Here is a 115,343-nt window from a genome sequence, read left to right as displayed (position 1 = left end):
TGTATTTCGATGACCGGAAGAAGTACTACGAGCTGATGGATGATGTCGTCGAAACGGCGGAGAAAGAAGGCGTCGGACTGATTCCCTCATTCGTTTGGGCCGAAACCTCGTGGCCGGATGTGATGAAGGAGCCAAGAAACGCTTGGGGCGACGTGAACAGTAAAACGATGGATATGATGCGCACCTATGTAAAGGAGGTCGTCTCGCGGTATAAGGATTCGCCGGCGATATGGGGATGGGAACTCGGCAACGAATTCAATCTGCAGGTGGACCTGCCGAATGCGAAGGACGCCAGACCGCCAGTCGTGCCGGAGCTTGGAACGCCGACAGAGCGGACCGAGAAGGACGACGTGACGAGCGAAACGATGGCTGCGCTGCAGGCGGAGTTTGCGAAGACCGTACGGGAGATAGATCCCAGCCGCATTATTCTCACAGGGAATGCCCTGCCGCGGCCATCGGCTTGGCATCAGCGGGAGAACAATTCGTGGGTGCAGGATACGAAGGAAAACTTCACGGCCATCTTGAAGGATCAAAATCCGCCGCCGTACTCCATGCTAACGGTGCACTATTATCCGGGAGAAGCCAGATTCGGCGCACCGGATGACCCGACCGTATTGATTCCGCTGATGATGGAAGCCGCGGCAGAGGCGAAGCAGCCGCTGTTTATCGGCGAAATCGGCGTCAGCGGTCCTGAGGAAACCGGAAGACCGGTGTTTGAATCCTACATGGGTGAAATCGAGAAAGCGCAAGTACCGCTGACAGCCGTATGGGTGTACGATCTTCCGAATCAGCCTGAAAATACGATCCTGGGCTCGAATGAGCGCCGTTACCAACTGGAGATGCTTCAGGAGATGAATAAGCGCATGTCGAAGCTGGAGTAACGATTGGGAAAAAAGCAGCGATCCAATGGGGCAGGGGCGCCCGTTGGATCGCTTTTTCATGCTTAGTATTCGTTTAGGCTTCGCGATTATTTCTGCCGCGTAACCGTGGTTGAAATTTCTTTCGCACGGTTTTTTTCGTTATTGATGATCGACGAATACGGTCTATTCGTCTCATAGTGAAGGATGATTACGCCTGACCGTAATCTTCTCGTATCCAGCAGGGTGAGCTTCGTTTGCTCCATCCCCGTAAATAATGGGATGCCGCTTCCGAGTACGACGGGACTGACCGTTAACCGGTACTCATCGATTAATTCATGCTGCATGAGATAGTGCGACAGGGTCGGACTGCCGAAGATTACCAAATCATTTAGGTGACGCGGCCATACAGCGGCGAACCGGTCGAATGATAAAATTAAAATCTGTTCGCTGGCAAAATAGATCACAATTAAAAATCATGATTATGACAATCCTTGTCACTATTAACGATTAATATTGGAGAAGAAGGCGGACACGTCACTCCGATGTTAGAAAGATTTTAATCAAGCCGTGAACAAGTTTCTCAAGAAGGGATGAATCTATTATGTATATGACGGTTTCAGATTTTATCAGAGAATGGAATAACGAGGCTGTACTAACGCAAAAAGTTTTAGACGCGTTAACCGATGAATCATTACAGCAGCAAGTATATCCTGAAGGTCGCACCTTGGGAAGAATTGCGTGGCATTTTGTAACGAACATCCCTGAATACTTGACTGAATTCGGTCTTATAATCGATCAGGTACAATATTCAGATGAAGTACCCTCTGCGAACGAAATCGCCGAGACCTTTCGTAAAATTAGCTCTGATGCAGCTAAAGTTGTTGTTGAACAATGGACGGATGATACATTGCAACAAGTACAAAATGCCTTCGGACGACAGGAATCGAATGCTGCCATTTTTATGGGATTAATGAAGCACATTGCTCATCATAGAGGACAGGTTACCGTTCTTATGCGTCAAGCGGGATTGAATATCCCTGCGGTATACGGTCCTTCAAAGGAAGGTTGGAAACAAATGGGGGTGAAGAAGCCGCCGCTTTGATAAGCGGTCCGGTTGCTGATCCTGACGAAGTAATTCTGACCAGGTTGCCGGATCGATGGAAAAGTCAGAAACCAACCCCGTTTAGAGGTTGGTTTCACCATGAAGGAATGTTCTATTTTCCGCCGACACTATGAATTTCGAGCACAAGGGTTACTTGATTAAACCTTAGAACGTATCTATTGCCAGTTATAAAGCCAAAAAAGGCTGCTGTTTGAGCGCTGGTTTCAAAACCGTCACCGAATTCGGCTTCACCCTCGGCGAAGGTTTGTGATTTCAACTTTCTTACTTTACCAGCCCTTATTACGGTTAGTACCGTATTATCGCCCGGTAAATTTAGCGCATCGTGCGTTCCGCCAGTAACTAAGAATACGTCATTCCTTTGTACATTCACTTCTTCAATTCCGAAAGGTGCTGTAGTTTGAGTCCTTCTTAGACTTATTGTCAGCACGTTTGTTTTTTGATTAAATTCCAATGCATATAGAAATCCATTCGTTAATCGAAACATTCTTGCTGTTGCCGGACTGACCTCCAAGAAATTATTAACCTGCTCGCCTGGACAATCCTCCCCCGGTACAGCCAATATGGTTACACGTTTTTGAGTGGCTCCCCTTCGGAATACCGCGGAAGTGCCGTTGCTTATCTGAAGAAGAGCACTCCCGCCTTGAGCACACCCATTTAAAAAAATTTCATTATCTTTACGAGATCTGCTAATCCTGACAATAACGGTTCCCTTGATAATCAATTAATTCTCCCCTTCGCACTAAATTTGGGAATGAAGGCGAATGAAATCCAATGCATACAAGAGCTTCTTTAGGCGGCTTCTTTGGTTAAATCAATTTTAAGCCTTGTTTTTTATTATTTTAATTGTTTTGTTTAACATGTTTTGGTATTGTTGACGCTGTTTTGTTTTTAAATTTGGATGGTTTTGTTTCATGACTTCATGAATGGGAATGACTTCTGTTTTTGCGCGGCCATTCTCAACTATTCGATGAACTAAAGTCGGAGTATATTCAGTCTCCGCTATGATGATTTCCCCCTTATCGTTTTTTTTGATTTTAATTTTAAGAATGATGCTGCTTTGTGTATGGATGTTTCTCTTTAATTGGGTCGATATAAAATTACCTAAGGAATAGATTACCATTTGCCGTTTTCCCTTTCTGATTAACGGCTGAAGTACATGCGGATGCGATCCTAAAATAATATTCGCTCCATGTCTAAATAAAAGGTTCACTAATTGCCTTTGTTTCCGGTTTGGTCTATGACTGTATTCTTTTCCGAAATGTAAATACACGATCAATAGATCAGCGTGTTTTTTTAAATGTTTAATATCTGCTATCATTTGCTTCTTTCGTATCAAGTTGACCATCCATGATTTATTTGAAGGCAGTGGAATGCCATTAAGCCCTGCTGTATAGGTTAAGATGCCAATCCTTACACCTTTGACGGTTTTAATCAGAAATTCCTTCGAATGTTGAAGGGAGTGAAATGTACCGGTATGTTCAATCCCATTCTGTTTAAGAATTCGTAACGTTCGAAGCAAACCCGAGGAGCCATAATCCATACAATGATTGTTAGCTGTAATTAAAACATCGAACCCGGCTCTTTTTAAAGCCGGAGCCGCTTCATCCGGACAAGTAAACAAAGGACCGCCTGATTTTCGTCTCACTTTGTTTCGGGTACCAGCAAAAGTGGTTTCAAGATTACCGATCGTCAAATCCGCTTTCTTTAGAATGGGGGCTACCTTTTCCAGCAGCGGATCGAAAGAATATGTCCCATTAGCCAGTTTTGCATCGGAAATAATATATCGTTTCACCATTAAGTCTCCGACAGCAGCTATCTGAATATCGGTCAAAGGTTTCACCACTTATTGTTTATTTGGCTAAGCATGTATCAAAATAACTTTCGCGTAGGATATCCTTAGGAGAGGAACCCATTACTTCCTGGAATTAATTCGGAGTACGTATGTAGTAATATATGAGGGGGATACATGTCTAGGTATGGGTTACAGCCCGCCCAATAAATATTACAATACAAGGCGTAAGCTGATGCAGCTTGTAAATAGTAGGTGATCGGAGTGTCCAAATCCAAACGGCAGTTAAAATTGATGATGACGGTTAACCGTAAACGCCGGTTCAAGGTTCAAGAGCTTGCAGACGAATTCGGCGTCTCAAAGCGCACGATTCTGAGGGATTTGCAGGAATTGAGCGAGCTTGGGGTGCCGCTCTACTCACAAGTAGGGCCGCATGGGGGCTATCAGGTGGTCAGGGAGAGGGTGCTTCCTCCGATCGCCTTCGCGGAGGATGAGGCCGTGGCCATGTTTTTTGCGGTTCACGCCTTGCGCCACTATTCCTCGCTGCCATTCGAAGCAGAATCCGCTTCTGCTCTGAACAAGTTCTATCTCCATATGCCCGGGGACGTCCGGGACCGAATCGATAGCATGAAGGATCGGGTCGACTTCATTACGCCGACCAGGCGGGGAGAGGCTCCTTGCTTATCCATTCTCCTTGATGCCGCCATTCATCGAAAGGTGCTTGTTATCGAATACAAGTCCAAGGATGAAGGAACGAGCAATCGGCAGATCCAGCCTGTATGTATTTATGCGAACAACGGTTTCTGGTATTGTACCGCATACTGCTTCCTGCGTCGTGGTTTCCGCGTATTCCGGTGCGACCGTATTCGTGAGGCGGAATATGACACCGCCGGTATTGAACCGCTCGAACTGGGCGACATCGGCCTTAGTCGGCGGAAAGCGGCCGAACTGAGGGAGCCCATACGCCTTACTGCAGAATTGAGCCTAGCCGGAGTCCAGCGGTGCGAAGCCGAACTGTGGCTTGATTCCATGCTGGTCGTACATGAAGACGGGAGCGGCCTGATCGATACGGATTTGTCCCGGAGCGATATTCCTTTTTTGACCGAATTTTTCATTGCTCTGGGGAATGAAGCCGTTCTGCGGGAGCCGGCAGAATTGAAGGAGTCGATCCGAATCCGGCTTTCCGAGCTGTTAGCTTATTATCAATGAGGCTAAAAAAGCAATAAAAAGCATGGTCAATGCTTTGAAAATCTATATATACGGAGGGATCATTGTGGCGCCGTTTATTGCGCTTGTCGCATCCTTTTTATTGTTCCGGGTATTCGGTTTGCTTGGCTGGTCTTATTTCGACGAATGGCATTCATCACTGCAAGGAGCAGTGGTTGTCATGCTGCTGCTAACCGCTTCCGCACACTGGGGAAAAAGGCGTCCCGACCTCATTCGTATGGTACCCCCTTCTTTTCCGAGACCCGATTGGATCGTTACGGCAACCGGGTACTTGGAAATCGCCGGAGCTATCGGAATTATGCTCCCTGCGACATCCCAAGCCGCTTCCGTTTGCTTGACAATTCTACTGATCGCCATGTTTCCCGCGAATGCGTACGCTGCTAGAAAAAAACTGACGATTGGCGGCAAGCCTGTTCCCAAGCTGCTTGTCCGGTGTCTGCTGCAGATCGTATTTATCGCGGCGGTCATATTGGCTTCGCCGGTCTTTGGGTAGTGAAAACTCAATAACTTCTGTTCATTTCGCAGCCTCAAGGAACACGGGAAAAATCTTGTTAACGAAATTCCGGGCGCGGTTTTACTCCCATTGGAAGGTACTGGGCATGAGCTTCACTACGACGACTGGAATCTAATAATCGATTCGATCTCTAAACATACCACGATACCGAATCAGCACAGCTAATGTGTACGCTAACTGAATCAAACAGCGGCAGTCCAGGACATTATTTTCCGTCCATGGCTGCCGCTGTTTCTATTACTTGGGTCAGTCTAAAACTTCCATTCGTTTTGCTTCGCCTAGCCTGTGGATGGGATGGCCGTATGTACGTCCGCTTGGGTGAAAAATCACAAATCCCGTATGTATTATCTCATCGTCATTTCATTTGCGCCATTGTATAATGGGTTGCGAGAATCGATGAGGACCAAAATAAGGAGACCAATGAGAGGCGGAGATCTGGATGTCGGCAAATCGCCCTAAAGTTCGAATCGCTGTAGTCGGTTTAATATTTGGTTATAGCTTCGCGGAAATTTATAAGGATCACCCCGATGTGGAATATGTAGGGCTGTGTGACATGAATGTAGATTTGCTCAAGCAAAGAGGGGACGAGCTTGGAATCGAACGAAGACATGCGAGCGTGGAGGAAGTCATCGCTTCGGATCAATACGACGCCATTCATCTATTAACCCCTATACCTACACATGCACAGCTAACGCTCGATGCCTTGAACGCCGGCAAACATTGCGCATGTGCCGTTCCGATGGCAACTAGCTTGGAGGAATTGTCCGCCATCGTTGAGGCGTCAAGACGGAACGAGAGAAACTACATGATGATGGAGACGGCCGTATATACGACTTATTATTTACATATCAAGCAATTGATAGAGCAGGGCGAATTCGGTCATATTCAATTCCTTCGCGGCGTTCATTATCAGGACATGGAAGGATGGCCTTCCTATTGGATGGGATTGCCGCCGATGCATTATGCGACGCATGCAGTCGGGCCTCTGCTTGCGATTGCCAATACAAGAGCCAAGAAGGTTCATTGCTTAGGATCGGGCTTCATGAGAGAAGAATTACAGCGGCCTTACGGCAATCCTTACCCGATCGAATGCGCGATTTTTCAGCTGGATAAGGAGAATCTGGCTGCGGAAGTGTCCAGAAGTCTGTTTCATATGGCAAGAAGCGGCGCGGAGACTTTCAGCGTTTATGGCGAGGAGCTTTCATTCGAATGGCTGGATGAACCGGTGATGTACAGACGCAGAGAGGCCAATGCGTATGCCAGGGGAACCGAATATACTCGGCATTCAATCGATCCGGAACCGGACTTCCGTCATTTGCTGCCGCCTGAAATCAGGCGCTACGCCGATAACGGGCACCACGGATCCCATCCGCATCTCGCTCACGAATTTATCCGCAGCATCATAGAGAAACGGCAAGCTTCGATCAACGCCGTCGTCTCGGCGGATTGGACGGCTGCAGGCATATGCGCGCATCAATCGGCAATGCTGGGCGGGGCGGTAGTAGAAATTCCATCGTTTGAATAATCTATAATCAACTACGATATTTGGTTATTGCCGATCAGTCCCTTGCCAGTATAAGCATCAAGCAGCCGCTGTCCGTTTGGATCCATGAAGAAATGGTTAAACCGTACGATAAGGGGCTAGCCTCAGCGTACATTACACGAGAAAGAAGGAGAAGTAGCGATGAAACAGGAACAGATGGATCGAATGCATACGGGAAAAGGCTTTATTGCAGCGTTGGACCAAAGCGGCGGAAGCACTCCAAAGGCACTGCTGCAATACGGCATCAAGGAATCTAGTTATTCTAACGATGAAGAGATGTTTGCATTGGTTCATGAAATGAGAAGCCGCATCGTCACAAGTCCGGCGTTCGATTCGAAATATATACTGGGTGCGATCTTGTTCGAGAATACGATGAACCGTACGATTCATGATCGATATACCGCCGATTACCTATGGGAAACGAAAAAGATCGTCCCTTTTCTCAAGGTTGATGAAGGACTTGCCGACCTTAACGACGGCGTTCAGCTTATGAAGCCTATGCCTAAGTTGAATGGCTTGCTGAAGCGGGCGGTTGAACGAAATATTTTCGGGACGAAAATGCGCTCGGTTATTAAAGAAGCCAACCCGGAAGGCATTCGCAGAGTCGTTGAGCAGCAGTTCGAGATTGGCAAACAAATCGTGTCGATGGGGCTCGTTCCGATCATCGAGCCTGAGGTAGACATTCATAGCGCGGATAAGGAGCAATCGGAGAACCTGTTGAAAGAGGAGATCATCAAGCAATTATCCGCCCTGGACAAGGACGCTAAAGTCATGCTGAAGCTTTCCATACCGACTGAAGAGAATTTTTATAAGGATTTGATGGACGATCCGCATATGGTTCGGGTTGTAGCCTTGTCGGGCGGCTATGATCAGAAGGAAGCCAATGAAAGGCTGGCCCGCAATGAGGGCTTAATCGCCAGCTTTTCGCGTGCTCTATCGGAGGGGTTAACAGCCCAGCAATCAGACGAAGAGTTCAACGCGATGCTGTCCCGTTCCATTCAGGCCATCTATAACGCGTCGATCACCTGATTGCTAAGCCGTGCTGCCGGAAACAAGTCAGAAATAACAATATTCGATTGATAAAGAGGTTAAGCAGCTCAATGATGCTTAGCCTCTTTGCGTTATGTATCCAATGCTGTCCAAACGGTTTCGTCATTAACTTTCAAGGCATGTAATAGGATAGTCATAGTTGGCCATCGCGTGTGCAAGGAGAGAAGAAGGAATGGGAATCGAGTTCTTAGCTTCGTTGGATTGGCTTAAGAAAAGCCCGTTTCCGGCGCTACACCGAATCAAAAGAGAATTGAAGAGGAAAATGAAGTTCGCCCATAAGCTATCGTTAAACCTATCCGAACTGCCTGAAAAAGATGAACTCCTCATCCGGCACATTCAGGATCGCACCCGCCAATTTAACGTGAACAATATTACCCGCACCATGGCGTATGAGGAGTACTATCGGCGGCATCCGGAGATTGAATGGGCCTTCTTGGGGCATATGGTCTCCAGAAACGGCGGCTGGAATATGACGGATTTGCGCGGGGAGCCTCATTCTCGCTTGCTTTCCGCTGCGGAACAGAATCGATTTTTTCAATTTTTGGAACGCGGCAATTGGCTGATTTTCCAAGATGCCTATCCGCAATTTTTATTGTATGAGGAAAGCTTGCGCAGAGAGAAGAGCTTGTTTCATTTGCTTCCCTTTTTTCATGTATCGGCCTTTATGGAAGTCATGTGGAATCATTTCTGGACAAGCGGCGACCGTTATCTTCTTACTATCGCTCTTGTAATCAATGAGCAGAGCTATCTGGAAAAAAGAATGATCCAGAATCAGCATTATCAGGATACGATTCTGCAGACGCTGGAGTTTAAACTCCATGATTGGCTGAGCATGAATCAAATTCTTTTTCCGTATTATACATTGTCGGAAGAAGGTGTCCCTCAAACGGCCGCGACCGGTTTGATCGGTGAAACGCTACATCGGTTTGGATCGCTGCATGAACGAATCCTGCTCGGCAAACGGTTGTATGCCTTGCTCTTCGGTCATCCCGACCGTCTTCAGGGCATATTAAGCTGGGCGAAGGATCATCCGCACACGGCTTCCCGCAAAGACTACTGGCCGCATCTGTTCAACGACGTGAACGATTCCGTGCCTGGAGCGCCTTACAAGAAACGATTGGACGATTGTCAGTTAAAGCCGGGGGCCAGCCGATTCTATAGCCCTGCGCTGCAATATGCATGGAGCAACGTAGAGCATGAAGAAGCGGTGGTCGGAGACTGGTTGGAGGATTGGAAAGTGATCGCTTATTTGATGGGGCATGAAGAACACGCAGGAGGGGGGATCGAACAAGCATACTGCCACACCTTGGACAAAATCGAACTTGCGGTCATGGCCAAGACGGCGATATTGTAGCGGTAGAATCGAACACCATTATTCACGCCCCCGACCATTCCGCGGAAGCCGGAAAAGCCGGGGGCGTTATTGCAGTTACTAGGATTCAACGAAGATAAGGGCTGAAGCGCGCCGGATTTACTCCGTCGAAGCCGGAATGGCTTCCGTCGTAACGTAGCTGTCCTTCAAGATATAGAGAAGCGGTTTTTCGGCTTGATTAGCGGCATCGTAAGCCGATACTAAGGCATATTGGCTGCCTTGCAGGTCTACATCCAGCTCCGTAACCCGATCGGCCTCGAGACTGATCTCCTCCGTCAATTGCTGATTGCTGCCGTTCATTACCCTGATCTTCATCGACGAGGGAGAGTACAGAATCAGATGCAAAGTATTGTATTTTTTTCCAAAGTTGAATTTCAAGTAAGGCGATCCCTCATACCAACCCACCCCCGCGTTTTCCGCCGTAAAGGCGTAGGCTCCTTCATACTGATGATTTCCGAAAACCAGCTGCTTTTTGTCGACCACATCGTAAAACTTCTCGCTCCAGTTATCCACTTTCACCTCTTTGGAATACAACGTGAGGTTGCTGCTCTCGCGCATGCCGACGGTTTGCGTGGCGCCTTCCCATGTGATCGGAATGTCAAAGGCGTTGGCAACTACCCGAAGAGGCAAGTAGGTCGTTCCGTTGTACGTGATCGGAAGCACTTCCTTGCCGTTGTCGCCGACCGGGCGCCAAGGCTTGCCGTCCAAACGGAATTTGATCCCCGAGTTGAGATAGGCTTTGATCTCGGTAAGATTGCTGGCGGCGAACGCTCCGGCCGAAAGCGAGAGCATGGCGGTGATGACGAGCAACAGAATAACGCGTGTCTTCTTCATCGATAATCTTCCTCCATTGGTTCATGATCGATTCAACAAGTAAGAGTTTAACAGGAGAAACGCTTCAAAAGCGTTTCAAAAACGGGCAGCGGGCGGGGGAAACGCTTTTGAAGCGCTCGCTGTTCTAGAATATTCAGAAAGGAGATTGGTGAAGTCTTCTTCCAAACCAACTTGGTTCGTATTCCTTGCGGCCCTGTTTTCCGTTCCGGTGCTGTTCTTCTTTCCCTGCCGCGGCGGCAGAAGCGCTTGTCAAATTTAAAAGGATTCTGTTTCTACTAATTAAGAAAGGGGCTGCACTATGTTTGATAAGAAATCGCTTTATGCTGCTTTCTTCGCTGCCTTGCTGCTGGCTTGTCTCACTCCGCTTCAAACCGTTAAGGCGCTTGATCTTCAGTTAAATCCGGATTTAATCATAGAGGCCAACCCGAACATTATCCTAAGCCTATATTTGCCGAGTTCAAATGGCGTGGTGCGATGGGCGTTTGAAACAGGGGGAGCGATCAACTCGTCTTCGCCCGCTGTCGGTACAGACGGCACTGTTTACGTTGGATCTACAGACGGGAAGCTATATGCAGTCGATAAAAAGGGGAAGAAGAAGTGGGAGTTCGCGACAGGAGCTGCCGTCTACTCCTCGCCGGCAATTAGCGCAGACGGCACCGTGTATGTGGGCTCAGACGTTAATCTGTATGCAATCACACCTGACGGAAAGCTGAAATGGGCGTTCGAAGCAGGAGGCGCCATATACTCCACAGCGGCTATAGGCGAAGACGGTACTATCTATGTTGAATGTGAGGATGGAAAGCTCTATGCGCTCAAACCGGACGGAACGAAGAGATGGGAATTCGTAACAGGAGGCGGAATGAGCGGCAAACCCGCCATTGATTCTAACGGAACCATCTACGTCGGTTCCCGCGATAAGAAGCTCTATGCGATCAATCCGAATGGAACGAAGAAATGGGAGTTTACGACAATCAATGAAGTGAAAACCTCGCCGGCGATCGGGTCAGACGGTACCGTCTATGTCGCTTCCGGTGCAGAGAGACTGTATGCGATCAAGCGAGATGGAACGTTGAAATGGGAATATCCATTGGATAAAAAGCTATATGGAGGCAATTCCTATTCATCGCCAACGATCGGTGCAGACGGCACCATCTATGTCGGATCGGGCGACTCAGGCATTTATGCAATCAAGCCCGACGGAACGAAGAAATGGAAATTCGATACGGATGGCATTATGATCGCTTCGCCTTCAATCGGCGCAGACGGCACCATCTATATAGGATCGGCCGACAGGAAGCTCTATGCGATTAAACCGGACGGAACGAAGAAATGGGAGTTCAGAACCAATGGCCAGATTGTCGCCGCTTCGGCGGTCGGTCCTGACGGAGCGGTATATATTGGATCCGGCGACCGCAAATTGTATGCCGTCGGCATGGTACACGTTAACGGAGTAAACCTGAATAAAACCGCGCTCAAATTGGACGCCGGGCAAAGCGAGACGCTGCAGGCGACAATTGCGCCAAGCAATGCTTCCTATCAAGAAATCACATGGTCGAGCAGTGACGATCGCATCGCCATAGTGGACGTTACAGGCAAAGTAACCGGCATTGGACCAGGCACGGCTACGGTTACGGCAACGTCGGAGGATGGAGGATACTACAAACAATGCGTCGTGACCGTAACCGCCGCAATGGACGACAATCCTCCCGCTCCGGCAAACAATCCTCCTGCTCCGGAGACGGATGCGGCGAAGCTGGCGGACATTGAAGGGCACATATTGGGCTCGGAAATCGTCAAAGCAGTGGCGCTCGGCATCGTATACGGTTATCCGGACGGCACGTTTCGGCCTGACGGGAACGTTACCCGAGCTGAATTTGCCAGTATGATCGTCAGAGGGCTGCCCCCCGGGGAGGAAGGAGCGCCGCTCACCTTCAAAGATAAGGATAAAATCGGAGCCTGGGCGGTGAAGGCGGTGCGTCAGTCGGTGAAGCTCGGCATCATCCACGGGTATGAGGACGGTACGTTCCGGCCCAATGCGAACATTACCCATGCGGAAATGATCGCAATGATCCTTCGCGCCTCTGACCTCTCCATGGACAATGTGACGCGGACCGGCTTCTCCGACGACGCGGATATTCCGAAATGGGCGAAGCCCGCCGTTTTCAAAGCCGAGGAGGTAGGCATCGTCAACGCCGGGGATTTCCCGGACGGCAAATTCGCGCCGCAAGCGATGTCCACCCGTGCGGAAGCCGCATCGGCCATCGTTCGCATGCTGGAGGTTCGCAAATAGAAATCTTCGGCATTGGAAGAAGGAATGAAAATTAAGGCTCCTAGGCCTGGATATAGCGATATCGATTCATTCAGATCCTTCGACCCCCGTCAAAGGATCTTTTTTTATCCGGATTGTCGAAAGGGATTTCAGCACAATAAGCGAATACAATGGACAACGATCCGATTGACGATTGGAGGGGAGCCGTTTGGCAGGCTGCAGTTTTCAGTTGTTAGGCAGTTTGAAAATTACCCTCGAAGGCGAAGACCTATCGGAAATCCCCGGCAAAAAAGCCGCGCTGCTGCTGGCTTACTTAATTCTCGCTTTTGACGCGCCCCCAAGCAGAAGGCAAATCGCTTTTCATTTCTGGCCCGACTCCACCGAGAAGCAAGCATTGTCCAATTTGCGGAAGCTTCTTCACGATCTACGGGAATCCGTTCCGAATATTGACCGCTATCTGAAGATTACGCACGCATCCATCAGCCTGAATCGTGAACTGCCCATCTATTCGGATGTGCGCGAATTCGAACAGGCGGCGCAAGGAACAACGGTACACGAGCTGCGCAGAGCGGAAGAGCTGTACAGTGGAGAGCTGCTGCCCGGGTTCGTCGAGGAGTGGCTCGCAGTGAAACGGGACCAGCTGGCGCAAACGTACTTGACCGCGCTCGACAAGCTCGTTTCCATTCTGGAACGTCAGCGGGAGCATGCGTCGGCTCTGTTTTTCGCGCAAAAGCTGCTTGCGCAGGACCTGTTAAGGGAGGAAACGTACCGCACGGTAATGCGGCTGCATGCTTTGAACAAAGATATGGCCGGCGTCGTGCAAACATTTCGAAGGCTGCACGGAGTTCTGCATGCCGAACTCGGAATCGCCCCTTCGGAGGAGTCGTTGCGTCTGTATGAAAGACTGACGAAGAACGGGAGCGGAAACTCTACGGCCTTGCAAGGCAAAGCCCCGCTGATCGGCAGAATCGGCGAATGGGAAAGCTTGCTGGGCGCCTGGAAGCAAATCGCGGCCAGCGGAAACGCCATGCTTCTATTGAAGGGGGAGGCGGGAATCGGCAAAACCCGATTGGCCCTGGAGTTTAAGGCATGCATGGAAAGCTTGGGGATTCAAACCGCTTTTGCCGGCTGCTATCCGTCGGTCAGGTCGCTATCCTATACGCCGGTAACCAACTGGCTCCGGAGCCTTCCGCCGCCGAAGCTCGGCCGGGTATGGCTGTCCGAACTGGCGCGTCTGCTTCCCGAACTGTTGGAGCGATATCCGGACTTGCCTAAGCCGACCCCGATTCAAGAGAAATGGCAGTTGAACCAATGGTTCGAAGCGATCGAACGGATGCTGCTGGCCAGCGAGCCGCTGATTCTTCTTCTTGACGATATCCAATGGAGCGACGAAGAGACGCTTCAACTTATTTCCTACTTGATCCGCGGCGATTCCAACGCCAGACTGCTCTTGGTGGCGACGATGAGAACGGACGAAGATGCAGGCGATGCCGTCGCGCATGTTCTGGGCGAGCTTCGGTCCGAGCGGAAGCTGATCGAAATCGAGCTGGCTCCGCTTAACAGGGACGAAACGGCCCGCTTGGCGGCCGCAACGGTCGGCGATGCGCTGGCGGATGGCCATTCCGCGGATTTGTACGAGGAAACCGGCGGCAATCCGCTATTTATTGTGGAAACACTGCGGGAATGGCAAACGAGCGGAGACAGCGGCGAATTCCGTCTGTCGCAAGTGGCGAAATCCGTAATCGAGAATCGGTTGAACAGGCTGTCACGGGTCAATCGTCAGCTTGTATCGATCATCGCCGCCGTCGGAAGGCCCGTCTCCGCAGCGCAATTGACGATGGTAACGGCCGTGGAGGAGGAAGCGATTCTTGCGCGCACGGAGCAGCTGGTGCAATTGAAGATTTTGCAGGAGGCGGGGGACGGGAATTACGGCTTTACCCATGACATCGTCAAGGAAACCGCGTACAAGCTGAACAATGAGAGCAGGAGACGCAGGTGTCACCGGCAAATCGCGGAAGGTCTGCTCGCCTATTACCGCGTGCAGATCGAAGCGGTTGCCGGAGAAATCGCCTTTCACTACGAGCTTGCGGGGATGGAACGGGAGGCCATTGCCTACTATGAAATGGCCGCGGCGGCGGCGGAGAAGATCTATGCCAACGAGACGAGAATCAATTATTACCGAAAGCTTTTTGAGCTGCTGCCTCCTAAGCAGACTCTACCCGTTCTGATGAAGCTAGGAGACGCTTTGATCGTGATGGGAGATTGGAACGAAGCGGAGGACACTTACAAGCAATGGCTGGAGCGTTACGGATACTTGGTTACGATCAATGAGCGTTCCTATTGCGACGTCGCGCTCGGCAATTGCTTGCGTCTGCTGGGCAAATTCGAGGAAGCCGGATTCCATCTGGAACGGGCGTCCTACCACTTCAAGCTGACGGAGGACCATGACGGACTCGGCTTCGCATACGGAACGCTAGGTGTTTTGCATTACTTTATGGCAAGCTACGACAAGTCGCTTCGATACTTCATAGATCGAATGGAATTGTCCCGTACCGGAAATCAAACGCAAGACGATGTCCGGTTCCTCGGCATGATCGGCTTCCTGCATTACGACCAATGCGAGTACGACCAAGCGATTTATTGGTTCCAGAGACAAATCGGCCTCGCCGCGCAAATTCGGGACGCGTTATTCATCGGAGATGCAATGGGCGGACTGGCTTTGGTTTATTTCGAGACGGATGATATGACCCTTGCTTACGACCGCCTCGTCGAGAAGCTGGAGATCAGCAAGTCGATCGGGGCGCGAATGGGCTTCGCCATGGGGATGGGCATGCTGGGCAAATATTATTATTTGCTCGGCTCCCGCCAGCAAGCGGAACAATGCATCGCTTTCTGCCTGGAAGAATCGGTGCGCATTCAGGATTGGCATATTGCCGCCGTCGTGCTTGGCATTGAAGGCTGCAATCTCATGGAGCAGCATCGGCATGAGGAAGCCGGCCGTTGGATCGAACGTTCGGCTCGCTTAACCAAGCAGCTTCGCATCCCTTTCTTCGAATGCGAGGCGCTCTATTTCACGAGCCTTCTGAGGGAGCGGCAGAATCAAATCGAAGCCGCGGCGGAGGCTGCCGAAGAGGCGCTGAAGCTCGCCATTCGGCTCAAACGGCGGGACTTGCAGGTCAAGCTTCTTGTGCAGCTGATGCAGTTAAAGACGGGCTTGGGACGGATCGGCCCCGGCGAGGCGATGGACGAGCTGCAGGAAATGGCGGAACAATACGCCGGTGAGCGGGAGCAGGCTGCCATCCACTTCGCGATGTGGCGGCTGGAGCCCGACTCGCCCGTACTTCGGACTGCCGCGTTCTCCTTGAACGAAGCGCTGTACCGGAAGTCGGGCAAACAGGAATATTTCAACCGTTTGTGCGCGCTTGGCGGCTCCAGCCAAGTCATCGCGTCACGCCCGATGCCGAAGCTTGCTGCAGAGGCCGTGCGGCAGAAGCAAATTTCCCCGAACCTGTTGGCGGATATCGATCGTTTTTTAATGCCCGATTGATTCGGATTTCATTATGCCTAGCGTCACGCATCGCTGGCAGCGATGAGGTCAGGGGTTCGATCACCCTGCGGCTCCGCCAATCGTGGTAAACATTCCTTATAATTATTAATGGGATTGCAGCACAAACTGGATTTCTTCTATAATATTTAGGGAATGGAGGTCGGTAAATATGGCAAATCAATTTGCCGGAACAAGAAGCAGCTCATGCAAAGCCTACTATTAGGGCGATACTTTGCATGGGCGGACGATGAACGTCATTTCGCCCCAGTAAGCTTATATCGTTTCTAATAATGGGCTTTGCACCTTATTTATCTTCACAATTACGAATAAGGGGCGTAAAAGCAATGACAATGGTCAAACCATTCATTAGAAACCATCAATATAATTTTATTCACAAGCAGGTCGGTCTGCTGAAGCATGCCTGCAATACCGTATCCGATCCGAGAGTGGTGGAAGCGGTAAGAGATCGCACCCAGTACAAAATCTTAGAAGCTTTCCCGGAAGCCACTGAGCTTGAAAAACAAAGGTTGGAGCCCAGTACGACCTTGCGTGCAGATGGAGAATTTCGGGACTATCTGAATGCGTTGGAACCTTATATGGCGGAATTCGGCGAAGTGACGGGAAAGCAGCTTAACAAGCTGTTTCCCAAAATCAAAAAATTGAAGACGCCAGACTTAACTGCTATCGACTACAGGTATGTCACCTATCTTGGCTGGACCGACATCGCAACGAACAAAATGTTCCTTGTCTATCATCTGAACGGGCAAGCCGTCGGCGTCGAAGGCAGATTTACTCCGGCGAATAAAGGCGTATGCTTTCTGTGCAACCGGCATGCGGAAGTCGCCTTATTCTCTGCGATCACCAAATCGAAACCGGCAAACGCTTCACCGGATTACTATAAGGCAATCGGCAACTATTTATGTGTGAATAGCGACGTCTGCAATAAGAACATCACGGATGTCACCGCATTGGAAAGGTTCGTACAAGAGGTTATGGGGTACCGGGAAGTCTAGCATGGCTTCTACTATCCATTTAATCGCAATAAGCCCGCCATTAATGGCGGGCTTATCTGCTTTAATAATGATTTCCGCTTGGGGTGGAAGCAGTCATTTCAAGGTCTGACTTCGTCGATACCTTCGAGCTCGGGAAACCCTGCCTTCCGCCGTTGTCAGACAACGAATATCGATTGCATTGACAAAGGTGAACGCGAAGATGGAATATATTTGTAAGGACGATTAAGAGATGAGGTCGATGTTACAATGTTAGCAGAGCGCTATGGTACGGATCATCTTCGCGAGTGGTTGCTTCCAAAGGAAGCGTATAGACCGTTTCCGACAATTGAAGACCGGGAACAATGGAACGAGCTGCCTTCAAAACTAAGAACGTTTTGGATCGACAGAGGCACGCGTAATCTCAATTATACATGGCCTGCTTTAACCGCCACTGAATATATGGAATATAGCAGAACGGGTAATCGTGTTATTTTTGACACGGCCTCGTGGAAGAGAAGAGAGATACTGGCTTCTTTAGTTATAGCCGAATGCTTCGATAATCAAGGGCGCTTCCTGGATGATATCGTCAACGGAATTTGGTGCATTTGCGAAGAATCGTTCTGGGGGATCCCGGCTCACGGTTATATGATGAGAAGACAGGATCCTCTTCCGGATGCAGCCGACCCGATCATCGAATTGTTTTCGGCCGAAACGGCGGCGCTGCTCTCCTGGACGTATTATCTGCTGAAGACCAGGTTGGATGGAATTAGTATGATGGTATGCGAACGTATACAGTACGAAGTGAAAAGGAGAATTCTTGATCCTTATTTACAGCGGACTGATTTCTGGTGGATGGGTTTCAATCAAGAGAAGATGTTGAACAACTGGAACTCCTGGTGTAATTCCAATTGCTTAGCGGCGTTCTTGCTGTTGGAAGAAGACCCTGTTCGACGGGAAGCAGCGGCGATCAAGGCGATGAACAGCTTGGATCAATATCTTCAACGACTTCCTTCCGATGGCGGCTGCGAGGAAGGTCCGAAGTATTGGATGTATGCAGGAGGAACGCTATTCGATTGTCTGGAGCTGCTGTACGGAGCTTCAAACGGCATAATCGATATTTACCATGAGCCCAAAATTCAACAAATCGGCCGTTACATTTACAAAGCGCTCATTGATGATTCCTATTTCGTCAATTTTGCTGACAGCCCTGCACAAGTGCATATCCCAGCAGAGCTTACATATCGGTACGGGCGCCGCATTAACGATGGCAAATTATGCGGGCTCGGAGCCATGGTGCAAAATAAGAAGCAGGAGGAAGCGACTTTATTAGAGTTTTCACCCATGTTTCGTGTGCTGCCGGCTTTATTTAACTTCAGGGAAGTCGAGCAGGTTGATGTTGAATCACCATACGTCCGAGACGCGTGGCTTGATGGCATTCAAGTAATGGTGGCACGAGAGCAGGAGGATTCGTCCAATGGATTCTTCCTTGCCGCTAAGGGGGGGCATAATGACGAGAGTCATAACCACAATGATATTGGGCAATTCATCGTCTATTACAATGGTTCCCCTTTGATTGTAGATCCGGGTGTATTGACCTATACGTCGAAATCGTTCTTCTCTGAGCGGTATACCTTATGGGCGATGCAGTCCGGATATCACAATCTGCCTATCGTAAATGGTATGGAGCAAATGAACGGAAGCGAGTACAGAGCCGAAGAAGTCGAATACAGACATGATGATAAGGCTGCAGCGTTATCGATGAACATCGCGGGAGCCTATCCCGATGCCGCGGGAATTAAAAGCTGGGTACGGACCATAAGTCTCATTCGTGATTCGTCCCCGTATGTTGAAATCAAAGATCATTATCGGTTACATCAAACGAGCGATGATATTACATTGATTCTAATGACGGTGCGACAGCCTCAAGCGGATGAATATGGACATTATATCTTACAAGCTGAAGATTCCAATCGAATACACATTCAATATAACCATAATATGTTTACGGGCTCGATCGAGTTTATTCCCCTTGAGGATAAAGCGATGCGGAGTGTATGGGGAGCGGAATTATACCGGATTAAGCTTCAATCAATCAAGCCTGCGAAGCAGGGTGAATGCATCATCAAAATTAGTAAGATAGAATAGAACAACTAACCGATTCATAATTTCCTTTCGTGCGAATAACAGCTGTAGTTTAATAGAAAACAAAACGCCACCTGAGTCATGAAAGAAAACTTGGGTGGTATTTGATGTGCTCATGCAAATCCATTATTACATTATTAACAAAAAATGCGCTTCAGTCTCCCGGTTTTATTTCTAATATGGGTGTAGGCCAAAGTGACATCAGAATTGATTTGCAACAATCACGGAATATCGATCAAAGATATGTGCAAATGATCGCAACGATTGCAAATGATCCGGACATTGGTGAATTTTCGCCGCTGATCGCCTCCCAGTTCATATAACCAATGGAGGCCGTACGGCAAAGGCGCGGCTGTCCTATGATCCGAAGACCGTGCTTTCGTATGTCGTAGCGATGGATGTGAAGCCTGATGTTTCTGTCTGCTGGAAAATGGATGAATACGCCAAAATGTTTAATCAGGCCAAAATGACGCGTTCAGGCTTGACCCCAACGGACCTAGAAGCCGCTATTTACAATGATTAAAGTCCAAACTGGATTCTAACGGACACAGGATCCGTTATAGGGGTGAAACGGAACCTAAACCTGACATTTGAAGCTAAATAAGGTGCTCCATGTCCGCAAGTCCTGCAAAAAGCAGAGAATCGAGGCAAATAAGGTCTCTGGTGTCCGCACATTCTTCATGCAAGTATGCTTTCGCTTGTAACTTCATTTTCCTTTTGTTTTGTCAAGCACTGATTTCGGTTTTGAGCCCTTTTTTATTGCTTTTTTGTTAGTCAATAGACGGACAGGTTGCATGAATATCCGACCTTTCATGATATCCTGTTCTTGATTATAAGAAGAATTGGGGGTATTCAATTTATTTATCATCATTAGCGCAGAAGACCCCCATCCTCTTATAGGTGGTGGGATGAATGCGCTACTGGTGTTGTTCGGAATAGGGAATATAGTGCTTAAAAAATACGAAGACCACGAACGTATGTGCTATAATAAGGATATCCTCAGCCTCAGGTGGTGATTCCCATACACAAGGCTTTCCGCTTTCGTCTCTATCCGACAATGGAGCAGAAATTACTTATCAATAAAACGCTGGGCTGCTGCCGGTTCGTCTTCAATCATTTCCTTGCCGCGCGCAGGCAAACCTATCGTATCGAACAAAAACTCCTGGGGTATACCGCTTGCTCCAAACAGCTTCCTTCATTGAAACAAGATCACGAATGGTTAGCGGAAGTCGATGCAACAGCGCTTCAAAGTGCCCTGAAAGCATTGGATGAGGCGTTTCAAGGATTCTTTGGAAAACGAAACGATTATCCTTGCTTCAAAAAAAAGCATGGGCGGGAACAGAGCTACACCTCCAAAAACAATAACGATTCCATTAGGGCAGAAGGCAGCCGCATTCGCTTACCCAAGCTTGGCTTCGTTTGTTTTGCCCAAAGTCGTGAAATCGTGGGACGGATCTTATCGGCTACCGTTAGACGCACGCCGAGCGGAAAATACTTCGTTGCCGTCTGTTGCCAGATGCTCGCTTATCCTTACGTACCGGTACCGCAAGACCCAGCAGTTGGTGTTGATCTTGGCTTGAAGCATTTCGCGACCTTGTCGGGTGGCGACAAAATCGACATTCCCAGATTCTTGAGCCGCCACGAAGCCAAACTGGCCAAATGGCAGCGGAGAATGTCACGCCGTGCCAAAGGCGGAAAAAACCGCGAGAAAGCCCGCCTGAAAGTGGCGCGTCTGCATGAACGCATTACGAACGGTAGGCTCGACTTTCTGCACAAGGCGTCAACCCGGTTGATCCGTGAAAACCAAACGATCTGCCTGGAAGACTTGTCCGTGCAAAACATGCAACAAAATCACAAACTGGCCAAGAGCATCGCCGATGTATCCTGGTCCTTGTTCCGTAAACTATTGGCATACAAAGCGAACTGGTATGGGCGAACGATCGTCATCATCGGGAAAACATTTCCCTCCAGCCAGCTATACTCGGTATGTGAATACCGCAACCAGGAAGTCAAGCAATTGCAGTTGCGGGAGTGGAGATGTCCGGCATGCGGGAGCCATCATGATCGCGACCATAATGCAGCCGTAAACATAAGGAAAGAAGGCTTGCGTTTGCTTGCCATGTAAGGCAAGCTGAACTGTCGGGACGACAGGGATCGCCTGGATTAGAAGCTGACAGGAGTCGGCTGCTCCCAGGAATCCCTCGCCTCTAAGCAAGCGTAGGCGGGGGTAGTTCAAAGTATAATGGTTACTTCAATATAGGATGGACAACAGGGAAAGAGGGAACGGATGCCTACTATACTGGTTGCTGACGACGATGCGAACATACGCGAACTTGTCTGTTTATTTCTGCGCAACGACGGATTCACAACAGCCGAAGCCGCGGACGGCAAGGAAGCACTGACCGTCTACGCCTCAACGCATGTCGATCTTGTCGTGCTCGATATTATGATGCCGATTATGGATGGTTGGACGTTATGCAAGGAGCTCCGAAGAGCCAATCCTGATCTTCCCTTACTTATGCTGACTGCGAGGGGCGAAACATGGGAGAAAGTGAAAGGGTTCGAGCTTGGCACGGATGATTATTTGACGAAACCATTCGATCCGTTGGAGTTGACGGCTCGTGTTAGAGCATTGCTGAAACGATACCGGATCGGCTCCACGCAGTCGATCCGGTTCGGCAACATCATTCTTGACCGGCAGACCTATAAGGTGATGAGAGGGACAGAGTCGATCACGTTGCCGCTCAAGGAGTTCGAATTGCTGTACAAGCTCGCTGGAACACCCGGACAAGTCTATACGCGCGAGCAGTTGATCGATCAAATTTGGGGGATCGATTACGCAGGAGATGATCGAACGATAGATGTGCATATTAAACGCCTGCGCGAACGGTTCGCGACAACACCCGATTTTCGTATCGAGACGGTGCGTGGTCTTGGCTACCGGCTTGAGGTTTACGAATGATCAGATCCTTATATATACGCGTAGTCCTGACATTTCTAGTCTCCGTAATCGGGGGCACGATCATTTCCTTTTATGTGGCAACTTGGATATTTGAAGATAAATTGAACGAAAACCTGCGAATTCCCTTACTTCACTTCGGTCAGGACATCTCGCGGATTTACGAGACATTGCCGTTAGGTGAAGCGGACACGTTCTTAAGTGGAATGAATCAGCTCAAATCCTATCATATTCGAATTTACGAAGAAACGGGTGAGTTCCAGTCTTACGGAGCGCTTAACGGACACAAACCTGTTACTGTGTCTATGGAACAAGTAATAAGTGTACTAGATGGAGATGTTGTTCAAGTCAATCCGAGTGGTGTTTCTACTGTTCTCTTAGGGATGCCGTTGACAACGGATATGGGAACGAAAGCGATGTTTATAGAACCGATCGCCCCACCTTCCGCCTCTTTTATCACAAAGTGGATTTTGAACTTTTTAACCTATTCGTTGATAGCAGGAAGCCTGGTGATTCTGATTGCTGCCGTGTTCCTAGTCAGACCGATCAAAAAACTGACAAAAGCGACTAGGCGTATCGCAGGTGGAGATTTCAGCGTCAAGCTAAATATTAAGCAAAAGGGTGAGCTAGGTACTTTGGCTCGCAGCTTCGAAGAAATGATGCACGATCTGCAGCAACTTGAGCAGATGCGCAGGGATTTCGTATCGAACGTATCTCATGAAATTCAGTCGCCGCTCACCTCGATATCTGGTTATGCTCTAGCGCTCAAGCAAGTAAGCATCACAGATAACGAGCGAAGCCGTTATCTCGATATTATCATCGCTGAAGCAGATCGGATGTCCAAGATGAGCGATAGCCTGCTAAAGCTGAGTTTGCTTGAATCGCAGTCACAGCAACTGCGGTTGGTCACGTTCAGCCTTGATGAACAGATCAGACGAGTCATCGTCGCGATCCAGCCGCAATGGTCGGCTCGCAACATCCGTTTCGATCTCCATTTGAAGGCCGTTCGAATAATGGCTGATCATGATCTATTAAACCAGGTATGGACGAACATACTCGGCAATAGCATCAAATTTTCCATGGATGGCGGCGTTATTAACGTCAGCATCAAACAAGATATCAAAAACGTGATAGTCCGAATATCCGACACTGGCATTGGCATTTCCCTCGAGGACCAGAAGCGTATATTCGAACGGTTTTTTAAGGCCGATCGTTCCCACAGTCGTAAGTATGGCGGCAGCGGTATGGGACTTGCCATCGTTAAACAGATCGTATCGCTTCATCAAGGTGACATCCGAGTGGAAAGTGAGCCCGGCCGAGGAACGACCGTCATTGTCACCTTGCCAATCACAACGCCGACAGATTAGTTAGATTCGTATGGTATCATTCGTCTTGAAGCGGTTTCGTATTCTCCATGCTGCGGCATTAGTGCAAGCATCCTTGCATGTGATGCCGCAGCATTCTTTTTCACTCGTTCATATTCAGTTCATATTGTCGTCATAGAGAGTACATCTTCGTCGTGTAAGCTCTCCTTAACGGACCGTTAAGGCAGTCCAACATATAGATAGCGACAGGAGAAGATGCGAGTGAACATACAAGAGGGTACGAAGATGAAGGCGGATACGACAACGAGTAGAAAACCAGCTAGTAAAATGAAAAAAGTGCTTAACATTATACTTAAATCAATGGCAGTGTTAGTAATAGCAATAATAGTATTTCTAGCCATTGTCTTTCTAATTGATAAGATCAGCAGCAAATCAGAGCAAGGCAAAATACAGTCCTATGGTCAATTTGTGCCTGTAGATGGGAAAAACATGAATGTTTTGATTCAAGGAAAAGGCGAAGAAACAATCGTGCTCCTGCCTGGTCAAGGAACAGCGGCACCAGCGCTTGATTTTAAGCCGCTCATAGAAGAGCTGTCTCCGTTTTACAAAGTAGTCGTGGTTGAGCCTTTCGGTTATGGATTGAGCGATAGAACCGACAAGGAACGAAGCACTGAAAATATTGTAAGTGAAATTCATGAAGCTATCCAGCAGCTTAATATTGACCGATTTATTCTAATGGGCCACTCCATTGCAGGCATTTACGGACTCGATTATGTGAATAAATATCCAAACGAAGTGAGTGCATTTGTCGGGATCGATACCAGTGTTCCATCGCAAGGCGGTATGGATGTTGAATTACCATTAAGAACCTTTAAATTTTTCAAAGAATCAGGTCTCGCCAGATTGACATTGAAATTTGATGCTGATCCATATGCTGGAATGCCATATGATGATGAAACAAAAGAACAAATGATTTTGTTTACGCACAAAAACATGTTTAATAACACGATGTTGAATGAATTGGAAAATCTTTATCCAAATTTTAAGGCGGCTGAACATTTAACATTCCCCAAAGATCTTCCTCTTCTTTTATTTGTACAAGCAAATAATACAGACAGGGAAGATTGGGTATCCTTACACGAAGAGCAAATCAAAGATTCTGTACATGGGAAAATGATAACATTTGAAGGAAGTCACTATTTACACCATACCAAATCAAAAGAAATCGTTGAAAACTTTAGGGGATTTATGGAAGAAATAAAATAAGACACTGAAAAACACAAGGCAGTCATTTGAACGCATCGTTTGCGCTTCATGACTGCCTTGCTCGTTAATTTCAAATATTTCAAATCCCGTTATTTCTGCTGCAGCATCATCGTCCATAGATCTGCGCTTTCATAACCGAGCCGCCAGATCGCGATGCCGGCAAGATCGTATTTCTTGGCAATCGCGATCCGCGCCTTCACAGTGGCAGCCGTCTCTGCCCAGAATACATGCGCATACCCGTCTTTATAATACGTATATTTCATTTGACCCGATACAGGGTCAAGAACGCCTTTAGCTCCGTTATTTTGAATGATTGCAGGAATATTCTTCATCAGAATCGCTTTGTTATCGACGAGCCTTCCGTTACCGTCGATCCGCCATTCCCGTACGTAGAATGGAATGCCGAGCATGAGCTTGTTTCGGGGAATGCCGTAGGCAAGAAACTGCTTCACGCCGTCCTCGACCCAGCGAAGGCCGCCGACGGAGCCGGCTCGATCGCTGCCCTGCCAGTGCTGATCATAAGCCATGATCATAATCATATCGACAATGTCCGCAAGCGCCGCATGATCATAAGCGGTTTTATGATCCCAGCTGACATCGCCGCGCGGCAGATCGATCGATACGGTCAAGCCTTTCTGATGAGCGGCCTTGGTGAAGTCGCGGACGAAGGAGGTGTACAGCCCCCGGTCTCCGCCTGCCAGACCTTCGAAATCCAGGTTGATTCCAGGTACTTTAAGCTCAACAAGTCTTCCGACAAGCGACGATATGAACTTCGACTTCGCAGCTGAATTGCGAAGGAACGCGCTCGTCATGGCACTATCGAACTGATTGTGAACGAGAGGCATGACCTGAATGCCCGCCTTGCGCATGGTCTCGACAAGCGCGGGATCGGAACGATCCGTCAGCGTGCCGTCTGCCGAGCTTAGTACGAACCAGGTCGGCGAGTCGATATCGAGTCCTTGCGTCTGCGCGACCTGCGATTCGATGGTCGGGCTGCTTGACGTACCGTTCCAGGCCAGATAACGGAGCTTCGACTTATTATTCCAGATTGCGCGGCCGCTATCCGTCGTCACCACCGAGCCGGAGTAGGCCGATGCCTTCGCAACTGCCGCTTTGCGGGTATGGTATTGACCGAGCTTACGATTGCCCTGTGTCACCGTCAAGTAGGGGACGTTCGTCCACCAGGCTGCCCCGTCCTTGACGATGGAAGCCGATGCGAACGACTTGGCATATGGGATGGCGCTGCCCAAGCTGTAGAAGGAGCGGACCTTCTTGCCATTTTGCAGCACGGTAAATGGCGGCGTGTTTTGATGTACGGTCCGGCCAGTCGCCGTATTCACCACAGCGCTGCCTGCAACCGGAGCGGATTCCCGAATCGCGTCCAGCAGGAACGAGTATTTGGTGCCGCCTCTCGATTCGCCGTTGACGGTTAAGTCATATACGGGTGTGGCCGCTCGCTGGTCATTCTTCTGTGCAGCGGTCAGGTTATCCCACACCCATTGATTCGTCGCCAGTTCGATCAGATGCATATTGGTGTAGAACTTTGCGGCCTTCTTGGCCTCGGCGATCGTAGCGAAGCTCCATTGCGGGAGCGTCTTATCCCCTTGGTAGAGCTGATATTTCGGATATGTACCTTCCACCCAGCCCGGCTGCTGCAGGTCGCGTATTTGCGCAAAACGCAGCTTCTTCGCAAACGTCCTTGCTTCTGCCAAGGTGCGGAATTCCCGGCTGTCCGTGGAGTAACCGCCTTCATAAACTTTGTAGCGGGGGAAGTTATCCCACATCCATACTCGACCTTCGATCTTCTCGACATGGCTGTAAGCGAAGCTCTTCGCATAGGCGAGCGCCTGCGCCTCGCTTGCGAATTCTTTCAGCGGCTTATCGTTCTGATAGACGCGATATTGTGTGACGCGATCCGCACTTCCGGCATTCGCCGTCCCCGAGGTCGCCAAGCCGGCTTGCAAGGCCAGAATGAGCGCGATCATCAAACTCCATTTGATCCGCATGTGCCTCAAATCACTCTCCTCTCTAGTATCACTACGGTTAGACGCTAGAGTAGGAGAGAGGTTTCGCCATTTCGGCAATTACCGCAATTTACCACATTTAAACGAATGGAAGCTGGACGGGTAAAAAAAAAACGAGCACGGAGGTTGCTCCATGCTCGTTCTATTCTCTATTAATCTTCGATATCTGCCCAGAAATCCTCATCCGCATCGATCGTGATTTGGGAGCGGAATACTCGCCGATTGTATTCTTTATACATGTATTGCTCAATAGCCTCCAGCAGATTGGACTCCACCAGATATTGGCTTCTGCCCTGGACCCAAACCTCGGCGGTGAAGCCGTATTCTTCTTCCCAGGCCAGCTGAACCTCTACATCGGATGGCGAGACGCCTCTGCGCTCAGCCATATGAAGGCAAACCGCATTAATAATCTCGTCAGTGTGTATGCGCATTATTAGTAACGACCCCGGTCATTCGGCGTATGCGGCTTGCGGCGATTCTTGAAATACATGAATATGCCGCGAATGGCGACGATCAGCATGAAAATCGCGAACAAGTTAACGAGCAGGCCGAGGATATTGCCCATGAAGCCCATTCCTGCGAACATGCTTCCGAACAGCATGCCTGCCAGTCCGCCGATCATCATACCCTTCAGAAATCCGCCGCCGCTGTTGAATCCGCGCTTCTGCGTCGTGCCTGCCGTCGCGCCAGGGGACTTCGTGCCCGGGTTGCTTGCGTTTACATTATCCTGCGACTTGTTAGGTGTCTGTGTGAAGCTTTTCTTAGGCGACTTGATTCCGCCTCTTGGCTTCGCGTCGACCGTTCCCGCGGTTACCGCGAAGAAGAGTACGAAAGCCATGACAAACATCAACCCTTTTTTCATCTTCTGGTTCTCCTCCTGTAATGAGTACGAGTAAAGTGCACTACCTTCCTGTACAATTACGTTTAAGATCATCCAAGGTTTCAAATTTCATTCGTAAAAAATAGTTTTTTTTCGGGAGATAGGCATAATTGAGATGATCGCGATACTAGACCCTCCCAAATCGGCCTTTTATGTCAGCAGACGCATGTGGACGGTATAGATTTGATTATCGCTTTTCAAGCTGAACGCATTGCGTGACGGGTCGAAATCGATCTTCAATTCGGGATCGAAAAAAACTTCATAGCGCGGCTCATACCAGACATTGTAGGGATCGCCCGTACCTAGCGTATCTCCCTCAGCCGGTTCAGCAACAAGCTGAAGCGAAGGTACGCCGCTGACGGCGCAGCCGCAGCCTTCCGTATCGTAGAGCAGCTTCAAGCTCCGTTCCCCATCTTTTAAATATCCGGACAACTGTTCTACCGCAGTAGACGTGAATGTAAAATGCATCGAATCTCTCCTTATCTGCTCGCTGAGGAATCAATAAAGTTGATTATACGATTTGCAAAATGTAGTATCAAGTAGAAGGCACGAGAGCCTACATGCGAAAGGTGGAGTTAATAAGTGACGACAAGCACGAAAGAGGTTCTGCAATCGTTCCGCGAACGGATTGGTCAGATCAAGAGCTATGAGGAAGCGCTCGGCGTTCTCTATTGGGACTTGCGCACCGGTGCCCCCCGCAAGGGATTGGAACCCCGCTCGGAGGCGATAGGCATATTATCCGGCCAGCTGTTCAAGCTGCAGACGGCTCCGGAGCTGGGAGAATGGCTATCCATCCTGGAGAATTCCGGCGAGAAGGAGCAGCTAGGCGAGATCGACCGGAGATTGTTGAAGCAGACGCGCAAGGATTACGACCGCGCCGTCAAGATTCCGGAGAAGCTGCATCAGGAATATGTCGTCTTGACGACGCAAGCCGAGACGTTCTGGGAGGAAGCCAAGGAGAAGAGCGATTATCACTCGTTCCAGCCATACCTGGACAAAATCATTACCTATCAGAATCAGTTCATCGACCTTTGGGGGCCAGGCGCCACCCGCTACGATACGCTCCTTGATGCCTATGAGCCGGGAATGACGACGGCTGAGCTGGACCGGATATTCGGCGGCTTAAGAGAAAAGCTGGTTCCGCTTGCCGCCGCAATCGCAGCATCGCCGCATCAGCCGGATCAGAGCTTCCTGAAGCAGACCTATGCGAAGGAAGCCCAGAAGAAGTTCAGCCTGTACATCCTGGAGCAGATGGGCTTCGACTTTGCGGCTGGCCGTCTGGATGAGAGCGCTCATCCGTTCGCGACCGGGTTGAATCCGGGAGACGTCCGGATTACGACGCGTTATCTGGAAGATGATGTGCTCAGCGCACTGTTCGGTACGATTCATGAAGGCGGCCATGCGCTGTATGAACAGAATATTATGAAAGAGCTCACGAATACGACATTATGCACAGGCACCTCGATGGGCATTCATGAGTCGCAATCACGCTTCTGGGAGAATGTCATCGGCCGCAGCAGACCGTTCTGGAACCGGTATTACGGCGATCTGCAGCAGATGTTCCCCGGCCAGCTGAACGTATCGGTCGACGATTTCTACCGTGCGACCAACGTCGTACAGCCTTCTTTCATTCGCATCGAAGCGGATGAATTGACATACAATTTGCATATTATTATCCGTTATGAGATGGAGAAGCTTATCTTCAATGAAGGCGCGAAAGCAGCCGATCTTCCGGCGCTCTGGAACGAGAAGTATAAGGAGTATCTCGGCATTACGCCGGAGAATGACAGCGAAGGCGTGCTGCAGGACGTTCACTGGTCAGGAGGCGCCTTCGGTTACTTCCCTTCGTACTCGCTTGGAAACATGTACGCGGCGCAAATAACGGACCAGATGGAGAAAGAGCTGCCTGACATGTGGGAGCTGGTCGGAAAGGGTAATCTTCATCCGCTGAAGGATTGGTTGACGGACAAAGTGTATAAGTACGGCATGCTTCGTACGCCATCGGAGCTGATTACCGATATTACGGGCAAACCGCTGGATCCGGATCATCTCGTAACGTATCTGGAACGGAAATATAAAGACATTTACAAGCTGTAAACTTAAATGGAATAGTTACATATGAGACGACCTTGAGGCAATGAAGCCTCGAGGTCGTCTTTTTTTCGGCGATGTTGGATAAAACGACAGGAAAAATATAACGATAAAGGAAAGCGCTTCTTAGCGGATAGAATGCTTCGCAAAGGAGGACGACCCTATATGAATCGATTAATGAAGAAAGAACTGCTCGATGGCATCGATGGAGAAGACAGTGTCGATAGTGCGGAATTGGAGCACAGCCTGAAGGAAGTATGGCAGGTAAACCGCTATTTGGGCGGCAATCCGGCGTTGTTCGTTCATCTGAAGAGACTGATCAGAGAGGCGGAGCCCGATCGCCCGATTCGCATACTTGATGTCGCGACGGGGCTTGCGGATATTCCGCTCGCGATCGTCAGATGGGCCGAAAGCCGCCAGCTGCACATTACGGTAACGGGCATCGACATCCACCCGCGAATTGTTCAGCTTGCCGCCGATCGAACGAAAGAGGCGCGTGCCATTCGTATTGATACCGGCGATGGAAGGCAGCTCCCGTATGAGGACGGCAGCTTCGATATCGTCTTCAGCAACCTCGCCTTGCATCATATGGACGAGGACGGAGCGGTCCGGATGCTGCAGGAGATGAGAAGAGTGGCCCGAATCGGCTGGATCGTGACCGATTTGCAGCGGCATCCTGCCGCATACGGAGCGGCGAAGCTGCTTGCGCGATTCGTCTGGCGGAGTCCGGTTACCCGGCATGACGGCCCATTGTCCGTCTTGCGTTCATTTACCGCGAAGGAAGCCGGCGAGCTGCTTGCGCGTGCAGGTTTACAGGCGGAGGTGCGCAAACATTTTCCATTCCGATTGGCGATGATCGGACGTGCTTGAGGCAGATATTGCGATTGTCGGATCCGGTCCAGCCGGAAGCATGCTGTCGCTGCTGCTGGCAAAGCTTGGGATAAAGGTCGTGATGCTTGAGGCGTCCGTTCACCCTCGGCGCAAGCCATGCGGCGAAGCGCTCAATCCGGGTGCGATGCAGCTGCTGCAGCGGGTGGGGCTGGGTCTTATGGACGGAATCAGCTGCCGGTCCGAGCCGATCCACGGCTGGCGGCTTCATTATGGAAAGACGATACTTGAAGCCCAATATCCGAACCGGACGGCGGGAGTTGCGTGCCCAAGGTCGCTGCTGGACGACTGGCTGGTTCGCGAAGCCGTCAAGGCAGGTGCGAGAATCGAGGAAGGCGCGCGCGTGAAAGGGCTGCTTTACGATAATGGGAAAATAGGCGGAGTCTATGGACGCACAATCACCGGTTCGGAATTTTCGGCAGCTTCCCGCTTCGTCGTCGGTGCGGACGGTTTAGGTTCCGTCGTAGCACGGGCAGCAGGCTTGAACCGGTTTGGCAAGCTTCGCAAAGCCGCCTTCACGGTCCATGTCTCGGGGGTGGAGCATCTGGAGCCGATCATAGAGCTGCACCTGCAGCCCGATTTGGTTGTCGGGCTCGCGCCGGTCGGGGAAGGATTGGCCAATATGACCATCGGGACGTCCGGGTCGCGAGCAGGCCTCGCGTCCGGACGCAAATCCGAGTTTGTCCGTGAGGCGATACAGCAGCTGCCGAGATTGGCAAGCCGGATGGGGAAGATAAGCTTCGAGGATGATCTGATCGCATGCGGACCATTCGATCGGCCGAATGCGCCTGCGGCAGGCAGCGGAGTACTGCTCGTCGGCGACGCAGCGGGCTATTATGATCCGCTGACCGGTCAAGGCATCTACCGTGCCCTGCGGATGGCGGAGCTGGCTGCTCCCCTTCTGCTGGAAGCGCTCTGCAGAAATTCGGAGCTCCCCTTGTATGCGTATGACAGACTGTTGAAGCAGGAATTCGCCAGGGGCACGAGGCTCCAGCGCTTCATCCAGTACGGCACGGGACATCCGCTGCTGTTTCATAGCGCATTGCGCTGCATATCCGTGAATCAAGGCTTAAGGTCGAAATTGGCGGCTGTCATAGGCGATTGCTGATCGAGATGCAACACACGGACGGCAGAAGATAACTTCAGAACCGATTGAAGAAAGGAGTAGTTGACGAAATGCGTACTTATAATGAAATCGACTTGCAATGTTCGCCGGAAGACGCCTTCCGTTTCGCCCGAATGGTCGACCGGTGGCCGCAGCATCTGCAGCACTACCGAAAGGTGCGCTTCATTGAAGGAAATAGCGGCGAAGGCGGTCTTGTCGAGATGGCGGCTTACCGACGCTTCGACAAAGTGAGCTGGCCGGTATGGTGGATGAGCGAGATGGAGGTCGATGCGCAATTATTACGGATCCGCTATCGGCATGTAAAGGGGATTACCCGCGGCATGCAGGTCGAATGGAAGCTTGAGCCTGCTTCTTCCGGTATGACGAAGGTCAGCATCGTTCATGAATGGGAGCAGCCGCAGGTCGGACGGATTGTTGCGGCGCGGGTGATCGGTCCTGTATTCGTTCACTTTATTGCCGATCAAACCTTGCAGGGGCTAAAGCAAGCTGCGGAACGACAGAGGGAGGCGGCGGCTTATGGGTGACCGGAGAGCGGTCGTGACGGGTATCGGCTGTGTGACGCCGATCGGAACAGGGGTACAGGCCATGTGGGACGGAGTCAAGAAAAGCGAGAGCGCCGTGCGCAGCATCGACCGTTTCACAGCCGAGGGGCTCCGCAGCCGGATTGCCGCACAAGTAACGGATTTCGATCCCATCCAATACATGGACAAGAAGCGTGCGCATCGGATGGACAGGTACTCGCAGCTATCCGTGGCGGCCGGTTCACTGGCTCTGGAGCATGCCGGCATCCGTCCCGAGAATGCGGAGCAAGAACGCGTCGGCATCTTTATGGGCAGCGCGCTGGGCGGTATCGCATTCGCCGAAGAGCAGTGCGGACAATATTATACCGGCGGGTACCGGTCGGTTTCGCCTACCTTGGGCTTCTCGGTATTCGGAGGGGCGGCTTCCTGCAACATGGCGATGGCCTTCGGTTTCAACGGACCGAATGAGACCAATTCGATGTCCTGCGCTTCGGGCGCGGTTGCGATCGGCCGCGCGCTTCAATCCATCCGCAGGGGCGAAGCCGATTTTATTCTGGCAGGAGGCGCGGAGGCGCCGCTGTCGCCGCTCTCCTTCGGCGCGTTCGACATGCTGCGCGCCATGTCGACGCGCAATGAAGCGCCTGGGCGGGCAAGCCGGCCATTCGACCGCAACCGTGACGGCTTCGTGATGGGTGAAGGCGCCGCCGTGCTCGTCATCGAGGACGAAGCGCATGCCAAGGCGAGAGGAGCAACGATTCTTGCGGAGGTTGGAGGCTTCAGCGTGAGCAATGATGCTCACCATATGAGCGCGCCGCTCCCCTGCGGCTCCCAGGCGTCGAGAGCGCTGCGGCAAGCGCTGGCGGATGCGGATATGTCGCCGGATGATGTCGGATACATTAACGCTCATGGCTCGTCGACGCTGCTGAACGATGTGACGGAGTCGCTGGTCATCCGCAGCGTGTTCGGCAGCCGTCCGGTCGCCGTCAGCGGGACGAAAGGGCTGTATGGCCATCCGCTCGGCGCCTCGGGTGCGATTGAAGCGGCGATAACTTGCATGTCGTTAAGTGACGGCTGGCTTCCTCCGACGACGAATTTGGAAGACCCGGATCCGCAAGCGCAGCTGGATCTGATCACGGGCGATGGGCGTTCCGTTCAAGCGGACGCGGCGCTGTCCAATTCCTACGGCTTCGGCGGCATTAACGCCACGCTAGTTTTTCGGCGAGTGTAACTCCCGCCATGCAGACCAACATCGTGAATAATGCTTACAAGAAGGACGTTCATCCCTGTTTGGAATGAACGTCCTTTCTATTTCCTGCATAGGCTGTAGTATTCCTATCAAGTGGAAAGTAGAGGTTATGTACATGCTCAGGAGACGATGGTTGGCGGCTGCGTTGGCGGCTGTGATGCTGGCTGTCTTGGCAGCAGGCTGCGGAGGCGGGGGAAACAAGGATACCGTTAAGGTGCGGATTGGCGAAGTGACGCGATCACTTTTCTACGCCCCGCAATATGTGGCGATAGCCAAAGACATGTTCAAGAAGGAAGGCCTGGAGGTGGAGCTGACCACGACGGCCGGAGGCGACAAGACAATGACGGCTTTGCTGTCCGGCGGGATCGATGTGGCTCTGGTCGGGTCGGAGACATCGATTTATGTCTATCAGCAGGGCTCGGATGATCCAATCATTAATTTTGCCCAGCTTACGCAAACCGACGGCACGTTCCTCGTATCCCGGGAAGAGATTGGGGATTTCGACTGGAACAGCTTGAAAGGGAAAGTGTTCCTGGGACAGAGAAAGGGCGGAATGCCGCAGATGGCCGGCGAATTTACGCTCAAGAAGTATGGAATCGATCCGCAGAAGGATTTGACGCTCATCCAGAACGTCGAGTTCGCCAACATACCGGCCGCCTTCGCCTCGGGTACGGGTGAATATGTCCAGCTGTTCGAGCCGCAGGCTTCCATTATGGAGAAGGAAGGCAAGGGGCATGTCATCGCCTCGTTCGGAACAGAGAGCGGCAAGCTGCCTTATACGGTATTCATGGCCAAGGAAAGCTACATCGACAAGAATAAAGATACGGTTCAAAAATTTACGAACGCCGTATTCGCTGCCCAGAAGTGGGTTCAAGATCACAGCGCAGAAGAAATCGCCGACGTCGTCCTTCCCTTCTTCCCGGATGCGGAGCGCGACATTGTCGTCAAGGTCATCGACCGCTACAAGCAGCAGGGGTCGTACGCAACCGATCCAATCGTGGATGAAGCGGAGTGGAATAATCTGCAGGATGTTATGGAGTCGGCCGGGGAACTGAAGACAAGAGCCGAGCACGGGAAGCTGGTTAATAACACCTTTGCGGAAAAGGTGCTGAAGTAACGAATTTCTAGCTGTGGGAAGGAGGAGCTAAGGTGGAGCCGCTGTTAGAGCTGGTGGGAGTTTCCCATGTTTATGTGGGCGATCAAGGCGCCAATCTGGCGGTCGAAGGACTTGACCTGTCTGTCGGCCGCGGTCAATTCGTCAGTCTGGTCGGACCCAGCGGCTGCGGCAAAACGACAGTGCTCAGCCTTCTGGCCGGCTTGCTCTTGCCGTCGAAGGGTGAAGTACGGATCGGCGGGGAATCTATCAGAAAACCATCGGCGAAAGTCGGCTACATGCTGCAGCAGGACTATCTGTTCCCCTGGCGCAGTATCTTGGACAACGCGGCCATCGGTCTGGAGCTCGGCGGCAGGAAAACGGCGGAGGGGATCGCTTTCGTGCGCTCGCTGCTCCATGAACTAGGGCTTGACGCAGCCGAGAACCGCATGCCGTTTGAGCTGTCCGGCGGCATGAGGCAGCGGGTCGCACTGGCCCGCACCCTCGCGACGGAACCGGACGTCCTGCTGCTTGACGAGCCGTTCTCTTCCTTGGATATGCAAATCAAGCTCCAGCTGGAGGATCTCGTATGGCAAACGCTGCGCAGCCGGGGGAAGACGGCCGTGCTGGTTACGCATGATTTGGCCGAGGCGGCAGCGATGAGCGACAGCGTTATCGTTCTCGCCCGCAATCCGGGCCGGATTCTGACCCGCTTCGATATGCCGGAGGCGATGAGAGCGGCACTGCCGACCGAAGCCAGGAGGCATCCATCGTTTCAGCATATGTACGATCAAATATGGGAGACGCTCGAGTCCGGTCGAGAGAAAGGGGAGGAGACGGGTGATGAGGATGAAGTCTAACGACGATCATGACAATGGAAAACCGGCAGACAGACCCGTCGCAGAGCATTTGCTGCAAGCATCGGATTCTTCCGACCCGGATCGGGCCAGGATCTTCATCTCCAATGCGGATTGGATGTCGTCGCTCTATCGCCATCATCAGGCCAGATCCCGTCGTACGGCATGGGCCGTCCGGCTGACGCAAGGCTTGCTGTTGATCCTCTTCTTCGGTCTATGGGAGGCTGCCGGACGAAATAGGTGGATCGACGTCTTATTGTTCAGCTATCCCAGCAAGCTGATCGATCAGCTGTGGGGTTCGCTGCTGGATGGATCCTTGCTGCCTCATACGGGCGTTACCGTGATGGAAACAGCGGTCGGCTTCGTGCTCGGTACGCTGTTGGGCACGGCATTCGCTGCACTGCTCTGGTGGTTCCCCTTCGTATCGCGCGTATTGGACCCGTATCTCGTCGTACTGAACAGTATGCCGAAGGTCGCCTTGGGTCCGCTGTTCATCGTCGGCTTCGGACCCGGGCTTATGGCGATTGTCGCCACGACCTTGTCCGTAACGGTCATCATCACCACACTTTCGATCTATAACCGGTTCCGCGAAGTCGATGCCGGCTACATCAAGGTTGTCCGTTTGTTTGGCGGAACCCGCTGGCAGACGTTCCGTCACGTCATTTTGCCGGATTCGTTCGAAACGATCGTATCGACCTTGAAAGTCAACGTCGGGCTTGCATGGGTCGGCGTCATTGTCGGCGAATTTTTGACATCGAAATCGGGTTTGGGGTACCTCATCATATATGGCTTCCAAGTATTCAACTTTACGATCGTATTGTCGAGCCTGCTCGTGATCGCTGTCGTGGCTACGGTCATGTACCAGATCGTTGCGGCGCTGGAGCGCCGGTTGACTCGCAGACGGCCGGAACGGTAGGATAGAGGGAAAACCGAATGTCCGCGCGAGGGTCCGGGGAAAGGTAACCTGACAATGGGAATACGTGTCGTCAAAACGGCGCTGGCCGCGCTAGCCGCGCTTTATACCGCTACTTATATGGGCTTGGAGCCGCCACTGTCAGCCGGGCTGCTTGCTATTCTCGGCGTTGAAGTCACGCGGATGAAAGGGATCAAGAGCGCCTTGGCCCGCTTCGCAGCTTCCGTGCTGGGGCTTTTTTTTGCCTCGATCCTATTTGCCCTCTTCGGCTTTCATCTATGGACCGTATCCTTGTTTATTCTGATCGCGTTCCCGCTGCTGTCCCGCGTCTATTTGAAGGATGGCATCGTTACAAGCGCGGTTATCGTTTTTCATATTTATGCGAAGGGCGAAGTTACCGCCGCATTGATCGGCAATGAAATTATGCTGCTGCTGACAGGCCTGGGCTGGGCAACGGTCATTAATCTGCTCTATATGCCGAAGGAAGACAAGCGGCTCGACGAGCTGAGGCATCTGACCGAGCAGAAGTTTGGCGAGATGTTCGAACAAATGGCGAAGACGCTTCGCAATCCGGCGCTTGTATGGAACGGGGAAGAGCTGCTTGAAGCGGGCGATGCGATTGAAGAAGGACTCCGCCGGGCGGATGTGAAGATGGAGAACCGGCTGTGGGGTCAAGATATGAGCACGCTTAGGTATTGGCAGACTTATTTTGAAATGCGCCGCCAACAGATGGATTCCATCCAACTGATGCTTGTTCAGCTATCCTTCGTCTACGAGAAGCTTCCGCATGGGGAGCTCGTTGCCGAGTTATTCGATCATCTGGCCCATGATGTGAAATCCGATGTCTACGAAGGGAATGTGGAACGGAGCTTAAGCGAGCTGGAGGCGCGCTTCCGCGGCATGGATCTCCCCGCCACCCGTGAGGAGTTCGAAATTCGTGCCGCTCTCCTGCATGTCATGCAGGAGCTGGATCGCTGTCTGGCGATCGCCAAGCGGTGGAAAAAGCATAAAACACGCCAAACTGTCATGATCCATGAACAATCCTTGTAAAATGCAGACTTTATATCCTTGAATGTCGTCTTTATAAGCGCAGCTTAATAATGGAGATCAAAAATTATGGTATCGCAAAAATGACCGAGGACAGAAAGCTCTCTTCCGAGAGAGCTTTTTTATTATGTGCGACGATCTCTTGCTTAAGTGAATACGGAGGAATGGCGAGGTTTCTTATGTTCAGCTTTCGGAAGTTCAAACAAATTGATGTCGTTATTATTCTAATCGTAGCTTGTTTAATCGGGATCGGCACAGTAGCGATATATAGTGCTGCCGCAGGTACAAAGTACGAGGGACTGCATAGCAGCAACATGATATTGGCAAGCGTACTGTTTGTTCCGCTTTTAATGCTAAGTGTTATCGATTACCGGATAATCGTTGATAAGCTCGCTTATCTGCTATATGGATTAGGTGTTCTAACGCTTGTACTTGTCATGTTTAAGGGGACGGATATTAATGGAGCCGAACGGTGGCTGGAAATCGGAAGCGTACAAATACAACCGTCCGAGCTTGCAAAATTATCGACGATCATATTAGCCGCACATTTGCTGCACAAGCGTAACGGCAAGAAGCTTCGGATCATTCAAGACATTGTACCGATATGCCTTGTATTCCTGATTCCTGTTCTATTTATTCTGAAGCAGCCTGACCTGGGGACATCGATAGTCTTTGTTGGCATGATGATCGGCATGATCTGGATGGGAAACATTCGAGCCGCCCATATGCTCATCGCCCTGTTAATCGGCGCGTTGACGATCGGCTCGGTAATCTGCATGTATTATTCGGATAAGGATACCTTGTCCAAGGTTGTGAAACCGCATCAGATCGCCAGAATCCAAACCTTCCTCGATCCTGCAAGCGATCCGGATAAGGCATGGCATGTCGTCAATTCGAAGAATGCCATAGGAAGCGGTATTATGCAGGGGAAAGGCTTTATGAATGGTTTCTATATCCAGAACGGCTTTATACCTTATGCATACTCCGATTCCATCTATGTCGTGATCGGGGAAGAGTTCGGCTTCTTGGGCTCCGCCGTGCTGCTGCTGCTCTATTTTGGCCTCATCTATCGTATGGTTCTTATTTCAGTAGAAAGCAAGCATTTGTCAGGCCCCTATATGATTGTCGGCATTATTTGCATGTTTGTGCTCCAGGCGTTCGAGAATATCGGCATGCACATCGGTTTGCTTCCTCTTACGGGGATAGCGCTTCCGTTCATCAGTTACGGCGGTAGTTCTTTACTGACGAATATGATCGCAATCGGCCTTGTGTTAAGTGTAAAAACACATCCAAACAAGCTGGTTCGGCTGTAGACCGCGGTACAATCCCTGCAGCCGCAGCCAATTTCAGCAATAGGATCGAATCATGGAACGCCCGCCTCGCATTCTTGAGGGGGTGTTTTTCCTGTTGGGCGATAGATTAAAGCGGGCGTTATCTCAACTCTAGTAGACAAACATACAAGCGTATCGAATCTATCGTGCATATGAAGTAGAATGCGCCTCATATGTACGACAATGACGAACACCCACCCCAAGCGCGGGCACGGGTATAGCAAAGGATGCAGCTTGTATGCGCTTCCTATCGGCAACAATGACATTTTGGCATAAATCGAAGCAGCCGTCCGGCCGGCGGACGTTTCGTCGAATGCAGCATAAAAACGAGCAGGAAGGAGTTGTTAATATGGAAACGACAGCAACCCGTATTTACTTGGGCCCTACAATAGTGGACCAGGGTCTGTCTAAGTACACGCTATACATGGAAGGGATTCCGGAAGATCTGCAGCAATTGTACAACGAATCGACCGATATCCAATTGTTGATCGTTGGACTTTCCGAGATTTCATTGACAGAAACAGCGATACGGACACCAGGGACGACGCATAATGCCGCATATAGGCGGCTTCTGCAGCTTGCGTCAATCGGGACGGCGCTTCCGCCCTGTGAAGGCAGTGGCTGTAATGTTCCAGGAGCGCAAGGTGCGGCTGGTGCGAAGGGGGACAAAGGAGACAAAGGGGATAAGGGTGATAAAGGGGATCCCGGGTCAGATGGCGCAATTACGTATATCGGGGAAATTAACGATGTGGAGATCGCTAATTTGTCTGACGGCGATGCGTTAATTAATGAAAGTGGAATCTGGAAGAATAAGGCTCTTATAGCGTCTTCTTCGAGCGCATACGTTGTTGAGCTTTCGCGTTGGGGTATAACAGCCGGAATGCCGGTACCGCCTTACGTTACCGCTGATTATTACAGGGCAATGGCAAACGTGATCGGACTTCAGAATGCTTTGAATTGGGCGCGGACAGAAGGCTACACCGAGGTAGTCATGCCTGTCGATGTATATCCGTTATGTTACCCCACCACGATTATGATACCGAGCTATATGACATTTAACGCGAATGGCGCCGTGTTTGATGTCATCTATGATTCGGATAACAAATCGCCATTCGATACGCGGGTAACCACCGACTACTACAACTTTGGCGGCATAAGCTTCTCATTCCGCAATTGCAAACATGCTCATATCGTTAACCTGAAGCTAATTGGCTGCCGTTTGAAGAGGAGCTTTGCCAGCCCGAATGAACGCGCTTATGAACAATCTTACGGCGTAATGTTCACGAAGGGGGCCCAGTTCTGCTCGCTTCGCAACTCGGATATCGGTCATTACATGGGCGATGGCGTTACGATTATTAACTCGACGGAAAACTCGTACGTTGAATTCGCTCAAGGTCTCACCCTGCAGAACCTTGATTACGCGACTGGTTTGCCCATTGCTTCTACGAATACGTTGATTTCGAAGCATCTGCCGCTTCCTGCTGTTGTCCCGGACAATACGATCATGGTAACCGGCACAGGGTATACCCGTCAGTTGAATACGAATTCTAAAGAGATGGATATCTTCTTCTACACATCTACAGACCAATACATTGGCGCGGCTCGCAACAAACGCATTTACACGCCGATCTCTGTCCCGATCAACGCCAGGAAGTATCGCATCAAGTATTACGAGGAGACGGATGTGAATAAAGTATTCGACATCTGCATCAACTTCGGCGCTCCTACGAATCATTGTTCGATTGAATATAACGATATCCATGATTCGCATCGTGGAGGGATTACCGGCGGCGGATCCTATAATGTGATTGCCAATAATGTAATACGGGACAATGGCAAATCCAACTACACGTTTCTCGACGGGCGGCCCGGATTCAACGATCCGACAGCCTATGGAATTAATCAAGAAGATGCATACGGGGATCGTTGCATTATCCGCGATAACCTCATCTATGGAAGCAATCAAGGAATCCTGGTCGGATGCTATTCCATCGAGATTACAGGCAATCACGTGTACAACGTTCCGGTAATGGGCATAAATTTGTACACCATGTTCAATGCACGTGTGCAGGGTAATTTCTTGTACAAGTGCGGGTTGGCGCTAGGGCTCATGACTTCGCGCTTCAAGAATGCAACCGTGGTAATAGAGGACAATGTAGTGATCGGAGGGACGAGCGGATTCACGGTATCTTCGCCTGACGGGTATTCCGCGATCCTGCAGAACAACACCTTTATTGATGTATCGAATATCACTATTCCGGACAATGAGAACTACCTCTTCATAAAGAATCAAATCCGCTACACGAGCTATTATTCGGCAGTTATGCCTACACTGACTTTCAATAGGATCCGGGATTGCATCTTTTGGTCGGATAACACGGCACAGTTTCAGGTCAACTTTAAAGTTTATGAGATCAAGGATTGTGTCTTTACCAATTTCAGCGCACGACTCTCGGGCCGCAACGGGGTTATGAAGAGCGAGGACGTGCTGGTCGCTTCCTGTGTCTTCAATAATTGCTTGATGACCAACTATACCGTTAATGCGATCAAGGGGCATACGGTTACGATTCAAGATTCTGTCCTTATCGATACGAGAACGATGACGATCATCACCAATCAGCCATTAGAAACAGCTGTCATGCGTGTCGTGAATTGCGAGATCGTCTCGATTACGCTCGACCATTTGGTGAGAAATGAGTCCAACACGGTCAATAACGTTACGATATTGGAAAGATGCAAAATCACGATCAACAATTCAACCTTCATCCGGCTTGCATTTTCCAACATAACGGTCAATCCCAACCTGTGGTCAATCATTGTCCGCCAATGTCAGCTCCGCTACACGGGCAGCATTCCTTTAACGATAGGCTATTACAACTCGAAGAATCCGATATTGAAGCTTGTCATGGCAGACAATACAGTGACGAATATAGCGTTTCCCGCTCCTGACCTAGATAAGTTTATTGGTTACGATGATTCGTATAAATACAAACAGACGGCTGCTCTTGCAGCGGACGGCGCCTTCTTCTCAGCCACGATCTCGCATAATTTGAATACGTTGGAGCCCTATGTATTGGTAACGTCAGGTACTGCGATTCTTCAGCCTATAGTCAATATTATGAGTGCGAATACGGTTAAGGTTACACATGCAGCAGCGGCAACGGTTAACGTGACGGTTGTGAAGCTGCGGTAAGCGGAGATCCAAGGCATAAAGGTTCAGGGCTTTGTGCAAAAGGAAGCAGAAAATAAAAGCACCGCGCGTTAGAATGAACCTCACGCAAGTGCGTCATAGGTCTATCGCGAGTGCCGTGCCTAATGAGCGGCACTCTTTTTATCGGGGCGGATCATGCTTGCATTCTTCCTGCGAACATTCGCTTTCATAGCTCTCGAAAGCGGCTGTAATAGCGGGAAAACCAGCAAATCCAACGTGCGCGGAACAATATATATTTGTTCATCTTAGATTAATCAACAAATGCCTATGTCCTGCATACACTTTAATTGAATGATTGTATGGAGGAGGTTAAATCGATGACTATTGCAGATAAACAGCTTCAACGTAGAGAGATTATAACGAAAGCTGTCTGCGGCAAAGGTCGTAAGTTTTCCACAGTAACCCACACAGTTACGCCGCCTCACCATCCCACCAGCATCTTGGGCGCATGGATCATAAACCACCAATATGAAGCGGTCCGTTCTGGCGATGGAGTTGAAGTAATCGGTACTTACGATATCAACATTTGGTATTCTTACAACAAAAACTCGCAAACCGACGTAGCAAAAGAAACGCTCTCTTACGTCGAGCATGTGCCGCTTTCTTACATCGATCCGAAGCACCGGTCTTCGACGGAAGAAGTGTCGGCCGAGTCGACGCAAGAGCCGAATTGTATCGAAGCGAATATTTCTTCGAGCGGATCGAGTGTCGTCATTCGGGTAGAGCGCGAATTCGCGGTGGAAATGATTGCTGAGACGAAGGTATGCGTCGCCGTATTTCCTGGCGGTATCGATGATCTGGACGGTAAGGACATCGACTACGGCGACGGTGATTTTGAAGATTTGGATCCGGATTTGCTCGACGACGATCTGTAAAATCAAGGGCTACAGTCAGCGTACAGTATCGTATGCGGGATCAGTGCGGAATTCGAGGGCGGGAGCCCTCTTTTTTTTCGAAAAATTCATGCATGCGTCCGGGCAGGCTTGCCGGACGGCAATCGGATGTTTCATCGACCGATGTCTCCATGACGGCAATGCACGCAGTTGGCGGGGAAATCCATAATGGCGGTGAGGGCAATGGGCGGAACGGTCTGGGTATGGGGTGCGGATAGGGGGATAGGAGCCCCGAACCCTCTCGCATGGGTAGACGGAATTCCGTCGCTGGAGGATGCGGTTGTCGTGTGGGGACCGGTCCCTCTGCCGCAGGGTTGGCGCGATCACGGAGAGCCTCTGCTGCTTAACGGAGGCGCAATCGGATTTGCTGACATGGAGCAGGCTGTGCTCCGTTACCGGCTGCGGCGCGCAGGTGTGACAATGTCGGATGGGGAACAGGGGGCCGGTTCAAGGTCTGTAAGACAAGTACAAACGCGAAGCTGGAGCAGCCGCAGACGACTGATCGTGCGTATATTTCAACTTGAACCGGTCAGTATCGAACTTCTACCGTCCACCATCAACGGGAGTGGATTAAGTTCCGGCCGGGAGCTGCTGGAGGATGAACCTCTCTTCCGCCGTGCGGGTAGGCTCGCTGTCCGAGCTTTATACGCTGCAGGCTTGCATTGCGGGATTGTTGAAGCTGTCGTTCTGGCAGACGGCACATGTGCCGTAACCGCGGTCCGTCTGCCGGATGAAAGAGAATTGAGATCGGGTACCATATGGAACGTGGCGTTGAGGAGGTTTAGTGATGAGTGGCGGAAACGGAGAAAGACGATTTCCACTGATGAAGCAGCCGGTTCTGGGATTCTAATTGGTGCAGACCCGGAATTTCTGTTTGTTGCTGACACGGGGAAGGTCGTATCCGCTTCGCGTTATCTGGAAGGAGGACACGGAAGCGGCTGCGATGCGGTCGTCATCGGAGGACGCGTACGTTATCCCATTGCGGAGCTACGCCCCGCACCGGCAGCCTCGCCGGGCAGACTCGCGGCCAATATCCGCCAGCTGCTGCTCCATACCTCGTCTCGCGTAACCGATCCCTCGCTTCGATGGCTGGCCGGTGGGATGCCAGTGAAGGGATTCGCCCTCGGCGGTCACATCCATGTGAGCGGAGTTCCGTTCACGACTCGACTCCTGCATCAGCTGGACAGCTATGTCGCATTCCCGCTCTCGCTGGCGGAATCGGCGAATGATCGTTTGCGCCGCCCTCGCTACGGCGCACTTGGCGATTTTCGCAAGCAGCCTCATGGGGGATTCGAGTACCGTACCTTGCCAAGCTGGCTCGTATCTCCCATGGCGACGAAAGCTGCACTCGCGCTAACTTTGTTGTGCGCGTTAGAAACGGAGACTCTCGATTATCTTCCTTCACTCGAGGAACCATTCGTGGAGGCTTATTATGCAGGCGACCGGACGAAGCTGAGCGCTTGCATCGACCCGCTCGTACAGGCCATGAGCGCTACCTCCTCATGGCGGGACCTCCGTTCGTGGGTCGAACCCTACTTGAACGCGATCGCCCGCGGCGATCAATGGGATGAGCGGGCAGACATCCGCATCAAGTGGCGCATACCACCTTATGATTGAAGCGCTAACGCGGGTATGCGATATGTGGGCGGCTGTAACGCCCAAAAAAGGTCTAACAGCGACCGGATCGGCATGCCTGGTCAGCTGTAAGACCCCAAAAAGGTGTTACACCCACGGGAGCGGTTACCGGTCCCAGAGCTTCATACCGTATGTCTCAACACCAGCCAATCCGGATCTATGATACCGTCTAACGCATCTCCAACCCATGCTTAATGCAATAGCTTATCCGCGGAACGAGCCCCCAAGCACTCCATCCAGCCAAATTGATACCTCATCACTAAACGACGTCTCCCTCCATGCTTAGACGCGCCTCTCATATGTTTCTTACTATGCAGCCTTATGGATGACCGCCAGCTCCCGTACACTTCTGATAATCAGCTTCAGGATAATGGAAACGTACAATGATTATTTTTCCAATGTGGGGGTGTCTGATGTTCCTGCAACTCGCCAGTATTTTCTGCTATAATGAAATTCTGGTGTTTAGACGGATTCGTACGTTAATTTGAAGTAGGAGGGGCGGCATGGCAGCATATACCCCGATGATACAGCAGTATCTTGCCATAAAGGAAGAAGCGAAGGACGCTTTTCTGTTCTTTCGGTTGGGCGATTTTTATGAAATGTTTTTCGATGATGCGATTCTCGCATCGCGCGAGCTCGAAATTACTTTAACCGGCCGTGAAGGCGGCGGAGAATCCCGCATCCCGATGTGCGGCATCCCGTATCATGCGGCGGAAGGATATATTTCACGATTGATCGATAAAGGCTACAAGGTTGCCATATGCGAGCAGGTAGAGGATCCGGCAGCTGCCAAAGGCGTCGTACGCCGCGAAATTATTCGCGTCGTCACGCCAGGCACGGTGATGGAAACCAAGTCCGTGTCGGACAAGGCAAACAACTTTATTGTCGCTGTCGCCGGCGGTAACGGAGTATTCGGTCTTGCAGCTTGCGATTTGACCACAGGGGAGCTCTATGTAACCTCCTTCACCCGGGCTATCGATGTGCTGTCCGACGAGATCAACGTCTATCATCCGGCGGAGATCGTTGGCGACGATGACGTGCTCGAGCTCATTAAGCCGCTGGCCGCAGCTTGGAATCGACCGGTTCTGTTCACGGCGCGCACACCTATGGATGCCGGTAAGCTGGCCCAGCAATTCGAGGAGCAGCAGTTAAAGCCGCTTGACCCCATTCGCGAGCGGGCAGTCAGTCTACTGACCGGGTATCTGGATGAAACGCAGAAACGTTCGCTAAGCCATGTGAGGCAAATCCGTACATACGAGCCTAACCAATACATGATTCTCGATCCGTTCACGCGGCGAAATTTGGAGTTAACCGAGACGGTACGCGACCGGAGCAAGAAAGGCTCGCTCTTATGGCTTCTCGACCGGACAAAAACGTCCATGGGCGCCCGTCAGCTGAGGCGTTGGATCGATAAGCCGCTATTGGCCAAGTCGCCGATTGACGAACGGCTGGAGGCCGTGGACAAGCTGTATCGCGATTTGATATTGCGCGATGAGCTTCGTAATGAGCTGGCGGAGATTTACGACCTGGAACGGTTGGTCGGACGCGTGGCGTTCGGCACGGCTAACGGCCGCGATATGAATGCGCTGAAGACATCGCTGCAGCATATTCCGGCTTTAGCTTCGCTTTGCGAAGGCTCGAATTCCACCACGCTGCGGGCACTGGTCGAAGGCGTCGATGATTGCTCCGACATCGCCGATAAGATTGAAACGGTTATTGTCGAAGAGCCGCCCGTGTCCGTCCGCGAAGGCGGGCTGATCAAGCCGGGCTACGACGAATATCTGGACCAGCTGCGCGAAGCAAGCGTCAGCGGCAAGAAGTGGCTGGCCGATCTGGAACGTCAGGAACGCGAGGCAACGGGGATCAAGTCGCTCAAGATCGGTTACAACAAAGTGTTCGGTTATTACTTGGAAGTATCCAAAGCGAATTTACATATGCTTCCCGAAGGGCGGTATGAACGCAAACAGACGCTGGCCAATGCCGAGCGTTACGTAACGCCGGAGCTCAAGGAGAAGGAACGGCTTATTCTTGAAGCGGAAGAAAAAATGGTCGATCTGGAATACGCGCGTTTCGTCGAGCTGAGAGATCATCTGTCCGCGCATCTTCACCGCTTGCAGAAGCTGGCGGAGACCGTTGCTACGCTCGATGTTTACCAGTCTCTGGCCGCAGTCAGCGCGGAGCAGCGTTTCGTGAAGCCCGAGGTCACGGCTTCCTACGACTTCATCGTCGACGAAGGGCGCCATCCGGTTGTCGAAGCCGTATTGGAAGGAGCTCCCTTCATAGCGAACAGCACATCGCTGACGCGCGATGAATACTCGATGCTGCTCATTACCGGGCCGAATATGGCCGGCAAGAGTACGTATATGAGGCAGGTGGCGCTCATTTGCATCCTTGCTCAGATCGGCTGCTTCGTTCCGGCGAAGAAGGCTGTCGTGCCGTTAATCGACCGCATCTTTACGCGAATCGGAGCCGCAGACGACCTGATAGGCGGCCAGAGCACCTTCATGGTCGAGATGAAGGACATTCAGACCATGACGGAGAAAGCAACCAGCCAGAGCCTCGTCATCATCGACGAGCTGGGGCGCGGTACTTCTACAGCCGAAGGGATGGCGATCGCACAGGCGGTTATTGAATTCGTCCATCACGATGTGGGCTGCAAGGCGCTTGTCTCGACGCATTTTCACGAGCTTGCTCATCTGGAGGAGACGCTCCCTTCGCTAGCCAACGCCTGCATGGCCGTTCAGGAGACGGGGGACAATGTAACGTTCCTCCGCAAGCTGGTGCCGGGTGCAGCGGGGAGCAGTTATGGCATCTACTGCGCTCAGCTGGCCGGTTTGCCGCAGGGCATCATCAAGCGAGCCTATACGCTGCTGGAGACGCTTGAACAGCCGCAGAAGAGGCACACAAGCATGGACGCTGCCGCCAATGGCAGCGATTCTGCTCGCATCCCGGTGCCTATCGACGAAACCGCGCTTGCGGCGAAGGAAGCTTCGGCTGCCTATGAATCTAATGATAATACGATCCCAACATCTGATGCCTCGCCTCGCGACATGGAAGTCGTGCAGCTGTCGATCTTCGAAGATCCTCGGCCGGAACCGGCGAAGGTTCGCAAAGCAAGCCCGAAGGCCGAGATGCTTGCCGATCAGCTGAAGCGTCTCGATCTGTTTAATTTAACGCCCATGCAGGCAATGCAGTGGCTTAACGATATGAAGCTGAAGCTGCAAGACGACAAATAAGGATGAAATCATGGTCAGGGAGAGGAGGGCGCGCATATGGGGAAAATATCGGTATTGGACGAGCAGCTTGCCAATCAGATCGCAGCCGGCGAGGTCGTCGAGCGTCCTTCGTCGGTCGTCAAGGAGCTTGTCGAGAATGCGGTGGATGCCGGCGGCTCAACGATTGACATCACGATCGAGGAGGGCGGACTTACGCTCATTCGCGTCGTCGATAACGGATCGGGTATCGAGGATGACGATATGAAGCTGGCCTTCTTCCGCCATGCCACCAGTAAACTGAAATCGAGCAAAGATTTGTTCCGTATCGCAAGTCTCGGATTCCGCGGCGAAGCGCTGCCCAGTATCGCGGCGGTTGCCAAGGTAGAATGCATCTCATCGACGGAAACGTCGGGGCTTGGCAAACGTCTCGCAATCGAAGGCGGGACGATTACGGCATATGAGGAGGCAAATACCCCGCAAGGGACGGATATTACGGTGCGTGATCTGTTCTATAACACGCCGGCCAGACTGAAATATATGAAATCCATCCAGACCGAAATCGGCCATATAGCCGATTATGTCAACCGGCTGGCGCTTGCACACCCGGGGATAGCTTTTACGCTGAAGCATAACGGCAGTCTGCTGCTGCGGACGCTCGGGAGCGGAGAAAGACTGCAGACCTTCGCCGCAGTCTACGGTTCGAGTGCCGCCAAAGCCATGCTCCCGGTGGAAGGCGAGCATCCGGACTATGATTTGCGCGGCTACGTCTCGAAGCCGGAGCTGACAAGAGCCAATCGGAACGGAATCACGGTCATCGTCAATGGAAGGTACATTCGCAGCTTTATCGTGAATCAGGCTATCCTGCAAGCGTTCCATACGCTTCTTCCGATCAACCGGTTCCCGCTTGCGGTATTGGAGCTCGGCATGCATCCTTCCCTGTTGGATGTGAATGTCCATCCTTCCAAGATGGAGGTGCGCTTCAGCAAGGAGCCTGAGCTTCGCCAGTTCATCGAAGAGAGTATTGGCAAAGTCCTCGGTCGCCAGCGGCATATACCCGGCCCGGCTGCTCCAGCCGAACGCTCCAAGCCATTATATGTCCAGGATCAGATTTCATTTCACCGGCCGGAACCGGCTGATCTGACCGATTCAACGCAATCGTCATTACCGGCTGACCGCAGCCCGTTCCAGCGAGCCCAAAGTGAGGTCAGAGGCTGGACTAACGGAGGAATCTCAGGCGGCAGCAATCAGCAGTCTTGGCAAACCAACCGCCCAGCCATACCGAAGGACGCAGCGGAGAGACTTTACGCCCCTCCGTCCAATAGTGCCGCTGATCCTCAGATGCTTAGAGAAACGGCAGCTGGCGCCGCATTCACTGCAGACTGGCCGAGAGTTGAACGACAGTGGAATGACCTTTCACATGATAAGGCAGAAACGGATAACCCGCGAGTGACCGGAGCAGAGAATCCAGATTCAACAGCGGATTCCAAGCTTGAGGCGCCGATTCCGACATCCGATCCGGCTGAAGATATCGTTTCTTCCGATTTGGCCAGCAGCCATAATTCGCAGACGGAGAATCGCGCATCCGCATCCGCGTTCCCGGAGCTGTATTGGATAGGCCAGCTTCATGGTACCTATATTGTCGCTCAGAACGAAGAGGGTCTGTTCCTGATCGATCAGCATGCGGCCCATGAGCGTATCAATTATGAATACTTTCTAGAGAAATTCGGGCGACCCGTACAGGCGAGCCAGCAGCTGCTTGTTCCGCTCACGCTTGAATTCACCGCAACAGAAGCTTCCGCTCTCCGCAGCAGGCTTTCACTGCTGCAGGATGCAGGCGTTGAATTGGAGCCGTTCGGTGCGAATACGTTCCTCGTACGGGCTTATCCGGAATGGCTGCCAAGCGGTGACGAGCAGGCCGTTATCGAAGAAATGACCGAGTGGCTTCTTAGCGAGAAGGGCGCGGTAGATATTGGCAAGGTACGCGAGAAATCGGCGATCATGTGCGCATGCAAAGCATCGATCAAAGCGAACGACAGAATGACGCGCGAGGAAGGGGAAGGCCTTTTTCGAAGACTGGCAGCCTGCAAGCAGCCCTATACCTGTCCGCACGGAAGACCGATTGTCGTCACCATGACAACCTATCAGCTGGAGAAAATGTTTAAGCGGGTGATGTCATGATCGTTACGACAGCTCAGAAGCCCACTGATTCTCTCGCAATACATGCAAAGCAGCTTTCCGAGGAATTGGGCGGACGGCTTGTGGAGCGGAGACAGGAATCTCTAATCGGACTAAAGAAGCGTTATAAGGATAATTGTCTGTTGGTTGTCGATGGACAAGGACTGCGCTATTATAACGATTCGGAAGATCCGCTCTATTTTCACCCGAGCATGGCCTATGTTCGCGTCAAGAGGCTTCGCAGAGGCGAGCGCGACCCGCTAATCGACTTGACGGGCTGCGCGCCGGGAGACCGGATCGTCGACTGTACGGCCGGCCTCGGATCCGATTCGATCGTATTCTCTTATGCGGCAGGCGAGACAGGCCATGTCATTGCTCTTGAGAGCGAGCGCATCCTCTGCGCGGTAGTGAGAGAAGGATTGAAAACCTATGTGACCGATCACGAAGACGTGAACGAAGCGCTGCGGCGGATCGAAATGAAATGCGCGCATCACCGTCAGTGGCTGCAGCAGCAGCCGGATAATAGCGTCGACATCGTCTATTTCGACCCGATGTTCCGCCAGCCGATGCACGACTCGGCCTCCTTGCAGCCGCTGCGGAGCCTGGCCAACAAGGAGGCGCTCGATGCAGAGTCGGTATCGCATGCCGTCCGCATCGCGCGCAAATCCGTCGTGCTTAAGGAGCACCGGGACAGCGGCGAATTCGAACGCCTGGGCTTCGAGCGCAGGCATGTCAACAAAATAGCCTATGGAGTGATTACGTTAACATGAGCAACGAAACTGCGCCGCACACCAAGCCGAAGCTGCTCGTGCTTATCGGACCTACGGCCGTCGGCAAAACAAGGACTAGTCTGGATATCGCCAAAGCGTGGAATGCCGAGATTATTTCTGGTGATTCGATGCAAGTATACCGGGGTATGGATATCGGGACGGCCAAGATCAAGCCGGAAGAACGCGAAGGTATACCGCATCATCTTATTGATATATTGGAACCCGTGGAACCCTTCTCCGTCGCGGACTTTCAAGAGCGCTGTACGGCGCTGATCGCCGACATCACCAAGAGAGGTAAATTGCCGTTCATTGTAGGCGGAACGGGTCTGTATGTCGAATCGGTAGCGTACGGCTACGGGTTCGCTGACGTCGGCTCCGATGAAGCCTACCGGGAGGAAATGCAGCAGTTCGCTGACCGGTACGGCGCAGGGGCGCTGCACGACAAACTGAGAGCGATCGATCCCGACTCCGCCTGCCGGCTGCATATGAACGACCAGCGCCGGATTATCCGCGCATTAGAAATTTATCATTTGACCGGCGTAACGTTATCGGAGCAGCTGGAGGGACAGAAAAAAACATCGCCTTACGAACTTTGTATCGTTGGCCTGATGACGGACCGCAAGCTTCTGTATGAGCGGATCAACAGGCGCGTCGACGCCATGATCGAAGCCGGACTCGTCGCTGAAGTCCAGGGTCTGCTTGACCGGGGGGTTTCACCTGGTGCCATAGCCATGCAAGGTCTGGGGTACAAGGAGATTATTGCGTATCTGCAGGGGCTCTATACGCTGGAAGCCGCGGTAGAGCTGCTTAAACGAGATACACGGCGCTATGCCAAACGTCAGCTTTCATGGTTCCGCCACATGAAGGATATCGCATGGATTGACGTATCCGAAAATTTAGATGAGAATTTAAAGGTAATTCATGCTATAATAGCAGGAAAGTTTGGAGTCGATCTTGAATATACTTCTAACCAATCTTTTTTCGATGGGGGTAACGGCCAATGAACAAATCGATCAACATTCAGGATACGTTTCTGAACCAATTACGCAAAGACAGCGTCCCGGTTACCGTTTACTTAACGAACGGTTTTCAGATCCGCGGCGTCATTAAAGCATTCGACAATTTTACGATCGTGATCGACAGTGAAGGACGTCAGCAAATGGTGTACAAGCATGCCATTTCGACCTTTACCCCTCAGCGTAACGTCTCGCTTATGCAGCAGGAACCGAACAACCAATCGTAACGCGCAGAACCGCCGTTTGAAACTTTTTCGCTTCGTGTTACGTTTAATTGGATAGCGGCACGACAGAGCAACCCGCCCCCGTGCAGGGTTGTTCTTTACGTTTGGGACATATATGTTTCAAAAGCGCCGTTGCCATTTACTCTTATAGGGTATAAATAGAGACGAGAGAATAACTCGTCAACACGCAGGAGGGGAGTCGGCTATGGCTGATGGACCGCGTACCACCAAGAAGAAACCCGCAGGAAAAGGCAAGAAGAAAAAATGGAATGGGAAGAAAATGCTGGTCTGGCTGTTCTTTACCGCAGCCTTTGCCGTCGTGTGCGGCATCATCGGATATTTGCTCATTATTTTGAACGGAGAACGGATTTTAACGGAAAACCAAGATAAATTCGTCATGGAACAGGCGTCGACGATCTATGATGCGGAAGGCAAGGAAGTGACCAAGCTTGCCCGCATCAATCGTGAGCTTGTAGAGTTTAACGAGATTCCGGTGCTGATGAGGGACGCCTTCATCGCGACGGAGGACCGCCGCTTCGAAGAGCATGCCGGAATCGACCTGTGGTCGATCGGGCGGGCGCTTGTCAAGGATATTGTCGCCCGCAGCGCCGTAGAAGGCGGGAGTACGATCACGCAGCAGCTGGCCAAAAATTTATTCTTGTCGCATGATAAGACGTTCTTCCGCAAAGCGACGGAAGCGTCAATCGCGGTCGCGCTGGAGAATAAGTTTACGAAGGACGAGATTCTCACGATGTACTTGAACCGGATTTATTTCGGTAAAGGCGCCTACGGCGTTAAAGCCGCGGCGGAATATTATTTTGCCAAGCCGCTAGACAAGCTGGAGCTGTGGGAAATCGCGACGCTGGCTGGAACGCCGAAGTCTCCGAATAAATATAATCCGATCAGCAATCCGGAAAAATCGAGGGAGCGGATGAACGTCGTCCTGGTCTTGATGAGGGATCAAGGCTATATTACCCAGGAGCAGGTCGATCAGGCGAAAGCCGCAGCGGAGAAGTATGAACCGCCGGTTCGCAAGCAGCCGACAGGGGATGAACAGAAGTATTTGGCGTTCATCGATTTCGTCGTAGAAGAGGCGGAAGAGCGGACAGGTCTGACTGAAGAACAGCTTCGGCTTGGAGGCTACGACATCCACACGACGCTGAACAGGCAAGCTCAGACCGTCATGGAGAAGGAATTCGACAACGCCGATAATTTCGAGAAAAGCGTCGACGAACAGAAGGTGCAGGGCGCGATGGTTATCGTGGATCACCGGAACGGGAATATTCAAGGCCTGGTCGGCGGTCGGGATTACGTAATCAAAGGGCTTAACCGCGTCAATGTGCCGCGTCAGCCGGGTTCAAGCTTCAAGCCGATCGCAGCTTACGGTCCCGCGCTCGATACGGGCGACTGGTTCCCTTGGTCGAACGTGCTGGATGAGAAGCGCTGTTACGGCGACTATTGCCCGAGCGATTCGAACCGTAACAAGTATATCGGTTCGATCAGCATGAGCCGGTCGATCAAGGAATCGCGCAATGCTTCCACCGTCTGGTTGCTGAACGAAATCGGCATTAAGAAAGGGCTGGATTTTGCCGAAAGGCTCGGATTCGATCTGGATGAGAAGAATGACCGCAACCTTTCGATCGCGCTGGGCGGCTTGACGCACGGCGTTACGCCGCTGCAGATGGCGAAAGCGTACAGTGCTTTTGCCAACAATGGCGTCGAGGTTGATCCGCATTCCCTGCTCAAGATCGTCGGGAAGAATGAGGAAGTCATATATGAGTACAAGACGCCTGAACCGAAGAAGCTCATGGAGCCGAAAACAGCCGGTTATATGACCGAGATGCTGCAAGAAGTGCTTCAGAAGGGCGGGACTGGTACAGGAGCACGGATCGACCGCCCTGTCGCAGGCAAGACGGGCACGACTCAGCACGGCATTCCAAACTATAAGTCCAGTTATAACCGGGACGCTTGGTTTGCAGGCTATACGCCGGAATGGACGGGCGTCGTCTGGATGGGCTATGATAAGACTGACAAGCAGCACTTGCTGAAGAAGAGCAGCTCCCAGTCCGCCAAGCTATTCGCGAAAGTGATGGAGCCTGCTATGAAAGGAATGCCGGTGAAGGGTTTTAATACGCAGACGGATACCGAAGAACGGCAAAAGGTCAATAAAGTTACCGGTCTCAATGCTGCATACAATCCGGAGACGAAGATGGTGAATCTGTCCTGGAACCCCGTAGAAGGGGAGTCCATCACCTACAGAGTTTACCGGAAAGAAGCGTCCGAGTCGGAAGCAACCAGGCTGATGGATGCGCTGGAGGCAACGGGCACGGATGATATGAGCGTCCAGCCGGGCATGACCTATCAGTATTACATTACTGCCTTTGACTTCAGCAAGGATGTGGAGAGCGCTCCGTCCGACCGGTTATCGGTTGAAATTCCTGCCGAGGAACTGAATCCGGATACACCGGAAGTACCAGAAGTACCAGAAGTACCAGGTGACGGAACGAATCCGCCTGATATTGAGGTACCGCCGGTCGATGGCGGCGAGCCAGGCACACCTGGCAACGGCAGCGGCAACGTTAACGGCGGAGGCAATACGAATAATGGCGGTATCGTTCCTCCTGAGGGCGGCAATGGCGGAACCGGTGGCGGAGGCAATAACGGGAATGGCCAGACCACTGGGCCAATCGATAACGGGAACGGAACGAACTCCGTAGATCCTCCGGGGAGTAATTCGGGAACCGGAGGCAACATGGAAGTTCAGAGTGTCCCGAATGCAGAGAATTTGCCTAAGTCTGCGGAGAACGATGCAATACCCGCTGAGGGCGGAATGGTTAATTAACGACTACATGGAGGTTACCTATGCGTCTCAAGAAATGGTCCCTAATCCTAGTGGCTGCTGCGGCATTGGTCGTACTAGCTGGCTGCGGAACCAAACCGGCAACGGATTCAGCCGGTGGCAGCACGCCTTCGAATACGACCGCCGGGAGCGGAGCGGCGGACGGGCAGAAATCCTGGTCCAAGATGCCGGAGATGGCGATCGATAAGACCAAGTCCTATCTGGCTCACTTCAAAACAAGCAAAGGTGACTTTACGGCCGAGCTATATGCCAAGGATGCGCCGCTTACGGTCAACAGCTTCGTCTTCCTGGCTAAAGAAAAGTTCTATGAGGGCATAAAGTTCCACCGCGTGATTGAAACGTTCATGGTTCAAACCGGCGACCCGAAGGGCAACGGAACCGGCGGACCGGGGTACACCGTACCGGATGAGCTGAACAATGGTCATATCTATGAAGAGGGAACCCTCGCAATGGCCAACGCCGGTCCCGATACGAACGGCAGCCAATTCTTCGTTGTCACCGGTCCAGATTTTCAGCATTTGAATGCTAAGCCGGATTACACGGTCTTCGGTAAAGTGACCGAAGGGATGGATGTAGTCTGGCAGATTGCGAAAGTGCCGGTGAATGCATCTGACATGCCCAAAGAAGACATTACGATTAATTCGATCACAATTGAAGAAAAATAATATCAATACCTTGACAAGGAGAGCGGCTAACGCTCTCCTTTGTTAATTGACGATCTGCCTATACGGTAACGGGACAAAGGGAGTGCTTGGTTTATTTTATGGGTCTGCTGGAGATGGACGGTAAGTTGTGGTAAGCTTTTTTTATATGCGATAGACGCCAAACACATATCGATACGGTGATTGGGATCCTAAGCGGAAAGGTCGTTCCGTATGAAAAGAAAATTTTCAGACCGAGCCAACTGGCGGCGTATCCTCCGGAGAAGCTACACGTGTCTAACGATGGATGGCGACGAGTTCAGAGGACTTGTGACATTGTATCGTATTCACGAATTACGCGAACCGCTTTGGAAAGAATACAACGGACGCAGGCTGTGCCTGGCAGACCGCGGATATCTTTGGATGCAGCATTTCCCCCGGGGAGAGCACTTTGTCGTGACGACGATGTTCGACGATAAGAATCGCGTCGTTCAATGGTATATCGATATTTGCAAGACGCAGGGGCTGACCGATCAGCAGGTGCCATGGTTTGACGATCTGTACTTGGACGTCGTCGTTCTGCCAAGCGGCGAAGTGTTTCTGCTCGATGAGGATGAACTGGAGGATGCCGTACGCCAAGGCGCCATAAGCAATAAAGACGCAGCGCTTGCGAGGAAGACGGCAGGACGTCTGCTATCGGCCATTAAGAGCGGACGATTCCGTTATTTCACGCTAAGCTTGAAACACCGGAAGACGCTTGTTACCCAGAACGGTGAGGTTAGTGAATCATGAAACCAGTTGTCAAACCAAGAAGCAAGCCGCGCAAGCGCAAACGATTCCGGGCGGCTGCGCGACTGCTTCGCATCTGTGCATGGCTTGCCGCCCTCGGTGTTTTCTGGTGCGGGTACCTGCTGTGGACGATCAATAGCTATTCTCCGCCGAATCCGCTGCCCAAGGCAGACGCCGCTATCGTGCTTGGAGCCGCCCTCTGGGATAACGAGCCGAGCCCCGGGCTGCAGGAGCGGCTGGATCATGCTTTGAAGCTGTACAAGCAGGGGACAGTCTCCAATCTTATCCTGACGGGCGGACTTGACCATAACGGGTCGACGCTTACGGAGGCGGAAGGCATGCGCGATTACTTGCTTGCGAAGGGCGTTCCGGCCGACAGGATGGTGCTGGAGAACGATGCAAGGAGCACCTACGAGAATTTACTATTCAGCAAGCCGATCGCGCAGCGCAACGGGTGGGAGAGTCTCATCATCGTGACACATGATTATCATGCGCCGAGATCGGCGGACATCGCTGAATTTATCGGTTATAAGGATACGGTTACCTCGGGCTTCAAATCGAAGGTGCTGTCTTCGGCCTATAATGAGTCCCGTGAGGTGCTCGCCTTTACGAAGTGGAAGCTCGATGCTTTTCTCATGCTGATCGGGATCCGCTCGCCGAACAGTTTCTAGAAAGGTTGTTTAACGGCCTTTGGAAACTGTTAATATGCCTCGTATCGCTAGAATACAATGGATAAAGCGGCTGATGATGGTAGAGGCTTGCGCGTGAATCGCGCTTGCTGCGCAGCCGATAATGCGGATATGAGGGCAGGTGAACGAGCGGATGAACGAGCGTATAGTATCTGCCGGAAAGTCAGGCGGTGCGAGGCCGTCACGCCAAATTAATGTCGTGCTGCGCAACCAGGAGCCCATCGCATCCGGCGGCAGCGCCCAGGCGCAATTGCAGCCACAGCTGGTCGAGAGCGAACCGGCCGCAGCCGTCAAGCCGGCGGCGCCAGGCGACCCGTTCGCGGAGATCAGCCGGGAGCTGGATCCCATGATCGGGCTGGAGAACATAAAACTTTTGATCTATGAAATATACGCATTGCTGCAAATTAGCAAAATGAGGACAGACGCCGGTCTGTCAGGCGGATCACATGTGTACCATATGATTTTCAAAGGGAATCCCGGAACCGGAAAAACGACGATCGCGCGCATCGTTGCCAAGCTGTTCAATAAGATGGGCGTGCTCTCCAAGGGCCACCTCATTGAAGTGGAGCGGGCCGATCTGGTCGGCGAATATATCGGTCATACCGCACAAAAAACGCGGGATCTGGTCCGCAAAGCGCTCGGCGGCGTTCTATTCGTGGATGAAGCGTACAGCCTGGCACGGGGCGGCGAGAAAGACTTCGGCAAGGAAGCGATCGATACTCTTGTCAAAGCTATGGAGGACCATCGGAATCAATTTGTTCTCATCCTCGCCGGTTATCCGCTTGAGATCGAGCATTTTCTCATGACCAATCCGGGTTTGCCTTCACGGTTTCCGATCCAGATCGAGTTTCCCGACTATACGATTGACCAGTTGGTGCAGATCGCGGAGCTGATGGCGAAGGAAAGGGACTATTGCTTGTTGCCGCAGGCGCTATTCAAATTAAGGCAGCATCTGATGGCGGAGAAGACGGCTTCGCTGTACTCCTTCAGCAATGCACGGTATGTCCGGAATACGATTGAGAAGGCGTTTCGCCATCAAGCCGTTCGGCTGCTTACCCAGTATCCGAGCGGTTCTCCGGGCAAGCTGGAATTGATGGGCATACGGCCGGAAGATTTGAAGTGGGAATCTAAATCATCGAATTAAGGAGGTTTATCCAACCTAGATGAGACAATCTACGTACGAAACCGATACCGGTCTGCGGGACAAAGCCGTACTCGTCAGCTTAATTACATCCTCCATTAAACGCGAATCAACCGATCCGGAGCATTCCCTCCAGGAGCTTGTCAGTCTGGCGGAGACGGCCGGCGTGGAAGTGCTGACGACGATTACTCAGAATAAGGAAACGCCAGATAGCAAGTGGTTCATCGGAAAAGGCAAGGTAGAAGAGCTGCGAGCGGTCGCAGACGAGTTGGGCGCAACGACGGCGATATTTGACCAGGAGCTGTCCGGGGCGCAGGTGCGTAACTTAGAGCAGACGCTCGATTTGAAGATCATTGACCGGACCCAGCTCATTCTCGATATCTTTGCTCAGCGCGCCAAGACTCGCGAAGGCATTATTCAAGTGGAGCTTGCCCAGCTGAGCTACCTGCTGCCGCGCCTGTCCGGGCACGGCAAAAATTTATCCCGTTTGGGCGGCGGAATCGGTACGCGCGGTCCGGGCGAATCGAAGCTGGAAACCGACCGCAGACACATCCGGGGCCGGATATCGGATCTGAAAGCGCAGCTCGATGAAGTCGTGCGTCATCGTATTCTTTACCGTGAGCGCAGAAGGAAGACCGGCGTTCTGCAGGTAGCGCTGGTCGGTTATACGAATGCGGGCAAATCCACGATTCTTCGCGAGATGACCAAAGCAGACGTCTATGTCGAGAATCAATTGTTCGCGACGCTTGACCCGACATCCCGGACGCTGGAGCTGCCGAGCGGCAAAGAAGTTGTTCTCACCGACACGGTAGGTTTCATCCAAAATTTGCCGCATGATCTGATTGCAGCCTTCCGTGCAACATTAGAAGAAGTGAACGAAGCCGATCTTGTCCTGCATGTTGTCGATAGCTCTTCTCCGATGCGCGACGAACAAATCGCCGTCGTGGAAGAAATACTCAGCGAGCTTGGCGCCTCGGGCAAACAACAGATCACCTTATATAACAAAATTGATCAATGTACGGGCGACTGCGCCGCCCTGCTTCCGGCCGCAGGGAAGGATACGCTGCTGATGAGCGCGTATAATGCGGATGATCTGGAGCGGCTTCGTCAAACGATTCAAGATAAATTAACAGGGGATACGCGCACGTATCATTTGCCCGCAGAGCGCGGCGATCTGATCGCGCTTGCCTACCGTATGGGGGAAGTGGTCGACCAGGAAGTGGACGGGGAATCCCTCCGCGTTACGGTCGAATTAAACAAGCAGGACTATGAAGTGCATGGCTACAAGCTGGAAGCGTATGTCGAACAGCCAGGCGGTTTCCGGTCAGCAGAGGAGAGAATATAAGCAGTGAAAGGGCAAGATCAGCAGTTGCATCAGACAGAATGGGACATCCTTCACAATTGGGCACAAGAGACCGAACAGCAGGTGCATGATATTTTTCGCAAATTGGACGGTATATCGGAACGCAATCAATGGAAGGTTATCCGCGCCTTCCAGAAGCACCGTGTCAGTGATTATCACTTTAATGGTTCGACAGGTTACGGGTATAATGACAGAGGGCGGGAGATACTGGATTTGGTGTATGCCGATGTATTCGGCGCCGAAGCTGCGCTCGTCCGTCCTCACTTCGTATCAGGTACCCATACAATCAGCTGTGCGCTATTCGGATTACTGAGACCGGGAGACGAGCTGCTCTATATTACCGGCCGCCCGTATGATACGCTTCATAAAGTGATCGGTAAGCCTGGTGATGGGAAGGGCTCGCTGCAGGATTTTGGCATCGGATATAGAGAGGTTGAACTCCAGAAGGACGGAAGCGTCGATTGGGAAGAGGTTGCCTCACAGATCAATGAACGGACGAAGGTTATTGGCATTCAGCGTTCCCGCGGCTACGACTGGCGTTCATCGTTTACGGTTTCAGAAATTGCCGATATGGTTAAACGAGTCAAGGGGCTGAAACCGGACGTCCTTGTCTTTGTCGATAATTGTTACGGCGAGTTTACGGAAGAGCTGGAGCCGACAGAGGTTGGCGTCGATTTAATGGCCGGCTCGCTCATCAAGAATCCGGGAGGCGGAATCGCGCCTACCGGGGGCTATGTAGCAGGAACTCACAAGGCGGTCGAGCTGACCGCTTTCCGTTTGACCGCTCCAGGGATTGGAGGAGAAGTTGGAGCGACGTTGGATACATTGCGTGCGATGTATCAAGGGCTCTTTCTTGCGCCTCATATGGTAGGACAAGCCCTTAAAGGGAGCGTGTTCGCAGCGGCGATGTTCGAGAAGCTGGGCTTCGACAGCAATCCCCGCTGGGACGCTCCGCGAACGGACCTTATTCAGGCTGTGAAGTTTACGGATCCCGAGCAGCTCATTGCATTCGTTCAAGGTGTACAACGAGCAGCCGCCGTAGACGCTCATGTAGTGCCGGAACCATGGGACATGCCCGGCTATGAGCATCCTGTCATCATGGCAGCCGGAACTTTCATGCAGGGCGGCAGCCTCGAACTGTCGGCCGATGCTCCCATTAGAGAACCTTACATTGCTTACATGCAGGGCGGATTAACCTACGCGCATGTGAAATTCGGTGTTCTGAACGCTTTATCCGCTTTAGCGGAGAGAAAGTTGATTGTAATTAAACCTTACATAACTTGACATGTTTAATGTTGAGCGGTACAATAGGTTCATATTACAGACACTGGAAGGTTGATGGGGACATGGGTGACGAAATACGCAGAAATATGGCGCTTTTTCCGATCGGCATCGTCATGAAGCTAACAGATTTGTCCGCACGGCAAATTCGTTATTATGAACAGCATGAATTGATCGTTCCGGCGCGCACCTCCGGCAATCAGCGATTATTTTCCTTTAATGATGTCGAGCGCTTGCTGGAGATCAAATCGTTAATTGAGAAGGGCGTTAATATCGCCGGCATTAAGCAAGTTATGAATCCGGTAACGAGGGAATCGGAAGAAGCGACCGTCGTCAGCGAGCTGTCGGAGGTAAAGCGGCGCGAGATGTCCGAGACCCAACTGCATCGCATGCTGAAGCAGCAGCTTCTCGAGAAGAGACCTGGCAAGGCTTCGATGATTCAAGGCCAATTGTCCCATTTTTATACAAAGAAATAATTTATTCATAGCATAGGAGATGAAACCATGAGCTACACTGCAGAGGATATTAAACGTATTGCCAAGGAACAGAACGTCCGCTTCATTCGTCTACAATTTACCGATTTGCTGGGTACGATCAAGAACGTGGAGATTCCGATCAGCCAGCTGGAGAAGGCTCTTGATAACAAGATGATGTTCGACGGATCTTCCATCGAAGGTTATGTGCGTATCGAAGAGTCGGACATGTACCTGTATCCGGATCTCGATACATGGGTCGTATTCCCATGGGTAACGGAAGACCGCGTTGCGCGGTTGATCTGCGACGTCTACATGCCGGATGGAACGCCATTCGCCGGTGACCCGCGCGGCATTCTGAAGCGTGTGCTGAAGGAAGCCGAGGAGCTTGGCTTTACGGCAATGAATGTCGGTCCGGAGCCGGAGTTCTTCCTGTTCAAGACCGACGCGAAAGGCGATCCGACGATGGAACTGAACGACCAAGGCGGCTATTTCGACTTGGCTCCTACCGACCTGGGCGAGAACTGCCGTCGCGAGATCGTTCTGACATTGGAAGAAATGGGCTTCGAAATCGAAGCATCCCATCACGAAGTAGCTCCAGGCCAACATGAGATTGACTTCAAATATGCGGACGCGGTGAAAGCGGCTGACCAGATTCAAACCTTCAAGCTGGTCGTCAAGACCGTTGCACGCCAACATGGCCTCCATGCGACATTTATGCCGAAGCCGCTGTTCGGTGTGAACGGATCGGGTATGCACTGCCACCAATCGCTGTTCCAAGGGAAGAAGAACGCGTTCTATGACGAGACTGACAAGCTTGGCTTGAGCCAGACAGCTTACCAGTATATGGCCGGCATTCTTAAGCATGCCCGCGCATTCGCAGCGATTACGAATCCGACCGTAAACTCTTACAAGCGTCTGGTTCCAGGCTATGAAGCCCCATGTTATGTTGCATGGTCGGCAAGCAACCGAAGCCCGATGATCCGTATTCCGGCATCCCGCGGTCTGAGCACGCGTGTAGAAGTTCGTAACCCGGATCCGGCAGCTAATCCATACCTGGCGCTAGCTGTCATGCTGAAAGCGGGTCTTGACGGTATTCAGAATAAGCTGACCGTTCCGGCTCCGACAGATCGCAACATCTATGTCATGACGGATGAAGAGCGTGTGGATGAAGGGATTCCAAGCCTGCCGCTCGACCTGAAGGAAAGCCTTGAAGAGATGCTCCGCAGCGAAGTGATCTGCGACGCCCTTGGCGATCATGCACTTGCCCACTTCTATGAGCTCAAGGAAATCGAGTGGGATATGTATCGTACGCAAGTCCATCAATGGGAACGCGATCAATATCTGACGCTGTATTAATTTAGAATAAGATCGATTTAACAAGGTTTTGGGGATAGCTAAATGGGGGCAACGTTCATGATTTGAACGATAGGATCGGGCTGCCCCCGAGCTGCACCCAAGACCTTTTTTTTGTAATCGGATTGTCGGATTAACGGTAAAAGTGAATGACTCTATAGAGGTGCGATTTCTTGAAAGCTGCGAGATTCGAGGAAAAATAAATAGCAGCTGCATGCTGGTAACAGGAGCGATTTGGAGCTTGATACTGAAGGATAGGTATGTCTTATCCTCGGATATCGAGGGGGATTCTATTTGATCGTACAGGAGGAGATTATTCTAATGCTAGCTAAGATAAGCAAGGCTGATGAGCTCGTTATAGCTCGATTCGAAAGACATCTGAAGCATACCGTCGAGGACGTATGGGCAATGTTGACTGAAAACGATAAGCTTGCCCAGTGGTTTTCCGAGCTGCGGATTGATGACCTTCGCGAAGGCGGTACGATCAAGTTCGACATGCAGGATGGCACGTATGACGAAATGGAAATCATCGAGTTCCGAAACAACTCTGTGCTCGAGTACACATGGGATGCAGACCGTGTTCGTTTCGAACTCGAGGCGGAGCCGGAGGGCTGCCGGTTGGTCTTTATCGAGAAGATTACGAAGATAACGGATCATACCCCCAGAGATATAGCAGGGTGGGATGTTTGTCTGGATGTCATCGAAGCTATTCTTGACGGCAGAATCATAGAATCTAGAAAAGACATATGGAAAGTGAAATACGAGGAGTATGTGAAAGTGTTCGAACAACTGAAGCATGACGATGTAAATTAAACAAATCGCCGCGAAATCAGAATGTGCTTGTTATCGCTTCAGACGCCGGTATTCACACAAATTTATCCTTCTGCTCTTCACGGTGTATGAATTGCTGCTGGCCAATAATAGATGATTGAACGAATTACCGCAAGAACATCATGGCGTGCTCGCGTAATGTTCTTGCGATCCGCTCCGTGCGGTTGATAAAGAAGGGGCTGTCCACCAATCGCTTATGCAGCGGTTGATAGACAGCCCCTTCTTATTATGCGGTACTAGTGAATGTCCCGGAAAAGTCCGATGACTTTGCCGAGAATAGTCACATTGCGCAAGCGAATCGGTTCCATGGTCGCGTTCTCCGGCTGGAGCCGAATGTGATCCTTCTCCTTGTAGAACGTCTTCACCGTAGCTTCGTCGTCTTCTGTCATCGCAACGACGATATCGCCATTGCTTGCGGTTTGCTGCTGGCGGACAATAACATAGTCGCCGTCATGAATACCGGCTTCAATCATACTCTCGCCCATAATATTCAGGATGAAGACGGTATCGTCTCCCACACGGTCCGCCGGCAGCGGAAAGTAGTCTTCGATGTTCTCGGTAGCTGTAATTGGAATACCAGCTGTGACTTTACCGACGACAGGCACTTTGGCGATGGCAAGCGGGAACGGCAGATCGGTCATGTCCTGATCCAAAATTTCGATGGCCCTCGGCTTCGTCGGATCCCGACGGATCAATCCTTTCTTCTCCAATCTGTCCAAGTGGCCGTGGACGGTAGAGCTTGAAGCAAGGCCGACCGATTCGCCAATCTCACGGACGGAAGGCGGATAGCCCTTCTCCCGAACCTCGGTCTTAATGAATTCAAGTATCGCCTGCTGGCGGTTGGAAAGTTTCGACACCGGAATCACTCCATAAGTTCATTTGTGTCAAATTATAACACAGAACCGGAGTTCGTACAAACATAAGTTCGAGAAACAGAGGTTCGCATTCGCATGCGAACAAACGTTCCAAAAACAGTTGACGCCAAACGAATGTTCGTGTTATTCTAATTTCAACAAGAACAGAACAAACGTTTGGGGGTAATGAGATATGATGACAGCAATCTCTACTTACAATTACAATAAAGACAAAGTGAATAACGGCAATCGTTCGAAGCGTCAAGCCAATGACCGGCGCGTGGAGAGAATGATGCTGCGATTAGCAATAGTAGGCGTATTTTTCATCGTGTTATTCTTCGGCTTCATGCTCATGAAAGGATTTGCCGGCGGAGGAGAGCCTGCAGCGCCAATGGCAGGGGAGAAGGTCATTGTTGTAGGGGCCGGGGACACACTGTGGAAGATCGCCGGAACCGTCCGTGAGGAAGGAGACGACCTGCGGCGAATTGTTTATAATTTGAAGGAACGCAATCAACTGAGCAGCAGCATGCTCAAGGTAGGTCAAACTTTAATCGTACCGGCGGACTAAGAAGTCCGCCGTTTTTTTGCGGTTTTCTTGACATTAGACCGTTAAAAGGTCAAAGTAAAGAGTGGAATATACGTGCATTGGAAACATAGGAAGGAGTCTTTTTTTGGAAAAGATAATCGCAAGAATCAATGAACTCGCAAGAAAGCATAAGACGATCGGATTGACGGAAGAAGAGACGCTGGAACGTGCCGAGCTTCGACGTCAATATTTGGACAACTTCAAGCGGAATTTCCGCGTCCAGCTGGATAGCATTACATTGGTAGATGGGGATGACAGTATAAAGCACTGACCGAACCTTCGGATATACAAACGCAAAGAAGGGGGATTCACATGCAATACCGTCTGTTAGGCCGGAGCGGATTAGCTGTATCCGAGCTTTGTCTCGGCACGATGACCTTCGGCAATACAACCAGTGAAGAAGAATCTATCGAAATGATCAACCGTTTCATGGAGCAAGGCGGGAATTTCCTCGATACGGCAGATGTCTACGTATCCGGCCGGTCCGAAGAAATCGTAGGCAAGGCGATCAAGGATCGCCGCTCAGAGATTGTTCTCGCTACGAAGGTTCGCATGACCACAGCCGATCATCCGAATGGCGCGGGTATTTCGAGAAAGCATATTATGGACGGGCTTGACGCCAGTTTGAAGAGGCTGCAAACCGACTATATCGATTTGTATCAAGTCCATGTGTGGGATCATGCCACTCCTATTGAGGAAACGCTTCGGACGCTTGACGATCTGGTTACATCCGGTAAAGTGCGTTATATCGGGTGCTCGAATTTCTTCGCCTGGCAGCTCATGAAATCGCTCGGGTGCAGCGATATGAACCGTTACGTTCGATTCATATCCATTCAGCCGCAGTACAGTCTCGTCAGCCGCGAGATGGATCGCGAGATGATGTCGTTGTGTGCCGAGGAGAATGTCGGCATTATCCCATGGGCGCCGTTAGGAGGAGGTTTCCTAACCGGACGCTATACGCGGGAAGAGCCGACGGAAGGCAGGCTTACCGCCAAGGCGGGAGAGAGCTCGTGGGCATTAAGAAGCACAGAGCGGAACTTCGCGATTCTCGATGCCGTAACGGCTGTCTCGAAGCGGCTGGACAAATCGCCGGCACAGGTAGCCTTGAGGTGGCTGCTGCAGCGGCAAGGCATTACGTCGCCGATTTTTGGTGCCCGAACACTCGAGCAATTCGAAGATAATATGGGTGCAGTCGGATGGACGATGCCGCAAGAGGCTTGGGATGAGCTGGATGAAGCCAGCGCATTGCCTTCCGAGTATCCGAACCGTTTCATTGCCAAGTTTGCAAGGCCTTATTGATGTCTGGCAACGGTAATGAACGTGAGCGTAAGATAGGCTACATATGATTAGGAGGAACACGATTTGTCATCGCGATCTTGGGAACGTAAAGTCCGTAAGAATCAAACTCAGCTTAACAAGCAGCGCAAGAAGCAGGGACAGGCGCCATTGAATACCAGCGCATCATCCGCCCCAAAGATGGATGTCTTCAAAGGCAGAAGCATCGTATTGCCGGTTTTCCTGATCCTGTTTATATCGTTCTTCATCACGATGTCGACCTACTCCGGCGCGTATAAGCAGTCGGGCTGGCTGTATTGGGTTACGATTGCCTGCTACATTTTAATGGCCGTCATGTTTATTCTAAGGCGCCCATACTTGGCGGTAGGCAAGGACTTCGTCAAATCCCGCCGTTTCGGAGGCGACAAGACATTGTACGCGGGCTCGATCAAAGCGATCGGTCTGCAATCGGGAAGTATCGTTATCGAACAGGTCAAGGGAACCAATTGGGTATTCACCCGGCTAATCAACCGCTATCCGACAGACGAGATGGCGGAGCGGCTGCGTGCGTTCGCGGCAGCGAACAACATTACGATCAACGAGAAATAATTGACGACTGGAGTGGACGAAAGAACTATGGCAAAGAAAGCGGTCTTGTTCGACTTGGATGATACGTTGCTATGGGATGACCGCAGCGTGAAGGAAGCGTTCAAAGCTACATGCGATGCGGCAGCGGCTAAGACAGGGGTTGATGCGGCTGCGCTGGAAGAAGAGGTTCGCCGCGAAGCGCGCGAATTGTACGAAACCTACGAAACCTTCCCGTTTACGAAGATGATCGGCATCAACCCGTTCGAGGGCTTGTGGGGCAACTTCACAGGGGGCGAGCAGGCGGAATTCCGCAAGATGCAGCAGCTTGTACCAGGTTACCGCCGGGATGCATGGACCAGTGGGCTGCGGGCGTTAGGGGTTGACGATGAACAGCTCGGGGCCGAGCTGGCCGAGCAATTCCCTGCTGAACGGCGCAAGCGCCCGATTGTATACGATGAAACCTTCCAGGTACTGGATAAGCTGAAGGGTCAGTATAAGCTTCTTCTGCTGACCAATGGTTCGCCCGACCTGCAGAAGGAGAAGCTGGACGGGGTGCCGGAGCTTGTTCCTTATTTCGATCATATTATAATCTCCGGCGAGTTCGGGCAAGGAAAGCCCGCCGCTCCTATATTCAAGCATGCGCTCGAAAGACTCGGGATCGAACCCGAGGACGGAATTATGGTCGGCGATAAGCTGACGACAGATATATTGGGCGCCAACACGATCGGTATGACCTCGGTCTGGATCAACCGGCACGGCGTGAAGCGTTCGGATGAAATCATTCCGACTTTCGAGATTGCCCATCTGGAAGAATTGCTTCCCTTGCTTGTGTAGAATTCGATAAGCAGACATGCAATTAACCCGCTGCCGACTCGCATAAATGCGAATCAGTAGCGGGTTTTGTGTACTAAACAATGAATATTAACGATATTATGCGTTGGATTTCTGGAAGGAAGGGTCGTCGAACGGCTGCGCGATCCAGCCTTCCTTCTCGATGAAGAGGCGAACGGCTACGATCTGGCGGTTATCCATCAACGTAAAGAAGTGTGGTTTGTTCTCCGGCACGGAGATGACATCGCCTGCCGTCAGCTCAACATCGAAATAGCCGACATCGTCCGTGCCTTTAATAATAAAGATGCCGCGGCCTGCCGTGATGGCACGGACCTCATCCTCGGTATGCGTGTGCACTTGCTCGAATTTGACGAGCAGCTCATTCAGGTTGGGAGTGTCATCGGACAATGCGATGATATCCCAGGTCAAATATCCGCGGCGCTCGGCCAGGTCACGGATTTCGGAATCGAACGTCGTAAGAATTTGCTGTTTATCTTCATCGCTCAAGACGAACTTATCCTGGAGCGAAACCGGAAGCTTAGCGGGATTCCAATGCTCGTATAATACCTCTTGTTTCTCTAGAAAGGAGCGTACGTTCTCCTCGCCTTGAATCCGTTCATTCGTATTGCGGATACGGACTTCAGCCATCCCCAAATCCCTCATTTCCAAGTAATCTTATTTCCAATAAGGATAATTATAATATAATTCAAAAAGACTGTCGATATAGAAGCTTTTCACCTGATGTCGATTCTGTTAGACTAAGGATTAATGATTTTACGGAAGGAAGTACGCGAATGACGAAGTTAGCTATTCAAGAGATGTTGAAGCAGCGCATATTAATTCTCGATGGCGCGATGGGAACGATGATTCAGCAGCGTAATTTGACGGATGCCGATTTCGGCGGGGAAGATCTGGATGGCTGCAACGAAATGCTGGTCTTGACGAGACCGGATGTCATACGCGACATTCACGAGGAATATTTGGCCGCAGGGGCCGACATTATTGAAACCAATACGTTCGGAGCGACTAGCGTCGTTCTGGCGGAATATAACATATCGGATAAAGCGCGCGAAATAAACCTTGCCGCGGCTGCGATTGCCAAAGAGGCGGCGGACAAGTACGCTACGCCCGAGCATCCGAGATACGTGGCAGGCGCATTAGGGCCGACGACGAAAACGCTCTCCGTTACGGGAGGCGTTACATTCGATGAGCTGATCGAGAGCTATTACGAGCAAGCGGTTGCGCTTATTGAAGGCGGCGTAGACGTACTGCTTCTGGAGACCTCTCAAGATACGCTGAACGTGAAGGCCGGCAGCATAGGCATTCGCAAGTCGTTCGAGACGACGGGCATCGAGCTTCCGATCATGATCTCGGGTACGATCGAGCCGATGGGAACGACGCTGGCCGGGCAAAATATCGAGTCCTTCTATATCTCGCTCGAGCACTTGAATCCGATTTCCATGGGTTTGAACTGTGCGACAGGACCCGAATTCATGCGCGATCATATTCGCTCATTGTCCTCGATCTCGCGGGCAGCTATCAGCTGTTATCCGAATGCCGGATTGCCGGACGAGAATGGGCACTACCATGAATCGCCGGAATCGCTGGCCCGCAAGATGGCGGCGTTCGCAGAGCAGGGCTGGCTCAACATTGCCGGCGGATGCTGCGGAACGACGCCGGAACACATTCGCGTTATGGCGGAGACACTAGCCGATTATGCGCCGCGTACCCAGATGGGCGACCATCCGCCCGCAGTATCCGGTATCGAGACGGTGTATATCGAAGAAGACAATCGTCCGATTATGATTGGCGAACGGACGAACATTTCCGGTTCCAGAAAGTTCAAGCGGCTGATCAAGGAAGGGAAGTTCGACGAAGCTTCCGAAATCGCCCGCGCGCAGGTGAAGGGCGGCGCGCATATTATCGATATTAACCTGCAGGATACGGATATCGACGAAGATTATGCGGTCAGGGAGTTTCTGCCGCAGGTTGTGAAGAAGATCAAAGTGCCGCTTATGCTTGATTCCACCTACGACGAAATCATCGAGCTGGGACTGAAATATTCCCAAGGCAAAGCGATCATCAATTCGATTAACCTGGAGGACGGGGAGACCAAGTTCGAGAAGATTCTACCGCTCATCCATCGTTATGGGGCATCTGTCGTCTGTATTCTGATTGATGAGAGAGGCCAGGCCGTATCGCGTGAAGCCAAGCTGGAAGTAGCGGAGAGATCCTATGAACTGCTTGTGAATAAATACGGCATGAACCCGGAAGATATTATTTTCGATCCGAACATGTTCCCGGTCGGCTCAGGCGATCCGCAATATATCGGTTCTGCCGTCGAAACCATCGAAGGGATCCGCATGATCAAGGAGAAGTTTCCGAAGGCCAAGACAATACTCGGTCTTAGCAATATTTCGTTCGGACTCCCGGATGCGGGGCGCGAAGTGCTGAACTCGGTTTATTTGTACCACTGTACGAAAGCCGGCCTCGATTATGCTATTGTGAATACGGAGAAGCTGGAGCGTTATGCTTCGATTTCGGAAGAAGACCGGCGTCTAGCCGAAGATCTGATCTATAATACGAATGACGACACGCTCGCCGCGTTCGTGGCGGCTTTCCGCGATAAGAAGGTGGCCAAGAAGGAGAAAGCGTCGAATTTAACGCTTGAGGAACGCCTCGCATCCTACGTCGTCGAAGGAACGAAGGAAGGGCTAATTCCCGATCTCGATTTGGCCTTGGCGAAATACAGTGCACTGGAAGTTATTAACGGGCCGCTGATGGCGGGGATGGAAGAGGTAGGCCGTTTATTCAACAATAACGAGTTGATCGTAGCGGAGGTGCTGCAGAGCGCCGAGGTTATGAAAGCCTCCGTCTCGTATCTGGAACCGTTTATGGAGAAGAACGAGTCGTCCGTGAAAGGGAAGATCATTCTGGCTACCGTTAAAGGCGATGTCCATGACATCGGCAAAAACCTGGTCGAGATCATTCTCTCCAACAACGGCTACAAGATCATTAACCTTGGCATCAAAGTTCCGCCAGAGCAGTTGATTGAAGCTTACCGGAAAGAGAAAGCCGATGCGATCGGTTTGTCCGGATTGCTTGTGAAATCAGCACAGCAGATGGTCTTGACCGCTCAAGATATGCGCGCGGCTGGCATCGATGCGCCGATCATGGTCGGAGGGGCCGCGTTGACCCGCAAATTCGCGAATAATAGAATTAGTCCGGAATACGATGGGCTTGTCTTATATGCGAAGGATGCGATGGACGGGCTGGATATCGCCAACAAGCTGATGGACCCGGCACACCGCCGCGTCTATGAAGAAGAGCAGGCCGCGATCAAAGCGGCGGCTGCCGCCGTCGTGGAAGATAACCAGCAGGCAGCGAAGGTGCAGAGCACGGTTCGTTCGAAGGTATCGACCGATGCGCCTGTCTACCAGCCGCCGGATTTGGAACGTCACGTGCTTCGTAACGTCCCTATTCCGCATATCGTCCCTTATATAAACATGCAGATGCTGCTTGGCTCTCATCTCGGCTTGAAGGGACGTGTGGACCAGCTGTTGAAGGAAGGGAACGAGAAGGCGCTGCAGATGAAAGAAATGGTGGACGGCATCATCCAAGAAGCTTCCACTGACGGAATTATACGGGCACATGGCATGTACCGGTTCTTCCCGGCGCAGTCTTCAGGCAATGATGTCATCATCTACGATCCGCAGCAGCCGGGCCGCGAAATCAAACGTTTCACGTTCCCGCGCCAGCAGGTTGATCCATTCCTCTGCCTGAGCGATTATTTGAAACCGGTCGAGAGCGGAGTCATGGACTACGTTGGGTTCCTCGTGGTTACGGCAGGCGAAGGCATTCGCGAGCTGGCTGAAGAATGGAAGGAGAAAGGCGACTATCTGCGCTGTCATGCCTTGCAATCCGTCGCACTTGAAGTTGCGGAAGGTCTTGCCGAACGTGTCCATCATATGATGCGCGACACGTGGGGTTACCCGGATCCGGACGATATGACGATGAAGCAGCGGCTTCAAGCGCGCTACCAAGGCGTACGGGTCTCGTTCGGCTATCCCGCATGTCCGAACCTCGAGGATCAGGAGCCGTTATTCGAGCTTATGAAGCCTGAGGATATCGGCGTTGAATTGACGGAAGGGTTCATGATGGAGCCAGAAGCATCCGTTTCTGCAATGGTGTTCTCCCATCCTGAAGCGCATTACTTCAACGTGGAGAAAGCGGAAAGACCGGAGAGAACGTAACACAGGTTTCCTAATTGCCCCTTTCTCCATGCATACGAAACGCTCACATTGCATACCCTCCAAAACGCGGGATTCATTTTGCGTCTTGGAGGGTATTGCTATACAGAAACAGGAGGTGGAAAGTAACGATGCATATACAATTTCTCGGAACGAGCGCCGGCAGACCGACAAAGTCTCGTAACGTTACCTCGGCTGCATTCGTTCATTCCGAGCCATCGAACGGCTTCTGGCTGTTCGACGCAGGCGAAGGCACCCAGCAGCAGATGTTCGGAACCAAGCTTAAGCTGAATAAGCTGGATAAAATATTCATTTCGCATTTGCATGGCGATCATATATACGGCTTGCCGGGGCTGCTGAGCAGCCGGTCTTATTTTGACGGGGCCGGTCCGCTTGTCATGTATGGTCCTCCAGGGCTCCGAGCGTTCATAGACGGCGTTTTTCTTCATAGCGGAACCTATTTGGAGTACGAGCTGACGATTACGGAGATCGGACCGGGCGTCATCATGGACGACGGCCAATACAAAGTGACGGCGAACGAATTGGTTCACAGGCTTCCCAGCTATGGCTACCGGATAGAAGAGTCCGAGCAGAGCGGGCATCTTGATCTGGAGCAATTAAGGCGAAGAGGAGTTGAGCCGGGACCTGAATATGGAAAATTGAAGCGTGGCGAGAACGTAATATTGCCAAGCGGAGAGCTGATCCGTTCGACGGATGTGGTGGGGCCGCCAATACCGGGTCGCATCGTTACGATTCTGGGCGATACCTGTCCATGCGACAATGCGGTTGAGCTGGCGAAGAATGCCGATTTGCTTGTCCACGAAGCGACATTCGAGTCCGGTATGGAAGAAAAAGCGCTGGCTTACGGCCACTCAACGGTACGTCAAGCGGCGCAAATTGCGGCAAAAGCCGGTGCCAAGCAGCTTGCCCTGACCCATTTCAGCTCCAGATACGACGATGAAGCGGTCGCGGAGCTGATTGCGGACGGTCAGCAGCTGTTTCCGAATATGCTGGCGGCTTACGATTATTTGGAGGTGCCCGTCCCTAGGACGTCCGTATAACGGCAAGAAGCGGTATTGTATCATCCCGCTTGGACTGCAGCGAAATGATTTCTTGAAGCTCCATGATTTTTCCGATCGGGCTCATCGTTTCGTTGGGCTCGACGGACTCCAGCTGCTGCAGCAGCTTCGCGCGGCCAGGCTCGGAGACGAGAAAGGTGAAAGGACTTCCCGCAGCTTCTTTCTCCGTATATCCATACAACTATTCCGCCCCCAACCCAAAGCTTTATTCCCTTTATGATTAACGACATTAATCGCATCAATATAAGAATGCATAACCGCGCTTAACTTCTTCATCTAGCCGATCAGTAGAGACCTCATGATGGTCTCTATGTCTCATCAGGAAGTACTAGCTACGGTAAGCGGTGCCGAAGAGAAATAGGAAGGAGACGAAGATGGCGAGAGTTGGTGCGTTCAGCAGCCGGTAACGACATATTGCGGCATTCGAAGTAGTTTATTTGACACGTTTTTGCGAGTCCTCTATGCGACCTGAAAACCTTTTTCCAGCTTCCTCCTTAACGATTGTGGCTCTTCTTGCATTGCGGACCGAACATGCATTCTGTACAATAGAGATAGTATATGATTAGCGAGGGGAGTACGAGAGATGAACCGGTGGACGGGTAAAACATCCGGTTTGGACGAGTGGCTGCAGCTTGTTCGGCAGCAACCGGAAATTATGGAGAATGTCACGCATTGGCATACTATACCGCCCCGGGCGGCCCGTACGGCTGCCATGTCGGCCGATATTCATCCGAAGCTGGCGGATGCGCTGGCAAGCCGGGGCATTCGGGAGCTGTTCGTTCATCAAGCCGAAGCTTATGAGGCTGTCCGCAGCGGCAAGCATGTCGTTACGGTAACGCCGACGGCGTCCGGGAAGACGTTATGCTATAACCTGCCGGTGCTTCAGTCGCTGCTCGAGAATGACAGCGGCAGGGCGCTGTATCTATTTCCGACGAAGGCGCTGGCACAGGATCAGGTGGCTGAGCTGCAGGAGCTTGCGGCCGCGATGGACGTCGATCTCAAGAGCCATACATACGATGGCGACACGCCGCCTACCGTGCGGCAGGTGATCCGCAATGCGGGACATATCGTCGTTACGAATCCGGACATGCTTCATTCGGCGATTCTGCCGCATCACACGAAATGGGTCAAGCTGTTCGAGAACATCAAATATATCGTGATCGATGAAGTGCATTCCTACCGCGGCGTATTCGGCAGCCATGTCGCGAATGTAATTCGGAGATTGAAGCGGATATGCCGATTCTACGGATCGAATCCTCAATTTATATGTGCTTCGGCGACGATTGACAATCCCCGCGAGCATGCGGAGCGGTTGATCGGCGAGCAGGTTGCGCTCATCGACAATAACGGAGCGCCGGTAGGAGAGAAGCATTTTGTCTGTTATAATCCCCCGGTTGTGAATAAGCAGCTCGGCATCCGCCGCAGCAGCGTGCTGGAATCCCGCAAGCTGGCCGCTAATTTGCTTCGGCAGGGCGTGCAGACGATCGTATTTGCCCGCAGCCGCGTAAGAGTTGAGCTGCTTCTCACTTATTTGCAGGAGCTTGTCAAGGACGAGCTGGGGCCGAAGACGATCCGAGGCTATCGGGGCGGCTATTTGCCGCAGCTGCGCCGTGAGATCGAACGGGGACTGCGGAGCGGCGAGATCCGCGGCGTCGTGAGCACGAATGCGCTTGAGCTCGGCATTGACATCGGTCAATTGCAAGCCTGCGTGATGAACGGCTACCCGGGTACAATCGCCAGCACGTGGCAGCAATCGGGGCGTGCCGGCCGGAGGCAGGGAACCTCCGTAACGTTCCTCGTCGCCAGCAGCAACCCGTTGGACCAATATATGATCCAGAATCCGGACTTTTTCTTTAACCGTCCTCCCGAGCGCGCGCTTATTCATCCGGACAATCTGCTTATTCTCATCGACCACGTAAAGTGCGCCGCTTACGAGCTGCCCTTCGAGGCTGGCGATAAATTCGGCGGGGAACCGCTTGAGGATATGCTGGAGTTTCTGGTGGAGGAGCAGGTGCTTCACCATGTTAAGGACCGCTGGTATTGGATGGAGCAGTCCTTCCCGGCGCATGGCATCTCGCTGCGCTCCGCCGCGCAGGAGAATTTCATCATTATCGATATGACGAACGGCAGCCGGGTTCTTGGCGAGGTAGACCGGTTCAGCGCGCCTACGCTCATTCACGAGGAAGCGATCTATATTCATGAGGGCGTGCAGTATCAAGTAGAGAAGCTTGATCACCCGGAGAAGAAAGCATATGTGCGCGAAGTGAGTGTCGACTATTATACCGATGCCAATCTGGCGGTAGAGCTGAAGGTGCTGCATGTCGACAAGGAGCAGCAATGCGGCGAGCTGCTGCGGCAGTATGGAGAAGTGACGGTTAACGCGAAGGCGACAATCTTCAAGAAAATCCGTCTTCGCACCCATGAGAATATCGGATCCGGTCCGATTTATTTGCCGGAGGAGGAGCTGCACACGAGCGGATATTGGTTCTCGTTCAGCGAGGAGGCTGCGGCTCGGAAGAGCACGAACGATATGCAGCAGGCACTTCTCGGACTGGCCAACGTGCTTGTCCACATCGCGCCGCTCTATCTGATGTGCGATCCGCTAGATATTCGCGTTGTTCCTCAGGTCAAGGCCGTCCACACGAAGCTGCCGACGATTTATTTCTACGACCGCTATCCGGGCGGGATTGGCCTAAGCGAGCGATTGTTCGATGTGCATGAAGAGCTACTGAATCAAGCCAAATCACTCATCCGGAGCTGTACGTGCATAAGCGGATGTCCGGCATGCGTAGGTCCGATTGAGGAGGTCGGCTTGCTCGGGAAGTCGCTCGCTCTCGATCTGATCGAACAGACGGAGGTGCCTTCATGAGCAGTTTGCGCGATCGAATGAAGCGTCTGCGGGGCAATTCCACGGCGGAACCGGCCGAAACCGCAGTATCTGCTGGTGCGGAGGAACCTGGTGAAATCGTTGAACGAGCGGCACTTGATGAGGGATTTAATGAGGAACTTGATAAGGAACTTGATGAGGAACTCGATGAGAGACTTGATAACAGCCAACAGCTGTCCCCCGAATGGTTTGAGCTTGGCGTGAGGATCATGGCGACGGACGAAGGCGATTTTCTGCTTCGCGAGACGCGCTATCCGCTCGATTACAGACATGGCGTTCATGGTCTGGACGAGCTTCGCGAAGCCGTAGCTGGACTGTCGGCTTTCCAGACGGGAGCATCTCCGAAACCAAGAAACCGTTCCGCGCAAACGGCAGCGGCAGTAAGCGCCGAACAAGTCTCACGGCAGGACGTTCATCCTGAACGCATCCTATTCCTCGATCTTGAGACAACCGGACTGGGCGTGGGTGCCGGGAACGTGCCGTTCATGGTTGGTCTTGGCTATATGACGAGAGGCGCATTCGTCGTGGAGCAGATGCTGATCCGGCATCCGGCGGAAGAAAGGGCAATGCTGGCATACTTATGCGACAAACTAACTTCCTACACGCATCTGGCTACATATAACGGCAGAACCTTCGATTGGCCGGTGCTGCACAACCGGTTCATCCTGAACGGATTCCGCCAATTCAAATGGGAGCCGATCCATATCGATTTGCTTCATCCGTCGCGAAGCGTATGGCGCAATACGTTGGTTTCCTGCAAGCTTAGCCATGTGGAGGAGGAGCGGCTGGGTATAACGCGCGAAGACGATGTTCCAGGCTCTCTGGCACCGGCAATCTATTTTCAATTCCTGGCCGATGGCAATCCCCGCCCGCTGCACGGCGTGTTCCGTCATAACGAGATCGATATGGTGTCGCTGGCATGCCTTGCCATCCGGTTTGGTCATCTTCTCAGCGATGGGCTTGGAAGCCGGGTTCCGCATCCTGAAGGAGTGGAAGAACTTCTGCGCACGGGACTATGGCTGGAGAAGATGAAGGGCGCGAGCTGCGCGGAGCCGTTGTTCGAACGGTTGATAAACGATGACCAAGCCCCGCCGTCTGTATATCTAGCGCTTGCCGAAAGAGACAAGAAATGTGGCAATTGGCCGCGTGCTGTGTTATTGTGGCAGAAGGTTGTGTATGCGGCGGAGATGGCCGCCTGGCCCGGTTGGGGGGCCCATATCGAGCTCGCCATGTACCATGAACATAAGACGAAGCAGTTCGATTCGGCGCTATCGCTCGCCGAGGAGGCACTTGCCCTCGCGTTAAGGCGCTATTCCGGCTTACGGCTCGACGCGAAGCGGCGTGCCGAGGTGGAGGGACTGCGCAAGAGAATCGACCGGCTTCGGACGAAAATAGGGAGGCTTTCCGGTTGAAACCAGTACGTTTTGCCATTCTTGGCTTCGGCAATATTGCCAAAACTCATATGACAGCGCTTCGTGCGCTGCCTATTATAAAGAAAACGCCAGTCATTCCTGTATTGGATACGCTTGTAACGAGACATCCCGATATTCACGCCGCGCAAGCGGAAGCAATCGGATTCCGCCGCGTAACGTCTTCTGCGCAGGAAGCAGCGGCTGACGGTCTCGTCGATATCTTCGATATCTGCACGCCGAATGCGAATCACTATGCTGACGTAACCGAAGCGCTTCGAGGAAGCAAGGCGATTTATTGCGAGAAGCCGGTTACGGAATCCTATGGGAAGTCGCGCGAATTGGTACATACCTTGAATGACAAGGGCAGCGGAACATTAGAGCAGCTAGCCTTCACATTTCGATATCACCCTGCCGTTATGCGGATCAAGAAATGGCTGGAGGAAGGCATTATCGGTGATGTCCTGCAATGCAAGGTGTCCTACCGCCGTTCCGGCTACCTGAATCCGGAGCGCCCGATCAGCTGGCGCCTTCAGAGCGGCATGTCGGGCGGAGGAGCGATCAGCGATCTTGGCGTTCATGTCCTGGATCTGATCCGCCATTGGTTCGGCGAGCTGGTGGACGTACGCGGGAGAACGAATGCTTATGTGAAGCAGCGCCCGGATGCAAGCGGAGCATTGATCGATATCGATGTCGACGATTGGGCAATCATGCATTATACGACGACATCCGATGTCAGCGGTATTGTTGAGGTATCCCGGATCGCATTGGGGTCCGATGCTTACGATGTTCAAATCGTCGGCACGCGCGGTTCGATCACATGCGATCTGGAGAGCCAGCTGATGCCGAGCGTGCATGTATTAAAAGGCGGCGTCCCGGCACTGCCCGTTCCCGAATCATTGGCGCTTCTGCCGGACGATAAGACAACGATGGGCATCGCCGTCGACACTCATTGCGCGGCGTTGAATCATTTCCTATGGCGCTACGCCGGTGAAGACCGCTGGCCGGGCCTCGCCCCATCTATGGCGGATGGCGTATCGGTCGAATATTGGATCGATCGGGTCCTTCAGGAGAACAAAGGGTGGACGTCATGAGTCCCGCGGAGAAGCCAAGCGGGCTTCTAATCGATCTGGACGGTACCTTATACCATGGCAATATCATGATCGAGGGAGCCGATTCATTGATCAGCATGCTCAGGCAGCGCGAGATCCGTTACTTGTTCGTCACGAACAATTCATCGGCGACGCCTGAAACCGTTGCGAATCGTCTTCGCGAGATGGGGATACCGGCTGAGGCCGACGATGTCTGCACCTCCTCGCAAGCAGCGGCGGCTTACATCGCCCAGGAGATGAATGAAGCCCGCGTATTCCCGGTCGGCGAAGCCGGGCTTCTCGATGCCTTGAGCAAAGCGGGTCTTCCTATTGTAGAAGACGAACCGGATATCGTCGTTCAAGGCATCGACCGTCAGCTGACGTACGAGCGGATCGCCGCCGCCGTCAGGCATATACGCAGCGGGGCACGATACATATTGACGAACCCGGATGTGCTTCTGCCATCCGATACGGGGCTTATCCCCGGAGCCGGTTCAATCTCGGCTATTCTTCAGAAGGCCTCAGGTATTAGTCCGACTGTGATAGGCAAACCTTCGGCAATATTGATGAACTACGCATTGGAGCGTCTCGGACGGAAGGCCGAAGACGTGTGGGTTATCGGCGATAATCCCGCGACAGATATAGCCGCCGCCCAAGCGAGCGGCTGCCGTTCGGTGCTTGTGCTGACCGGCCTGGCTACCGAAGCCAATTATAAGGATCTGCTTCAGCAAGCAGGCTGCTCCGCAGATGAGATTATTACGGATTTGCATCAGCTTATTCGTTGGTTCGGCTAGTCCGGATGACAAGCCTTGTGAAAAGACAATATATAGAGAATGCTACTGTATAACAAGCCGACCGTGACCGTATGCGGCCAGTCCGCCGAGGTTGAGCTTGTCGGGAAGGGTGAGGATCCCATGCCGGAATGGCCGGAAATGGAATATTATCGCAATCAATTGGCAGCACGAATTGCCGGTCAGCCGATCGTCGGCGTTCAGGTGACAAGGCCGAAATCCATCAATGTCTCGTCTGAACAATTTGAAGCGGAGCTGCTTAACAGAACGGTGTGGTTCGTTGAACGCCGCGGAAAGATGCTCGTCTTTCATCTCGACAGCGGCAAGAGGCTGGTGCTCCATCTGATGCTTGGGGGCCTTATTCAATTCGCCGCGGCGGATGAACCTACGGAGCGTACCGTCCAAGTCGCGATCCGGTTCCCTGCCGGCGAGCTGCGCTTTATCGGCCTGCGCCTGGGCTACATTCATCTGCTGACTGCAAAGGAAACCGAAGCGCAGCTGGGCAAGCTGGGGCCAGATCCGTTCGATAAACGACTGACTTTGGAGCGATTTACGCAGCGCTTTGCAGGCAAGAGAGGGACGCTAAAGTCCACCTTGGTCGACCAGCATGTGATTTCCGGAATCGGAAACTGCTATGCGGACGAAATTGCCTTTACTGCAGGCGTGCGTCCGGATGCTAAGGTAACGGAGATGGAGCCGCAGACGTGGGAACGGTTATACGCAGCGATGCATGAAGTGCTGACCGATGCCTTGAATCATGGCGGATATATGGAGATGCCGCTGACGGCAAACGATACGTTGATTGGCGGCTATAATGAACGCTGCCGCGTCTATGACCGGGGCGGAGAAAGCTGCTTGGTATGCGGAACGACTATCGTTCAGGGTGAAATCGGTTCGCGAAAAATGTTCTACTGTCCAACTTGTCAAAAGGAGCGTTAAACCTCATGCGGACCGGCTGCCATGTATCGACCCGAGGGGGATATCTTGAAGCGGCTAAACGAGCTGCTCATATAGGCGCAGAAGCGTTCCAATACTTCCCGAAAAATCCGCGCAGTCTCGCCATGAAAGCAATCGACAGATCGGATGCCGGAAGATGCGCGGATTATTGCAGCCAGCATGGGATCGTTTCGATCGCGCATTCGCCTTATCCAACGAACGTCGCAGCCGAGGATCCGCAGCATCGCGAGCGTACGGCTGAATCGTTATTGAACGATTTGGCCATTGCCGAAGCATGCGGGTCACTTGGCGTCGTCGTTCATTTTGGCGTGTACAAGGGCATAGATCCGCTGGAAGGATATCGTAATGCGGTCATTACGTTGAGCGCAGTTACTTCGCAATGGAACGGTAAGGCGAAGCTTCTCATTGAGAATCAGGCCGGCGAGCATACGTTCATGGGAACGACGATGGAAGAGCTGGCGCAAATACGCAGTCTATGCCGTGATTCGTATAAGATCGGCTTTTGCCTGGACACCTGTCATCTCATGGCAAGCGGAATATGGGATGGGAATCCTGACGGCGCTTGGCTGAATACGGCTGTCCGGTTGAACGTGTTGGAGCATATCGAGGCCATCCATCTGAATGACTCCGTATATCCATCTGGTGCGAAGCGAGATCGGCATGCGGTTATCGGAGAAGGACATATTGGCGAAGCTGGATTCAGATGGCTGCTGCAGCATCCGCTGCTTCGCTCTGTGCCGTTCATACTGGAGACGCCCGCAGGGGAAGACGGAACGCATAAGGCGCAGCTCGAGCTCGTCCGGAATTGGGGAGACGCTAACCGATGAATGTATACTTGGATGATCATAGAATTTGTCCCAAAGGGTTCGTACTTGCCAAGAATGCGGAGGAATGTATCGCATTATTAAAGCATGCGGAAGTGGAGACGCTCTCTCTCGATTATGATTTGGGCTGGGGTCAACCGACCGCATTGGAAGTCGTGCATTATATCGTAGAGAGCAAACGGTTTCCCAAAGAAATCTACCTTCATACATCAAGCCCGTCAGGACGAATGCAGATGTACCAGCTGCTAGCCAGACATGCCCCTATGGAAGTTATGCTTCATAACGGACCGATGCCTATTTGATATTACATCGAATTGCAGGGGTGCTGACTATTGGAATGATGGGGAATATGCACAGATTTGGGGGAATGGCAATGATTCATTTACAACATATTATTTTGAAGCGCGATGAACGGGAGATATTGAATGGAATCGACCTGGAGATCAAGGAAGGCGAGCATTGGGTTATCCTGGGGCGTAACGGATCGGGTAAAACATCGTTGCTCGAAATGATGACCGGCTATATGTTTCCCTCTTCCGGAACGATCGATGTGCTTGGCAATCGCTTTGGCGAATGCGATGTGCGCGAAGTCCGCAAAGAAATCGGCTACATTAGCCAATCGATCATCGAGAAATTGACGCTATACGATCCTGTCTGGGAAGTCGTTGCAACCGGGGAATATGCATTCTTGCGGTTTTATCAGGATATCGACGAGCAGGTTCGCCTGAAAGCCCTTCGCCTTATCGACGAAGTCGGTCTCGGGCATACGGCGGAGCAATCCTTGGGTTCTCTCTCACAAGGGGAACGAAAGAAGGTTCTGCTGGCGAGGGCGCTGATGAGCGATCCGAAGCTCCTCGTTATGGACGAGCCTTGCGCCGGACTCGACCTTCATGAGCGGGAGAAGCTGCTTGTTGACCTGGGCAGGTTAAGAGATCGCGGTATTACGGTCGTGTATGTAACGCATCACTTGGAAGAGATCATTCCGCTCTTTACGCACGTTGCGCTGCTTCATGAGGGGCGCTTGGCAGCGGCAGGACCGAAGCGGGACGTATTGACAAGCGAGATACTGAGCGGGGTTTACGACTGGCCGGTAGAAGTCGAATGGTCGTATGACCGGCCATGGATAAGAGCGGCAGCAGTAGGAGGAGGACAAGCTTGACGCAGTGGATCTGTACGGCTAACCATGGCTTTGCCACCTATGCGATGGAAGAGCTTCGAAGACAGTTTGAAGGGGTTAAGATCACGCAGCTGAAAGCCGGCGAAATCTTCATGATCGATCTTCCGCTCAGCCGTCAGGAAGTGCTTGATCGTATTCAAACGAATGAGCCGATCTTTCTCCGCCATATTCAGTCGGTGGAGCGCGTTCTGCCGATCCGCGGCAATGCGGACGATTTGCAAGCGCTTGGCGAGCTGGTCCGTTCTTCGCGTCTCCGGTGCGAGAACAAGGCAATCGCTGTACATCTGCGCCGCGGTGACGGGAGTCCGTTCCCTTATTCCGCAGCGGATACGAAGGCGGTTCTCGATGCGATATTGATCGAGACCGGCTGCGAGCCTGTCGTGCAATCGCCAGAGATGATCTTGTCGATATTCGCTGGCAAGGAAGAGCTGTTTGTCGGCATGGGTACGCCGGAAGAGCAGCTGTCCGATTGGCCGGGCGGGGCCATCCGGTTCCAACGCGAGGAAGGTCAGATATCTCGGGCAAAGTTCAAGCTGCTGGAAGCGGAGCGGGCGTTCAAGCTGCACTTTGCCGATTTCCGCGATGCGCTCGATATCGGTGCGGCTCCTGGAGGCTGGACGCATCTGCTGCTGGAGCGGGGATTGTATGTAACGGCCGTTGACCCGGCCAATTTACATCCAAGCCTAGCCAAGCATCCAAGGCTAACGTATTGGAAGAAGAACGCATCGGAAGTTCATTTGCAGCCGGGTTCCTTCAATCTTCTTGTATGCGATATGAGCTGGAGCCCGATGCAAATGTGCAAGCTTATTCTCGATCTGCACGAAGCGCTGCAGGGCGGCGGTACAGCGATCGTCACTGTCAAGCTTATGCATAAGAAGCCGCTGCAGACAATCCGCGACGTGATGGCCAAGCTGGAGACCGTCTTCACGGTAAAAAAAGCGAAGCAGCTGTTTCATAACCGGGAAGAGATCACGTTGTACTTGGAGAAGAAAGCTTATTTGTAAGCACGTGAATAATTGGATAACGGGAAAGCATCCCGATCCTGCAAGCCTCAGGCTTGCCGGTTCGGGATGCTTTTTTTATAACCCATAGGAGGCGTTAGCTTGAATCAGGAACAAACGGGTCGATATGTCATGGGAGACGCTGTCGGCGGCGGGCGCTACCGTATCGTCGGAATGCTCGGCAAGGGCGGAATGGGAGAGGTTTATGCGGCTGAAGACAGCAGGCTGCAGGGTAAGCTGCGCGCCTTGAAGGTTAACCGGCCGCCTTCGGAGGACGGCTTGTTTCATGCGGAAGAAGCTGTCATGCTGATGAGGCTGAACCATCCGAATTTGCCGCTTATCGTCGATTATTACCCCCCTGATGAACTTGGGGCGGAGATACTCGTTATGGACTATATTGACGGTGTGACCTTGCAGGCACACTTAGAGATTCACCACGGAAAAGTGGCACTCATGGAGATCATCCGGACAGGCCTGCAGTTATGTCAAGCGTTAATCTATTTACATAGCCAATACCCGCCGATTATCCACCGGGATCTGAAGCCGACCAATGTTATGATTGATCGAAGCGGTCACGTCCGTCTCATCGACTTCGGTATCGCTAGACGATACAAGGCTGACGCCGGCCAAGATACGGTTCAGCTGGGGACGCCCGGCTTCGCCGCTCCCGAGCAGGAGGGGGCAGGACAGAGCGATGCCCGCACCGACATATTCGGCCTTGGCGCGCTGATCTATTATTTGCTTAGCGGCGGACATCCGCCAGCTTCGTATTCCGCTTCTATTGCTCAGCTCCCTTCCTCGGTTCCGGAGCCGCTTCTTACTGTAATTGGACGGATGCTGGAGCGCCATCCTCGGCTGCGCTATTCGTCCATGCAGGAGGCGAGCGAAGCGCTGCAAGCGTGTCTGGATTCCCTTTTCACACACCCGATAGCCCGGCAATCAGACGCACCTTGGAATCAAGAGGGGCTGGGAAATGAGAGAACGAATCGCAGAATGGCTCAAATAAAGCCTGATCGTCGTCAGCAATCGGCTGACAGGCGGTCGGATAATAAGCCGCTTCATATTGCCGTTGCATCTCTTGCGCCCTGCAGCGGCGGCACATTCGTGGCGATAACGCTTGCAAAGCTGCTCGGTCTTCGCGGAGTAGAGTGTGCCGCATTCGAACATCCGTCTCTATCCCCGGAGTGGCATGCGCTGCTTGATTGCAGTCGTTCGAGGAAGCATGCCGCTCATTCCGGCGATTCTGTCCCGGACCCGAGATATATCCGATACGGAGACGCTCACGTATCGTGGCATGTGCTTCAACCCGAACAAGCGGACGCGCTGGCGGACGAATCGATCAAATACCGGCTTATGGTTGAAGCCTACCCGAACCACGCGAAGGTAACGGACGTTTCATCTCATTGGAAGACGGAGGCCTCGCTGGAAACATTCCTGTTATCTGCAGACGTTGTGCTTTTTGTCGCGGATCCTCATGCTTATAAATGGTCCGCTGCCCGTCTGGCCGCAGCGGAGCGGATACGTTTCGAGCGGTCTGCAGCTGGCTTGCCGACATGGTGGCTGGCTAACAAAGATATGAGGTTCCAGGGACGGGCCGAATGGCTATCGCTGCTTCCGGCTCAGCCAATCGCTGCGATCCCGCAGCTACCGATGGAAGAGTGGCTCCAGCTGCTCTGGCAAGGGAAGTGGATGACCTCGGACAGGAAGCTGTTAGCCGTGATGGAGAAGGCGTTTCAGCCTTTGCTTCGCAAGCTTTTTGAATGAAGTTGACACAAGTGAGGAATACCTGTGATACAATGGAACGCGAGCGACTTAAAAACGCGATTTACAATGAATTAGATAGAGAAATGGAGCAGCATACATGAGCTTACTGACAGTAGAAGATTTAAACCATAATTTTGGCGACCGCACGTTGTTTAAGAATGTTTCCTTCCGCCTTCTTGCAGGCGAGCATGTCGGCTTGGTCGGTGCCAATGGCGCCGGGAAATCGACCTTGATGAATATTTTGACCGGCAAGCAGCTGAAGGATGACGGCAAAGTCGAATGGACGCCGAAGGTCCGTTACGGATACTTGGATCAGCACACGAAGCTCGTTTCCGGGAAGACGATCCGCGATGTGCTCAAGGATGCTTTTCTCCCGCTGCTGGAGCTGGAGACGGAGCTGGGCGATATTTCCATGCAGATGGCGGATGCCAATCCGGACGAGCTTGAAGAGCTGCTTGTTCGTATGGGCGAAATTCAAGAAGCGCTGGAGATCGGCGATTTTTATCTAATCGATGTGAAGGTTGAAGAAATGGCTAACGGGCTTGGCCTGAATGCAATCGGACTTGACCGCGACGTATCCGCGTTGAGCGGGGGCCAGCGGACGAAAGTATTGCTTGCGAAGCTGCTGCTTGAGAAGCCGACCGTCTTATTGCTGGATGAACCTACGAACTATTTGGATGAAGAGCATATCACATGGCTGACGAACTACTTGAAGAACTATCCGTATGCATTCATGCTGATCTCCCACGACACCGGATTTATGAACGAGGTTGTTAATGTCATTTATCATCTCGAATTTGCCAAGCTGACGCGTTATTCCGCTAATTACGAGAAATTTCTGCAGATGGCGGATATCAACAAGAATCAGCATATTGACGCTTATGAGAAGCAGCAGGAATTTATTAAGAAGCAAGAGGATTTCATTCAACGGAACAAAGCGCGGTACTCCACAAGCGGACGCGCGAAGAGCCGCGAGAAGCAGCTGGAGCGGATCGAGCGGATCGATCGTCCTGAAGAAGCGATGAAGCCGACATTCGGCTTCAAAGAGGCTCGCACAAGCGGCAAGACGGTGTTTGAAGCGAATGGGCTCTCCATCGGGTATAACCGCCCGCTGCTGCCGGCCATGGACATGCTGATCGAGCGAGGAGACAAAATCGCGATCGTCGGATGCAATGGCGTCGGCAAATCAACGCTGCTCAAGACGATTCTCGGCCTGATTCAACCGCTGGACGGCAAGGTTTACCGCGGCGATTATCTGCACCCGGCTTATTTCGAGCAAGAGGTGAAGGCTCCGACACTCACGCCGCTGGACGATGTATGGAACGAGTTCTCGAACATGAACCAGCATGAGGTGCGTGCGGCGCTTGCCCGATGCGGATTGAAGAACGATCATATTACCCGGGCGCTGAACCAGCTTAGCGGCGGCGAACAGGCGAAAGTGCGTCTGTGCAAATTGATGCTCCGCGAGAGCAACTGGATCGCCTTCGACGAACCGACCAACCATCTGGACGTCGTTGCGAAGGCCGAGCTGAAGCGTGCTCTGCAAGCTTTTAAAGGCACGATCATTCTCGTATCCCATGAACCGGATTTCTATGAAGACTGGGTAACGAAGGTATGGGATGTGGAAGCTTGGTCGCTGCAAAGCATCCAATAAGGAGTATGCAGCTACCGCCGTACTGCGGGAGAATTGCTTAGGATGTTTCGTATGTTCAACCTCTCTGCCTAGCTGATCATAGGAGACAGGATGATCATGGATCGTACGGAATTCGTTTCATAGCCGCTATCGGCAAAGTAGGACCAGAACACATACATGCAGCATGGTCGGCGGTCACCGCTGTTTCTCATGCTGCTTGTTGCGCTTTTCATACTTGATTAGAAATGACCCTCGACCGGGCTTCACATGCTGCCAATCCCGGCCGTGGAGATAGGAAGCGAAGGAATGGGCAGAATAACGATTGGCGACGGTACGTCATGATTTGGGGTATGCTTGAAAACAAATGGGCTCTTCATTATGATAGTGAAGAACCTGTTAAGAGCCTGGAGAGAGAAGTGGTGGTGGACAACCAGATGAAAGAACGCATATTAGTCATCGAAGACGAAGATAGCATCGCCCGAATTCTGCAGCTGGAGCTTGAACATGAAGGCTATTCCGTGGGAAGAGCGGCTGATGGCCGCACCGGTCTGGAGCAAGCCGGCTCCGGTGAGTGGGACCTGGTTCTGCTGGACGTCATGCTCCCGGAGTTAAACGGTGTAGAGGTGCTGCGCAGACTGCGTCAGGCAGGAAATCCGATTCCGATCATTCTGCTGACGGCCAGAGATACGATTCCCGATAAGGTTAGCGGATTCGAGCATGGAGCTAATGATTATATAACCAAGCCTTTTGCAATGGAAGAACTGCTCGCGCGGGTGCGTAATTTGATCCGCATCTTCGGACAGCAGCCGCGGGAAGCCGAGAGCCCCGATATAATCAAGGCAGCCGATTTATCAATTGAATTAAGAACGCGTAAAGTGTTTCGTAAAGAGCTGCCTATCGAATTAACGCCGCGTGAATTCGAGCTTCTGGTCTACCTGGCCGAGCACAAGAACGAGGAGAAGTCGCGTGAGGATATATTATCCGAGGTATGGGGCTATGATTTTATTGGCGAGACCAACCTCGTCGATGTTTACATCCGTTACTTGCGTCAGAAGATTGATAAGGGGTACCGGCACAAGCTGATTCATACGGTTCGCGGGGTCGGTTATATGTTAAAGGAGCCTGATGCATGACACTGCGCAGGAGATTTACTTTTTTTACAATATTTTGGTTAATTTTCATCCTTATTTTGTTCAACATTTTCGTCTATTTATTCGTTATAAAGATAACGATGCGCAGCGAAGAACAGCTGTTGACGAATAAAGTGAATATTTTGCTTGAGGATCCGCGGATTGACCAGCCGACAGGGCTGGCCGATCCAGATTTGCTGACGGATTACTACAATGTGAATGAATTGATCCGTGTCGTCACGCCGGATGGCAGGACGGTCAATGAGCAAGGCTCCGACCCGGAGCTGCTCGCGTTCAAGACGGAATTCAGCAGCGAGTTTGAGACAGGCATGCTGTATGTCGAAGGCCGCCGGGTAATATACATGGAGGTTCCGCTCTATAATAACGGCAGGATTATCGGCAAATTGGAGCTGTACCGAAAGTTAACCCTGCTCGACAGCTATTTGCAGGTGCTTGTTATCGCGCTGACGGTCACGAGCGTAGGGGCGATTCTGTTCGCGATACTCGGAACCTACTGGTTTACGTCCAGACTGACCTCGCCTATTCAGCATATGGTACAGACGATGCGCGAGATTGACCGGAGCGGCAAGCTCCGAAAGATTGAAATAAGCGGGAAGGACCAGTCTGCCGAGCTGGAACAGCTGGCTCGCGCGTTCAACCAGATGATCGACCGGCTGGACCGTACGTTTGCGCGGCAGAAGCAGTTCGTAGCCGATGCCTCCCATGAGCTGAAAACACCGCTGACCGTCATATCCAGCTATGCCAATATGCTAAGCCGCTGGGGCAGAGACGATGTCAATGTAAGGGATGAAGCGATCGAGGCCATCAGTAAAGAATCGAAACGTCTGCAGAACTTGACCAAATCCATGCTCATGCTTGCGGAAGCGGAGCAGGAGGACTGGCTGAAGCTGGAGACATTCGATCTGGTGCAGCTCGCTGATGAGACGGCAGACATGCTTCACGCGACGTTCCAGCGGATGATTCGGGTACATACGCCGAAGACGGACGTAAAGCTCAGCGGCGACAAGGACAAGATCCGGCAGCTGCTTGTCATTCTTCTCGACAATGCGATCAAATACAGCAAAGATCCGATCGACATCACAATCAGCGTAACGAAAGGCAATGTCCGTCTATCCGTTTCGGATAAGGGAGTCGGCATACCCGAGAACGATATGCCGCATCTGTTCGAGCGGTTCTTCCGGGTAGACGGGGCAAGAAGCAGAACGACCGGGGGAGTTGGCTTAGGTCTCTCTATTGCCAAACGAATCGTAGATTTGCACAACGGACAAATCGATGTGTTCAGCAAACCGGATCAAGGAACGACGATCTCAATCGTTCTTCCCCAAAAAAATAGAAGCTGATTCCACGGCTCGTCGTATCGCGGTCAATATAACCGGACTGCGATACGACAGAGCTGAAGAATCAGCTTTATGGTCATTTATTCTATGATGAATAAGGACTAGGAGACGCGGCGTGCTGTAATGTAGTGAGAGCTCCAGTGCTTGGAATTCAGTTGCGAGAATTTAACTCCGCCTTCGCCATACGTGTGGAGAATCTTGTTGTTCCCTACGTAAATCGCAACATGAGCGACGCCTTTGCCCGAGCCTACGCTGAAGAAGACAAGGTCGCCTTTCTTCAGATTGGAACGCGAGACGTAGGATCCAACCTTGGATTGCTGCTTCGAGGTACGTGGCAGATAAATTCCGACTTTCTTATAGACATATTGGGTGAACGAGGAGCAATCGAATGCGCTCGTAATTCCGCTCTTAGCACCGAAGCGATAAGGAACGCCCAAGTAATTGTCGCCAATGCTGACGATCTTGTTTGCTTGAGAAGCTGTAGCGGCTTCTGCTGTAGAAGCTTGTCCAATCGCGAGCGAAGTGAATCCGATCATGGTAGCTAAGGATACGGCAACCAATTTACGAATAATGGTGTTGTTCTTTTTCATGTTGTTAAATTCCCCTCCATATGTTCTGGTCATTGGTTCGAGATACACTATAACAGATTACAAACGCCCTAATGATTACCAAAGAGAACAATAAAAGAGCGATATCAAGGCTTGTATCCGCTTTATTAAAAAACGATGAGAAATTTCTAATCAGGAGTGAGCAGGAATTGAATTTACGTGTAGCAGCTGTCCAATATAAACTGGAAGACATCGGCGCGTTCGCGGAGTTCGCCGAACAAGTCACGCATTACATAAGGAATGCTTCGGAATACGGGGCGAAGTTCGTGCTCTTCCCGGAATTTATGACAACGCAGCTTCTATCGATCGGAGACGAGCTGGGGAAGCCGCTTTCGATTGACCGGCTATCTTCTTTTACAGAGGATTACTTGAAGCTGTTCACAGCGCTTGCGGCGGAGTATGGCATGCATATTATCGGCGGGACGCACGTGATTGAGGATGGGAAAGGCAAACGCCGCAATGTCGCGCATTTGTTCTATCCGGACGGAAGAGTGGAAACCCAGGCGAAGCTGCATATGACACCGACGGAGAAGGAAGAATGGGATATGGCTCCCGGTGAATCGCTGAACGTATTTGATACTGAGTTCGGAACGATTGCGATGCTGACCTGCTACGATATCGAATTTCCGGAGATCGTCCGGATGGCAAGAGCGAAAGGGGCCGATATCATCTTCTGTCCGTCCTGCACGGATGATCGCCACGGTTTCTACCGCGTCCGCTATTGCTGTCATGCCAGGGCTGTCGAGAATCAGGTGTATATCGTAACGACGGGGACAGTAGGTTCTTTGCGAAAGGTTGACTTTATGCGTGCCAACTACGGGCAAGCCGCCGTCATCTCGCCTAATGATATTCCATTCCCTCCCGCAGGCATCATGGCTGAGGGCGTTATTAACGATGACATGCTCGTCGTTGCCGATTTGAACGTAGAGCTGCTCGCCGACGTAAGAGCGGCTGGATCGGTCACCACCTGGAGAGATCGCCGCACGGATTTGTATCCTGATTGGGAGTCGTAGGACGATGCGCAAACAGATGTTTGTTTATGGTTCGGGGAAGCCGGTTCGTGTGACGATACGGAATTACTCGCGGGAAGACACGGAGGGGATGATTGCGATCCAGAGGGAGAGCTTTCCGCCCCCGTTTCCTTCCGAGCTCTGGTGGAATGAAGAACAGCTTCATGAGCATGTGAGCCGCTTTCCCGAAGGAGCGCTTTGTGCCGAGGCGGACGGGAAGCTGATCGGGTCCATGACCGCATTGCTTGTCGATGGTGAAGCTGCCAACGGAGCTCATAGCTGGGAGCTGATTACCGACGGCGGATATATCCGAAACCACAACCCGGCCGGCGACACGCTTTATGTCGTCGATTTGTGCGTCATTCCCGAATATCGACAATACGGGATTGGCAAATGGCTGATGCAATCGATGTATGAGGTCGTCGTCCATCTTCAATTAAAGCGATTGCTCGGCGGCGGACGAATGCCCGGGTATAAGCGGTATGCCGACCGTCTAACGGCGGAACAGTATCTGGAGGGAATCACTTCAGGCGAGCTGAAGGATCCCGTCCTCTCTTTCCTGTTGCGCTGCGGCCGGATGCCGGTTGGCGTTGCCAAGCATTATCTTGAAGATGAAGATTCATGCCATTATGCTGCTTTAATGGAATGGAGAAATCCTTTTCACAACCATTAGAAGAAATCAAATAAACAGATCATGGGAGGCATTATCGTTTATGGAATATATACGGATTCAATCGATTAACGACCCGTTGTTTACGAAGATGCATCAGCTGATGCAAACCGTCTTTCCTCCGGAAGAAGTGCTTGCGTTCGAGAAATGGGAGGAGCCGATTCAAGATCCAAGCATTCATGTTTATGTTGCCGTCCATGAAGGCGAAGTCGTGGGCGCAACCGAGTACCGTTATTATCCAACCATGCTTGTCGCGATGACGGACTTTACGATTATCGGCCGTCCCTCCATGGGAATCGGACGGTTCCTCATGCGTAACCGCGAGCGCGACATTGCTAGGCTTGCAGAGGAGAGCGGTACGGAACCGATTGGCATGTTCGCCGAAATTTATAACCCCATCACGGCAGATTATCATTTCGGGGGCGTAACGCCAATGAACCCCTATGTACGGCGCGAGGTGCTGTCGCATATTGGGTATCGCCGTCTCGATTTTCCATACATACATCCTTCATGGGAAGAGAACGGCGAAGCCGTATCGGGGCTTGATTTATGTTTCCTCTCTTATGATGAGAATCGTACGGAGCTGCCGTCCTCGCTCGTTACAGCTTTCTTGACGCAATATTATTCCGCGCTTCCCAATAAACCGGACGCTTGGCATGATATGATCGAATCGATCGGGCAGCAGGAAACGATCCGCTTAGAACCGTTCTGATGAGTGCGGAGGAGACGGCAAGAAGCACGGCGATCACTTTCTGGGGTACGGGAGACTCGATGGGCGTTCCCCGTGTATACTGCGATTGCAGCGTATGCGAGGAAGCCCGCAGCAGCGGCACCAATCGGCGAAAGCGATCGCTGGTGCACCTGAACGATCCGGAGCTGGGTGTTTTGTTGATCGACTGCGGACCGGATTGGCGTGACCAAATGGAAGCCGCAGGCCTGCGCCGCCTGGACCGGATCCTCATTACGCATGCGCACTTCGATCATATTGGCGGCCTTGCGGAGTGGGCCGATATGTGCCGATGGACGGGGATCGCGGGAGAAGCCTACGCCAAACCGGATGTAATCGACGAAGTTCTGACTCGGTTCCCTTGGATAGGCCGGAATATAACGTTTATTCCGATTGAAGGCCCGCTGCAGCTTGGAAGATGGCGGGTGGATTGCTGGAAGGTGAATCACGGGAAGAACGGTTATTCTTATGCGTTTCGATTCTCGGATCTTGCGGCGGGCCGATCGTGGGCTTATTGTTCGGACGCGATCTCGCTTACCGAAGAACAATTAATGCCATTAATGAATCTGGATTTGCTCATTCTCGGAACCAGCTTCTATGAAGAGCCGTTTCCGCTTCATACGCGATCGGTATATGACGTGAAGGAAGCTGCGGCGCTGCTTGAGCGCTTGAAGCCAAAGCAGACCGTGCTGACCCATATGTCGCACGACATTGATTTGCGGCGCGAATATCCGCTGCCAGCCGATGTCCGATTTGCTCTAACCGGCATGATAATCCAGGTTTAATAAGGTTCGACATACTCCCGGTATAGCTGCGAACCTTAAATGGTTGATCATTATTTCCGGCATATTAGCTTGTGCTCTATTCTGCCATCAAATGAAAGTCACTTGACGTCAGTCGTGAAAACGCATATTATGGAACTATCTGATCGACAAGGGGAAATTTTGATGTTTGTTGGTGTTCTTAACTCGTAATTGGATATTCGATTTTGACGAATGAAGCATGCTTGTCCTGTAATAGGGTACAGGTCTGTTTGATGATGTTCGTCCGAATCGACTCTCTGAGTTAAGAACATGACGATTTCCGCCTGCAGACGGCAAATTCGCGTGCTCTTCGAGCACGCTTTTTTTATGCTTCAAAACGAACCTGTGTGAGTAAGATTTCAGCTGTTCATTCATGAATAGCTGGCGTCTTCCAAGCCAGGAAATCGGGTTGCAGCTTTGCCGAATCTCAAACAGGAATGGAAGGCGCGTGCGCTTTTCATTCCTGTTTTTTTTATTTTATGCCCTAAGGAGGCCCTCAACAATGAACGAAGCAAGCTTGAAACGATTGGAATACGACAAAATTAAACAGAGACTGCTCGAATTTACGGTATCGCCCGAAGGAAGCAAGCTGGCAGAGCGCCATATGCCGACGGCCAATGAAGCGGCAGTTCGCACATGGTTGCAGGAAACGGAAGAGGCGGCAAGGCTGCTTGCCACTGGGGCGAGCGTACCGTTGTCAGCCATGGAAGGAATGGAGCTCTTCTTCGCGCTGCTGGGTAAAGGAAGAATCTATACCGAACAAGACCTGGGACAATTAAGCGCATGGCTCGCCGCAGTAGGCCAAATGAAACGTTATATGGAAGCGAAGAAGATGATCGCCCCTACGATCAGCAGCTATGCCGACTCCATGCACGATTGTCCGGAACTGCGGAAGGAGCTGGACCGCTGTATCCGCCATGGACAGTTAACGGATCAAGCGAGTTCCGCCCTGGCGGATATCCGCAGACATCTGGCATCGGCCGAGGATCGCATTGAACGCAAGCTGAACCAGACGCTGGGCAAATATAAGACTGCGCTACAGGAGCTATTGGTAAGTAAGCGCAACGGGCATTATGTTATTCCGGTGAAACGGGAACTGCGCAAGCAGGTCCCGGGGACGGTATGGGATGAGTCGTCCAGCGGTCAGACCTTGTTCGTCGAGCCGGCAGACGTTGCCGAGCTGCAGGCGGAATGGCAGATGTGGAAAGCCGAGGAAGAGCGCGAACGGACCATTATATTATCCGAATTGTCCGAGTTTGCCGAAGGGCATGCCGATGGGCTAAGGTGGAATGTCGAGGCGATGGCGTCATTCGATTTCATCTTTGCCCGAGCGAAGCTCTCCCGGACTTGGGATGGCATCGCCGTGACCATCTCCGAGAAACCTTATATTCATTTGGTCGATGCGAAGCATCCGCTGCTCGGGAGCGGTTGTTTGCCGTTAAATGTACAGATCGGCGGAGCATGGCGGCAGTTGATCATAACTGGGCCCAACACGGGCGGGAAGACGGTAACCTTGAAGACCATCGGACTATTTGCCTTGATGGTTCAGTCTGGACTGCTCGTTCCAGCCGGCAAGGGCACCGAGCTCGGGCTCTTTCAGCATGTGCTGGCGGATGTCGGCGACGGACAAAGCATCGAGCAATCGCTCAGCACCTTCTCGGCTCACATGTCCAGCTTGAAGGAAATGCTGGATGCCGCGAACGGCAGGTCGCTGCTGCTGCTGGACGAACTGGCGGCCGGCACTGACCCTGGTGAAGGCATCGCATTGTCTATTGCCGTCTTGGAGGAACTGCTGAACCGGGGATCGCTGGTAGCGGCGACGACACATTTTAACGAGATCAAACGGTTCGCGTCCGAAACGGAAGCGTGCACCAACGCGCGGATGGCCTTCGATGCGGAAACCTTGCGCCCCTTGTATCGCTTAGAGATCGGAGAGGCCGGGGACAGCTACGCGTTTGCCATTGCGAGACGGTTTGGCCTGCCGGAAAGGGTTATTCGGAGGGCGGAAGCGAGAGCGGCAGCGATCGGAACGAAACAGGCTGTAGAGACGACATCCGTTCCGGCATGGCAGTCTGCAGAGGATAAATCATCTCGCAGTAAACCGAAGCCGGTGAAGAAAGATAAGGAACGCCATCCTAAGGAAGGCGAAGGAGCGGAGGAGAATGCCATTGAAGATGACCGTCATCATTCGAATGAGGCTAAACGGCCCTTGCAAGTAGGGGATTGTGTCTGGATCTATCCGTTGAAGCGGAGCGGCATCGTCTATAAAGCGGCTGACGAACGCGGAGAAGTCATCGTTCAGGTACAGAAGCAGAAATTAAAATTCAACCGAAAAAGGCTGGCGCTCTATATCGGATCGGAGAAGCTGTACCCGGGACAGGATTATGACCTGGATATCGTATTCGAGAGCAAAGCGAACCGGAAAGCGAGAAAGCAGATGGGACGCAAATATGTGCCCGGGATTGAGATCGTTACGCCGCCGGAGGAACCGGAGCGCTAAGCGCGCCCGGAATCCGGCTTGCGCTAAGTCAATCCCGGCTCTCGATGACAAGCAGCAGCCCTTCGCGTATGCTGACGACCCCTTGCTCGCCGACTAGCGCGTTGCTGATGCCGAGCGATTGGCCGATTTCAAGCGTGGCTTCGCGGAGAGGATATTGGAATCCATCCAACGTGATGCCGCGGACAACGTCCGAAAGCGGTAGAAGTGAAATATATGGAAACGGAGATCGCCGAAGAGATAGCTTGCTTGCGGTCACGCGGATCGTATTATGCTCGTCCATGATGGCCATGCGGATCCCCTGCCCATGAGCCGTTCGAAGCAAATGTACGTTGGCCAAGGTATGATCGAAACGTGTGCCAAGCGCTCCCAGCAGCACGATCTCATCCGGTTGTTTGGACACTGCAAGCTGGAAGGCAAGTTCGGTATCGGTGAAGTCCTTGTCAACCGGATCGAAGTCCTGCATCTCCAGGCTTGCTTCTCGGATCTCTGCCAGCTGCTGCGGTGTGACCGAATCGAAATCGCCTAAGGAAATATTCGGACGGCGTCCGTTCCGGACGAGGAACAAGGCGCCGCTATCCGCACCGATCAGATAATCGTCGTCCCGGATGAGATCCAGCGCCCACCGGCCCAGACGGCCGCCGGTAAATATGAGTATGCGGCTTGCATTCATGATGCATTCGTTCCTTTCTGCATAGCGTGCTTTTGTCAGTATACTCGGGACATCGGCGAAAGGCCAGTCCGTTATTTGCAAAATGCACTCTTGCGCAAATCCGCCGCTCATGGCTAAAATGAGATTGGTAAAAACTATGGACCCGTTCGATGACCTGCAGCAAAGGGCGGCGGATATCGAATGAGCAGGCGGAGGCAGCATCAGTTGAACTGGCAATTGGATATGGACGTGTTTACGATCTTCAGCGTTATCGGCACGATTGCTTTTGCAGTGAGCGGTGCGATTGTAGCGATGGAGGAAGAATACGACATTCTTGGCGTTTATGTGCTTGGCCTTGCCACTGCCTTTGGCGGCGGCGTTATCCGCAATCTGCTGATCGGCGTACCCGTTACGACCTTGTGGGCGCAAGGAATGCTGCTTAAGACCGCCGTTGCGGCGATGACGATCGCCTTTATTTTGCCGGTTAGCTGGATCAAGCATTGGCGTCGGAGCGAAGCGTTCTTCGATGCTATCGGGTTGTCGGCCTTCGCGATTCAAGGCGCGCTGTATGCAACAGGGAAGCATCCGCTTAGCGCCGTCATTGTTGCGGCGATGCTGACCGGTATTGGCGGGGGCATGATCCGCGACGTCTTGGCCGGAAGAAAACCGCTTGTGCTGCGCGATGAAATCTATGCGGTGTGGGCGATGGCTGCAGGTGCTGCGATCGGACTTGGATGGTTTAAAACACCAATGGAGCTGCTGATACTATTCGGTATCGTCATTGCGTGCAGAATGCTGTCGGTTCATTACAAATGGAGATTGCCGAGACGATCGCTGAAATATGCGCTTGCGCAATCGGTCCATTCCGAAGAGCAGCAGACGGCCGCGGCAGCGAAAAGCAACGAAGAGAAAGGGGACCACTCATGATTTCGGTATTATTCGTATGTCTGGGCAACATTTGCCGTTCACCGATGGCAGAAGCGGTATTTCGCCATGAATTAATGGCGCGCGGACTGGAGGATGTCATTAAAGTCGATTCGGCCGGAACGGGAGATTGGCATCTCGGCAAGGTGCCGCATGAAGGAACGAGGGGCTTGCTTGACCGCCATGGGATTTCGTACGAAGGGATGCGGGCAAGACAAGTGCGTTTGGACGATTACGACGATTACGATTATATCGTTTGCATGGACACGAATAATGAACGGGATGTTCGTCAAATGCTTGGCAGCCGCTGCGACGGCCACGACAAGGTGTTTAAATTTATGGATCTGCTTCCGGAGCGCAAAACGGCCGATGTTCCGGATCCTTATTATACCGGAAATTTCGAAGAGGTTTACGAGCTGGTGTCGCAAGGCTGCGCCCGGCTTTTGGAGAAGATAGCGGAGCAGCTACAAGAGGCTGAACCTGCACGTTCATAATAAGGTTAAAAGAAGACCGCTGCCAGCGTCAGGCTATCTGCCTGCCCGCTGCAGCGGTCTTCGCGTAAGCGTGAGTTCCGTTGTTAGAAAAAAGCTTTCAATGCCGAAGGGATATGCTTCTGCCAGAAGCCCCATACATGCTTGCCTTCATGCTCGCTGTACAGGATGGCAGCGCCTTTCTCTTTTAGAATTTGCTTCATCGCCCGGTTGAGCGCAACGAAATCATAGGTGCCGCTGTCGGTTTCGAAGGCGGTTTCCTGCAGCCCGACGATCATAAACAGGCTCATATGATCCATAAGGCCGCTTCGGGCGGCAATTTCTTGAGAAGCGGGGTAGAAGGCTCCGGATAGCGAGATGATTTTGTTGAATAGATGCGGGTAGCGCAGCGCAATATGAAGCGATACCGTACCGCCTAGCGAATCGCCGGCCAGCACCCGATGTTGAGGGTCGCGTCTAACCGGATAACGCGATTCAATATATGGAAGCAGCTCTTCGGCGAAGAAGGTGACATAGCCGTCGTGAAGCTCTCCGTCGGGAGCGTACTCCGATGTGCGCTTCTTCTTGTCCACATCGACTCCGACGATAATGAACGGCTCCATGCCTTCGTCGAGGATGAGCTGATTCGCAATGGTCGCAACCCGTCCGAAATTGAAAAAATCTTCGCCGTCCTGACAGAAAAGAACGGGGTAACTGAGCACCTCATTATAGCCCGGCGGCAAAAAAATGCGAAGCTCGCGCTCTTGTTCGGGTAGAATCCGGCTGGCTGCCGTATCTTTGACAATCGTTCTTTTCAAATATCGTTGATCCGTCATTAAAATTTTCTCCTCTCGGTGTTGAATGCTTTTCTGCGGATAAGGGTAAACAAAAGGAAGGAAACAACTGCCGTTATTGTCGAATCCGTGTCTTTGTACTATTCTGTACTAGTGAAAAAACAGTACTGTTACATATACAATTAAAGCATCAGATTCGTGAAAACAGTGAAAAATCAAAGGTTTTGACTATTTTATACTTTGACCATTTCGGTTAAACAGGGTTATAATCATTCTATAACAGAGACACTCGCACTTTCAAATATTTAACTGAGGTGAACGTAGATGAGCAAGCTTCCTTACGAAGTACAGACAGAACCGGTTCTGCCGCTTACTGTTCTGTCGCCAGAAGGTGATGTCGTTAACCCGGATTTAATGCCGAATTTGTCGGATGAGCAGTTGAAAGAAATCATGTACCGCATGGTATTTACCCGCGCATGGGATGAACGCGCAGTCAATTTGGGCCGTCAAGGCCGACTTGGCTTCTACGCGCCGGTATCCGGCCAGGAAGCATCGATGATCGGCAGCGAGTATGCCCTGAACAAGGATGATTTCGTCTGCCCGGGCTACCGCGACATGCCGCAGATCGTTTGGCATGGACTGCCGCTTTACCAGGCATTCCTGTATTCCCGCGGCCATCAGCATGGCGGCCAAATTCCTGAAGACGTCCATGTATTGATGCCGCAAATTATTATCGGCGCTCAAATTTTGCACGCCACGGGCGTTGCAATGGCGTTCAAGAAACGCGGCGAGAAACGCGTCGCAATCACATATACAGGCGATGGCGGTTCTTCCGAAGGCGATTTCTACGAAGGCTTGAACTTTGCAGGCGTGTACAAACTGCCTGTTATATATGCTGTCCAGAACAACGGATATGCCATTACTACGCCATTTGAGAAACAAACGGCAGCACTTTCGATCGCGCACAAAGCTGTAGCAGCCGGAATCAAAGGCGTACAGGTCGACGGCATGGACGTTCTTGCCGTGTACAAAGCAGTATCCGAAGCGGCTGAACGCGGACGCAACGGCGAAGGCGCAACGCTGATCGAGCTGCTTACGTACCGTTTCCGTCCGCATTCCATGGCTGACGATGCGACCAAATACCGGACCAAGGACGAAGAGAACGAATGGGCGCTCAAGGATCCGGTTACCCGCTTCGGCAAGTTCCTGGAGAAGAAGGGCTTGTGGACCGAGGAAGATACGGCACGCGTGAAGGAAGAAGCGAAGGCTACGGTAAACGAGCATATCAAGAAAGCGGAAGCAACAGAGAAAATGACGGTCGCGGGTCTGATCGACTCCATGTTCGAAACGACGCCGCAGTATCTCGAAGAGCAAAAAGACGATTTCAAATAAATCATGACGCAGGGATGCTTCTCAGCGGCAAATTAGGTTTTCATTTCGTCCAGGAGATCGGCTTGTTTTTCGATTCTTGCTGCTGATCTTTTGAAGCGAATGGGTGCCCGGATAATCGTCCAAGAAGCTTGGCTTCACAAAAACATGGCATGTGCTTCGAGGCTGCTGCGGTTATGTATCGGGGTTGCATGCCTTCACAAAACTTTCAGGAGGAACCAACGAACATGGCACAAATGAATATGTTGGAAGCGATCCGCGACGCGATGCGCGTCGAATTGAAACGCGATTCGAACGTTGTCGCCTTCGGCGAAGACGTGGGGAAAGTCGGCGGTGTATTCCGCGTTACCGAAGGTCTGCAGGAGGAATTTGGCGAAGATCGCGTATTCGACACGCCGCTTGCGGAATCCGCGATTGCCGGTATGGCAGTAGGCATGGGCATTCAAGGCTTCCGTCCGATTGCAGAAATTCAATTTGTAGGTTTTATCTATGAAGCGCTTGACCAAATGTTCGTCCAGGCTGCACGGATGCGTTACCGTTCAGGCGGACGTTATAACTCACCGATCGTATTCCGTACGCCGTTCGGCGGCGGGGTCAAAGCAGCCGAGCTTCATACCGACTCGCTCGAAGGGCTTGCCCTTCAGACGCCGGGCATGAAGGTTATCGTGCCTTCGAACCCTTACGATGCTAAAGGCCTGATGATCTCCGCTATTCGCGATAACGATCCGGTATTCTTCATGGAGCATCTTAATCTCTATCGTGCTTTCCGCGCAGAAGTTCCGGAAGGTGAATACACCGTTCCGATCGGCAAAGCGAATGTCGTTCGCGAAGGCTCCGATGTGACGATCATCGCTTACGGCATGATGGTTCATACGGCTGTTAAAGCGGCTGAAGAGCTGGAGAAGCAGGGCGTTAAAGCGGAAGTTATCGATCTGCGCACCCTGATGCCGCTTGATATCGATACGATCGTAGCTTCCATTCAGAAGACGAACCGGGCAATCGTTGTCCAAGAGGCGCAGAAAACATCCGGCGCTGCGGCAGAAGTCATTACTCAAATCAACGAGAAGGCGATCCTTCACCTGGAAGCTCCCGTGCTTCGCGTGGCCGGTCCGGATACGGTGTATCCGTTCGCGCAAATCGAGGATCAATGGCTTCCTACACCAGCCCGTATTATCGCGGCAGTTAATAAAGTCCGGGAATTTTAATTACTAAAATCTGCTTGTTACGATGCGGTGCATGAACGTAGGCGTTGCTTGCGAAGAATGAGGAGGTAGCGTAGGTGGCTAAATTTGAATATAAATTTCCGGAGCTTGGCGAAGGGCTGCACGAAGGCGAAATCGTCAAGATGCTTATCAAGCCGGGAGACAGCGTAACGGATGACGATATTATTATGGAAGTACAGAACGACAAAGCCATTGTAGAGGTTCCTTGTCCGGTTAACGGCAAAGTGCTCGAAGTGTTCGCGAAAGACGGACAAGTGTGCCATGTCGGTGATTTGGTGGCCATTATTGAAGCGGAAGGCGACCTGCCCGAGCAAGAAACTACTGTAGCATCGGAAGAGAAGGCCGCTGCGCAAGGCGGAGCGGAGATCCAGGGCGGCGCACCGGAGGCGAAAGCGCCGGAGAGCGCGCCAAGCTCGGACGCGGCGAAAGCAGAAGGAAATCCTGTACTTGCAACGCCAAGCGTTCGCAAATACGGCCGCGAGAAGGGCGTTGACTTGTCTGGCGTCAAAGGTACGGGCAAGAACGGACGCATTACGCGCGATGACATCGATGGATTCGCAGCTGGCGGCGGCGCTGCCGCGGCTGTTTCGCAGCCTGAAGCGGTGAATGAACAGAATGCTGCTGCACCGGCAGAAGGCAATAATGAGACGAAGGCAGCCCCAGTGGCTTCCGGCACGGCCTACCGTCCTGAGGAGCGCGTTCCTTTCAAAGGTATTCGTAAAGTCATCGCCAATGCGATGTCGAAGTCGGTTTACACGGCTCCGCACGTTACCCTGATGGACGAGGTTGACGTTACCGAGCTCGTTGCACTGCGTGCCAAATACAAGCCGCATGCCGAGAAGAAGGGCGTTAAGCTGACTTATCTGCCGTTTATCGTGAAGGCTCTGGTAGCTGCTTGCCGCCAGTTCCCAATTATGAACGCTACGCTTGATGAGGCTAATCAAGATATCGTCTTGCGTAAATACTACAATATCGGGATCGCAACCGACACGGATAACGGCTTGATCGTTCCGGTCATTGAGGATGCCGACCGCAAGAACATCTATATGGTAGCGGACAGCATCCGCGATTTGGCTACGCGCGGCCGCGAGGGTAAATTGTCCGCGAACGAGATGAGAGGCAGCACGATTTCGATTACCAATATCGGATCTGCAGGCGGCATGTTCTTTACGCCGGTCATTAATTTCCCGGAAGTGGCGATTCTTGGCACCGGACGCATTACAGAGAAGCCGATCGTCCGCAACGGCGAAATCGTCGCAGCACCTGTAATGGCTCTGTCGCTTAGCTTTGACCATCGTCTCATCGACGGCGCAACGGCGCAAAATTTCTTGAATCAAATCAAACAGCTGTTGGCACAACCAGAGCTGTTCATCATGGAGGTATAACCAATGGTAGTAGGAGATGCTTCACTGGACATTGACACTCTAGTCATTGGTGCAGGACCCGGCGGATATGTGGCGGCCATTCGTGCCGCCCAGCTCGGGCAGAATGTACTTGTCGTGGATAAACAATATGTTGGCGGCGTATGCTTGAATGTAGGCTGTATCCCTTCCAAAGCGCTGATCTCGGCTTCTCACCAATATGAGTCGATCAGCCATGCCGATTCTTTCGGAATTACGGCATCCGACGTGAAAGTCGATTGGAACAAGGTGCAGGATTTCAAGAACGGCGTTGTCAAGAAGCTGACCGGCGGCGTAGCTTCGCTGCTCAAAGCGAACAAGATCCAATACTTCAACGGCGAAGTCATGTTCATTAACGAGAACGAAGCTCGCGTATTCAATGAACAGGAAGCGCCGCGTTACCGCTTCAAGAATTGTATCATCGCAACGGGCTCCCGTCCGATCGAGCTGAAGGCATTCCCTTACGGCGGACGCATCGTATCTTCGACCGAAGCGCTGTCCATTCCGGAAATTCCGAAGAGCCTGGTCGTTATCGGCGGCGGATATATCGGCGTGGAGCTCGGCCAAATGTACGCTCGTTTCGGCACGAAGGTAACCGTAATCGAAGGCTCGGATGCGATCCTGCCTGGCTTCGACACGGATATGTCGTCCCTTGTTGCGAAGAAGCTCAAAGGCGTGGGCGCCGAAATCGTAACCGGCGCGCAAGCGAAGAGCGCCGAGCAAACGGATAAAGACGTAACCGTGACCTATACCGTTAACGGCGAAGACAAGCAAGTAACGGCTGACTATCTGCTCGTGACAGTCGGACGCCGTCCGAACACGGATGGCGAGCTTGGTCTTGATCTCATCAATGTAAAAATGACCGACCGCGGCTTGATCGAGGTTAACGAGCAATGCCAGACGAGCGTTCCTCATATCTATGCAATCGGCGATATCATCGCAGGACCTGCACTCGCTCACAAAGCGATGTATGAAGGCCGCGTTGCAGCAGAAGCGATTGCAGGACAACCGAGCAAAATCGATTACAAGTGCATTCCGCTCGTCGTATTCTCCGACCCAGAGCTGTCGAGCGTCGGCTACACCGAGAAGGAAGCGAAAGAGAAAGGCCACAATGTCAAGGTTGGCAAGTTCCCGTTCAACATCAATGGACGCGCCTTGTCGCTGGGCGTCAAGGAAGGCTTCGTCAAGCTGGTTGCCGATGCGGATTCCGGTCTTGTACTCGGGGCGCAAATCGCAGGCATCGAAGCTTCCAACATGATTGCCGAGCTCGGACTTGCGATCGAGATGGGCGCTACGCTTGAAGATTTGGCGCTGACGATTCACGCGCATCCAACGCTGGGCGAGATCGTTCTCGATGCAGCCGAGATGGCGCTTGGACATCCGATCCACGCGATCGGTAAGTAAGCAGGCGCAGCACATAACGTTCAGTCAGAGGCACGACGCTGGATTCAGCGCTCGGGCCTCTTTTTGTAATTCGGGATGGGACCGGCGTTTGAACGAGAAGACGGCTTTCACGAGACAGAGTTGAAGGAGGGAGCGGGTAATATGACGGTACTCGCCAAACCGGCAAGCGAATCGCGTACAACGATGACACAGTTGATTTTTCCGGAGGATGCCAACTTCCACGGGACGATGTTCGGCGGCAAGGTAATGGAATACATGGATAAGACGGCGGCGATCGCAAGCATGAGGCATGCCCGGATACCTGTCGTAACGGCATCGACGGACAGCATTGATTTTATCGGGCCGATCCGGGTCGGCGATGTGATAGAGATCGTCGCTTTCGTGGCATGGAGCCATAACAGCTCCATGGAAGTCTATGTAAAGGTGCAGACCGAGCATGTATATACGGGCGAGAGAACAACCGTCGTAACCGCCTTCTTCACTTTCGTAGGCCTTGATCCTTCCGGGAAGCCGACGAGAGTGCCCGACATTCTACCGGAGACGGATGAGGAAAAGTCGCTCCATGCTTCGGCTCCCAAACGATACGAGCAGCGTAAGCAGCGAAAACGGGACAGACAGAAGGATTAAAAAAGTGATATGATAGTTATAAGTTTTTTTGGAGAGGAGCTTTGGCTTGAAATCGTATTTGGACCTGCTGAAGGACGTACTGGATAATGGAGCGCTGAAAGAAGACCGGACAGGAACGGGTACGTTATCGGTTTTCGGACGTCAGCTCCGCTATGATTTAAATGAAGGGTTCCCGCTTGTAACGACAAAGCGGATGCATGTCAAATCCATCATCCATGAGCTGCTTTGGTTTCTCAAAGGCGATACCAACGTCGGCTATTTGCAGGAAAACGGCGTTCGTATCTGGAACGAATGGGCGGACGAGAACGGAGAGCTGGGACCTGTCTACGGCTCGCAATGGCGGGCATGGGAAGCGCCGGACGGCCGCAAGATCGATCAGATCGCCGAGGTCGTAGCCTCTATCAAACGGAATCCGGATTCCCGCCGTCATATCGTCAGTGCTTGGAATGTCGCGGAAATTGACAATATGAAGCTGCCTCCGTGCCACTTTGTCTTTCAATTCTATGTGGTAAACGGGAAGCTCTCTTGTATGCTGACGATGCGTTCCTCCGATACGTTCCTGGGACTGCCGTTCAATATCGCGCAGTATGCCCTTCTTACGCACATGATAGCCCAGCAATGCGATCTCGGTGTGGGTGAGTTTATATATTCCGGCGGCGATGTGCATATATACAGCAATCATATCGACCAAGTGAGGGAGCAGTTGACACGCGAGCCTTATCCGCTGCCGCAGCTTCTGATTAAACGGAAGCCGGACTCTATATTTGATTATGTATATGATGACTTTGAGATTATAAATTATGAGCATCATCCGACGATTAAAGCGGAAGTCGCCATTTAGAGAGGAGAATGCCGCATGTCTATCACGTTAATAGCCGCGATGGCCAGCAACCGGGCGATCGGACAAGACAATCGGATGCTGTGGCATCTGCCGTCCGAGATGGCGCATTTTCGCCGTTCCACAACGGGGAAGACCGTACTGATGGGGCGCAAGACTTTCGAATCGCTGGGCCGGCCTCTCCCCAAACGTCTTAACGTTATTCTAACCCGCGACAACGGTTATTCGTGTGAAGGCTGCGAGATTGTTCATTCCGTGGACGAGGCGCTCCGGAAGCATGGAGCCGGGCAGGATGAATTAATGGTCATTGGCGGAGCGGAGATCTATACTCAATTCCTGCCGTATGCGGACAAGCTGCTGCTTACCGAGGTGGAGGCCGATATTGACGGGGACGCTTTTTTTCCGGAGGTGCCCGAATCGGAATGGTCCATTACGGACAGCGAGCCCTATCGTGCCGATGAGAAGCATGCTTACAATTTCTACATTCGAACGTATAAGCGAACATCGCCAAACCACTAGAGATACAGTCATGAATTGAAAACTCCATTGGTCATTTAGTGCAAATGATTGTACGGATAATCCATTTATCGAACCGGGCTGAATTGCTACGATATTGTATACGAGAAACACTTGGAAGCAGTATACGCTTGAATAATAATTGGATTCCCGTTATCGTTATTTATAATGAATGATGCACGAGGTTAACCGGGGAAACTTGGATGGAGGATAAGCGATCATGTCTACACCTACTGGATTTATGGACTACAGACGCGAGCTGCCCGCTGACCGCGACCCGCTGGAGCGGGTTAAGGACTGGGAAGAATTTCATAAGCATTTCAGCGAGGATCAACTGCGTACGCAAGGCGCGCGCTGCATGGACTGCGGCACACCTTATTGTCATACGGGCATCGAGCTTCCCGGAGGGACATCCGGCTGTCCGGTCAACAATTTGATCCCGGAGTGGAACAATTTGATCTATCGCGGCCTTTGGCGAGATGCGCTTGACCGTTTGCACAAAACAAACAATTTTCCCGAATTTACGGGACGCGTCTGCCCGGCTCCTTGCGAAGGCTCGTGTACAGTAGGGCTGATTGGCGACGCTGTAACGATCAAGACGATCGAACAGGCTATTATCGATAAAGGCTTCGACGAGGGCTGGGTTGTTCCGCAGCCGCCCAAGGTGCGCACAGGCAAACGCGTAGCGGTCGTCGGATCAGGCCCTGCAGGACTTGCATGCGCCGCACAGCTGAATAAAGCCGGTCATTCGGTTACTGTGTTCGAACGTGCCGACCGGATCGGCGGGTTGTTGACATACGGCATTCCCGCTATGAAGCTGGATAAGAAAGTCGTTCAGCGCCGCGTCGATTTGCTTGAAGCGGAAGGCATTGAATTTATTACGAATACCGAGATCGGCACAGATGTAAAAGCCGAACAGCTCGTTAGCGATTATGATGCGGTCGTTCTCTGCGGCGGGTCGACAAAAGCCCGTGAAGTCGAGATTGAAGGACGGCAGCTGGGCGGAATCCATCTGGCGATGGACTACTTGAACAGTTCGATCAAGAGCTATCTCGATTCCGATATGACAGACGGCAATTATATTTCAGCCAAAGACAAGAACGTCATCGTCATCGGCGGCGGAGATACGGGGACGGACTGCGTTGCGACAGCGCTCCGTCACGGCTGCAAATCGGTTACGCAGTTCGGAACGCATGCGAAGGCGCCTCTGGAGCGCGATATGATAAACAATCCATGGCCTCAATTCCCGAACGTGTATACGCTCGATTATGCGCAAGAGGAGGCGCGTGCCATCTTCGGTGAAGATCCTCGCGCATTCTCGGTCCTAACGAAGAAATTCGTAGGCGACGAGAACGGCAATGTGAAAGAGCTTCACACGGTACAAATCGAGCGGACGGTCGATGAGACAGGCCGTAAAATTTATAAAGAGATTCCAGGAACAGAGAAAGTGTGGCCGGCCGATATCGTAATGATAGCCGTCGGATTCGAAGGGCCGGAAAATCTGCTGATCGACCAGCTTGGCTTGGAACAGGATCGCCGTTCCAACGTGAAGGCTGCGTATGGCAAATATACGACCAGCGTCGATAAAGTATTTGCTGCAGGCGATATGCGCCGCGGACAAAGCCTGGTTGTATGGGCCATTAACGAAGGACGCGAAGCTGCGCGTGAAGTCGACCGGTATTTAGTGGGATCAACCATGCTGCCTTAATCGGCATTTTGCGGTATACTATAGAAAGAAACATAGAGCGCCTTCGGGCGCTTTTTGTGTGGGCATTATTAAGATCAGGAGGCACATTGACATGATTCAATATGGATCGGACCGGGTGTATGAATTGAAGTTTAATGCCTATTACCCCAAATTGGAGCGGCGGAACGACCAGTGGGTGGATATCGATCTGAAGCTTGTTCTGTCTCCGGATACGCCGGCACCTGCAGAAACGACGGATCTGACGGCGCTCGTGATCTGCACCGTTCATGGCGTTATTGCTCAAATCGTTCCGCTGGATGAAGGCTGCGACTGTGAATTTCAATTTACGGCTGATGAGAAGGCGCAAATAACGGCGTATATTGAAAGTCCCATGATACAGACTGCGATCGCCAAACTGTCGTTACCTGCCCGGTAATAGTTGTGGTAAAATAAGCATACCTTGTCCACGGTTGGAGGTGTTGTTTCATGCGGAGTGAAGGCGCCCGCGTACTGACGCCGGCCGATATTCGCAACATCCGACGCTATGTCCAGCAGAAGTATGCCGATCTGCCGCAGGAGCGGCATGCCGAGATCGTAGACGATGCGATGGAGCGGATCATTCTGAGGCAGCTCCCGGATTTTCCGGAGGAGATGAAGATTAAGCTGACCAGGCAGCTGTTGAAAGAGGTCGTTCTTGAGCAGCAGCGTGCGGTGGGCAACGATCATATTTTTGCTGCTTGCGTTACGATGGATTTGACGGATCGGAGCTTGTCCGAGCCGCTTCATGCGTGGACAGAGCAGCGCTTGCAGAGCCGTGTCGACGCCGAACATTTTCATATGCTCATCAAAGAAGCGATATCGTCCAGCCTGAAGCAGACCTGCGGCGTCAATCAAGCCACGCTATGGGAGGACTTCGCGAGCCGTGTTCGCCTTGCTGCGATAATTGGACAGGCAGTCCCTGAACCTCCCGCCAGAATGGCTGACATTGTACCGCTACCGGTCGACAAAGTTTCTAAGCCGCGGCCTGCAGCGTATTTGCTTTTATCGCTTCTGCTCATTCTGGGAATGTTCATGTACGGATGGCTGGCTTATCGTCCGGCAGCTCCAGCGAAGCAGCCGAATGTTAGCGCGCCGAGACTTCCTGCACCAGCTTCATCCGTTTCGAAGGACGGGCTGCCGCCGGAGCTGCGGTATACCGATGTGAACCGCCAGAAGCTGGCGGAGTACCTAAACGGAAGAAATTCATTGCTGGCCGAGAAATCTCACATGGAAACGATCTTTTCGGTGGCGAAGAAATTCGATATTCATCCTTTATTATTATTCGCCATCACCGGTCAGGAGCAAGGCTTCATCCCTAAGGATCATAAAGAAGCGAAGAAAATCGTCAATAACCCGTTTAACGTGTATAACAGCTGGCGCAAGTACAACACGTCATTAGAAGAGTCCGCGGCCATCGCAGCACGTACCGTTAATCGTTTAAGCAAGGCGCGTCCTGCGGATACGGATCCATTCATGTGGATAAACCGGGAGTATGCCGAGGATCCGAACTGGTGGAAAGGCGTAAGCAGTTTATTCACCACAATGAAGCGCCATGTCGGGACAAGCGTTGAACCATAGAGAGGCATTCGCTAAAAAACATGAATCCCAGCTGAAAAAACCGATATGGGCCGGATGGGCATCCTCCACTTTGTTTGAATTGAGGAGGATGATCTTATTTTAGGTACGGAAACATACTCTTGAAAGAAGCAGAGAGTAATCGAATCCGGCTGCGGACAGAACGAGGTCCTTGGATGATGGGATGGCATGCAAGGGGAGATGAGCAATCGATAGGCAATCCTGTTATTTTCACCCCGATATCGAATCGAATGAGCCCTGCAAAGCCTGCAATAAACGGCTCTGCGAGATGTGCGGCGACCCTGAATATCCTGGCTTCTGTTACGGATGCAGCTTAGACCTGAGGAACGGCAAATCGCCCTTCCGAGAGCGAGATAACGTGTATGACGTCGTCATCTATCTGCTTGTTAAGATGATGAGCGTATTGCTATCCGTATTTCTCAGTGCGGTACCGATCGGTTTCGTGATGGGTTCCATGGATGGCGAGCGGCTGTTCGTTATCAGTCTGGTGAGCGCGATCATTGTTCTTCTATTCGGAGTGCCGCTGTCAATGGTGATCGATCTCATTTGCAAGAGCAATAAAGGCGGCAGCTATATCGCAAAAATGATCCTTCACGGCGCTGCGGGCGCACTGGTGGCGGGGTTTGTCTTCACCGACTTCAAGGAATGGATGATATTTATTATCGGAATTATACAATTCACCTTCTACTACATGGTGTATGCGGTCATTGCATCGTACATAAACCGGTACAAGCGGGAATAAATGAGGTTACAACCGTATAACGAATCACGAAGTATCTTCCGTTTTATTCTATGAATGAGGAGATTAACCATATAATGGGCAAGGTATTAATCATTGCAGAAAAACCCGATATGGGCCGCACGATTGCGGCCGTTATCGATCCGAAAGCGCAGAATAAACGCAGCTACCTGGAAGGGGAGCGGCATATCATAACGTGGGCGATCGGACACCTGGTCGGTCTGGCCGAGCCGGATCAATACGATGCGAAGTATAAACGATGGAATGAATCGGATCTGCCGATTATCCCGGATCGGTTCAAGCTGTGGCCGAACCCGCGCACGAAGGATCAGCTGAAGACGATCGGAGAGCTGGCCAAGCGCTGCAACAGGCTCGTGAACGCATGCGATGCCGGGCGCGAGGGGCAGCTTATTTTTCATCTGATCCGCCAATATTTGAAGCTGTCGCAGCCGGTAGACCGACTCTGGATATCCGACTTGACCCCGGAGACGATACGGCGCGGCTTCGATACGCTGCGCAGCGACGGGGAGTATGACGCTTTGACACGGGCGGCGCGCGCACGCAGCGAAGCCGATTGGCTTGTCGGAATGAATGCCTCCCGCGCGTTCACGATCCGCCATCGGACCTTGCTATCGGTAGGCCGGGTCCAGACGCCGGTGCTTGCGCTGCTCTATGACCGTCATAAAGAGATTACGGCATTCAACAGCGAGACCTTTTTTATTGTACAGGCCCAATTCTTGCAGCAGGATTTCGGCTATAAGGGTATCTGGCAGGGCGACCGATTGACGGAACGGGAGAAAGCGGAGGCGATCGCCGCTAAAGTGAAAGGCAAGCCTGGCCGAATCATCAGCTACGAGACGAACGAAACGAAGGAATACCCTTACCGGCTCTACGACCTGACCTTGCTTCAACGGGAAGCGAACGGCAAATTGGGATACCCGGCGAAGAAGACGCTGGATATTGCGCAGTCTCTATATGAGAAGCACAAGGTGATTACTTATCCGCGGACCAGCTCCAACTATGTCACGGAAGAAACCATACCTGTCATGGGCAATGTGCTGAACATGCTGAAGCAGACCGCATACGGAGAATTGGCAGCCGGCGCAGACCGCAGCCGCGTGCACAAAGGGAATAAGGCGGTATGCAATCCGGCCAAGGTCGAGGATCATCACGCCATTCTGCCTACCCCCAAGCGCCCCGGTACCTTGAGCTCGGAAGAGCAGGCGCTGTACGATATGATCGTCCGTCGGTTTCTATCGCACTATTATCCGCCTGCCGTGTACAACAATCATGAAGTCTTGACGGAGGTCGAACAGGAGACGTTTCGCACCCGGGCGAAGGAGCAGCTGGATCCCGGCTGGCGCGTCGTGCTAAGCGGAGACGATTCGGAGCCGGCGAAATCGAAGAGTCGCAAGAAGAAGGGCGAGGAGCAGGCCGATGATGCGGAAGACGAGCTTGAACTGACCGATCGGCCTTTCTCCGTCGATGCTTCAAGGCCTGTACAATGCGAGAAAGCAGAAGCCGTCGAGAAAGCGACGACCCCACCTAAGCCTTATACGGAGGGTACGCTCCTGAAAGCGATGGAGGGGGCTGGCAAGTCGATCGAAGACGACGAGCTGCGCGAGGCGATGAAGCAGACCGGCCTCGGAACGCCGGCCACGAGGGCGGCAACGATCGAGCGGTTGAAGCAGGTCGGGTACATCAAGCCGGCAGGCAAACGGCTGGATATAACGACGAAGGGCTGCGCGGCTATCGAGCTGATCCGGGGCGCGGGCGTCGATCTGTTGGCTTCGCCGGAGATGACGGGACGCTGGGAGCAGAGGCTGCATCAAATTTCCAGAGGCGAGGCGTCGGATGAGCAATTCATGATGAAGGTGAAGCAATTTGCCGAGATGATTGTCGGCAAGGTGAAGCTGCAGCGGCCAGCCGATGCGAGTCTGTTCGGAGATGAGAAGGAGCAGAAGTCAAGAGGCGGTAAAGCCGCGGGCAGGTCAAAGGGCACAAGCGCGAAGCGGGAGAGCGGCACGGGCACGACGGACCGCAAGCCCAAAGCGGCGGCCGCAAAGCCTGCGGAAGCCGCTGGCTCGCCCTCTGTGATCGCAGCATGTCCCCGTCCCGGATGCGGCGGTTCGCTTATCGAAGGCAAACGGGGCTACGGTTGTATCCGGTTCAAGGAGGGCTGCTCGTTCGTCATATGGAAAGAGCAGAACGGCAGAACGATTACGGCAGCTATGGCCAAGGCGTTGGCGACGAGCGGGGTCACCCGCAAGCAAACTTTCAAGATTAAGGACGGCCATACGCTTTCGGGAAAATGGGAGCTGACCGATTCTGCGAAAGGAACGATTTCGTTTATCGAAATGAAGGACTAGCTGGGGCTGTCTCATATGTGTGAATCTTAGTTGCGCTTAATGTGAATGCGTTGTACTTACGCACGCAAAATGGTGGTGTCGGATTAATTCCCGGCACCACCATTTTGTTTGTGCAAGTAATTCGAAAGAAAGGTACAGCAACTGCGATCGTAAGAATATGCTGTCTGAACTGCGGGCAGAATTCCTATCCTTCGTTCTTCACTCAAGAGCGTTCTCTTAAGTATTCATTTATCGTCTTCGGTACGTCACTGAGCTGGTCCAACGTGTAGAAAGCGCCCTTGGGAATGACATCAATACCGGTGATGTTGTAGACCCATTCCGAATCGCTCTTCATATGAATGGCATGGATGCCTGCTGTAAGGGCAGGTACAACGTCCGTCCGGATCGAGTTGCCGATCATCCAGGTCGTTGTCCGGTCGAATCCGCCCGTCGACAGAATTTCTTCCATCGCCTCGATATTCTTATGGGAACGGATGTAAATACGCGAACCGAAATATAGTTCGAGCCGCATCTGCTTAATCTTGCGTTCCTGTATAAGCAGCTCGCCGCCGGTATAGAGATGTAGCTCGTGGCCTTGACTGGCGAGACTGTCCAGTGTTTCTTCCATCATCGGGTAAGGCTCTACCTGATGCTCGTATACGCTGCGTCCCAGCTTCCATAAGAAATCCTCCTCGACCGCCGACCGGGCACGGCCATACAGAGAAGAGAAGTGCCGGTAGGTGTCGATGAATGATTGCGGGAAATGATCGCTCTTGAATCCATCCACCTTGATACGGGCGAGATCGATTTCGGTTTGCTTGTCGCGAACCGCCGTTCCGGTCAGGTTATAACCATGAAACCAGGCGGTCATGTCCTGAACGAATTGATCGATGACCGAGTAGAAATATTTGTTGCAATAGATTAGCGTATCATCCAAGTCGAATAGAAGGGTTTGCTTCATTAGGGTATGGCTCCTTTATGCATATGTTCCGCCGTCTTCTCAATCTACAGCATAGGTTTGCCTCCGTCAAATCGAATAATGTAGGACGCCCGGACAAATAATGTTATCGGAGGTGAGTCTGCTATGCCTTGGAACAAGAGCGAGAAGAAAGAAAATCGGGGAACCGAATCGAGTATCAAGGATCCTGCGATCGCGTTGACGCCTAATAAAACCGGCAACCGGCCGCCGAGTCTTAATGGCGTTAACAAGCAGCAGTCTTAAGGCAGCAGGGAGATCTTACGTTCCACCTAACAAGACACAGCGCGCGTCGTCCGGAAATAGGGACAGCGCGCGCTGTGCGTTTGGTTAAGCATATTTATCACGCTTCTCGTGAAGATCCTGCTTAATGAAAGCAATTCGTCTGCGAACGTAGAAATCATAGCTCTCGCCTCTCAGTTCCTTCGGAGAAATCACCTCCTCAGCTGTGTTGTCGATAATGGTGAGTTTGCCATCCGAGTAGAACTTAAACGTCAAATCCCGGAACGGACGATGCCGTTCGATAAATCGATAATTTTCACAGTTGTTCAAGATGATTAGCCTCCTTCGAAAAAGAAAGGTTATGGAACAAGTGTTCCTGTTTTTATTATACCAAACATTTGTTCGGATGGAAACTATTATTTGTTTCCCTTAAACTAGATTGATAGACTGCTATTTCCGAAGGATAAGGAGCGCCTACATGATTAGAGTGTCCGAGTTATCGAAGCAAATACCCGGCGGCCCGCGTGTACTGACGGGAATCAGCCTTGACATCCAGCCAGGCGAATTTATTGCGATCAAGGGAGCAAGCGGGAGCGGCAAGTCGATGCTGCTGCGCTGCCTGGCATTGCGGGAGAAGTGGAGCGGCGGACAATATATTGTCGATGACGTGGACATCTTCAAGAGGGGTCTTGCGGGCAAGATGAAGATTCGCCGCGAGATGGCCTATATGGAAGAGAAGCCGGTCCTCATTCCGAACCGTACCGCATTGAAGAACGTGCTGATCGGCGCAGCTTACCAAACGCCAGTATGGCGCCGAGTAACGGGGATGGTGCGCAGCGATGATTATATGGGTGCAATGGATATGGTCGAGAAGGTGGGTCTGCTGGACAAGGCGCACCAGAAGGCGGATAAGCTGAGCGGAGGAGAGAAGCAGCGGGTAGCGATTGCCAGAGCGCTCGTTCACGGAGCGAAGACGTTGTTGGCCGATGAACCGGTGTCCGGATTGGACCCGCATGCTTCGGAGCAGGTTCTATCCGACCTGAAGCGGTTGTGCACCCTGCAGGGAATTTCAGTCGTAGCCGTGCTGCATCAGGGCGATTGGGCCGAGCGCTTCGCCGACCGTATCATCGGATTGAACAATGGCCGGCTTGTGCTGGATATTAAAGGCAGACGCATGACGGAGAGGGAGAAAATGCTGCTGTAAGCGCCTACCGCGTGTCATGCATACTGGCGGCGGGCCATACAATGGAACATCAACCTAAATAGGCAGGTGTCCATTCTATGGCCTTTCAATTCCCAGCCATAATCCATCCGCACCGCGTAACCTTTCCGAAAGCGGAGCTGTGGATTCCTATCGTCAGCGGCCTGCACAATGCTGCGGCACACCGCGCAATCAATGAAACGATAAAGCAGCATGTAAGCCAGTTGGTTGCCGATCAAGGATCGCTCGATGACCCGCGTTCGGAGATGCAAGGTTATTTTGAGATCAAAAACAATCAGAAAAACGTACTCAGCCTTTCTCTATTCAATTATGCCTATACGGGCGGTGCACACGGTTTGACGCTGCAGCAGTCGCTTACGTTCGATATGGGAAACGGTAAATCCTATACGCTTGCCGAGCTGTTCAAGTCTGGAAGCCGTTATATAAGCCGATTATCGGATATAATCGAGTCCCAGATCGAGTCGCGCCAAATTGCTACGATCGAGCCGTTCAATGCTATTCGTCACGACCAGCCTTTCTACATTGCCGATCGAACCCTTGTCATCTATTTTGCACTGTATGAATTGACCCCTTATGCCTTCGGATTTCCATATTTCCCGATTTCGGTCTATGACCTGACGGATATTATTAATCCGAATGGTCCGTTAGCGCCGATGACCGTTAATAATTAATTCGCAGGATACGGTAACCATTCGTTCGGAGAGGGGCGTTATACAGCTGTTCTGGCAAGGGATGAACCTAAGTCTGAGGAGCCCTCTACAACTATGTTATATTTGCTCATCCTATTGCCGGCGATCATCGTTATCACGATGGTCATTATTATGTCCCAGCGCCGGCTGGATCGGAACAAACCGGTCATCATCCGTGAGCCTCAGCCATTATTCGAATTCGATCCGCCGCTTACGCCTCCGTTCGAACCAAGCGACGATTTCTCTGAGGAGACGCAGCTGCTTCGGAATGAAGGCGTTCAGGCTGATTATACCGTGCTGATCGTCGATGACCAGCCGGCGATTCGAATGCTCCTCCGCGAGCTGTTTGAGCTTGAAGGGATTGCAGTATTCGAAGCTCCCCACGGCCGGACTGCG

General features: G+C 52.1%; 102 protein-coding genes and 1 pseudogene (2 of these 103 only partly in view). 87 read left to right on the top strand and 16 right to left on the bottom strand.

The features are described from left to right. Positions 1 to 881, top strand: partial view of a cellulase family glycosylhydrolase gene (locus tag L1F29_RS20035; protein ID WP_258383825.1) — the 3' portion only. Its footprint begins 301 nt before the window's first position; only the last 881 of its 1,182 coding nucleotides appear in the window; the start codon falls outside the window, past its left edge; the stop codon is at positions 879 to 881. Positions 882 to 967: 86 nt separating this feature from the next. On the opposite strand, the gene L1F29_RS20030 is transcribed toward L1F29_RS20035, so the two are convergent. Beyond that, on the bottom strand, positions 968 to 1,324 hold the full coding sequence (locus L1F29_RS20030) for a dihydrofolate reductase family protein (protein WP_258383824.1): 357 nt from the start codon (positions 1,322 to 1,324) through the stop codon (positions 968 to 970). 137 nt (positions 1,325 to 1,461) lie between these two features. Between L1F29_RS20030 and L1F29_RS20025 the strand changes: the two genes are divergently transcribed. Then, positions 1,462 to 1,962, top strand: a complete 501-nt coding sequence (locus L1F29_RS20025; RefSeq protein ID WP_258383823.1) for a DinB family protein — start codon at positions 1,462 to 1,464, stop codon at positions 1,960 to 1,962. Between the two features lie 112 nt (positions 1,963 to 2,074). Here the strand turns inward: L1F29_RS20025 and L1F29_RS20020 are convergent, their stop codons facing one another. Then, positions 2,075 to 2,704, bottom strand: coding sequence for a hypothetical protein (locus tag L1F29_RS20020; RefSeq protein ID WP_258383822.1), 630 nt, complete (start codon positions 2,702 to 2,704; stop codon positions 2,075 to 2,077). 96 nt (positions 2,705 to 2,800) lie between these two features. After that, a complete protein-coding gene (locus L1F29_RS20015) occupies positions 2,801 to 3,814 on the bottom strand; it encodes a CapA family protein (protein ID WP_258383821.1) in 1,014 nt (337 codons plus the stop codon). 222 nt (positions 3,815 to 4,036) lie between these two features. Between L1F29_RS20015 and L1F29_RS20010 the strand changes: the two genes are divergently transcribed. The 6 genes and pseudogenes from L1F29_RS20010 (at position 4,037) to L1F29_RS19985 (ending at position 9,460) form a co-directional block, all read left to right on the top strand. After that, positions 4,037 to 4,981, top strand: coding sequence for a helix-turn-helix transcriptional regulator (locus L1F29_RS20010; protein WP_258383820.1), 945 nt, complete (start codon positions 4,037 to 4,039; stop codon positions 4,979 to 4,981). 64 nt (positions 4,982 to 5,045) lie between these two features. Beyond that, positions 5,046 to 5,492, top strand: a complete 447-nt coding sequence (locus tag L1F29_RS20005; RefSeq protein WP_258383819.1) for a DoxX family protein — start codon at positions 5,046 to 5,048, stop codon at positions 5,490 to 5,492. A gap of 39 nt (positions 5,493 to 5,531) precedes the next feature. Next, positions 5,532 to 5,678, top strand: a pseudogene (locus tag L1F29_RS20000) (alpha/beta hydrolase); the annotation flags it as partial. A 274-nt stretch (positions 5,679 to 5,952) separates the two neighbouring features. After that, entirely contained in the window at positions 5,953 to 7,038 is a 1,086-nt protein-coding gene (locus tag L1F29_RS19995; protein ID WP_258383818.1) for a Gfo/Idh/MocA family protein, read from the top strand. A 159-nt stretch (positions 7,039 to 7,197) separates the two neighbouring features. Next, entirely contained in the window at positions 7,198 to 8,085 is an 888-nt protein-coding gene (locus L1F29_RS19990) for a fructose bisphosphate aldolase (RefSeq protein ID WP_258383817.1), read from the top strand. Positions 8,086 to 8,278: 193 nt separating this feature from the next. Further along, complete coding sequence (locus L1F29_RS19985) at positions 8,279 to 9,460, top strand: DUF2515 family protein (RefSeq protein ID WP_258383816.1); 1,182 nt, start codon at positions 8,279 to 8,281, stop codon at positions 9,458 to 9,460. A 117-nt stretch (positions 9,461 to 9,577) separates the two neighbouring features. Here the strand turns inward: L1F29_RS19985 and L1F29_RS19980 are convergent, their stop codons facing one another. Further along, the gene (locus L1F29_RS19980) at positions 9,578 to 10,312 is read right to left on the bottom strand and encodes a stalk domain-containing protein (RefSeq protein ID WP_258383815.1); all 735 of its coding nucleotides are present in this window, start codon (positions 10,310 to 10,312) and stop codon (positions 9,578 to 9,580) included. Between the two features lie 298 nt (positions 10,313 to 10,610). Here L1F29_RS19980 and L1F29_RS19975 point away from each other — a divergent pair, with 298 nt between their 5' ends. The 8 genes from L1F29_RS19975 (at position 10,611) to L1F29_RS19940 (ending at position 24,812) form a co-directional block, all read left to right on the top strand. Beyond that, the gene (locus L1F29_RS19975) at positions 10,611 to 12,602 is read left to right on the top strand and encodes an outer membrane protein assembly factor BamB family protein (RefSeq protein ID WP_258383814.1); all 1,992 of its coding nucleotides are present in this window, start codon (positions 10,611 to 10,613) and stop codon (positions 12,600 to 12,602) included. Between the two features lie 187 nt (positions 12,603 to 12,789). Beyond that, entirely contained in the window at positions 12,790 to 16,128 is a 3,339-nt protein-coding gene (locus tag L1F29_RS19970; protein ID WP_258383813.1) for an ATP-binding protein, read from the top strand. Between the two features lie 350 nt (positions 16,129 to 16,478). Further along, entirely contained in the window at positions 16,479 to 17,141 is a 663-nt protein-coding gene (locus L1F29_RS19965; protein ID WP_258389746.1) for a FusB/FusC family EF-G-binding protein, read from the top strand. Between the two features lie 246 nt (positions 17,142 to 17,387). Beyond that, positions 17,388 to 19,265: a heparinase II/III domain-containing protein gene (locus L1F29_RS19960; protein WP_258383812.1), complete on the top strand. Its 1,878-nt coding sequence runs from the start codon at positions 17,388 to 17,390 to the stop codon at positions 19,263 to 19,265. Positions 19,266 to 20,283: 1,018 nt separating this feature from the next. Further along, positions 20,284 to 21,387, top strand: coding sequence for an IS200/IS605 family element RNA-guided endonuclease TnpB (gene tnpB, locus L1F29_RS19955; protein ID WP_258389745.1), 1,104 nt, complete (start codon positions 20,284 to 20,286; stop codon positions 21,385 to 21,387). A gap of 162 nt (positions 21,388 to 21,549) precedes the next feature. After that, positions 21,550 to 22,224, top strand: a complete 675-nt coding sequence (locus L1F29_RS19950; RefSeq protein WP_258383811.1) for a response regulator transcription factor — start codon at positions 21,550 to 21,552, stop codon at positions 22,222 to 22,224. Further along, positions 22,221 to 23,588, top strand: a complete 1,368-nt coding sequence (locus tag L1F29_RS19945; RefSeq protein ID WP_258383810.1) for a sensor histidine kinase — start codon at positions 22,221 to 22,223, stop codon at positions 23,586 to 23,588. Before L1F29_RS19950 ends, L1F29_RS19945 begins: the two co-directional genes overlap by 4 nt. A 243-nt stretch (positions 23,589 to 23,831) precedes the next feature. Continuing rightward, on the top strand, positions 23,832 to 24,812 hold the full coding sequence (locus tag L1F29_RS19940; RefSeq protein ID WP_258383809.1) for an alpha/beta hydrolase: 981 nt from the start codon (positions 23,832 to 23,834) through the stop codon (positions 24,810 to 24,812). Between the two features lie 89 nt (positions 24,813 to 24,901). On the opposite strand, the gene L1F29_RS19935 is transcribed toward L1F29_RS19940, so the two are convergent. From L1F29_RS19935 to L1F29_RS19920, 4 genes are all read right to left on the bottom strand, one after another. Beyond that, positions 24,902 to 26,818 carry a glycosyl hydrolase family 18 protein gene (locus L1F29_RS19935; RefSeq protein ID WP_258383808.1) on the bottom strand — a complete coding sequence of 639 codons (1,917 nt, stop codon included), beginning with the start codon at positions 26,816 to 26,818 and terminating at the stop codon, positions 24,902 to 24,904. Positions 26,819 to 26,988: 170 nt separating this feature from the next. Further along, on the bottom strand, positions 26,989 to 27,267 hold the full coding sequence (locus tag L1F29_RS19930; RefSeq protein WP_258383807.1) for a YxcD family protein: 279 nt from the start codon (positions 27,265 to 27,267) through the stop codon (positions 26,989 to 26,991). Positions 27,268 to 27,269: 2 nt separating this feature from the next. Further along, positions 27,270 to 27,698: a hypothetical protein gene (locus L1F29_RS19925; protein ID WP_258383806.1), complete on the bottom strand. Its 429-nt coding sequence runs from the start codon at positions 27,696 to 27,698 to the stop codon at positions 27,270 to 27,272. 168 nt (positions 27,699 to 27,866) lie between these two features. Continuing rightward, positions 27,867 to 28,184 (bottom strand): iron-sulfur cluster biosynthesis family protein, encoded by a 318-nt coding sequence (locus tag L1F29_RS19920; RefSeq protein WP_258383805.1) that lies wholly within the window; start codon positions 28,182 to 28,184, stop codon positions 27,867 to 27,869. Positions 28,185 to 28,298: 114 nt separating this feature from the next. Between L1F29_RS19920 and L1F29_RS19915 the strand changes: the two genes are divergently transcribed. From L1F29_RS19915 to L1F29_RS19780, 28 genes are all read left to right on the top strand, one after another. Next, positions 28,299 to 29,813: a carboxypeptidase M32 gene (locus L1F29_RS19915; RefSeq protein WP_258383804.1), complete on the top strand. Its 1,515-nt coding sequence runs from the start codon at positions 28,299 to 28,301 to the stop codon at positions 29,811 to 29,813. A gap of 159 nt (positions 29,814 to 29,972) precedes the next feature. Beyond that, entirely contained in the window at positions 29,973 to 30,677 is a 705-nt protein-coding gene (locus tag L1F29_RS19910) for a methyltransferase domain-containing protein (protein WP_258383803.1), read from the top strand. Further along, entirely contained in the window at positions 30,670 to 31,803 is a 1,134-nt protein-coding gene (locus L1F29_RS19905; protein WP_258383802.1) for an NAD(P)/FAD-dependent oxidoreductase, read from the top strand. The genes L1F29_RS19910 and L1F29_RS19905 overlap by 8 nt, the downstream gene beginning before the upstream one ends. Before the next feature lie 68 nt (positions 31,804 to 31,871). Beyond that, on the top strand, positions 31,872 to 32,345 hold the full coding sequence (locus tag L1F29_RS19900; protein ID WP_258383801.1) for an SRPBCC family protein: 474 nt from the start codon (positions 31,872 to 31,874) through the stop codon (positions 32,343 to 32,345). Beyond that, on the top strand, positions 32,338 to 33,570 hold the full coding sequence (locus tag L1F29_RS19895) for a beta-ketoacyl-[acyl-carrier-protein] synthase family protein (protein ID WP_258383800.1): 1,233 nt from the start codon (positions 32,338 to 32,340) through the stop codon (positions 33,568 to 33,570). The genes L1F29_RS19900 and L1F29_RS19895 overlap by 8 nt, the downstream gene beginning before the upstream one ends. Before the next feature lie 133 nt (positions 33,571 to 33,703). Beyond that, a complete protein-coding gene (locus L1F29_RS19890) occupies positions 33,704 to 34,705 on the top strand; it encodes an ABC transporter substrate-binding protein (protein WP_258383799.1) in 1,002 nt (333 codons plus the stop codon). 32 nt (positions 34,706 to 34,737) lie between these two features. Then, positions 34,738 to 35,541, top strand: coding sequence for an ABC transporter ATP-binding protein (locus L1F29_RS19885; RefSeq protein ID WP_258383798.1), 804 nt, complete (start codon positions 34,738 to 34,740; stop codon positions 35,539 to 35,541). Between the two features lie 115 nt (positions 35,542 to 35,656). Then, entirely contained in the window at positions 35,657 to 36,454 is a 798-nt protein-coding gene (locus tag L1F29_RS19880; RefSeq protein WP_258389744.1) for an ABC transporter permease, read from the top strand. Positions 36,455 to 36,508: 54 nt separating this feature from the next. After that, complete coding sequence (locus L1F29_RS19875; RefSeq protein WP_258383797.1) at positions 36,509 to 37,501, top strand: aromatic acid exporter family protein; 993 nt, start codon at positions 36,509 to 36,511, stop codon at positions 37,499 to 37,501. 176 nt (positions 37,502 to 37,677) lie between these two features. After that, positions 37,678 to 38,811, top strand: coding sequence for an FtsW/RodA/SpoVE family cell cycle protein (locus tag L1F29_RS19870; RefSeq protein WP_258383796.1), 1,134 nt, complete (start codon positions 37,678 to 37,680; stop codon positions 38,809 to 38,811). A gap of 367 nt (positions 38,812 to 39,178) precedes the next feature. Further along, the gene (locus L1F29_RS19865) at positions 39,179 to 42,022 is read left to right on the top strand and encodes a right-handed parallel beta-helix repeat-containing protein (protein WP_258383795.1); all 2,844 of its coding nucleotides are present in this window, start codon (positions 39,179 to 39,181) and stop codon (positions 42,020 to 42,022) included. 335 nt (positions 42,023 to 42,357) lie between these two features. Next, positions 42,358 to 42,915 (top strand): outer spore coat protein CotE, encoded by a 558-nt coding sequence (locus tag L1F29_RS19860; protein ID WP_258383794.1) that lies wholly within the window; start codon positions 42,358 to 42,360, stop codon positions 42,913 to 42,915. A gap of 186 nt (positions 42,916 to 43,101) precedes the next feature. Then, entirely contained in the window at positions 43,102 to 44,550 is a 1,449-nt protein-coding gene (locus L1F29_RS19855; RefSeq protein ID WP_258383793.1) for a putative amidoligase domain-containing protein, read from the top strand. Between the two features lie 521 nt (positions 44,551 to 45,071). Continuing rightward, a complete protein-coding gene (gene mutS / locus L1F29_RS19850) occupies positions 45,072 to 47,804 on the top strand; it encodes a DNA mismatch repair protein MutS (RefSeq protein WP_258383792.1) in 2,733 nt (910 codons plus the stop codon). Positions 47,805 to 47,840: 36 nt separating this feature from the next. Further along, complete coding sequence (gene mutL, locus L1F29_RS19845) at positions 47,841 to 49,961, top strand: DNA mismatch repair endonuclease MutL (protein ID WP_258383791.1); 2,121 nt, start codon at positions 47,841 to 47,843, stop codon at positions 49,959 to 49,961. After that, complete coding sequence (locus L1F29_RS19840; protein WP_258383790.1) at positions 49,958 to 50,728, top strand: class I SAM-dependent methyltransferase; 771 nt, start codon at positions 49,958 to 49,960, stop codon at positions 50,726 to 50,728. Before mutL ends, L1F29_RS19840 begins: the two co-directional genes overlap by 4 nt. Further along, positions 50,725 to 51,732 carry a tRNA (adenosine(37)-N6)-dimethylallyltransferase MiaA gene (miaA, locus tag L1F29_RS19835; protein WP_258383789.1) on the top strand — a complete coding sequence of 336 codons (1,008 nt, stop codon included), beginning with the start codon at positions 50,725 to 50,727 and terminating at the stop codon, positions 51,730 to 51,732. The genes L1F29_RS19840 and miaA overlap by 4 nt, the downstream gene beginning before the upstream one ends. Next, positions 51,729 to 51,971 (top strand): RNA chaperone Hfq, encoded by a 243-nt coding sequence (gene hfq, locus L1F29_RS19830; RefSeq protein ID WP_258383788.1) that lies wholly within the window; start codon positions 51,729 to 51,731, stop codon positions 51,969 to 51,971. The genes miaA and hfq overlap by 4 nt, the downstream gene beginning before the upstream one ends. 202 nt (positions 51,972 to 52,173) lie before the next feature. After that, a complete protein-coding gene (locus L1F29_RS19825) occupies positions 52,174 to 54,810 on the top strand; it encodes a transglycosylase domain-containing protein (protein WP_258383787.1) in 2,637 nt (878 codons plus the stop codon). A gap of 20 nt (positions 54,811 to 54,830) precedes the next feature. Then, complete coding sequence (locus tag L1F29_RS19820) at positions 54,831 to 55,493, top strand: peptidylprolyl isomerase (RefSeq protein WP_258383786.1); 663 nt, start codon at positions 54,831 to 54,833, stop codon at positions 55,491 to 55,493. 210 nt (positions 55,494 to 55,703) lie between these two features. Continuing rightward, positions 55,704 to 56,261, top strand: coding sequence for a ribonuclease FAU-1 family protein (locus L1F29_RS19815; protein WP_258383785.1), 558 nt, complete (start codon positions 55,704 to 55,706; stop codon positions 56,259 to 56,261). Beyond that, positions 56,258 to 56,929, top strand: coding sequence for a YdcF family protein (locus tag L1F29_RS19810; protein WP_258383784.1), 672 nt, complete (start codon positions 56,258 to 56,260; stop codon positions 56,927 to 56,929). The genes L1F29_RS19815 and L1F29_RS19810 overlap by 4 nt, the downstream gene beginning before the upstream one ends. A gap of 151 nt (positions 56,930 to 57,080) precedes the next feature. Further along, entirely contained in the window at positions 57,081 to 58,091 is a 1,011-nt protein-coding gene (locus L1F29_RS19805; RefSeq protein ID WP_258383783.1) for an AAA family ATPase, read from the top strand. Positions 58,092 to 58,110: 19 nt separating this feature from the next. Next, entirely contained in the window at positions 58,111 to 59,433 is a 1,323-nt protein-coding gene (gene hflX / locus L1F29_RS19800) for a GTPase HflX (protein WP_258383782.1), read from the top strand. 81 nt (positions 59,434 to 59,514) lie between these two features. Further along, positions 59,515 to 60,735 carry a methionine gamma-lyase family protein gene (locus L1F29_RS19795; RefSeq protein WP_373876557.1) on the top strand — a complete coding sequence of 407 codons (1,221 nt, stop codon included), beginning with the start codon at positions 59,515 to 59,517 and terminating at the stop codon, positions 60,733 to 60,735. 62 nt (positions 60,736 to 60,797) lie between these two features. Next, positions 60,798 to 61,208 (top strand): MerR family transcriptional regulator, encoded by a 411-nt coding sequence (locus tag L1F29_RS19790; RefSeq protein WP_258383781.1) that lies wholly within the window; start codon positions 60,798 to 60,800, stop codon positions 61,206 to 61,208. Positions 61,209 to 61,235: 27 nt separating this feature from the next. Next, positions 61,236 to 62,564 (top strand): type I glutamate--ammonia ligase, encoded by a 1,329-nt coding sequence (gene glnA / locus L1F29_RS19785; RefSeq protein WP_258383780.1) that lies wholly within the window; start codon positions 61,236 to 61,238, stop codon positions 62,562 to 62,564. 318 nt (positions 62,565 to 62,882) lie between these two features. Continuing rightward, positions 62,883 to 63,374: an SRPBCC family protein gene (locus L1F29_RS19780; RefSeq protein ID WP_258383779.1), complete on the top strand. Its 492-nt coding sequence runs from the start codon at positions 62,883 to 62,885 to the stop codon at positions 63,372 to 63,374. Between the two features lie 254 nt (positions 63,375 to 63,628). Here L1F29_RS19780 and lexA read toward each other — a convergent pair whose 3' ends face one another. After that, positions 63,629 to 64,249, bottom strand: a complete 621-nt coding sequence (lexA, locus tag L1F29_RS19775; protein ID WP_258383778.1) for a transcriptional repressor LexA — start codon at positions 64,247 to 64,249, stop codon at positions 63,629 to 63,631. Between the two features lie 190 nt (positions 64,250 to 64,439). On the opposite strand from lexA, the gene L1F29_RS19770 reads away from it, so the two are divergent. The 5 genes from L1F29_RS19770 (at position 64,440) to L1F29_RS19750 (ending at position 67,529) form a co-directional block, all read left to right on the top strand. Next, positions 64,440 to 64,814: a LysM peptidoglycan-binding domain-containing protein gene (locus tag L1F29_RS19770; RefSeq protein WP_258383777.1), complete on the top strand. Its 375-nt coding sequence runs from the start codon at positions 64,440 to 64,442 to the stop codon at positions 64,812 to 64,814. Positions 64,815 to 64,917: 103 nt separating this feature from the next. Then, on the top strand, positions 64,918 to 65,103 hold the full coding sequence (locus tag L1F29_RS19765; protein WP_258383776.1) for a DUF896 domain-containing protein: 186 nt from the start codon (positions 64,918 to 64,920) through the stop codon (positions 65,101 to 65,103). A gap of 41 nt (positions 65,104 to 65,144) precedes the next feature. Continuing rightward, complete coding sequence (locus L1F29_RS19760) at positions 65,145 to 66,131, top strand: aldo/keto reductase (RefSeq protein ID WP_258383775.1); 987 nt, start codon at positions 65,145 to 65,147, stop codon at positions 66,129 to 66,131. A 63-nt stretch (positions 66,132 to 66,194) separates the two neighbouring features. Beyond that, positions 66,195 to 66,716, top strand: coding sequence for a hypothetical protein (locus tag L1F29_RS19755; RefSeq protein ID WP_258383774.1), 522 nt, complete (start codon positions 66,195 to 66,197; stop codon positions 66,714 to 66,716). 27 nt (positions 66,717 to 66,743) lie between these two features. Continuing rightward, entirely contained in the window at positions 66,744 to 67,529 is a 786-nt protein-coding gene (locus tag L1F29_RS19750) for an HAD family hydrolase (protein WP_258383773.1), read from the top strand. A 96-nt stretch (positions 67,530 to 67,625) separates the two neighbouring features. On the opposite strand, the gene mtnD is transcribed toward L1F29_RS19750, so the two are convergent. Continuing rightward, the gene (gene mtnD, locus L1F29_RS19745) at positions 67,626 to 68,174 is read right to left on the bottom strand and encodes an acireductone dioxygenase (RefSeq protein ID WP_258383772.1); all 549 of its coding nucleotides are present in this window, start codon (positions 68,172 to 68,174) and stop codon (positions 67,626 to 67,628) included. A gap of 146 nt (positions 68,175 to 68,320) precedes the next feature. Here mtnD and metH point away from each other — a divergent pair, with 146 nt between their 5' ends. Both metH and rnz read left to right on the top strand, forming a co-directional pair. Beyond that, on the top strand, positions 68,321 to 71,779 hold the full coding sequence (metH, locus tag L1F29_RS19740; protein ID WP_258383771.1) for a methionine synthase: 3,459 nt from the start codon (positions 68,321 to 68,323) through the stop codon (positions 71,777 to 71,779). A 128-nt stretch (positions 71,780 to 71,907) separates the two neighbouring features. Then, positions 71,908 to 72,837 (top strand): ribonuclease Z, encoded by a 930-nt coding sequence (gene rnz / locus L1F29_RS19735; RefSeq protein ID WP_258383770.1) that lies wholly within the window; start codon positions 71,908 to 71,910, stop codon positions 72,835 to 72,837. Here the strand turns inward: rnz and L1F29_RS19730 are convergent. Continuing rightward, complete coding sequence (locus tag L1F29_RS19730; RefSeq protein WP_258383769.1) at positions 72,821 to 73,036, bottom strand: hypothetical protein; 216 nt, start codon at positions 73,034 to 73,036, stop codon at positions 72,821 to 72,823. The genes rnz and L1F29_RS19730 overlap by 17 nt on opposite strands. A gap of 402 nt (positions 73,037 to 73,438) precedes the next feature. Between L1F29_RS19730 and L1F29_RS19725 the strand changes: the two genes are divergently transcribed. The 13 genes from L1F29_RS19725 to L1F29_RS19665 all read left to right on the top strand — a co-directional run bounded on the left by L1F29_RS19725 (position 73,439) and on the right by L1F29_RS19665 (position 88,880). Next, a complete protein-coding gene (locus L1F29_RS19725; protein WP_309252316.1) occupies positions 73,439 to 75,724 on the top strand; it encodes a DEAD/DEAH box helicase in 2,286 nt (761 codons plus the stop codon). Further along, on the top strand, positions 75,721 to 77,154 hold the full coding sequence (locus L1F29_RS19720; protein ID WP_258383768.1) for a ribonuclease H-like domain-containing protein: 1,434 nt from the start codon (positions 75,721 to 75,723) through the stop codon (positions 77,152 to 77,154). Before L1F29_RS19725 ends, L1F29_RS19720 begins: the two co-directional genes overlap by 4 nt. Continuing rightward, a complete protein-coding gene (locus L1F29_RS19715; RefSeq protein WP_258383767.1) occupies positions 77,151 to 78,245 on the top strand; it encodes a Gfo/Idh/MocA family protein in 1,095 nt (364 codons plus the stop codon). The genes L1F29_RS19720 and L1F29_RS19715 overlap by 4 nt, the downstream gene beginning before the upstream one ends. Next, entirely contained in the window at positions 78,242 to 79,036 is a 795-nt protein-coding gene (gene nucF / locus L1F29_RS19710; RefSeq protein ID WP_258389741.1) for a 5' nucleotidase NucF, read from the top strand. The genes L1F29_RS19715 and nucF overlap by 4 nt, the downstream gene beginning before the upstream one ends. 120 nt (positions 79,037 to 79,156) lie before the next feature. Then, positions 79,157 to 79,972 (top strand): Fpg/Nei family DNA glycosylase, encoded by an 816-nt coding sequence (locus tag L1F29_RS19705; RefSeq protein ID WP_258389740.1) that lies wholly within the window; start codon positions 79,157 to 79,159, stop codon positions 79,970 to 79,972. Between the two features lie 5 nt (positions 79,973 to 79,977). Further along, complete coding sequence (locus L1F29_RS19700) at positions 79,978 to 80,817, top strand: deoxyribonuclease IV (RefSeq protein WP_258383766.1); 840 nt, start codon at positions 79,978 to 79,980, stop codon at positions 80,815 to 80,817. Continuing rightward, positions 80,814 to 81,116, top strand: coding sequence for a cyclic-phosphate processing receiver domain-containing protein (locus tag L1F29_RS19695; protein ID WP_258383765.1), 303 nt, complete (start codon positions 80,814 to 80,816; stop codon positions 81,114 to 81,116). Before L1F29_RS19700 ends, L1F29_RS19695 begins: the two co-directional genes overlap by 4 nt. Before the next feature lie 71 nt (positions 81,117 to 81,187). Beyond that, positions 81,188 to 81,973 carry an ABC transporter ATP-binding protein gene (locus tag L1F29_RS19690; protein ID WP_258383764.1) on the top strand — a complete coding sequence of 262 codons (786 nt, stop codon included), beginning with the start codon at positions 81,188 to 81,190 and terminating at the stop codon, positions 81,971 to 81,973. Beyond that, on the top strand, positions 81,970 to 82,995 hold the full coding sequence (locus L1F29_RS19685; protein ID WP_258383763.1) for an SAM-dependent methyltransferase: 1,026 nt from the start codon (positions 81,970 to 81,972) through the stop codon (positions 82,993 to 82,995). The genes L1F29_RS19690 and L1F29_RS19685 overlap by 4 nt, the downstream gene beginning before the upstream one ends. Before the next feature lie 99 nt (positions 82,996 to 83,094). Beyond that, positions 83,095 to 84,756, top strand: a complete 1,662-nt coding sequence (locus L1F29_RS19680) for a serine/threonine protein kinase (RefSeq protein WP_258383762.1) — start codon at positions 83,095 to 83,097, stop codon at positions 84,754 to 84,756. Between the two features lie 97 nt (positions 84,757 to 84,853). Continuing rightward, on the top strand, positions 84,854 to 86,410 hold the full coding sequence (locus tag L1F29_RS19675) for an ABC-F family ATP-binding cassette domain-containing protein (RefSeq protein ID WP_258383761.1): 1,557 nt from the start codon (positions 84,854 to 84,856) through the stop codon (positions 86,408 to 86,410). A gap of 413 nt (positions 86,411 to 86,823) precedes the next feature. Continuing rightward, positions 86,824 to 87,522, top strand: a complete 699-nt coding sequence (locus L1F29_RS19670; protein ID WP_258389739.1) for a response regulator transcription factor — start codon at positions 86,824 to 86,826, stop codon at positions 87,520 to 87,522. Further along, the gene (locus tag L1F29_RS19665; RefSeq protein WP_258383760.1) at positions 87,519 to 88,880 is read left to right on the top strand and encodes a HAMP domain-containing sensor histidine kinase; all 1,362 of its coding nucleotides are present in this window, start codon (positions 87,519 to 87,521) and stop codon (positions 88,878 to 88,880) included. Before L1F29_RS19670 ends, L1F29_RS19665 begins: the two co-directional genes overlap by 4 nt. A 98-nt stretch (positions 88,881 to 88,978) precedes the next feature. On the opposite strand, the gene L1F29_RS19660 is transcribed toward L1F29_RS19665, so the two are convergent. Next, a complete protein-coding gene (locus tag L1F29_RS19660) occupies positions 88,979 to 89,467 on the bottom strand; it encodes a C40 family peptidase (protein WP_258383759.1) in 489 nt (162 codons plus the stop codon). A gap of 167 nt (positions 89,468 to 89,634) precedes the next feature. On the opposite strand from L1F29_RS19660, the gene L1F29_RS19655 reads away from it, so the two are divergent. The 5 genes from L1F29_RS19655 to L1F29_RS19635 all read left to right on the top strand — a co-directional run bounded on the left by L1F29_RS19655 (position 89,635) and on the right by L1F29_RS19635 (position 95,195). Beyond that, a complete protein-coding gene (locus L1F29_RS19655) occupies positions 89,635 to 90,498 on the top strand; it encodes a carbon-nitrogen hydrolase family protein (RefSeq protein ID WP_258383758.1) in 864 nt (287 codons plus the stop codon). Positions 90,499 to 90,502: 4 nt separating this feature from the next. Beyond that, complete coding sequence (locus L1F29_RS19650) at positions 90,503 to 91,168, top strand: GNAT family N-acetyltransferase (RefSeq protein WP_258383757.1); 666 nt, start codon at positions 90,503 to 90,505, stop codon at positions 91,166 to 91,168. Between the two features lie 40 nt (positions 91,169 to 91,208). Continuing rightward, a complete protein-coding gene (locus L1F29_RS19645; protein WP_258383756.1) occupies positions 91,209 to 91,877 on the top strand; it encodes a GNAT family N-acetyltransferase in 669 nt (222 codons plus the stop codon). Beyond that, positions 91,877 to 92,677, top strand: coding sequence for an MBL fold metallo-hydrolase (locus tag L1F29_RS19640; RefSeq protein ID WP_258383755.1), 801 nt, complete (start codon positions 91,877 to 91,879; stop codon positions 92,675 to 92,677). The genes L1F29_RS19645 and L1F29_RS19640 overlap by 1 nt, the downstream gene beginning before the upstream one ends. 520 nt (positions 92,678 to 93,197) lie before the next feature. Then, the gene (locus tag L1F29_RS19635) at positions 93,198 to 95,195 is read left to right on the top strand and encodes an endonuclease MutS2 (protein WP_258383754.1); all 1,998 of its coding nucleotides are present in this window, start codon (positions 93,198 to 93,200) and stop codon (positions 95,193 to 95,195) included. A gap of 28 nt (positions 95,196 to 95,223) precedes the next feature. Here the strand turns inward: L1F29_RS19635 and L1F29_RS19630 are convergent, their stop codons facing one another. Further along, positions 95,224 to 95,865: a thiamine diphosphokinase gene (locus tag L1F29_RS19630; RefSeq protein ID WP_258383753.1), complete on the bottom strand. Its 642-nt coding sequence runs from the start codon at positions 95,863 to 95,865 to the stop codon at positions 95,224 to 95,226. A 222-nt stretch (positions 95,866 to 96,087) separates the two neighbouring features. Here L1F29_RS19630 and L1F29_RS19625 point away from each other — a divergent pair, with 222 nt between their 5' ends. Together L1F29_RS19625 and L1F29_RS19620 are read left to right on the top strand one after the other, a co-directional pair. Continuing rightward, a complete protein-coding gene (locus L1F29_RS19625) occupies positions 96,088 to 96,771 on the top strand; it encodes a trimeric intracellular cation channel family protein (protein WP_258389738.1) in 684 nt (227 codons plus the stop codon). Further along, positions 96,768 to 97,262: a low molecular weight protein-tyrosine-phosphatase gene (locus L1F29_RS19620; RefSeq protein WP_258383752.1), complete on the top strand. Its 495-nt coding sequence runs from the start codon at positions 96,768 to 96,770 to the stop codon at positions 97,260 to 97,262. The genes L1F29_RS19625 and L1F29_RS19620 overlap by 4 nt, the downstream gene beginning before the upstream one ends. Before the next feature lie 83 nt (positions 97,263 to 97,345). Here L1F29_RS19620 and L1F29_RS19615 read toward each other — a convergent pair whose 3' ends face one another. After that, positions 97,346 to 98,074, bottom strand: coding sequence for an alpha/beta hydrolase (locus L1F29_RS19615; protein WP_258383751.1), 729 nt, complete (start codon positions 98,072 to 98,074; stop codon positions 97,346 to 97,348). Positions 98,075 to 98,356: 282 nt separating this feature from the next. On the opposite strand from L1F29_RS19615, the gene pdhA reads away from it, so the two are divergent. From pdhA to L1F29_RS19555, 12 genes are all read left to right on the top strand, one after another. Then, a complete protein-coding gene (gene pdhA, locus L1F29_RS19610; RefSeq protein WP_258383750.1) occupies positions 98,357 to 99,424 on the top strand; it encodes a pyruvate dehydrogenase (acetyl-transferring) E1 component subunit alpha in 1,068 nt (355 codons plus the stop codon). A gap of 224 nt (positions 99,425 to 99,648) precedes the next feature. Further along, a complete protein-coding gene (locus L1F29_RS19605) occupies positions 99,649 to 100,626 on the top strand; it encodes an alpha-ketoacid dehydrogenase subunit beta (protein ID WP_258383749.1) in 978 nt (325 codons plus the stop codon). Positions 100,627 to 100,700: 74 nt separating this feature from the next. Next, on the top strand, positions 100,701 to 102,029 hold the full coding sequence (locus tag L1F29_RS19600) for a dihydrolipoamide acetyltransferase family protein (RefSeq protein ID WP_258383748.1): 1,329 nt from the start codon (positions 100,701 to 100,703) through the stop codon (positions 102,027 to 102,029). 3 nt (positions 102,030 to 102,032) lie between these two features. Continuing rightward, entirely contained in the window at positions 102,033 to 103,448 is a 1,416-nt protein-coding gene (gene lpdA / locus L1F29_RS19595; protein WP_258383747.1) for a dihydrolipoyl dehydrogenase, read from the top strand. A 141-nt stretch (positions 103,449 to 103,589) separates the two neighbouring features. Then, positions 103,590 to 104,075, top strand: coding sequence for an acyl-CoA thioesterase (locus L1F29_RS19590; RefSeq protein ID WP_258383746.1), 486 nt, complete (start codon positions 103,590 to 103,592; stop codon positions 104,073 to 104,075). 46 nt (positions 104,076 to 104,121) lie between these two features. Then, positions 104,122 to 104,916, top strand: a complete 795-nt coding sequence (thyA, locus tag L1F29_RS19585; RefSeq protein ID WP_258383745.1) for a thymidylate synthase — start codon at positions 104,122 to 104,124, stop codon at positions 104,914 to 104,916. A gap of 15 nt (positions 104,917 to 104,931) precedes the next feature. Continuing rightward, the gene (locus L1F29_RS19580) at positions 104,932 to 105,432 is read left to right on the top strand and encodes a dihydrofolate reductase (RefSeq protein WP_258383744.1); all 501 of its coding nucleotides are present in this window, start codon (positions 104,932 to 104,934) and stop codon (positions 105,430 to 105,432) included. 217 nt (positions 105,433 to 105,649) lie between these two features. Beyond that, positions 105,650 to 107,137 carry a glutamate synthase subunit beta gene (locus tag L1F29_RS19575; RefSeq protein ID WP_258383743.1) on the top strand — a complete coding sequence of 496 codons (1,488 nt, stop codon included), beginning with the start codon at positions 105,650 to 105,652 and terminating at the stop codon, positions 107,135 to 107,137. Positions 107,138 to 107,228: 91 nt separating this feature from the next. Further along, positions 107,229 to 107,552 carry a hypothetical protein gene (locus L1F29_RS19570; RefSeq protein WP_258383742.1) on the top strand — a complete coding sequence of 108 codons (324 nt, stop codon included), beginning with the start codon at positions 107,229 to 107,231 and terminating at the stop codon, positions 107,550 to 107,552. Between the two features lie 50 nt (positions 107,553 to 107,602). Then, the gene (locus L1F29_RS19565; RefSeq protein ID WP_258383741.1) at positions 107,603 to 108,733 is read left to right on the top strand and encodes a hypothetical protein; all 1,131 of its coding nucleotides are present in this window, start codon (positions 107,603 to 107,605) and stop codon (positions 108,731 to 108,733) included. A 376-nt stretch (positions 108,734 to 109,109) separates the two neighbouring features. Next, positions 109,110 to 109,493, top strand: a complete 384-nt coding sequence (locus L1F29_RS19560) for a hypothetical protein (RefSeq protein WP_258383740.1) — start codon at positions 109,110 to 109,112, stop codon at positions 109,491 to 109,493. Between the two features lie 74 nt (positions 109,494 to 109,567). Next, positions 109,568 to 111,859 (top strand): type IA DNA topoisomerase, encoded by a 2,292-nt coding sequence (locus tag L1F29_RS19555; RefSeq protein WP_258383739.1) that lies wholly within the window; start codon positions 109,568 to 109,570, stop codon positions 111,857 to 111,859. Between the two features lie 202 nt (positions 111,860 to 112,061). On the opposite strand, the gene L1F29_RS19550 is transcribed toward L1F29_RS19555, so the two are convergent. Continuing rightward, positions 112,062 to 112,799: an HAD family hydrolase gene (locus L1F29_RS19550; protein ID WP_258383738.1), complete on the bottom strand. Its 738-nt coding sequence runs from the start codon at positions 112,797 to 112,799 to the stop codon at positions 112,062 to 112,064. Positions 112,800 to 112,922: 123 nt separating this feature from the next. Here L1F29_RS19550 and L1F29_RS19545 point away from each other — a divergent pair, with 123 nt between their 5' ends. Then, the gene (locus L1F29_RS19545; RefSeq protein WP_258383737.1) at positions 112,923 to 113,060 is read left to right on the top strand and encodes a hypothetical protein; all 138 of its coding nucleotides are present in this window, start codon (positions 112,923 to 112,925) and stop codon (positions 113,058 to 113,060) included. Positions 113,061 to 113,144: 84 nt separating this feature from the next. Here L1F29_RS19545 and L1F29_RS19540 read toward each other — a convergent pair whose 3' ends face one another. After that, entirely contained in the window at positions 113,145 to 113,366 is a 222-nt protein-coding gene (locus L1F29_RS19540; RefSeq protein WP_258383736.1) for a hypothetical protein, read from the bottom strand. A 148-nt stretch (positions 113,367 to 113,514) separates the two neighbouring features. Here L1F29_RS19540 and L1F29_RS19535 point away from each other — a divergent pair, with 148 nt between their 5' ends. The 3 genes from L1F29_RS19535 to L1F29_RS19525 form a co-directional block, all read left to right on the top strand. Then, the gene (locus L1F29_RS19535; RefSeq protein WP_258383735.1) at positions 113,515 to 114,240 is read left to right on the top strand and encodes a phosphonate ABC transporter ATP-binding protein; all 726 of its coding nucleotides are present in this window, start codon (positions 113,515 to 113,517) and stop codon (positions 114,238 to 114,240) included. 77 nt (positions 114,241 to 114,317) lie between these two features. After that, a complete protein-coding gene (locus L1F29_RS19530; protein ID WP_258383734.1) occupies positions 114,318 to 114,929 on the top strand; it encodes a DUF3298 and DUF4163 domain-containing protein in 612 nt (203 codons plus the stop codon). Positions 114,930 to 115,022: 93 nt separating this feature from the next. Continuing rightward, positions 115,023 to 115,343: the 5' portion of a response regulator gene (locus L1F29_RS19525; RefSeq protein ID WP_258383733.1), read on the top strand. It continues 249 nt past the right edge of the window; only the first 321 of its 570 coding nucleotides appear in the window; the start codon lies at positions 115,023 to 115,025; its stop codon lies beyond the right edge, outside the window.

Origin of the sequence: Paenibacillus spongiae (assembly GCF_024734895.1) — a bacterium.
Lineage (GTDB): Bacteria > Bacillota > Bacilli > Paenibacillales > Paenibacillaceae > Paenibacillus_Z > Paenibacillus_Z spongiae.
The sequence above is the reverse complement of the archived record's forward strand: the minus strand, read 5'-3'. Positions and strand labels throughout refer to the sequence as shown.

What these genes read in the sequence shown, in the direction of transcription:
- L1F29_RS20025 (WP_258383823.1), top strand. Translation starts at nt 1,462, where the DNA reads ATGTATATGACGGTTTCAGATTTTATCAGAGAATGGAATAACGAGGCT.
- L1F29_RS19995 (WP_258383818.1), top strand. Translation starts at nt 5,953, where the DNA reads ATGTCGGCAAATCGCCCTAAAGTTCGAATCGCTGTAGTCGGTTTAATA.
- L1F29_RS19990 (WP_258383817.1), top strand. Translation starts at nt 7,198, where the DNA reads ATGAAACAGGAACAGATGGATCGAATGCATACGGGAAAAGGCTTTATT.
- L1F29_RS19985 (WP_258383816.1), top strand. Translation starts at nt 8,279, where the DNA reads ATGGGAATCGAGTTCTTAGCTTCGTTGGATTGGCTTAAGAAAAGCCCG.
- L1F29_RS19980 (WP_258383815.1), bottom strand. Translation starts at nt 10,312, where the DNA reads ATGAAGAAGACACGCGTTATTCTGTTGCTCGTCATCACCGCCATGCTC.
- L1F29_RS19975 (WP_258383814.1), top strand. Translation starts at nt 10,611, where the DNA reads ATGTTTGATAAGAAATCGCTTTATGCTGCTTTCTTCGCTGCCTTGCTG.
- L1F29_RS19965 (WP_258389746.1), top strand. Translation starts at nt 16,479, where the DNA reads ATGGTCAAACCATTCATTAGAAACCATCAATATAATTTTATTCACAAG.
- L1F29_RS19960 (WP_258383812.1), top strand. Translation starts at nt 17,388, where the DNA reads ATGTTAGCAGAGCGCTATGGTACGGATCATCTTCGCGAGTGGTTGCTT.
- L1F29_RS19950 (WP_258383811.1), top strand. Translation starts at nt 21,550, where the DNA reads ATGCCTACTATACTGGTTGCTGACGACGATGCGAACATACGCGAACTT.
- L1F29_RS19945 (WP_258383810.1), top strand. Translation starts at nt 22,221, where the DNA reads ATGATCAGATCCTTATATATACGCGTAGTCCTGACATTTCTAGTCTCC.
- L1F29_RS19940 (WP_258383809.1), top strand. Translation starts at nt 23,832, where the DNA reads ATGAAGGCGGATACGACAACGAGTAGAAAACCAGCTAGTAAAATGAAA.
- L1F29_RS19935 (WP_258383808.1), bottom strand. Translation starts at nt 26,818, where the DNA reads ATGCGGATCAAATGGAGTTTGATGATCGCGCTCATTCTGGCCTTGCAA.
- L1F29_RS19930 (WP_258383807.1), bottom strand. Translation starts at nt 27,267, where the DNA reads ATGCGCATACACACTGACGAGATTATTAATGCGGTTTGCCTTCATATG.
- L1F29_RS19925 (WP_258383806.1), bottom strand. Translation starts at nt 27,698, where the DNA reads ATGAAAAAAGGGTTGATGTTTGTCATGGCTTTCGTACTCTTCTTCGCG.
- L1F29_RS19920 (WP_258383805.1), bottom strand. Translation starts at nt 28,184, where the DNA reads ATGCATTTTACATTCACGTCTACTGCGGTAGAACAGTTGTCCGGATAT.
- L1F29_RS19910 (WP_258383803.1), top strand. Translation starts at nt 29,973, where the DNA reads ATGAATCGATTAATGAAGAAAGAACTGCTCGATGGCATCGATGGAGAA.
- L1F29_RS19900 (WP_258383801.1), top strand. Translation starts at nt 31,872, where the DNA reads ATGCGTACTTATAATGAAATCGACTTGCAATGTTCGCCGGAAGACGCC.
- L1F29_RS19895 (WP_258383800.1), top strand. Translation starts at nt 32,338, where the DNA reads ATGGGTGACCGGAGAGCGGTCGTGACGGGTATCGGCTGTGTGACGCCG.
- L1F29_RS19890 (WP_258383799.1), top strand. Translation starts at nt 33,704, where the DNA reads ATGCTCAGGAGACGATGGTTGGCGGCTGCGTTGGCGGCTGTGATGCTG.
- L1F29_RS19880 (WP_258389744.1), top strand. Translation starts at nt 35,657, where the DNA reads ATGTCGTCGCTCTATCGCCATCATCAGGCCAGATCCCGTCGTACGGCA.
- L1F29_RS19875 (WP_258383797.1), top strand. Translation starts at nt 36,509, where the DNA reads ATGGGAATACGTGTCGTCAAAACGGCGCTGGCCGCGCTAGCCGCGCTT.
- L1F29_RS19870 (WP_258383796.1), top strand. Translation starts at nt 37,678, where the DNA reads ATGTTCAGCTTTCGGAAGTTCAAACAAATTGATGTCGTTATTATTCTA.
- L1F29_RS19865 (WP_258383795.1), top strand. Translation starts at nt 39,179, where the DNA reads ATGGAAACGACAGCAACCCGTATTTACTTGGGCCCTACAATAGTGGAC.
- L1F29_RS19860 (WP_258383794.1), top strand. Translation starts at nt 42,358, where the DNA reads ATGACTATTGCAGATAAACAGCTTCAACGTAGAGAGATTATAACGAAA.
- L1F29_RS19855 (WP_258383793.1), top strand. Translation starts at nt 43,102, where the DNA reads ATGGCGGTGAGGGCAATGGGCGGAACGGTCTGGGTATGGGGTGCGGAT.
- mutS (WP_258383792.1), top strand. Translation starts at nt 45,072, where the DNA reads ATGGCAGCATATACCCCGATGATACAGCAGTATCTTGCCATAAAGGAA.
- mutL (WP_258383791.1), top strand. Translation starts at nt 47,841, where the DNA reads ATGGGGAAAATATCGGTATTGGACGAGCAGCTTGCCAATCAGATCGCA.
- L1F29_RS19840 (WP_258383790.1), top strand. Translation starts at nt 49,958, where the DNA reads ATGATCGTTACGACAGCTCAGAAGCCCACTGATTCTCTCGCAATACAT.
- miaA (WP_258383789.1), top strand. Translation starts at nt 50,725, where the DNA reads ATGAGCAACGAAACTGCGCCGCACACCAAGCCGAAGCTGCTCGTGCTT.
- hfq (WP_258383788.1), top strand. Translation starts at nt 51,729, where the DNA reads ATGAACAAATCGATCAACATTCAGGATACGTTTCTGAACCAATTACGC.
- L1F29_RS19825 (WP_258383787.1), top strand. Translation starts at nt 52,174, where the DNA reads ATGGCTGATGGACCGCGTACCACCAAGAAGAAACCCGCAGGAAAAGGC.
- L1F29_RS19820 (WP_258383786.1), top strand. Translation starts at nt 54,831, where the DNA reads ATGCGTCTCAAGAAATGGTCCCTAATCCTAGTGGCTGCTGCGGCATTG.
- L1F29_RS19815 (WP_258383785.1), top strand. Translation starts at nt 55,704, where the DNA reads ATGAAAAGAAAATTTTCAGACCGAGCCAACTGGCGGCGTATCCTCCGG.
- L1F29_RS19810 (WP_258383784.1), top strand. Translation starts at nt 56,258, where the DNA reads ATGAAACCAGTTGTCAAACCAAGAAGCAAGCCGCGCAAGCGCAAACGA.
- L1F29_RS19805 (WP_258383783.1), top strand. Translation starts at nt 57,081, where the DNA reads ATGAACGAGCGTATAGTATCTGCCGGAAAGTCAGGCGGTGCGAGGCCG.
- hflX (WP_258383782.1), top strand. Translation starts at nt 58,111, where the DNA reads ATGAGACAATCTACGTACGAAACCGATACCGGTCTGCGGGACAAAGCC.
- L1F29_RS19790 (WP_258383781.1), top strand. Translation starts at nt 60,798, where the DNA reads ATGGGTGACGAAATACGCAGAAATATGGCGCTTTTTCCGATCGGCATC.
- glnA (WP_258383780.1), top strand. Translation starts at nt 61,236, where the DNA reads ATGAGCTACACTGCAGAGGATATTAAACGTATTGCCAAGGAACAGAAC.
- L1F29_RS19780 (WP_258383779.1), top strand. Translation starts at nt 62,883, where the DNA reads ATGCTAGCTAAGATAAGCAAGGCTGATGAGCTCGTTATAGCTCGATTC.
- L1F29_RS19770 (WP_258383777.1), top strand. Translation starts at nt 64,440, where the DNA reads ATGATGACAGCAATCTCTACTTACAATTACAATAAAGACAAAGTGAAT.
- L1F29_RS19760 (WP_258383775.1), top strand. Translation starts at nt 65,145, where the DNA reads ATGCAATACCGTCTGTTAGGCCGGAGCGGATTAGCTGTATCCGAGCTT.
- L1F29_RS19750 (WP_258383773.1), top strand. Translation starts at nt 66,744, where the DNA reads ATGGCAAAGAAAGCGGTCTTGTTCGACTTGGATGATACGTTGCTATGG.
- mtnD (WP_258383772.1), bottom strand. Translation starts at nt 68,174, where the DNA reads ATGGCTGAAGTCCGTATCCGCAATACGAATGAACGGATTCAAGGCGAG.
- metH (WP_258383771.1), top strand. Translation starts at nt 68,321, where the DNA reads ATGACGAAGTTAGCTATTCAAGAGATGTTGAAGCAGCGCATATTAATT.
- rnz (WP_258383770.1), top strand. Translation starts at nt 71,908, where the DNA reads ATGCATATACAATTTCTCGGAACGAGCGCCGGCAGACCGACAAAGTCT.
- L1F29_RS19725 (WP_309252316.1), top strand. Translation starts at nt 73,439, where the DNA reads ATGAACCGGTGGACGGGTAAAACATCCGGTTTGGACGAGTGGCTGCAG.
- L1F29_RS19720 (WP_258383768.1), top strand. Translation starts at nt 75,721, where the DNA reads ATGAGCAGTTTGCGCGATCGAATGAAGCGTCTGCGGGGCAATTCCACG.
- nucF (WP_258389741.1), top strand. Translation starts at nt 78,242, where the DNA reads ATGAGTCCCGCGGAGAAGCCAAGCGGGCTTCTAATCGATCTGGACGGT.
- L1F29_RS19705 (WP_258389740.1), top strand. Translation starts at nt 79,157, where the DNA reads ATGCCGGAATGGCCGGAAATGGAATATTATCGCAATCAATTGGCAGCA.
- L1F29_RS19700 (WP_258383766.1), top strand. Translation starts at nt 79,978, where the DNA reads ATGCGGACCGGCTGCCATGTATCGACCCGAGGGGGATATCTTGAAGCG.
- L1F29_RS19695 (WP_258383765.1), top strand. Translation starts at nt 80,814, where the DNA reads ATGAATGTATACTTGGATGATCATAGAATTTGTCCCAAAGGGTTCGTA.
- L1F29_RS19690 (WP_258383764.1), top strand. Translation starts at nt 81,188, where the DNA reads ATGATTCATTTACAACATATTATTTTGAAGCGCGATGAACGGGAGATA.
- L1F29_RS19675 (WP_258383761.1), top strand. Translation starts at nt 84,854, where the DNA reads ATGAGCTTACTGACAGTAGAAGATTTAAACCATAATTTTGGCGACCGC.
- L1F29_RS19670 (WP_258389739.1), top strand. Translation starts at nt 86,824, where the DNA reads ATGAAAGAACGCATATTAGTCATCGAAGACGAAGATAGCATCGCCCGA.
- L1F29_RS19665 (WP_258383760.1), top strand. Translation starts at nt 87,519, where the DNA reads ATGACACTGCGCAGGAGATTTACTTTTTTTACAATATTTTGGTTAATT.
- L1F29_RS19660 (WP_258383759.1), bottom strand. Translation starts at nt 89,467, where the DNA reads ATGAAAAAGAACAACACCATTATTCGTAAATTGGTTGCCGTATCCTTA.
- L1F29_RS19650 (WP_258383757.1), top strand. Translation starts at nt 90,503, where the DNA reads ATGCGCAAACAGATGTTTGTTTATGGTTCGGGGAAGCCGGTTCGTGTG.
- L1F29_RS19645 (WP_258383756.1), top strand. Translation starts at nt 91,209, where the DNA reads ATGGAATATATACGGATTCAATCGATTAACGACCCGTTGTTTACGAAG.
- L1F29_RS19640 (WP_258383755.1), top strand. Translation starts at nt 91,877, where the DNA reads ATGAGTGCGGAGGAGACGGCAAGAAGCACGGCGATCACTTTCTGGGGT.
- L1F29_RS19635 (WP_258383754.1), top strand. Translation starts at nt 93,198, where the DNA reads ATGAACGAAGCAAGCTTGAAACGATTGGAATACGACAAAATTAAACAG.
- L1F29_RS19630 (WP_258383753.1), bottom strand. Translation starts at nt 95,865, where the DNA reads ATGAATGCAAGCCGCATACTCATATTTACCGGCGGCCGTCTGGGCCGG.
- L1F29_RS19625 (WP_258389738.1), top strand. Translation starts at nt 96,088, where the DNA reads ATGGACGTGTTTACGATCTTCAGCGTTATCGGCACGATTGCTTTTGCA.
- L1F29_RS19620 (WP_258383752.1), top strand. Translation starts at nt 96,768, where the DNA reads ATGATTTCGGTATTATTCGTATGTCTGGGCAACATTTGCCGTTCACCG.
- L1F29_RS19615 (WP_258383751.1), bottom strand. Translation starts at nt 98,074, where the DNA reads ATGACGGATCAACGATATTTGAAAAGAACGATTGTCAAAGATACGGCA.
- pdhA (WP_258383750.1), top strand. Translation starts at nt 98,357, where the DNA reads ATGAGCAAGCTTCCTTACGAAGTACAGACAGAACCGGTTCTGCCGCTT.
- L1F29_RS19605 (WP_258383749.1), top strand. Translation starts at nt 99,649, where the DNA reads ATGGCACAAATGAATATGTTGGAAGCGATCCGCGACGCGATGCGCGTC.
- lpdA (WP_258383747.1), top strand. Translation starts at nt 102,033, where the DNA reads ATGGTAGTAGGAGATGCTTCACTGGACATTGACACTCTAGTCATTGGT.
- L1F29_RS19590 (WP_258383746.1), top strand. Translation starts at nt 103,590, where the DNA reads ATGACGGTACTCGCCAAACCGGCAAGCGAATCGCGTACAACGATGACA.
- L1F29_RS19580 (WP_258383744.1), top strand. Translation starts at nt 104,932, where the DNA reads ATGTCTATCACGTTAATAGCCGCGATGGCCAGCAACCGGGCGATCGGA.
- L1F29_RS19575 (WP_258383743.1), top strand. Translation starts at nt 105,650, where the DNA reads ATGTCTACACCTACTGGATTTATGGACTACAGACGCGAGCTGCCCGCT.
- L1F29_RS19570 (WP_258383742.1), top strand. Translation starts at nt 107,229, where the DNA reads ATGATTCAATATGGATCGGACCGGGTGTATGAATTGAAGTTTAATGCC.
- L1F29_RS19565 (WP_258383741.1), top strand. Translation starts at nt 107,603, where the DNA reads ATGCGGAGTGAAGGCGCCCGCGTACTGACGCCGGCCGATATTCGCAAC.
- L1F29_RS19555 (WP_258383739.1), top strand. Translation starts at nt 109,568, where the DNA reads ATGGGCAAGGTATTAATCATTGCAGAAAAACCCGATATGGGCCGCACG.
- L1F29_RS19550 (WP_258383738.1), bottom strand. Translation starts at nt 112,799, where the DNA reads ATGAAGCAAACCCTTCTATTCGACTTGGATGATACGCTAATCTATTGC.
- L1F29_RS19545 (WP_258383737.1), top strand. Translation starts at nt 112,923, where the DNA reads ATGCCTTGGAACAAGAGCGAGAAGAAAGAAAATCGGGGAACCGAATCG.
- L1F29_RS19535 (WP_258383735.1), top strand. Translation starts at nt 113,515, where the DNA reads ATGATTAGAGTGTCCGAGTTATCGAAGCAAATACCCGGCGGCCCGCGT.
- L1F29_RS19530 (WP_258383734.1), top strand. Translation starts at nt 114,318, where the DNA reads ATGGCCTTTCAATTCCCAGCCATAATCCATCCGCACCGCGTAACCTTT.